Origin of the sequence: Nonomuraea sp. NPDC059007 (genome assembly GCF_042740555.1) — a bacterium.
Classification (GTDB): domain Bacteria; phylum Actinomycetota; class Actinomycetes; order Streptosporangiales; family Streptosporangiaceae; genus Nonomuraea.
The window spans coordinates 1-103083 of record NZ_JBHYJD010000039.1 but is presented as its reverse complement, the minus strand read 5'-3'; the positions used below and the strand labels follow the sequence as shown (position 1 = coordinate 103083).

The 103083-nt window shown below is 71.7% G+C and carries 100 protein-coding genes; 44 read left to right on the top strand and 56 right to left on the bottom strand.

What is annotated here, in order from left to right; translation table 11 throughout:
* Positions 1–318: 318 nt before the first annotated feature.
* Positions 319–1224, bottom strand: a complete 906-nt coding sequence (locus tag ACFWY5_RS43140; protein WP_379638304.1) for a DUF4097 domain-containing protein — start codon at positions 1222–1224, stop codon at positions 319–321.
* 33 nt (positions 1225–1257) lie between these two features.
* On the bottom strand, positions 1258–1761 hold the full coding sequence (locus tag ACFWY5_RS43135; protein ID WP_379626441.1) for a hypothetical protein: 504 nt from the start codon (positions 1759–1761) through the stop codon (positions 1258–1260).
* A gap of 103 nt (positions 1762–1864) precedes the next feature.
* Between ACFWY5_RS43135 and ACFWY5_RS43130 the strand changes: the two genes are divergently transcribed.
* On the top strand, positions 1865–2779 hold the full coding sequence (locus tag ACFWY5_RS43130; protein ID WP_379638303.1) for a GNAT family N-acetyltransferase: 915 nt from the start codon (positions 1865–1867) through the stop codon (positions 2777–2779).
* Positions 2780–2797: 18 nt separating this feature from the next.
* Positions 2798–4264, top strand: coding sequence for an AAA family ATPase (locus tag ACFWY5_RS43125; protein WP_379638302.1), 1467 nt, complete (start codon positions 2798–2800; stop codon positions 4262–4264).
* A 3-nt stretch (positions 4265–4267) separates the two neighbouring features.
* Here ACFWY5_RS43125 and ACFWY5_RS43120 read toward each other — a convergent pair whose 3' ends face one another.
* Complete coding sequence (locus ACFWY5_RS43120) at positions 4268–5224, bottom strand: radical SAM protein (protein ID WP_379638301.1); 957 nt, start codon at positions 5222–5224, stop codon at positions 4268–4270.
* Positions 5225–5321: 97 nt separating this feature from the next.
* On the opposite strand from ACFWY5_RS43120, the gene ACFWY5_RS43115 reads away from it, so the two are divergent.
* Genes ACFWY5_RS43115 through ACFWY5_RS43095 form a run of 5 tightly spaced genes read left to right on the top strand, consistent with a single transcriptional unit; the run spans position 5322 to position 8059 of the window.
* A complete protein-coding gene (locus ACFWY5_RS43115; protein ID WP_379626433.1) occupies positions 5322–5645 on the top strand; it encodes a DMT family transporter in 324 nt (107 codons plus the stop codon).
* Complete coding sequence (locus ACFWY5_RS43110; protein WP_379626431.1) at positions 5642–6175, top strand: TetR/AcrR family transcriptional regulator; 534 nt, start codon at positions 5642–5644, stop codon at positions 6173–6175. Before ACFWY5_RS43115 ends, ACFWY5_RS43110 begins: the two co-directional genes overlap by 4 nt.
* Positions 6176–6195: 20 nt before the next feature.
* On the top strand, positions 6196–6753 hold the full coding sequence (locus ACFWY5_RS43105; RefSeq protein WP_379638300.1) for a GNAT family N-acetyltransferase: 558 nt from the start codon (positions 6196–6198) through the stop codon (positions 6751–6753).
* Positions 6750–7760, top strand: a complete 1011-nt coding sequence (locus tag ACFWY5_RS43100; RefSeq protein ID WP_379626427.1) for an aminotransferase class V-fold PLP-dependent enzyme — start codon at positions 6750–6752, stop codon at positions 7758–7760. The genes ACFWY5_RS43105 and ACFWY5_RS43100 overlap by 4 nt, the downstream gene beginning before the upstream one ends.
* Positions 7757–8059: a DUF952 domain-containing protein gene (locus tag ACFWY5_RS43095; RefSeq protein WP_379626425.1), complete on the top strand. Its 303-nt coding sequence runs from the start codon at positions 7757–7759 to the stop codon at positions 8057–8059. Before ACFWY5_RS43100 ends, ACFWY5_RS43095 begins: the two co-directional genes overlap by 4 nt.
* Positions 8060–8074: 15 nt before the next feature.
* Here ACFWY5_RS43095 and ACFWY5_RS43090 read toward each other — a convergent pair whose 3' ends face one another.
* Complete coding sequence (locus ACFWY5_RS43090) at positions 8075–8671, bottom strand: class I SAM-dependent methyltransferase (protein WP_379626423.1); 597 nt, start codon at positions 8669–8671, stop codon at positions 8075–8077.
* A 90-nt stretch (positions 8672–8761) separates the two neighbouring features.
* On the opposite strand from ACFWY5_RS43090, the gene ACFWY5_RS43085 reads away from it, so the two are divergent.
* Positions 8762–9091 (top strand): PadR family transcriptional regulator, encoded by a 330-nt coding sequence (locus ACFWY5_RS43085; protein ID WP_379626421.1) that lies wholly within the window; start codon positions 8762–8764, stop codon positions 9089–9091.
* Between the two features lie 33 nt (positions 9092–9124).
* Positions 9125–10390, top strand: a complete 1266-nt coding sequence (locus tag ACFWY5_RS43080; RefSeq protein WP_379638299.1) for a hypothetical protein — start codon at positions 9125–9127, stop codon at positions 10388–10390.
* A 148-nt stretch (positions 10391–10538) separates the two neighbouring features.
* Here ACFWY5_RS43080 and sigJ read toward each other — a convergent pair whose 3' ends face one another.
* Complete coding sequence (sigJ, locus tag ACFWY5_RS43075) at positions 10539–11453, bottom strand: RNA polymerase sigma factor SigJ (RefSeq protein ID WP_379626417.1); 915 nt, start codon at positions 11451–11453, stop codon at positions 10539–10541.
* 115 nt (positions 11454–11568) lie between these two features.
* Here sigJ and ACFWY5_RS43070 point away from each other — a divergent pair, with 115 nt between their 5' ends.
* The 4 genes from ACFWY5_RS43070 to ACFWY5_RS43055 all read left to right on the top strand — a co-directional run bounded on the left by ACFWY5_RS43070 (position 11569) and on the right by ACFWY5_RS43055 (position 14228).
* The gene (locus ACFWY5_RS43070; RefSeq protein ID WP_379626415.1) at positions 11569–12087 is read left to right on the top strand and encodes a YceI family protein; all 519 of its coding nucleotides are present in this window, start codon (positions 11569–11571) and stop codon (positions 12085–12087) included.
* Positions 12088–12095: 8 nt separating this feature from the next.
* Complete coding sequence (locus ACFWY5_RS43065) at positions 12096–12296, top strand: hypothetical protein (RefSeq protein ID WP_379638298.1); 201 nt, start codon at positions 12096–12098, stop codon at positions 12294–12296.
* Positions 12297–12325: 29 nt separating this feature from the next.
* Positions 12326–12679, top strand: a complete 354-nt coding sequence (locus tag ACFWY5_RS43060) for a nuclear transport factor 2 family protein (RefSeq protein ID WP_379638297.1) — start codon at positions 12326–12328, stop codon at positions 12677–12679.
* 1294 nt (positions 12680–13973) lie between these two features.
* Positions 13974–14228 carry a hypothetical protein gene (locus ACFWY5_RS43055; RefSeq protein WP_379638296.1) on the top strand — a complete coding sequence of 85 codons (255 nt, stop codon included), beginning with the start codon at positions 13974–13976 and terminating at the stop codon, positions 14226–14228.
* Between the two features lie 75 nt (positions 14229–14303).
* On the opposite strand, the gene ACFWY5_RS43050 is transcribed toward ACFWY5_RS43055, so the two are convergent.
* Positions 14304–14771, bottom strand: coding sequence for a hypothetical protein (locus tag ACFWY5_RS43050; RefSeq protein ID WP_379638295.1), 468 nt, complete (start codon positions 14769–14771; stop codon positions 14304–14306).
* A gap of 275 nt (positions 14772–15046) precedes the next feature.
* Here ACFWY5_RS43050 and ACFWY5_RS43045 point away from each other — a divergent pair, with 275 nt between their 5' ends.
* The 3 genes from ACFWY5_RS43045 (at position 15047) to ACFWY5_RS43035 (ending at position 19096) form a co-directional block, all read left to right on the top strand.
* Positions 15047–16771, top strand: coding sequence for an enoyl-CoA hydratase-related protein (locus ACFWY5_RS43045; RefSeq protein ID WP_379638294.1), 1725 nt, complete (start codon positions 15047–15049; stop codon positions 16769–16771).
* 16 nt (positions 16772–16787) lie between these two features.
* Positions 16788–18317, top strand: a complete 1530-nt coding sequence (locus ACFWY5_RS43040; RefSeq protein ID WP_379626400.1) for a helix-turn-helix domain-containing protein — start codon at positions 16788–16790, stop codon at positions 18315–18317.
* 422 nt (positions 18318–18739) lie between these two features.
* Entirely contained in the window at positions 18740–19096 is a 357-nt protein-coding gene (locus ACFWY5_RS43035; protein ID WP_379626396.1) for a 5-carboxymethyl-2-hydroxymuconate Delta-isomerase, read from the top strand.
* A gap of 161 nt (positions 19097–19257) precedes the next feature.
* On the opposite strand, the gene ACFWY5_RS43030 is transcribed toward ACFWY5_RS43035, so the two are convergent.
* Positions 19258–20490: a macrolide family glycosyltransferase gene (locus ACFWY5_RS43030; RefSeq protein WP_379638293.1), complete on the bottom strand. Its 1233-nt coding sequence runs from the start codon at positions 20488–20490 to the stop codon at positions 19258–19260.
* A gap of 31 nt (positions 20491–20521) precedes the next feature.
* Here ACFWY5_RS43030 and ACFWY5_RS43025 point away from each other — a divergent pair, with 31 nt between their 5' ends.
* On the top strand, positions 20522–21568 hold the full coding sequence (locus tag ACFWY5_RS43025; protein ID WP_379638292.1) for a tyrosine-type recombinase/integrase: 1047 nt from the start codon (positions 20522–20524) through the stop codon (positions 21566–21568).
* Positions 21569–21745: 177 nt separating this feature from the next.
* Here the strand turns inward: ACFWY5_RS43025 and ACFWY5_RS43020 are convergent, their stop codons facing one another.
* Positions 21746–22540, bottom strand: coding sequence for a helix-turn-helix domain-containing protein (locus ACFWY5_RS43020; RefSeq protein WP_379638291.1), 795 nt, complete (start codon positions 22538–22540; stop codon positions 21746–21748).
* 130 nt (positions 22541–22670) lie between these two features.
* On the opposite strand from ACFWY5_RS43020, the gene ACFWY5_RS43015 reads away from it, so the two are divergent.
* Positions 22671–23078, top strand: a complete 408-nt coding sequence (locus ACFWY5_RS43015) for a hypothetical protein (protein WP_379626388.1) — start codon at positions 22671–22673, stop codon at positions 23076–23078.
* Here the strand turns inward: ACFWY5_RS43015 and ACFWY5_RS43010 are convergent.
* The gene (locus ACFWY5_RS43010) at positions 23059–23343 is read right to left on the bottom strand and encodes a DUF6204 family protein (protein ID WP_379638290.1); all 285 of its coding nucleotides are present in this window, start codon (positions 23341–23343) and stop codon (positions 23059–23061) included. The genes ACFWY5_RS43015 and ACFWY5_RS43010 overlap by 20 nt on opposite strands.
* Positions 23331–23981 (bottom strand): TetR family transcriptional regulator, encoded by a 651-nt coding sequence (locus ACFWY5_RS43005; RefSeq protein ID WP_379638289.1) that lies wholly within the window; start codon positions 23979–23981, stop codon positions 23331–23333. The genes ACFWY5_RS43010 and ACFWY5_RS43005 overlap by 13 nt, the downstream gene beginning before the upstream one ends.
* 134 nt (positions 23982–24115) lie before the next feature.
* Here ACFWY5_RS43005 and ACFWY5_RS43000 point away from each other — a divergent pair, with 134 nt between their 5' ends.
* Positions 24116–24595 (top strand): PH domain-containing protein, encoded by a 480-nt coding sequence (locus ACFWY5_RS43000; protein ID WP_379626382.1) that lies wholly within the window; start codon positions 24116–24118, stop codon positions 24593–24595.
* Positions 24592–26118, top strand: a complete 1527-nt coding sequence (locus ACFWY5_RS42995; protein WP_379638288.1) for a PH domain-containing protein — start codon at positions 24592–24594, stop codon at positions 26116–26118. The genes ACFWY5_RS43000 and ACFWY5_RS42995 overlap by 4 nt, the downstream gene beginning before the upstream one ends.
* On the opposite strand, the gene ACFWY5_RS42990 is transcribed toward ACFWY5_RS42995, so the two are convergent.
* Together ACFWY5_RS42990 and ACFWY5_RS42985 are read right to left on the bottom strand one after the other, a co-directional pair.
* The gene (locus ACFWY5_RS42990; protein WP_379638287.1) at positions 26060–27202 is read right to left on the bottom strand and encodes a hypothetical protein; all 1143 of its coding nucleotides are present in this window, start codon (positions 27200–27202) and stop codon (positions 26060–26062) included. The two genes, ACFWY5_RS42995 and ACFWY5_RS42990, sit on opposite strands and share 59 nt — an antisense overlap.
* A gap of 79 nt (positions 27203–27281) precedes the next feature.
* On the bottom strand, positions 27282–27665 hold the full coding sequence (locus ACFWY5_RS42985; RefSeq protein ID WP_379638286.1) for a MerR family transcriptional regulator: 384 nt from the start codon (positions 27663–27665) through the stop codon (positions 27282–27284).
* A gap of 28 nt (positions 27666–27693) precedes the next feature.
* Between ACFWY5_RS42985 and ACFWY5_RS42980 the strand changes: the two genes are divergently transcribed.
* The gene (locus ACFWY5_RS42980) at positions 27694–28854 is read left to right on the top strand and encodes an MFS transporter (protein WP_379638285.1); all 1161 of its coding nucleotides are present in this window, start codon (positions 27694–27696) and stop codon (positions 28852–28854) included.
* Positions 28855–29100: 246 nt separating this feature from the next.
* Here ACFWY5_RS42980 and ACFWY5_RS42975 read toward each other — a convergent pair whose 3' ends face one another.
* From ACFWY5_RS42975 to ACFWY5_RS42965, 3 genes are all read right to left on the bottom strand, one after another.
* Positions 29101–29886, bottom strand: coding sequence for an SRPBCC family protein (locus tag ACFWY5_RS42975; RefSeq protein ID WP_379624214.1), 786 nt, complete (start codon positions 29884–29886; stop codon positions 29101–29103).
* Entirely contained in the window at positions 29864–30187 is a 324-nt protein-coding gene (locus ACFWY5_RS42970) for an ArsR/SmtB family transcription factor (protein ID WP_379624212.1), read from the bottom strand. The genes ACFWY5_RS42975 and ACFWY5_RS42970 overlap by 23 nt, the downstream gene beginning before the upstream one ends.
* Before the next feature lie 228 nt (positions 30188–30415).
* Positions 30416–31717, bottom strand: coding sequence for an MFS transporter (locus ACFWY5_RS42965; protein WP_379638284.1), 1302 nt, complete (start codon positions 31715–31717; stop codon positions 30416–30418).
* A 139-nt stretch (positions 31718–31856) separates the two neighbouring features.
* Here ACFWY5_RS42965 and ACFWY5_RS42960 point away from each other — a divergent pair, with 139 nt between their 5' ends.
* Positions 31857–32696: a MerR family transcriptional regulator gene (locus ACFWY5_RS42960; protein ID WP_379638283.1), complete on the top strand. Its 840-nt coding sequence runs from the start codon at positions 31857–31859 to the stop codon at positions 32694–32696.
* A 186-nt stretch (positions 32697–32882) separates the two neighbouring features.
* Here the strand turns inward: ACFWY5_RS42960 and ACFWY5_RS42955 are convergent, their stop codons facing one another.
* Both ACFWY5_RS42955 and ACFWY5_RS42950 read right to left on the bottom strand, forming a co-directional pair.
* The gene (locus tag ACFWY5_RS42955; protein WP_379624206.1) at positions 32883–33860 is read right to left on the bottom strand and encodes a DUF4037 domain-containing protein; all 978 of its coding nucleotides are present in this window, start codon (positions 33858–33860) and stop codon (positions 32883–32885) included.
* Between the two features lie 101 nt (positions 33861–33961).
* On the bottom strand, positions 33962–34582 hold the full coding sequence (locus ACFWY5_RS42950) for a YigZ family protein (RefSeq protein ID WP_379638282.1): 621 nt from the start codon (positions 34580–34582) through the stop codon (positions 33962–33964).
* Between the two features lie 166 nt (positions 34583–34748).
* On the opposite strand from ACFWY5_RS42950, the gene ACFWY5_RS42945 reads away from it, so the two are divergent.
* A complete protein-coding gene (locus ACFWY5_RS42945) occupies positions 34749–35957 on the top strand; it encodes an alpha/beta hydrolase (protein WP_379638280.1) in 1209 nt (402 codons plus the stop codon).
* On the opposite strand, the gene ACFWY5_RS42940 is transcribed toward ACFWY5_RS42945, so the two are convergent.
* The gene (locus tag ACFWY5_RS42940) at positions 35947–36747 is read right to left on the bottom strand and encodes a class I SAM-dependent methyltransferase (RefSeq protein ID WP_379638279.1); all 801 of its coding nucleotides are present in this window, start codon (positions 36745–36747) and stop codon (positions 35947–35949) included. The two genes, ACFWY5_RS42945 and ACFWY5_RS42940, sit on opposite strands and share 11 nt — an antisense overlap.
* 89 nt (positions 36748–36836) lie before the next feature.
* On the opposite strand from ACFWY5_RS42940, the gene ACFWY5_RS42935 reads away from it, so the two are divergent.
* A complete protein-coding gene (locus ACFWY5_RS42935; protein WP_379624198.1) occupies positions 36837–37427 on the top strand; it encodes a TetR/AcrR family transcriptional regulator in 591 nt (196 codons plus the stop codon).
* Positions 37428–37436: 9 nt separating this feature from the next.
* Here ACFWY5_RS42935 and ACFWY5_RS42930 read toward each other — a convergent pair whose 3' ends face one another.
* From ACFWY5_RS42930 to ACFWY5_RS42910, 5 genes are all read right to left on the bottom strand, one after another.
* Complete coding sequence (locus ACFWY5_RS42930; protein WP_379638278.1) at positions 37437–39059, bottom strand: hydantoinase B/oxoprolinase family protein; 1623 nt, start codon at positions 39057–39059, stop codon at positions 37437–37439.
* The gene (locus tag ACFWY5_RS42925) at positions 39056–41083 is read right to left on the bottom strand and encodes a hydantoinase/oxoprolinase family protein (protein ID WP_379638277.1); all 2028 of its coding nucleotides are present in this window, start codon (positions 41081–41083) and stop codon (positions 39056–39058) included. The genes ACFWY5_RS42930 and ACFWY5_RS42925 overlap by 4 nt, the downstream gene beginning before the upstream one ends.
* A 72-nt stretch (positions 41084–41155) precedes the next feature.
* Positions 41156–42271, bottom strand: coding sequence for an epoxide hydrolase family protein (locus ACFWY5_RS42920; RefSeq protein WP_379624192.1), 1116 nt, complete (start codon positions 42269–42271; stop codon positions 41156–41158).
* Between the two features lie 88 nt (positions 42272–42359).
* On the bottom strand, positions 42360–42779 hold the full coding sequence (locus ACFWY5_RS42915; RefSeq protein ID WP_379624190.1) for a hypothetical protein: 420 nt from the start codon (positions 42777–42779) through the stop codon (positions 42360–42362).
* 17 nt (positions 42780–42796) lie between these two features.
* Positions 42797–45091 carry an ATP-binding protein gene (locus ACFWY5_RS42910; protein ID WP_379624188.1) on the bottom strand — a complete coding sequence of 765 codons (2295 nt, stop codon included), beginning with the start codon at positions 45089–45091 and terminating at the stop codon, positions 42797–42799.
* A gap of 155 nt (positions 45092–45246) precedes the next feature.
* Between ACFWY5_RS42910 and ACFWY5_RS42905 the strand changes: the two genes are divergently transcribed.
* Complete coding sequence (locus tag ACFWY5_RS42905; protein WP_379638276.1) at positions 45247–46104, top strand: hypothetical protein; 858 nt, start codon at positions 45247–45249, stop codon at positions 46102–46104.
* Between the two features lies 1 nt (position 46105).
* Here the strand turns inward: ACFWY5_RS42905 and ACFWY5_RS42900 are convergent, their stop codons facing one another.
* The 6 genes from ACFWY5_RS42900 to ACFWY5_RS42875 all read right to left on the bottom strand — a co-directional run bounded on the left by ACFWY5_RS42900 (position 46106) and on the right by ACFWY5_RS42875 (position 51997).
* A complete protein-coding gene (locus ACFWY5_RS42900) occupies positions 46106–47638 on the bottom strand; it encodes a PucR family transcriptional regulator (RefSeq protein WP_379638275.1) in 1533 nt (510 codons plus the stop codon).
* Positions 47635–48663 carry a DUF917 domain-containing protein gene (locus ACFWY5_RS42895; RefSeq protein WP_379638274.1) on the bottom strand — a complete coding sequence of 343 codons (1029 nt, stop codon included), beginning with the start codon at positions 48661–48663 and terminating at the stop codon, positions 47635–47637. Before ACFWY5_RS42895 ends, ACFWY5_RS42900 begins: the two co-directional genes overlap by 4 nt.
* Positions 48660–49631, bottom strand: coding sequence for a hypothetical protein (locus ACFWY5_RS42890; RefSeq protein WP_379638273.1), 972 nt, complete (start codon positions 49629–49631; stop codon positions 48660–48662). The genes ACFWY5_RS42895 and ACFWY5_RS42890 overlap by 4 nt, the downstream gene beginning before the upstream one ends.
* Positions 49628–50935, bottom strand: a complete 1308-nt coding sequence (locus ACFWY5_RS42885) for an MFS transporter (RefSeq protein ID WP_379638272.1) — start codon at positions 50933–50935, stop codon at positions 49628–49630. Before ACFWY5_RS42885 ends, ACFWY5_RS42890 begins: the two co-directional genes overlap by 4 nt.
* A 133-nt stretch (positions 50936–51068) precedes the next feature.
* On the bottom strand, positions 51069–51431 hold the full coding sequence (locus ACFWY5_RS42880; protein WP_379624176.1) for a nuclear transport factor 2 family protein: 363 nt from the start codon (positions 51429–51431) through the stop codon (positions 51069–51071).
* 86 nt (positions 51432–51517) lie between these two features.
* Positions 51518–51997 carry a MarR family winged helix-turn-helix transcriptional regulator gene (locus ACFWY5_RS42875; protein ID WP_379624175.1) on the bottom strand — a complete coding sequence of 160 codons (480 nt, stop codon included), beginning with the start codon at positions 51995–51997 and terminating at the stop codon, positions 51518–51520.
* 51 nt (positions 51998–52048) lie between these two features.
* Between ACFWY5_RS42875 and ACFWY5_RS42870 the strand changes: the two genes are divergently transcribed.
* Positions 52049–52942, top strand: coding sequence for an LLM class flavin-dependent oxidoreductase (locus ACFWY5_RS42870; RefSeq protein ID WP_379638271.1), 894 nt, complete (start codon positions 52049–52051; stop codon positions 52940–52942).
* 25 nt (positions 52943–52967) lie between these two features.
* Positions 52968–53204: a hypothetical protein gene (locus tag ACFWY5_RS42865; protein ID WP_379624172.1), complete on the top strand. Its 237-nt coding sequence runs from the start codon at positions 52968–52970 to the stop codon at positions 53202–53204.
* 2 nt (positions 53205–53206) lie between these two features.
* On the opposite strand, the gene ACFWY5_RS42860 is transcribed toward ACFWY5_RS42865, so the two are convergent.
* From ACFWY5_RS42860 to ACFWY5_RS42850, 3 genes are read right to left on the bottom strand one after another with little or no spacing between them, the layout of a single operon-like run.
* Positions 53207–53965 carry an ATP-binding cassette domain-containing protein gene (locus ACFWY5_RS42860; RefSeq protein ID WP_379624170.1) on the bottom strand — a complete coding sequence of 253 codons (759 nt, stop codon included), beginning with the start codon at positions 53963–53965 and terminating at the stop codon, positions 53207–53209.
* Complete coding sequence (locus ACFWY5_RS42855) at positions 53962–54996, bottom strand: ABC transporter permease (protein ID WP_379638270.1); 1035 nt, start codon at positions 54994–54996, stop codon at positions 53962–53964. Before ACFWY5_RS42855 ends, ACFWY5_RS42860 begins: the two co-directional genes overlap by 4 nt.
* Complete coding sequence (locus tag ACFWY5_RS42850; protein ID WP_379624166.1) at positions 54993–55982, bottom strand: sugar ABC transporter substrate-binding protein; 990 nt, start codon at positions 55980–55982, stop codon at positions 54993–54995. The genes ACFWY5_RS42855 and ACFWY5_RS42850 overlap by 4 nt, the downstream gene beginning before the upstream one ends.
* A 130-nt stretch (positions 55983–56112) precedes the next feature.
* On the opposite strand from ACFWY5_RS42850, the gene ACFWY5_RS42845 reads away from it, so the two are divergent.
* Positions 56113–56751 carry a TetR/AcrR family transcriptional regulator gene (locus ACFWY5_RS42845; RefSeq protein ID WP_379624164.1) on the top strand — a complete coding sequence of 213 codons (639 nt, stop codon included), beginning with the start codon at positions 56113–56115 and terminating at the stop codon, positions 56749–56751.
* A 55-nt stretch (positions 56752–56806) separates the two neighbouring features.
* Here the strand turns inward: ACFWY5_RS42845 and ACFWY5_RS42840 are convergent, their stop codons facing one another.
* Both ACFWY5_RS42840 and ACFWY5_RS42835 read right to left on the bottom strand, forming a co-directional pair.
* Positions 56807–57169, bottom strand: a complete 363-nt coding sequence (locus tag ACFWY5_RS42840; RefSeq protein ID WP_379624162.1) for a cupin domain-containing protein — start codon at positions 57167–57169, stop codon at positions 56807–56809.
* A 14-nt stretch (positions 57170–57183) separates the two neighbouring features.
* The gene (locus ACFWY5_RS42835) at positions 57184–57429 is read right to left on the bottom strand and encodes an SCO4226 family nickel-binding protein (protein ID WP_379624160.1); all 246 of its coding nucleotides are present in this window, start codon (positions 57427–57429) and stop codon (positions 57184–57186) included.
* Positions 57430–57531: 102 nt separating this feature from the next.
* On the opposite strand from ACFWY5_RS42835, the gene ACFWY5_RS42830 reads away from it, so the two are divergent.
* The 3 genes from ACFWY5_RS42830 to ACFWY5_RS42820 all read left to right on the top strand — a co-directional run bounded on the left by ACFWY5_RS42830 (position 57532) and on the right by ACFWY5_RS42820 (position 60224).
* Entirely contained in the window at positions 57532–58242 is a 711-nt protein-coding gene (locus tag ACFWY5_RS42830; RefSeq protein WP_379624158.1) for an HAD family hydrolase, read from the top strand.
* Positions 58243–58252: 10 nt separating this feature from the next.
* A complete protein-coding gene (locus ACFWY5_RS42825) occupies positions 58253–58993 on the top strand; it encodes a GntR family transcriptional regulator (protein ID WP_379624156.1) in 741 nt (246 codons plus the stop codon).
* Positions 58994–59129: 136 nt separating this feature from the next.
* On the top strand, positions 59130–60224 hold the full coding sequence (locus ACFWY5_RS42820) for a glycoside hydrolase family 26 protein (RefSeq protein ID WP_379624154.1): 1095 nt from the start codon (positions 59130–59132) through the stop codon (positions 60222–60224).
* On the opposite strand, the gene ACFWY5_RS42815 is transcribed toward ACFWY5_RS42820, so the two are convergent.
* Positions 60202–60873 carry a formylglycine-generating enzyme family protein gene (locus ACFWY5_RS42815; RefSeq protein WP_379624152.1) on the bottom strand — a complete coding sequence of 224 codons (672 nt, stop codon included), beginning with the start codon at positions 60871–60873 and terminating at the stop codon, positions 60202–60204. The two genes, ACFWY5_RS42820 and ACFWY5_RS42815, sit on opposite strands and share 23 nt — an antisense overlap.
* Before the next feature lie 130 nt (positions 60874–61003).
* On the opposite strand from ACFWY5_RS42815, the gene ACFWY5_RS42810 reads away from it, so the two are divergent.
* Positions 61004–61372 (top strand): hypothetical protein, encoded by a 369-nt coding sequence (locus ACFWY5_RS42810; protein WP_379624150.1) that lies wholly within the window; start codon positions 61004–61006, stop codon positions 61370–61372.
* Positions 61373–61561: 189 nt separating this feature from the next.
* On the opposite strand, the gene ACFWY5_RS42805 is transcribed toward ACFWY5_RS42810, so the two are convergent.
* Positions 61562–62281 (bottom strand): class I SAM-dependent methyltransferase, encoded by a 720-nt coding sequence (locus tag ACFWY5_RS42805; RefSeq protein WP_379638269.1) that lies wholly within the window; start codon positions 62279–62281, stop codon positions 61562–61564.
* Positions 62282–62503: 222 nt separating this feature from the next.
* Between ACFWY5_RS42805 and ACFWY5_RS42800 the strand changes: the two genes are divergently transcribed.
* Positions 62504–63319 (top strand): NmrA family NAD(P)-binding protein, encoded by an 816-nt coding sequence (locus ACFWY5_RS42800; RefSeq protein ID WP_379638268.1) that lies wholly within the window; start codon positions 62504–62506, stop codon positions 63317–63319.
* A 61-nt stretch (positions 63320–63380) separates the two neighbouring features.
* On the opposite strand, the gene ACFWY5_RS42795 is transcribed toward ACFWY5_RS42800, so the two are convergent.
* The 3 genes from ACFWY5_RS42795 to ACFWY5_RS42785 form a co-directional block, all read right to left on the bottom strand.
* Positions 63381–65798, bottom strand: a complete 2418-nt coding sequence (locus ACFWY5_RS42795; RefSeq protein ID WP_379638267.1) for an ExeM/NucH family extracellular endonuclease — start codon at positions 65796–65798, stop codon at positions 63381–63383.
* 160 nt (positions 65799–65958) lie between these two features.
* Positions 65959–67284 (bottom strand): flavin monoamine oxidase family protein, encoded by a 1326-nt coding sequence (locus tag ACFWY5_RS42790; RefSeq protein ID WP_379638266.1) that lies wholly within the window; start codon positions 67282–67284, stop codon positions 65959–65961.
* Positions 67285–67406: 122 nt separating this feature from the next.
* The gene (locus ACFWY5_RS42785) at positions 67407–67868 is read right to left on the bottom strand and encodes a MarR family winged helix-turn-helix transcriptional regulator (protein WP_379624140.1); all 462 of its coding nucleotides are present in this window, start codon (positions 67866–67868) and stop codon (positions 67407–67409) included.
* A gap of 88 nt (positions 67869–67956) precedes the next feature.
* Between ACFWY5_RS42785 and ACFWY5_RS42780 the strand changes: the two genes are divergently transcribed.
* The gene (locus tag ACFWY5_RS42780) at positions 67957–68133 is read left to right on the top strand and encodes a hypothetical protein (protein WP_379624138.1); all 177 of its coding nucleotides are present in this window, start codon (positions 67957–67959) and stop codon (positions 68131–68133) included.
* A 49-nt stretch (positions 68134–68182) separates the two neighbouring features.
* Here the strand turns inward: ACFWY5_RS42780 and ACFWY5_RS42775 are convergent, their stop codons facing one another.
* The 3 genes from ACFWY5_RS42775 to ACFWY5_RS42765 form a co-directional block, all read right to left on the bottom strand.
* Complete coding sequence (locus ACFWY5_RS42775) at positions 68183–69658, bottom strand: trypsin-like serine protease (protein ID WP_379638265.1); 1476 nt, start codon at positions 69656–69658, stop codon at positions 68183–68185.
* A 126-nt stretch (positions 69659–69784) separates the two neighbouring features.
* Positions 69785–72580, bottom strand: a complete 2796-nt coding sequence (locus tag ACFWY5_RS42770) for an AAA family ATPase (RefSeq protein WP_379638264.1) — start codon at positions 72578–72580, stop codon at positions 69785–69787.
* A gap of 179 nt (positions 72581–72759) precedes the next feature.
* Positions 72760–73896 (bottom strand): ROK family protein, encoded by a 1137-nt coding sequence (locus ACFWY5_RS42765; RefSeq protein WP_379638263.1) that lies wholly within the window; start codon positions 73894–73896, stop codon positions 72760–72762.
* 54 nt (positions 73897–73950) lie between these two features.
* Between ACFWY5_RS42765 and ACFWY5_RS42760 the strand changes: the two genes are divergently transcribed.
* The 8 genes from ACFWY5_RS42760 to ACFWY5_RS42725 all read left to right on the top strand — a co-directional run bounded on the left by ACFWY5_RS42760 (position 73951) and on the right by ACFWY5_RS42725 (position 85036).
* Positions 73951–75219 carry an ABC transporter substrate-binding protein gene (locus ACFWY5_RS42760; RefSeq protein ID WP_379624130.1) on the top strand — a complete coding sequence of 423 codons (1269 nt, stop codon included), beginning with the start codon at positions 73951–73953 and terminating at the stop codon, positions 75217–75219.
* The gene (locus tag ACFWY5_RS42755) at positions 75220–76119 is read left to right on the top strand and encodes a carbohydrate ABC transporter permease (protein WP_379624128.1); all 900 of its coding nucleotides are present in this window, start codon (positions 75220–75222) and stop codon (positions 76117–76119) included. It begins immediately after the preceding gene.
* Entirely contained in the window at positions 76116–76925 is an 810-nt protein-coding gene (locus ACFWY5_RS42750) for a carbohydrate ABC transporter permease (RefSeq protein ID WP_379638262.1), read from the top strand. Before ACFWY5_RS42755 ends, ACFWY5_RS42750 begins: the two co-directional genes overlap by 4 nt.
* Positions 76922–78202 (top strand): Gfo/Idh/MocA family protein, encoded by a 1281-nt coding sequence (locus ACFWY5_RS42745; RefSeq protein ID WP_379638260.1) that lies wholly within the window; start codon positions 76922–76924, stop codon positions 78200–78202. Before ACFWY5_RS42750 ends, ACFWY5_RS42745 begins: the two co-directional genes overlap by 4 nt.
* Before the next feature lie 22 nt (positions 78203–78224).
* Positions 78225–80570, top strand: coding sequence for an Ig domain-containing protein (locus ACFWY5_RS42740; RefSeq protein WP_379638259.1), 2346 nt, complete (start codon positions 78225–78227; stop codon positions 80568–80570).
* Positions 80571–80686: 116 nt separating this feature from the next.
* The gene (locus tag ACFWY5_RS42735; protein WP_379638258.1) at positions 80687–82867 is read left to right on the top strand and encodes an RICIN domain-containing protein; all 2181 of its coding nucleotides are present in this window, start codon (positions 80687–80689) and stop codon (positions 82865–82867) included.
* A gap of 251 nt (positions 82868–83118) precedes the next feature.
* Entirely contained in the window at positions 83119–84471 is a 1353-nt protein-coding gene (locus ACFWY5_RS42730) for a hypothetical protein (RefSeq protein WP_379638257.1), read from the top strand.
* Between the two features lie 109 nt (positions 84472–84580).
* On the top strand, positions 84581–85036 hold the full coding sequence (locus tag ACFWY5_RS42725) for a hypothetical protein (RefSeq protein ID WP_379638256.1): 456 nt from the start codon (positions 84581–84583) through the stop codon (positions 85034–85036).
* Positions 85037–85152: 116 nt separating this feature from the next.
* Here ACFWY5_RS42725 and ACFWY5_RS42720 read toward each other — a convergent pair whose 3' ends face one another.
* From ACFWY5_RS42720 to ACFWY5_RS42655, 14 genes are all read right to left on the bottom strand, one after another.
* The gene (locus ACFWY5_RS42720) at positions 85153–85392 is read right to left on the bottom strand and encodes a hypothetical protein (protein ID WP_379612529.1); all 240 of its coding nucleotides are present in this window, start codon (positions 85390–85392) and stop codon (positions 85153–85155) included.
* A complete protein-coding gene (locus ACFWY5_RS42715) occupies positions 85389–85688 on the bottom strand; it encodes a type II toxin-antitoxin system Phd/YefM family antitoxin (protein ID WP_379612530.1) in 300 nt (99 codons plus the stop codon). Before ACFWY5_RS42715 ends, ACFWY5_RS42720 begins: the two co-directional genes overlap by 4 nt.
* A 101-nt stretch (positions 85689–85789) precedes the next feature.
* A complete protein-coding gene (locus ACFWY5_RS42710; RefSeq protein WP_379638255.1) occupies positions 85790–86248 on the bottom strand; it encodes a dihydrofolate reductase family protein in 459 nt (152 codons plus the stop codon).
* Between the two features lie 10 nt (positions 86249–86258).
* Positions 86259–86873, bottom strand: coding sequence for a TetR/AcrR family transcriptional regulator (locus tag ACFWY5_RS42705; RefSeq protein WP_379612532.1), 615 nt, complete (start codon positions 86871–86873; stop codon positions 86259–86261).
* A gap of 10 nt (positions 86874–86883) precedes the next feature.
* Positions 86884–87330, bottom strand: coding sequence for a signal peptidase I (lepB, locus tag ACFWY5_RS42700; RefSeq protein ID WP_379638254.1), 447 nt, complete (start codon positions 87328–87330; stop codon positions 86884–86886).
* On the bottom strand, positions 87327–89090 hold the full coding sequence (locus tag ACFWY5_RS42695; RefSeq protein ID WP_379638253.1) for an ABC transporter ATP-binding protein: 1764 nt from the start codon (positions 89088–89090) through the stop codon (positions 87327–87329). The genes lepB and ACFWY5_RS42695 overlap by 4 nt, the downstream gene beginning before the upstream one ends.
* A 34-nt stretch (positions 89091–89124) precedes the next feature.
* Positions 89125–89670, bottom strand: coding sequence for a TlpA family protein disulfide reductase (locus ACFWY5_RS42690; protein ID WP_379638252.1), 546 nt, complete (start codon positions 89668–89670; stop codon positions 89125–89127).
* A 21-nt stretch (positions 89671–89691) separates the two neighbouring features.
* Positions 89692–90198, bottom strand: coding sequence for a MauE/DoxX family redox-associated membrane protein (locus ACFWY5_RS42685; RefSeq protein WP_379638251.1), 507 nt, complete (start codon positions 90196–90198; stop codon positions 89692–89694).
* 14 nt (positions 90199–90212) lie between these two features.
* On the bottom strand, positions 90213–90848 hold the full coding sequence (locus ACFWY5_RS42680) for a hypothetical protein (RefSeq protein ID WP_379638250.1): 636 nt from the start codon (positions 90846–90848) through the stop codon (positions 90213–90215).
* On the bottom strand, positions 90839–92251 hold the full coding sequence (locus ACFWY5_RS42675) for a hypothetical protein (protein ID WP_379638249.1): 1413 nt from the start codon (positions 92249–92251) through the stop codon (positions 90839–90841). The genes ACFWY5_RS42680 and ACFWY5_RS42675 overlap by 10 nt, the downstream gene beginning before the upstream one ends.
* Positions 92248–93108 carry an ATP-binding cassette domain-containing protein gene (locus ACFWY5_RS42670; RefSeq protein WP_379638248.1) on the bottom strand — a complete coding sequence of 287 codons (861 nt, stop codon included), beginning with the start codon at positions 93106–93108 and terminating at the stop codon, positions 92248–92250. The genes ACFWY5_RS42675 and ACFWY5_RS42670 overlap by 4 nt, the downstream gene beginning before the upstream one ends.
* 401 nt (positions 93109–93509) lie before the next feature.
* A complete protein-coding gene (locus tag ACFWY5_RS42665) occupies positions 93510–94415 on the bottom strand; it encodes a helix-turn-helix transcriptional regulator (RefSeq protein ID WP_379638247.1) in 906 nt (301 codons plus the stop codon).
* 221 nt (positions 94416–94636) lie between these two features.
* A complete protein-coding gene (locus tag ACFWY5_RS42660) occupies positions 94637–95098 on the bottom strand; it encodes a hypothetical protein (protein ID WP_379638246.1) in 462 nt (153 codons plus the stop codon).
* A 98-nt stretch (positions 95099–95196) separates the two neighbouring features.
* A complete protein-coding gene (locus ACFWY5_RS42655) occupies positions 95197–100431 on the bottom strand; it encodes an amino acid adenylation domain-containing protein (RefSeq protein WP_379638245.1) in 5235 nt (1744 codons plus the stop codon).
* 356 nt (positions 100432–100787) lie between these two features.
* On the opposite strand from ACFWY5_RS42655, the gene ACFWY5_RS42650 reads away from it, so the two are divergent.
* A complete protein-coding gene (locus tag ACFWY5_RS42650) occupies positions 100788–101561 on the top strand; it encodes an ABC transporter ATP-binding protein (RefSeq protein ID WP_379612543.1) in 774 nt (257 codons plus the stop codon).
* On the top strand, positions 101561–103083 hold a 1523-nt coding region (locus ACFWY5_RS42645), incomplete at its 3' end, for an ABC transporter permease (RefSeq protein WP_379638244.1). The genes ACFWY5_RS42650 and ACFWY5_RS42645, both read left to right, overlap by 1 nt.

Here is a 103083-nt window from a genome sequence, read left to right as displayed (position 1 = left end):
GGCCACGGCATGCTCTACGCCCGCTTCCTCGACGCCGACCGCCGCATGGGAGGCCGCGCCCTGCCCCGCCTCGCCGGACACCTCCAGCGGGAGTACGGCTTCGACGGCGCCCCCAGGCCCGGCACGTCATCGCCGGCAGGCGTACCGGTGACGGATCGCGGCCTGCGGACGCGTTGCGCCCCCACCCGATACATCTCCGCACGGGGGGTGCAGCCCCTCATGTGGTGTATCTCCACGTTGGGGGGTGCGTCACCGCGCGGTCTGCCCCGGCCGTGTCGCGCCGCGACACGAAACGGGGTTCGCGGCGAAGAGAGGAGGTCAGGCGCGGCGGATCGTGATGTCGCCCTCGTGGCTGCGGGCGCGGATCTCGACCGTCTCCTCGAACCCCTCCGGCCCCTCGCGGGCCTCCAGGGTGTTGACCAGCCGCCCCTCCGCCGTGCTCACATCCAGCAGCGCCGCCGTGCCCTGGCGGATGCCGACCTCCAGGTCGCCGCCGGTGCTCGTCAGCACCACGGTGCCGCGCCGCACCTGCCCGATGCGCACGCTGCCGTACACCGTCTTGGCCTCGACGTCGCCGCCGGCGCGCTCGACCCGCATGTCGCCGTGCACGCCGGTCAGGCGCAGGTCGCCGGTGACCTCGCCGATGGCGCACTCGCCGTCGTCGTTGCTGATGACGGCGCTGCCGTCGATCTCGTGGATCCTGACCTCGCCGGAGCCGGTGGTGATCTCGGCGCGGCCGTGGGCGCGGTCGACGGAGATCTCGCCGCTGTCGGTGGTCAGGCGGACCGCGCCGGCCTGGTCGAGGCGGATGTCGCCGTAGTCGGTACGCAGCCGGACCTCGCCCAGCCGCCCGGTGCAGTGGAACTCCCCGGCCATCGCCTCACCCTGCACGTGTGAGCCGGTCGGCACCTCGATCGTCACGCTGGGTGAGGGCTGCCCCCATTCGCCCAGCATGCGTACCAGCCGGGACAGGCTCCAGCCGGGCCGGCTGCCGACGGTGGCGGCCGCCTGCCGTACCACGCCGGACAGGCCCGGGTCGTGCGGCGCGGCGGAGACCACCAGGGTGGCGCCGTCGTAGACGGCCTGGACCTCGCCCTCCTGCTCGCCCTCGCCCGGCCGCACGTCGAGCACGGTGTCGGTGCGGTCACTGGCGATGATCTTGACGTCGCCGCCGGGCAGGTCGATCCTGACCGTGATCGGCTCGGGCGTGTCGAACGTCGGCATGGCAAACCTCCTGAAGATGCTGGTGTGGACCGCTCAGCCGACCCAGCCGCTGTAGCGGCGCCCGCCGGCGGCGGGGCGGCGCGGGCCGCGGCGGGCGGCCGGCTCGAACGTGGCGGCGACGGCGCGCACGAGCCAGGTGTTGACCGACAGGCCCTCCTGGCGCGCGGCCTCCTCGATCTGGCCTTTGAGCTGCTCGGGCAGGCGGAAGTTGATGCGCGCGGTGCCGCCGTCCTTGCCCGCCGCGACGGGCGGTTCCGCCTCTTCCCCGGGGGGCCGGTCGAAGTCGTGCTCGGCGGGGGAGCGGGTCAGGACGAAGGCGGGGTCGCCGCGGCGCAGCCGCACCTCCACCGAGCCGGGCGCCAGCTCGCGGGTGATCTCGTCGGCGGCCTCCGACAGCGCCTCCAGCAAGATCAGCCGCACCGAGGACTCCAGGGGCGCGGCGAGCCGCTCGGCCAGCGCGACCGCCTCCTCGCCGCCGCCCTGCGCGGCGACGGCCAGCTCCCGGCGGAGCCGGTCGGCGTACGACGTGAGATCCATGACGCCACTATGGCGCCAATTCGACGCCAGCACAAGCCAGAATGGCATCAGGACAAAAGGGCGTTAACCTGCCCACGTGATTGCTTTTCATCCCATGAGCACCATGAACCCCACCAGCGCCGCCGACCTCGCACGCGTCACCGCCTGGACCGTGCGCGAGCCCGTCGGCTGGATCGACGCCGAGCGCTACCGGGCCGACCTGGCCGAGGGCATGTACCGCCCGGAATGGACGTGGATCGCCGAGGACACCGCCGGCCGCATGGTGGGCCGCGCGCTGTGGTGGGGACCGGCCGCCGCCCCGCACCCGGTCGCGCTCGACTGCCTGGACGTCGACCCCGCGGCACCCGAGCGCACGGCGATCGCCGCCCGGCTGATCGGCGCCGCGCTGGCGTCCATCCCGGGCCCGGTGACGTACACCATCAAGGCCGCCGGCGGCTGGCGCGAGGAGCCCGCCACCGCGGCCGCCGTGGGCTGGCGGCGCGCCGCCGCGCACGCCGCCGGGCTGAGGCGCGAGGTGGAACGGCTGCAGTTCGCCTGGACCCCCGAGGCCGGCGTGCCCGCCGCCACCGGCGCGCTGCGCTTCACCGAGGCCGCCGACGAGGAGTTCCTGGCCGTGTTCGAGCGCATCGCCGAGGGCAGCCTGGACGCGCAGACCCGCGCGAGCGTCGCGGCCAAGGGCGCCCGCGCCGGCGCCCGCGAGGAGATGGACTTCTACCTGAACGCGCCGGGGCAGCGGCACTGGTGGCGCCTGGCCCGCACCCCCGACGGGCAGGTGGCGGGCATGGCGATCCCGTCGGCCACGCCGTACCACGTCAATGTGGGTTATCTCGGCGTGGTGCCGCAGCTGCGCGGGCGCGGCTACGTCGATGAGATCCTCGGCGAGATCACCCGCCTGCACGCCGGCAACGGCGCCCCGCGCATCACCGCCACCACCGACCTGGCCAACGCCCCCATGGCCGCCGCCTTCCGGCGGGCCGGCTACCAGGTCACCGAAATCCGGCTGAATCTCTCCAGCTGACCTGCCACTGTGGAGGCCATGGATCTCAGCGACGCCACGAAGCTGGCCCGAGCCCTCGAAGAGCTTCTCCGGGACGCCCACCACGAGATCAACCAGTCCAAGCCCACCCCCGAACTGGTCGCCCGCGTCACCGGCCACCTGGGCAGCCCGCTGCGGCACATCGCCAACGTGATCGCCTCCTTCCCCGCCTGGGAGCACGTCAACCTCCAGCGCGGCATCGACGCCTACCTGGCCGAACACGCCCCGCAAGCCCAGTGGTTCGGCATCGCCGGCCAGGGCCGCGAGCACGAGGACTTCGTCAACATGCTCGCCAGCGCCGCCCGCGGCTACGAACGCTTCGAACCCGGCGCCGTCGACTACACCACCGCGCCCATCGGCCCCGACGAGAGCGTCGAAGTCATCGCGCTCGGCCTGATCCTGGCCCGCTCACCCGACGGCCGGCCGGTCGTCATCGGGCTGCGCGGCCCGCAGCAGCACGGCCCGCCCAAGAGCAACGTCGTCGTCCTGGCCACCGACCGCACCATCGCCACCCGCACCCGCGAGGCGATCGAAGCGCACATGCGCGCCCACGACATCTACCGCGGCCAGATCCTGTCGTTCGAATGGAGCGAGCACCGCGGCAACGACCTGGTCACCTTCCTGCCCCGCCCCCAGGTGAGCGCCGAGCAGGTCGTCCTGCCCGAGGGCGTACTGCACAGCATCGAACGCCACATCATCGGGATCGGCGAGCACGCCGTACGGCTGCGCGAGCACGGCCAGCACCTCAAACGCGGCCTGCTGCTGCACGGCCCGCCCGGCACCGGCAAGACCCACACCGCCCGCTACCTGATGGGCCGCATGCGCCAGTGCACCGTCATCGTGATGACCGGCTCGGCGATCAGGTTCGTCACCCAGGCGGCGGGCCTGGCCAGGCGGCTGCAGCCGGCGATCGTCATCCTGGAGGACGTCGACCTGGTGGCCCGCGACCGCTCCTACACCGAGGACGGCAACCCGCTGCTGTTCGCGCTGCTGGACGCCATGGACGGCGTGGGCGCCGACGCCGACGTCACCTTCGTGCTCACCACCAACCGCGCCGACGTGCTGGAGCGCGCGCTGGCCGACCGTCCCGGCCGCGTGGACCTGGCGGTGCGCATCCCCAAGCCGGACGCCGCCGGCCGGCGGGAACTGCTACGCCTGTACGCGCGCGACCTGCGCCTGGAGGCCGACCTGGAGCCGATCGTGGAGCGCACCGACGGCGCGACCGCCTCGTTCTTCAAGGAACTGCTGCGCCGGGCCGTCCTGATCGCGCTACCGCAGGCCGAGGCCGTCACCACGCTCACCGGCGAGCACCTCGGCCGGGCGCTGGAGGAGATGCTGGATGAGCGCCAGACGCTCACCCGGGCGCTGCTCGGCTCCGGCGAACGCGTGCACGAGGGCGAGGAGGCCGACCTGTTCGACACCCCGGCCCCGATGTTCGGGCCCGGCATGCACCTGCACGGCCCCTGACGGCTACACCAGCGCCAGCTGGGCCGCCTTGGGCGTGAGCGGGGCCGGGGGAGCGGGGGCGCCGAAGTCCAGGTGGTAGGCGCGGCACAACTGCTCGATCTGGCCGAGGATGCGCTGCTCGTAGCCCGGCGCCGGCAACCCGGCCGGATCGTAGAGCTCCTCGTAGCGCTCGGCCAGAGCGGGATGGGCCCGCTGCAACCAGGTCATGTACCAGGCGCGGGTGGCCGGAGGCAGGCGCAGCACGATCGCCTCCACCCCGCCCGCGCCACTGGCCGCGATCCTGCGCACGGTCGCGCCCAGCTGGTCGGCGGCGTCGCTCAGCAGCGGCAGCACCGGCGCCATCAGCACCCGGCACGCCACCCCGGCCTCCACCAGCGCCGCCACCAGCTCCAGGCGGGCCTGCGCCCCGGGCGCGCCCGGCTCGACCGCCCGCCGGATGCGCTCGTCGACGAACGCGATCGAGACCGCCACCCGCGCGCCGGCCGCCGCCAGCATCTCGGCGTCGCGCAGCACCAGCGAGCTCTTGGTGTAGACGGTGAACGGCACGCCCGCATCCCGCAGCGCCGCCACCACGCCCGGCATCAGCCGGTAGGTGCGCTCGGCCTCCTGGTAGCAGTCGCCGCTCAGCCCCACCGCGACCGGCGCGCCGTCGAAACGCTCCAGCTCCGCCCGCAGCCGCGCCACGGCGTTGGCCTTGACCACGATCCGGGTGTCGAAGTCGCGCCCGGCGTCCATCCCGAGCTTGCGATGCCCGGCGCGGGCGCCGCAGCCGCGGCAGGCATGGGCGCAGCCGCGATAGGGGGAGATGCCCCACTGCTGGGCGATGCCCGCGGCCGGCGGCACCCGCTCGATCATGGTGCGGGCCTGGGTCTCGTAGAAGCCGCCGCGCAGCACCGCACGCCGTTCGATCAGCGGCTTGTGCTCGCCGGCCTCGAGTAGCGAAAGCGCGTCCCACTCCACGAGCCCAAGTGGAACACGTATTCGACTGTGTTGGCAAGCGCATCCGCCCCATCTAAACTGGCACAGACGTACCACTTTTTGGAAGGGCTCCACCCCCATGGCCTGGCTCCTGCTCGCCCTCGCCATCGCCAGCGAGATCGCCGCGACCTCCGCACTCAAACTCGCCAACGGCTTCACCCACCTCGGCTGGAGCATCCTCGTCATCGCCGGCTACGCCACCTCCTTCGCCCTGCTCGGCAAGGCCCTGCAACTCCAACTGGAGATGGGCACCGCCTACGCCATCTGGTCCGGCGCCGGCACCGCCGCCATCGCCCTCATCGGCTTCGCGTTCATGGGCGAGAGCCTGTCCCCGCTCAAGATCGGCGGTATCGTGCTCATCATCGCCGGCGTCGTCGTCCTCAACCTCGCGGGAACGCATTGACCAAAAAACCCCAGGCCCGCGCCACCCAGCGCCGCACCGCCCTGCTCAACGCCGCCGTCGACCTGCTCACCGAGAACGGCTTCGCCGCCCTGACCCACCGCGCCGTCGCCCACCGCGCCGCCCTGCCCCTGGCGGCCACCACCTACTACTTCGCCTCCCGCGACGACCTGCTCGCCGAAGCCTTCACCCACCTGGTCGAACGCGAACTCGGCCACCTGCGCGCCCACGGCCTGCCCGGCCTGGCCGACGACCTGGCCAACGCCGACCGCCCCCACCAGCTCGGCCTATGGGAACTGTACGTCCACGCCGGCCGCGACCCCGCCCTGCAGACGATCGCCCGCCGCTGGAGCGACGGCTGCCTCGCCGTCACCGCCGACCACCTCGGCCTGCCCCCCGCCCACCCCCGCGCCCGCCTGCTCTACGCCACCGTCTGCGCCCTGTGGCTGGAACACGTCGTCGAACAACGCCCCCTCGACGACCTGCGCACCCTGCTGGCCCTCGCACTGGAAAACGCCTCGCGTCCCGAATGACCGATGCCTACACTGCGTCCGTGCTCAAACCCACCTACCCGATCACCACCGAACGCCTCACCCTGCGCGGATTCACCCCCGGCGACCTCCACGACCTGCACGCCTACGAATCCCTGCCCGAGGTCGCCCGCTACCTCTACTGGGAACCACGCGACCTCGACACCACCCGCGCCTTCCTCGACAAGAAGATCGCCCGCACCGCCCTGCTCGACGAAGGCGAAGCCATCGACCTGGCCATCACCCTCACCGAGACCGGCGAACTCGTCGGCAACTGCGTCCTGATCTGGACCAGCAAACAACACCGCCAAGGCGAGATCGGCTACGTCCTGCACCCCCGCTTCCACGGCCGCGGCTACGCCGCCGAAGCCACCCGCCCCCTGCTCGGCCTCGGCTTCGACGACCTCGGCCTGCACCGCATCGTCGGCCGCCTCGACGCCCGCAACCGCGCCTCCGCCCGCGTCCTGGAAAAACTCGGCATGCGCCACGAGGCCCACCTCATCGACAACGAGTACGTCAAGGGACAATGGGCCTCCGAAGCCGTCTACGCCATGCTCGCCCGCGAATGGCAGAACCCATGACCACCTGGCACACCCTGTGGGACGCCCGCCCCGGCTGGCTCAACACCGCCAGCTACGGCCTGCCACCCCGCCAGGCCTACACCGAACTGCAGACCGTCCTGGACCAATGGCGCCACGGCAGCAGCGACTGGAAACCCTGGGACGACAGCGTCGGCCGCGCCCGCACCGCCTTCGCCCACCTCATCGGCGCACCCCCAGCCGACATCACCATCAGCTCCACCGCCTCCCAGATCACCTCCACCATCGCCACCGCCCTGCCCGAACGCGCCCGCGTCCTGGTCCCCGACATCGAGTTCACCAGCAACGTCTTCCCCTGGGCCGTCGCCGCCGACGTACAGACCGCACCCGCCGACCGCCTGGCCGAACACATCACCCCCGCCACCACCGCCGTCGCCTTCAGCCTCGTCCAGTCGGCCACCGGCCAGCGCGCCCCCCTGGCCGACATCATCGCGGCCGCCCGCGAGCACGACACCCTCGTCATCACCGACGCCAGCCAGGCCTGCGGATGGCTGCCGATCACCCTCGACGGCATCGACGCCCTGGTCTGCGCCGCCTACAAATGGCTCATGGCCCCCCGCGGCGCCGCCTTCGGCTACCTGTCACCCCGCCTGCGCGCACGCATGCGCCCCCTGGCCGCCAACTGGTACAGCGCCCCCGACCCCGCCACCGCCTTCTACGGCATGCCCCTGCGCGTGGCCGGCGACGCCCGCGCCTTCGACCTGTCACCGGCCTGGTTCTGCTACGTCGGCGCCGCCCCCGCCCTCGAACTGCTCACCACCCTCGGCGTACAGGCCGTCGGCGCGCACAACCTCGCCCTGGCCAACCACGTCCGCACCGGACTCGGTCGGCCCCCCGGCGACAGCCCCATCCTGTCCCTGCCGGCCGACCCCGCCCGCCTGGCCGCCGCCGGCATCACCGCCGCCACCCGCGCCGGCAACGCCCGCCTGTCCTTCCACGCCTACAACACCCTCGCCGACGCCGAACGCGCCCTGGAGGCCCTGTCATGATCCTGCACCTGGCCCTGGCCGCCGACTGGCACGCCACCGGACCCGCCGGCTACCAGGTCTCCACCCTCGGCAAAACCCTGCAGGAAGTCGGCTTCATCCACTGCAGCCACGACCACACCCAGCTCGACCAGGTCGCCAACACCTTCTACGCCGCCGTCACCGAACCGCTGCTGGTCCTGCACATCGACCCCACCGGCCTGGACGTGCGCGAAGAAGACGGCTTCCCCCACCTGTACGGCCCCCTGCCCACCGCCAGCGTCACCGCCACCCACCCCTACTCTCCGGTACGGCCGGCGTAAGAGACCCGGAACCGACTAGGGCTTGCGCCAGATGATGGTGTAGCGCAGCAGCAGATGACGGCGGAAACGCGAGCCGGGCAAGATCTCCGCCGCGAGCTCCCGCATCTGCGGATAGGTCACCGGCGGCGGCCACACCATGGGCGAGGGATGCACCCAGTGACCCTTCACCGCACGATGCGCCATACCCACCGCCATGCCGGCGAGGGTACGCGGCAGATCCCCGGGCATCGTAGTACGGGCCAGGCCGACGACGGCCACCACGCCGCCGGGACGCAGCAGCTCACGCATCCGGGCCAGCCCCGCGGCGGCGTCCATGTGATGCAGGGTGGCGACCGAGGCGATCACGTCGAAGGAAGCCGGCTCGAACGGATGCGTGAGGAAGTCGCCGACGATGTAGTCGATCTCCCCGGGCTGCCGGCGGGCCAGATCGATGCTGGGCGCGTCCAGGTCGATCCCGGTCACCTGCGGCACGCGGCGCCGCAACTCGCGGGCGAGCATGCCCTCGCCGCAGCCCACGTCGAGAGCACGCCGGGCATCACGGGGGAGCGCGCCCAGGACACGGGGATGGAAATGGATGTTGTGGTTCCACCGCCTGCCGTTCGTCGCCGTCATGCGATCATCCTGCCGGACGAACGGCGGCGATCTCCGGCATTCCGCAACAACGCCTTGCGCCGTAACTCTATCTAGATAGATATTGGGGTCATGGCACCCGCACGACGCCCCTCACGCCAGACCGCCGCCGTCCTCACCGCCCTCGCCGGCAAAGGCAGCGACTGGAGCCACGGCTACGACCTGTGCCGCACCCTCGACCTGAAGGCAGGCACCGTCTACCCCATCCTCATCCGCCTGGCCGAACGCGAACTCGTCGAGACCGCCTGGGAAAACGAACCGCCCCGCGGACGCCCCGCCCGCCACCTGTACCGGCTCACCACCGCCGGCGCCGAACTCGCCCGCACCCTCACCACACCGGCGCCCACCCGCGACGGCACCACCGCACCCAGCGCCACCCGGCTCGCGCCCGGGACCACCTGACCCCGGCCCGCCCCGCCGTTCGGAGGGACCCCGATGCTCCCCGCACTCCTCCTGGCCGTCCTCGCACCCGCGCCCCTGCTGGCCCTCGTCGTGCTCACGACCCGCCTGCGCGAGGCCCGCCTGCGCGAGGCCCGCCTGCGCGAGGCCCGACGCCAAGCAGACACCGGCGCGCACCCCGCCCGCGCCGCCTGGCGAGCCGGCACCACACGCCCCATCTGGCCCGCCCTGGCAGCCATCGCCCTCACCGCCGCCACCCTCACCGCCGGCCTGGAGCACACCTACCTCGCCGCACTCACCCACGGCCCGGCCTGGGGCTTCGACGTGGTCCTCACCACCCTCATGCTCGCCCTGCTCGCCGCCATCGCATGCGCCGTCCTCGCCGGCCTGACCGCCGCCGCAGTCGGCCGCGCCCGCGGCTTCGGCGCCGGAACCATCGCCGGCCTGCTCACCCTCACGGCCGTCGCCGCCGGTACGGCCGCCGCCCACCTACCCCTGCGCGCCGCCCACCTGACCGAACCCGGCACCTTCCCCACACCCGCCCACCTCGGCGACGGCGACCTGCTCCTGCCCTTCGACGCCTTCCTCGCCGCCCTGCTCTGGGCCCTGCCCTGGCCCATCCTGGGAGCCGCACTCGCCACCCGCGCCACCAGCCGCCGGCACCCGACCGGCGACCTCTGGCACCTCCTGCTCGACCTGGCCACCACCGACCTGCCACCCAACCGCACCCCCTGGGGCGCCGCCCTCCGCGCCGAACTCGCCACCATCGACCCACCCGCCCAGCGCCGCCGCTTCGCCCTCGGCGGAATATGGACCATCCTGCGCACCGCAGCACCCCACCGCGCCTGGATACCCGCCACCGCAGTGGCCCTCCTCACCGCGAGCGGATCATTCGCCGCCTCACGATGGTCCCTGGCACACGACCGCGGCGGCATCCTCGACTTCTGGATGACCGCACCCGCCCTCCTGCTCCTCGCCGTCGCCCTCACCACCGCACGCCGGAGCCGATCCTTCGCCACCGGCCTGCGCGCCACAGCCCCCGCCACCCTCGCCGCCCTGATCGCGGTCCTCGCCGTCGGCATCCCCGAAGCCCTCCACTGGGCCGACCGGCGAGCCGGATACCTGACCACCGGCGACGCCCTACCCCCCACCTGGCAAGCGGCCGTCCTCGACGTGGTACGCCCCGAATTCCTCATCGGCATGATCGCCTTCTGGACAGCCGCCACCATCGGCGGCGCCGCCCTCGGCACCGCCCTGGCCCGCCCCCACACCCCCGGCACCACCGCCCGCACCACCCCCTGACCCCCGCCCCGCCGAAACCCCCGATCAGCCCCCGAAAACAGCGGCCCGATGCGCACACGTGAACGCCGCCAGCCCCTCCACCAGCTCACGCACCACGCAAGCGCCCACCTGCCCGCCGGCTCCCATCATCACAACATCGGGGGACAGGTCAGTCCGTACTCCACGAACGCAACTTGTGCGGATTACGCACACCCCAGATCCGCTGAATCCGATCACCGGCGACCTCGAACGCCATCACCACCACCGTCACCCCGTCCTGCACCGCCACCAGACCAGGCTGCCCATTGACCGTCCGCTCCACCACCGACATCCCCGGAACCAGCCGCGCGATCTCCACGATGTAGCCCGCGATCGCCGCCGCACCCTCCACCGGACGCAACGCCGCACTCACCACACCGCCACCATCACCCACCGCCATCGCATCCGGAGCCAGCAACCCGAGCAACGCCTCGATGTCCTGCGCCTCCCACGCCCGCTTGAACTCCCGCACCACATCCGCCTGCCGCCCCACCGCCGCACGCGGCACCCGCGCCTCCCGCACCCGCCGCCGCGCCGAAGAAGCCAGCTGACGGCACGCCGCCGGACTCCGCCCGACAATCTCACCCACCTCGGCAAACGAATACCGGAACACATCGTGCAAGATGAACGCCACCCGCTCCGCCGGCGTCATCGACTCCAGCACCACAAGAAACGCCATGTTCAGCGACTCATCCAGCGTCACCCGATCCGCCGGATCAACCACCGCGCCACCCAGCCGCCCCGCCGCCCAATCCGGACGATCCGGCAACGGCTCCGGAAGCCACTCACCCACATAGCTCTCCCGCCGCACCCGCGCGGAACCCAGCACATCCAGGCAGATACGGCTGGCCACCTTCGTCAGCCACGCCCCCGGAGACTCGATCGCCTCCTGCCGCTCCCGCGACATCGCATACCAGCGCACATACGTCTCCTGCACCACATCCTCGGCATCAGCCAGCGACCCCAGCAGCCGATACGCCAAATTGATCAACTGCCGCCGCTCACTCATGATCGCGCTCAGGCTCGGATCGATAGAGCTGCTCATAGGATCCCCGACTTCCTCAGATGGCCGTGCCGTCACCCCTACGACGAAACACCACCACCAAATGTGAGGTCACACCGGCACCTCACAAACCGCCCGCCCACCTCGTCGAACGACCATGACCACACTCAGCACCCTCACCGGCGCCTACACCCTCGACCCCACCCGCACCCGCATCGGCTTCACCGCCCGCCACACCATGGCCACCCGCGTCCACGGACACTTCACCTCATTCGACGCCCACGCCTACCTCGACGGCGAAACCCCCGCCAACACCACCATCGACCTCACCATCCACACCCACAGCCTCAACACCCACAACCCCCAACGCGACCAGCACCTGCGCACCCACTTCCTCGGCCTGGCCGACCACCCCACCATCACCCTCACCACCACCGGCGTACGACAGCGCACCCCCACCAGCTTCGCCCTCACCGCCGACCTCACCATCCGCGGCACCACCCGGCCCATCACCCTGGACCTCCACTACCGCCTCACCGACGACGGCCCCCGCCTCAAAACCGCCCTCACCGTCAACCGCCACGACTGGCACGTCAACTGGAACGCCGCCACCACCCTCATGGTCAGCCCCCACGTGACCCTCGAACTCGACGCCATCGCCACCCGCACCCCCTGACCCCATCAGTGCGCGCGCGCCCGCTCCAACGGCCCACCCGCCAGCCGCGCCGCCACCACCCCCGCACCCCCGGAGCCACCCCCGACACCTCGGCCCAAGCCGCCCGCGACATCACCCGGCACCTCACCGAAGCCGGATACACCCACCCACGCGTCGAAACCCTCGACCTCACCCCGCCCGCCGTATGCGTCCTGGCCATCCGCCCCTGACACCCACACGGCGCCCCTACGATCACCCCATGCCCGACACCCGCGCCCACGCCCAGCACTTCGCCGACACCTGGCAACACGGCTGGACCCACCACGACGCCGACGCCATCCTCACCCTCTACGCCGACGACGCCGTCCACACCTCCATGCCCTTCCGCCCACCCCACCGCGGAAAAGCAGAGATCGCCGAATACATCCACCGATCCTTCGCCGAAGAACACGCACCCCGCGCACACTTCAACCCACCCATGGTGGACGGCAACCACACCGCCATCGAATACCGCGTCACCGACGGCGACCACACCCTGGCCGGCTGCGTCTTCATCACCTTCGACAGCGACGGCCGCGCCCTAGAAACCAGGGACTACTGGCACGAGGCCTAACCCCGCACCCGCGCCACCGGGGGAGCACCCACCGGAGCCGGAGCAGGAGCCACAGGCACCGGCGCACCCGGCGCCGAACCCACCCGAACCGCCCGCACCGCCGGCTCGGCACGCTCCGCGCACCCACCCTGGCAATACCCGTTCGACACGATCAACCGCCCACGCGCCGCCGTATACGACTCACGACCCGACGCCGGCAGCACCCCCTGACACACCTGGCACAACACTTCGTTCCCCATGCGGGTCCCCTTCCGGACGCGTACCAGATATCCAGGGTAAGCGCACCAAAACCATCCAAGGCGGCATTTCAACGACTCGTCAAGATTCCTCGTCAACCCCCGCCACCGGAGCCAGCACCCCAGCAGAAGCGAAAAACCGCACCCGAGCAGGCACCCGACCACAGCGGCCGCGCCTGCAGACGGGTCCAGCAGGCCCGCCAGTGGGGGAGAAGCCACCCACCGGGCACAGGGAGTGAGGCCGCATGCCCGCGCACCGGAGCGGCGCGGGCATGCGGCAGCCGAGTCCGGGGGACCACCCCCCAGCGCCCCCACCGGGCCCGGAGCACACAAAGGACATTTCCGTGAATGTCCGAACAAGGCCATCTTTTACGGCCTTGCCCACCGATGGATCATCATGCCACAAGCCCGCCCCTGTCAATTCCCGACCAACACTTGAGATGGTGCAAATTTCGACAGTTGAACGCATGAATCCCCAGGCCACCCAGGCCATGGCGCGATTATCCGGATTGCGGTCAACCGCTTTAACGCTTCACGGGCAATCACTTTCCGGAAATTCACACAGGAATATGGCAGGCACGCAAAGAAATGAGATGACAGCCGACCGCCACCGGCCACCCGCGGGGGAGCGGGGCCTAACTCTCCTGCCACACCGCATTACCCCGTCGTTCACGATCGGCCGCCGGCACGCACCCGAGGCGACCGACACCATGAGTCACGACCACCCACACGCCGTACCGACCACACAGGCCGGGCACCCGGACGCCAGAACTACCGGCTAGACCGCTCGGGCTCCTTGAGGAGCGGCGGGGCGCGCCGACACGAGGGCGCGGGCAGGAGGGCGCGCCGGGAGGAGGGTCAAGATCACGTTAACTTGACATAATGTACATTATCGAGCAAACGCGGATGATCGCCCCGGCCCGGGAAAACGCCACACAAGCCATCCTGCCGCAACACACCGCACCCACCACGAACCCGCGCCACGCCCAGAACGCGCCCAGGGCAAGTTCGGCGGGCGTTCGTGCATGATCTCGTCCGGCGCGGGCAGCACGCAGGCCATGTCAACAACGGCCCTCATCGCGCTCACCGGCGTCGTGACGGCCGGTGCCATCTGGCTCATCGTGCTGGCCGCCCGGCTCACCCGCCGCCCCCGCAACCGCCCCGCCCCCAGTGCCGACCTGGTCGACCAGGCGCTGGAGATGAAGGCGCTCGGGCAGTTGCAGGAGGCGGTCTTCCTGGTCCGTGGCGAGACCGGCATGAGCCATCGCGCCGCCGCACGCTTCGTCCGCCGCCTCCGAACCACCCGCCGCTAAATCACCACAAAATACGCTATACCGGACAGAAGGTGAATTCTGTCCGGTATAGCTAATGTGCTTGGAAAGCGGCCGTCACGGGGCCTTGTACTCCTGCGCGGGCCCGCAATAGCTGATGCCGACCGGGCTGTTGCTGTAGCGGCACACCTGCACCACGACGCGGTCGATCGAGCGCACGCCCGAGGCATCGGACAGCGTCAGCGCGACCGGGACGGTGGCGTTGTCGGCCTTGACCTGCCCGCTGGCCACCTTGTCCGATCCGTGGTAGGCGCTGAAGCTGGCCCGGCTGTACATGCCGTCGGGCGCGCAGATGGAGAACTCGCGCTCGTCGGACAGGGTTCCCGCCACCTTGACCGTGGGCCTGATGACGGGGCCGGTGACCCATTCCAGGCTTCCCTCGGTGGAACCGCGCTTGCACGAGTCGCCGGAATCGGCCGCGTACGGCACCGTCGCCGCCGCGGTGGCATTGGCGGTGGCCGGCTGGGCGGTGAGCAGGCCTGTGGCGGCGACGGCCGCGAGCAGGAGCGGAACGCGTAGACGCATGACATCGACCTTCCGTGTGGGGGTCAGATCTGGGGCCCATCGTGTCGGAGGGGGCTTTTGATGTGCTTTTCCGCAGGGTGGGGCCACTCCCCTGGCTGCGCCGTACCAGATAGTTGGTGATTTTGCGTGAATTGTCAGCGGGGAGTGCCGGTTCGTGTCAACATCTTGTGGCATGTACGGGTCATTTGGGGCTGCCGAAACCACTGAGGTCTGCCGCCCGGGTGCGGCCATCTGAGGGGTGTCCCCCGCCCGTCCTCTCCCCCGTTGCTGGCGGGGTGTCGTCCTTCATCGCGATCGTCCGGAGGCTGTTTCCGTTGCGCATCCTGCTGCTTTGCTCGTCTTTCAATGGCCTGACCCAGCGTGCGTGGCTGGAGTTGCGGCGTGCCGGTCATGACGTGAGCGTGGAGTTGGCGCTGTCGGAGCAGGTGATGCTCGAGGCGGCGGAGCTGGCGAAGCCGGATTTGATTATTTGTCCGTTTTTGAAGGAGAAGGTGCCGGGGCTGTTGTGGCAGCGGCACCGGGTGGTGATCATTCATCCGGGTCCGCCCGGGGACCGGGGGCCGTCGTCGCTGGATTGGGCGATCGCGGACGCGGAGCCGGAGTGGGGGGTGACGGCGTTGCAGGCGGTGGAGGAGATGGACGCGGGGCCGATCTGGGGGTATCGGATGTTCCCGCTGCCGGTGGAGGCGCCGCGTAAGTCGGCTTTGTATAACGGGCCGGTGGCGGATGCGGCGGTGGAGCTGGTGCTGGAGGTGGCGCAGAAGGCGGGTGACGCGGGGTTCGTGCCGGTGCCGCTGGATTATGGGCGGCCTGAGGTGGTGGGGCGGTTGCGTCCGGCGATGCGGCATGCGGATCGGGTGGTGTCGTGGTCGGATCCTACGGAGGCGATCGTGCGGCGGGTGCGGGCGGCCGATGGGGCGCCGGGTGGCCGGGCGGAGTTGTGCGGGCTGGCGGTGCGGGTGTTCGACGTGTATCGGGGTCCGGCGCTGGTGGGGCGGCCGGGTGCGGTGGCGGCGCGGCGTGAGGGGGCGGTGCTGGTGCATACGGGTGATGGGACGGTGTGGGTGGGTCATCTGCGGCTGGATCGCGGGGATGGGGTGAAGTTGCCGGCGGTGATGGTTTTGGGTGATCGGGTGGGTCATCTGGAGGAGCGTGCGGGTTATACGGAGATCACGTATGAGCGCAGTGCGGGTGTGGGGGTGGTGAGTTTCGACTTCTACAACGGGGCGATGTCGACTGATCAGTGCCGGAGGCTGGCGGCGGCGTTGCGGTATGCGGGTGAGCAGGACACGCGGGTGCTGGTGGTGCGGGGTGGGGAGACGTTTTCGAATGGCATTCATCTGAATGTGATCGAGGCGGCGGCGCATCCGGAGCTGGAGGCGTGGATGAACATCAATGCGATCAACGCGGTGTGCCGGGAGATCATCGAGTGTCGTGGTCAGGTGGTGGTGGCGTCGGTGGGGGGTAGTGCGGGCGCGGGTGGGGTGATGATGGCGCTGGGTGCGGATCGGGTGCTGGTGCGGGAGGGGGTGGTGCTGAATCCGCATTATCGGACGATGGGGTTGTTCGGCAGTGAGTTTTGGACGTATGTGCTGGCGCGGCGGGTGGGTGCGGTCGCGGCGGAGCGGTTGACGGAGGGGGCGTTGCCGGTGGGGGCGGCTGAGGCGGTGGAGCTGGGGCTGGCTGATCATGTGCTGGGCGGGGGGCGGCTGGAGTTCGAGCGGTCGGTGCTGGAGTTCGCGGAGCGGCTGGCGTCGGGGGTGGAGTGGGAGGCGTTGGTGGCGGCGAAGGTGGCGGCTCGGGCCGAGGATGAGCGGCGTAAGCCGTTGGATGCGTATCGGGTGGAGGAACTGGCGGAGATGAGCCGGGACATGTTCGATGACCGGCGGGGGTTTCGGGCGGCGCGGTCGGCGTTTGTGCGGAAGGTGCGGGCGGAGGTGACGCCGGGGTATTTGGCGGTGCATCGGGATGGGTGGGGGGCGGCGGCATCTCATATGTGAGATAGGTTGTGGCGCTATGGCGGATGACTATCTTGCGCGGATCGGGCGGTTGATTCGGGATGCGCGTCAGCATCGTGGTTGGACGCAGCTGCAGTTGGCGGATGCGTTGGCGACGAGTCAGAGTGCGGTGAACCGGATTGAGCGGGGTAATCAGAACATCAGTCTTGAGATGATCGCTCGGATTGGTGAGGCGCTGGACAGTGAGATCGTGTCGCTGGGGTATGCGGGGCCGATGCATTTGCGGGTGGTCGGTGGGCGGCGGTTGTCGGGCAGCATCGATGTGAAGACGTCGAAGAACGCGTGTGTGGCGTTGTTGTGTGCGTCGTTGCTGAACGCGGGGCGGACGATTTTGCGGAAGGTGGCGCGGATCGAGGAGGTCTACCGGATTTTGGAGGTGCTGGCGTCGATCGGGGTGCGGGCGCGGTGGATCAATGAGGGTAGTGATCTGGAGATCGTGCCGCCTGGCCGGTTGGAGCTGGAGGCGATGGATACGGAGGCGGCGCGCCGTACCCGGAGTGTGATCATGTTTTTGGGGCCGTTGATGCATCGGACGGAGCGGTTCCAGATTCCGTATGCGGGTGGGTGTGATCTGGGGACGCGGACGGTGCAGCCGCACATGTCGGCGTTGCGGCATTTCGGGTTGGACATCACGGCGACGGGCGGGGTTTATCACGCGCAGGTGGATGGTGGGGTGTCGCCGAAGCGGGCGATCGTGCTGACCGAGCGTGGGGACACGGTGACGGAGAACGCGCTGATGGCGGCGGCGCGGCATGACGGGGTGACGGTGATCCGTAACGCGTCGTCGAATTACATGGTGCAGGACCTGTGCTTCTTCTTGGAGGAGCTGGGGGTGAAGGTCGAGGGTGTGGGGACGACGACGTTGACGGTGCATGGGGTGCCGGTCATCGATCGGGATGTGGACTACTCCCCCAGTGAGGATCCGGTGGAGGCGATGAGTTTGCTGGCGGCGGCGGTGGTGACGTCGTCGGAGCTGACGATTCGGCGGGTTCCGGTGGAGTTTTTGGAGATCGAGCTGGCGGTGCTGGAGGAGATGGGTCTCGATCATGATCGGGGCGGGGAGTATGCGGCGGCGAACGGGCGTACGCGGCTGGTGGATTTGACGGTGCGGCCGTCGAAGCTGGTCTCCCCCATCGACAAGATTCATCCGATGCCGTTTCCGGGGCTGAACATCGACAATGTGCCGTTTTTTGCGGCTATTGCGGCGGTGGCGCAGGGGTCGACGCTCATTCATGACTGGGTGTATGACAATCGGGCGATCTATCTGACGGAGCTGACGCGGCTGGGGGCGTCGGTGAAGTTGCTGGATCCGCATCGGGTGCTGGTGGAGGGGCCGACGCGGTGGCGGGGGTCGGAGATGATGTGCCCGCCGGCGCTGCGTCCCGCGGTGGTGGTGCTGCTGGCGATGCTGGCGGCCGAGGGCACGTCGGTGCTGCGGAACGTGTATGTGATCAACCGGGGGTATGAGGAGCTGGCGGAGCGGCTGAACGCGGTGGGCGCGCAGATCGAGACGTTCCGCGATATCTGAGGGTACGGCCGGGCGCGCCGTCAGCCCGCGGGGGCGGCGGTCCTGGCGGCCGGGCAGGTGCGGGGTCGGGCGGGGTCCGCAGGAGCACCAGGTGGTGGTACAGCGGGGCGGTGGCGGCGATGAGCAGCGGCCGGGCGCCGGTGCCCGCAGTTCGCCGATCTCGCCCCGGCGCCGGTAGGCGGTCGCGCGGTGCACGCCGGCGCGGGCGGCGACGGCGTCCATGGTGAGCCCGTCGCAGCCGTGACCGGCTTGTTGCGCTGGCCTGGTGGGATTGGCCGTTGCCGCATCTGACCGGGCATCTGCGCGCGGTCATGTCCGGCAGCCTCGACGATCTGGAGAACGCGGCTCCCCCGTCTGGGTCCTGAGGCGGCTGGCGCCTGGGTTAGCCTGCGGGCGTATCCGGGCGAAAGGGAGTGAGCGGGGTGCCGCAGGTCACCGTGGAGTATTCGGCCGTGTTGCGGGAGGCGTTTGACCGGCGCGCTTTCGCGCTGGCGTTGCATGAGGAGGGCGCGGCGGTCGTCGGGGGGCGGGTGGAGGCGTTCAAGTCGCGTTTCTACCGGATCGACGACGGGGTCATCGCCGACGGGGACGCGCGGGAGGCGATGGTGCACGCCCAGGTGGCGATCTTGCCGGGGCGGGCGGAGGAGGTGCGGCGGCGGCTGGGCCAGGTGGCGGTGGAGGTGCTGAGCCGGTGTGTGCGGCCGGTGGCGGGGGTGCGGGTGCAGCTGACGGTGGAGGTGCGGGAGCTGGAGGTCTACCGGAAGGTGGTCCTGGAGTAGGCCTTTCCTCGGTGGTGGTCGCGCTGTGGCTCGCCTCGGTTCGCGGGCCTGGCCTCGGGTTGTGGGCCTGGCCTCGGGGGGCGGGTCTGGTGGTGTGGGCGGGGCCGTACCTCTGGATGGGGGTACGGCCCCGCCGCGGCGTCAGCGGCCCCGGCGCGGTGTCAGAGGGCGGCTTCGATGAGGTCGGCGGCGTGGCGGGCGCCGCCCTCGACGGTGAGTTCGTGGCGGACGGCGGTCAGGCGGGCGGCGACCTGCGGGTCGGTGGTGAGCTCGTGCAGCGCGCCGCGCAGGAGGTCGGGGGTGGCGGCGCCGGTGTCGATGCGGCGGGCCACGCCGAGCGCGACGAGGTGGTCGGCGTTGGCGAACTGGTCGACGCCCTGCGGGACGGCGATCATGGGGACGCCGCAGGCCAGGCCTTCGGCGGCGCCGCCCATGCCGGCGTGGGTGAGGAAGGCGGCGGCGTGGCGCAAGATGGCCAGTTGTTCGACCCAGGGGTGGATCTCGACGTTGGCGGGGACGGGGCCGAGGTCGGCGGCCTGCAGGCGGCGGCCGATCTGCATGATGACGTGCCAGCCGGGCAGGTCGCCGAAGGCGCGCAGGCAGGTGCGGTAGAAGGCGGGCTGGTCGGTGAAGGCGGAGCCGAGGGAGATGAGCAGGATCTTGCCGGCGCCGGGGGGCGGGTTCCAGGTGCCGCGTTCGCCCAGGCAGGGGCCGATGAAGGTGTAGACGCCGGGGTCGACGCGCTCGGCGTGGGGTTGCAGGGCGCGCGGGATGAGGACGAGGCAGCGGGGCGGGCGGCCGACGAAGTCGGCGTGCGGGGTGGTGATGCCCTCTTCGCGCAGCCATTGTTCGGCGCGGCGGTGGTAGTCGGCGCCTTCGGGGGTGGCGTACAGCTGTTCGATCATGGGGGCCATGTCGGTTTCGTAGCCGTCCCAGGCGACGTAGGTGGGTGAGAGCTGGATGGCGGGGATGTTCCACTGTTCGGCCAGGACGCGGGCGGGGGCGGCGCCGATGTCGTAGAGGAACAGGTCGGGGCGGCGGCCGGTGTAGGCGGCGCGTAGCTGCGAGGTCATGGAGATGTTGTCGCGCAGGAACAGGTCGAGCTGGGCGATGGTGTCATCGGGCCAGGCCGTGCCTTGGGGCAGCAGCGAGGTGTAGGGGACGTGGGTGGCGCCGGCGGCTTGGACGATGTCGCGGTAGGAGGGGGCGTTGGCGTAGGTGACGTGGTGGCCGCGGGCGGCGAGTTCGCGGATGACCTCCAGGCTCGGGTTGACGTGGCCGGGTGCCGGGATGCTGACCATGGCGATGTGCGGCAAGGTGGTGTTCCCCCGTGGGTTGAGAGCTGATCGATTTTGTCGGTGCCGGTCGCTACCGTCGGCTGTGGATCTTTCCATGGTGGCGTGGTCCAGAGGTGGAGGTGGGCGGGTGCGGCCGGCGGAGCTCAACCGGTTGACGGTGGCGGAGGCGGTGGACCGCTATGTGGAGCTGGTGCGGGCCAAGACGGTGACGGGGGCGCTGTCGCCGGCCACGGCGGAGGTCTACGCGCGCGACGTGGCGACGCTGGTGGCGCTGGCGGGGGACGGCGCGGTGCTCGACGATCTGAGCGGCGAGGACGTCGACGCGGTACTGCTGGCGTTCGCGCGCAAGCCGGACGGGCGGCGCTCACCGCAGGGCGGGCAGGCGGTGCGGGCGGCGCCGGGCACGTCGTTGCAGAGCGCCTCGTCGCAGGCGCGCTTTCGCCGGTCGATCTCGGCGTTGTTCAAGCATGCGACGCTGGCCGGGTGGGTGCAGATCAATCCGATGGCGGCGGTGACGGTCAGCGCGCGGGAGCGGGGCGGGCTGCGGGCCGAGCGGCGGGCGCTGACGCGGGAGCAGGCGCAGGGGCTGATCGGGGCGGCGCGGGAGCTGGGCGGGCAGGAGGGTGAGGGGCGCCGCGATGAGCGGATGCCGCTGCGCGATGGGCTGATCGTGTTGTTGCTGGCGGCGGTGGGGCCGCGGGTGTCGGAGCTGGTGCGCGCCAATGTGGAGGATTTCTACACCAATGACGGGGTGCGCTACTGGCGGATCTTCGGCAAGGGCGGGCGTACGCGGGATGTGCCGTTGCCGGAGGGTGTGGCGGCGGCGCTGGAGGCGTATCTGCTGGGTGAGCGGGGGGCGGGGCCGCCGGAGGAGAAGGCGTTGCTGTTGTCGTGGCGGGGGCGGCGGCTGGCGCGCGGTGACGTGCAGGCGGTGATCGACCGGGTGCAGGCGCGGGTGGATCCGGAGCGGCGCCGGTCGGTGACGCCGCATGGGCTGCGGCACACGACGGCCACGCATCTGCTGGCTGACGCGGTCGACATGGACGCGGTGCGGCGGGTGCTGGGTCACAGTGATCTGTCGACGCTGGGTCGTTACCGCGATGAGCTGCCGGGTGAGCTGGAGGTGGCCATGCGGGCCCATCCGCTGCTGCGCTCCCCCAAGTCCGCGGGCTAAAAGGGGTGAGGTGGGCCGGTTTCGGCCCGCGGCCCCAGGTCATCGCGCTGCTCCCCCGGCGCGCAGGGGTGTCGATCGCTTGGCGGCCGTCCGGGCGCCCGGACGGGGTGGCAGGCCGTCGGCGAAGCCTCATGGCCGTCGGCCGGGAGCCGGTGGTCCTGACCGGAAGGCCGTGTCTCAGGGTGGGGCGGCCAGGTGGCGCAGGGCGGCGGCGGTGGCGTCGTCGAGGGGGTAGAACAGTTCGATCGCCAGCTCCGACAGCGTCACGTCCGCCGGTGAGCCGAAGGTGGCCATGGTGCTGAACATCGACAACTCCCCCAGCGGCGTGCGTACCCGCAGCGGCACCTGGATGGGCCCGGCCGGCAACTCCTCGGCGTCGTCGTCGTGGTGGCCTTCGGGGGGCGGGTAGCGGCTGACCTCCTCATACAGCTCCCGCAGCGCGGCGTCGCCGGTGTCGGCCTGACGGCGTAGCCGCCGCAGGAACAACGCCCGCACCTGGCCGTAGTTGACCAGGCGCCCGGCCAGGCCGCGCGGGTGCAGGGTCAGCCGGAACACGTTCGGCGTCCCGGCCGCCAGGGCGGGGTCGAGGCCGTCCATGAGCACGGCCATGGCGGTGTTGCCGGCCACGACGTTCCACAGCCGGTCGACGACCACCGCCGGGTACGGCTCGTGCGCGCTCAGCATCGTCTGCAGCGCGGCGCTGATGGCGGCCATGCCCTCCTCGTCCAGGCGGCTCTCGCGGTAGGCGGGCGCGTATCCGGCGGCCAGCAGCAGCGTGTTGCGTTCGCGCAGCGGCACCTCCAGCGCTTCGGCCAGGCGCAGCACCATGGCGCGGCTGGGGCGTGAGCGGCCGGTCTCGACGTAGGACAGGTGGCGGGCGGAGGTTTCGGCCAGCAGCGACAGTTCCAGCTGGCTGACCTTGCGCCGGCGCCGCCACTGGCGTAGCAGGGCTCCGGCGTGCGTGTCGTTCATGCTGGGGAGGATAGCCAGCGCCCGGACATGACCTGGGAGGTTATTGAGGTCATGACGTGCCGGCTGGCAGCCTCGGGGGCGGCGGGGTCCCGGCGTGCGGGGCCTCTCGGGGATGCGGAGGAGCGGCGTGATGGATGGGCGAGGTCAGGATCTGCTGCGCACCGTGCTGCGGGTCGACGGGTGGAGCACGGCGGTGTTCGGGCTTGTCGTGCTGGCGCTGGCGGGGCCGCTCAGCGGGCCGCTGGGGTTGCCGGTGGCGTGGGCGGTGCCGTTCGGGGTGGCGATGCTGGGCGGGGCGGCCGCGCTCGGGCTGATCGCCGGCTATCCGCGCATCCCCGCCCGGCTGGCGGGGATGGCGGTGGCCGGCAACGCGGTCTCGGCGGTGGCGATGCTCGCCCTGGTGGTTTCGCCGCTGCTGGAGCTGACCGCGCTGGGGGTGGCGTTCGTGCTGGTGGGCGCGGTCGTGGTGGCCGTTTACGCGGTGCTGGAGTACGCGGGGCTGCGCCGGGCCCGCCCGCTCACCGGCGGCGGATCTTGACCTGGCGCAGGTCGGTCACGGCGAGGTTCAGCACCCGGTGCGGCAGGCCGTGCGCGGCCAGCGCCGCCAGGGCCGCCTGCCCGGCTTCGGCCTCGCCGTCGGCGGGTCCGGCGGGCACCTGGCAGCGGAAGGTGAAGGCGGCCATGGTGGCGTCGTGGGTGAAGGTTCCCGCCGGGGTGTAGGCGGGCCCGGCCGCGGCCTCGACCGCCGCCTTGGCCTGCTCGTCGAGGGGGCCGAAGCTGCCTCGCACGGTCACGCGGAACATGAGGGTTCGTCCTTTCGTACGGCGTAGCCGAGCAGCGGCCGCCCGAGCGCGGACTCGGCCGCGTCCAGGAGGGCGAGCACGGCGTCGGCGATCTGGCCGGGCGGCTGGCCGGCGGCCACGCGGGCGCCGATCTCGGTGTAGACCAGCGCGTGCACCGCCCCGAGCTGCCAGGCGACGACTTGCGCGGCGGGCCGGTCGCCGGGGTGTTCGTCCGCCAGCCGGGCGGCCAGTTGTTCGTTCATCTGGCGGCCCAGCTCCTCCAGGCGGGCGGTGAGGGTGGGGGCGGCGCGCATCATGAGGAAGACCGGGGCGAACCCCTCGCTCAGGCCCAGGTTCCGGTCGCGGCGCCGTACCTCATCACGCAGATGGTCGAGCACGGCGCGGGCGGCGCTCACCCCGGGCGGGCGGGCGGCCACGATCGCGGCCAGCCGGCCCGGCGAGGCCTGTTCCGGCGGCAGGACGAGGTCCTCCTTGGCCGGGAAGTAGTTGTAGACGGTGTTGACCGCCACCTCGGCGGCCGCGGCGACCTCGGCGACGGTGACCGCGTCGAAGCCGCGCTCGACGAACAGCGCCATGGCCACCTGCGACAGGTGGCGGCGGGTGCGCCGCTTCTTGCGTTCGCGCAGGCCTTCCCTCACGGACAGAAATCCAACCACACTCTCTTTTTGCCATGCACTCCAATATTTTTCCGCCGGGGTGTATCTACCTCCACCCCGGGTGGTGCGTTCAGCCGGATTCCGCCCGTCCGTCCGCCCTGCCTACCGTGGCCGGCATGGACACTCTGCGACCGCCCAGCCGAAGCCCCGACGAGCGCGCGCACGGCTGGTGGCTGGCGCAGGCCGTGGTGAGCGTGCTGCCGCCGGTCCTGCTGCTGGTGCTGCTCGCGCTGCTGATCACGCCGGCCCGGCGGTGGCTGCTGCTGGCGGCCGCCATCGTGGCCGTCCCCGGCTTGTTCTACCTCCTGGTGATGCCGCCCTGGCGGATGCGGGTGCACCGGTGGGAGGTGACGCAGGAGGCGGTGTTCACGCGGGCCGGATGGGTGCGCCAGCAGTGGCGGATCGCGCCGATGGAACGCATCCAGACGGTGGACACGCTGCGCGGGCCGCTGCAGCAGCTGTTCGGGCTGTCGAGCGTGGTGGTGACCACCGCCTCGGCGGCCGGGGCGCTGACGATCGACGGCCTCGACCATGAGGACGCGCGGCTGCTGGCCGAGGATCTGGCCGAGCGCGCCCGCGGCGGCGACGCCGCATGAACGCCCACGCCGATCCGCCCTGGCGGCGGCTGGACGCGCGGATCATCTGGGTGGCGGCCGCCTACTGCACCGGCGTGATGGTGGCCGCGCTGGCGGTGCTGTGGTGGCGCGATGCCCCCTGGTGGCTGAGCGCCCCGGCCCCGCTGGTGCTGACCGGGATCGGCTACGAGGCGCTGCTGTGGGCCAAGACCCGCTACCGGCTGACCGACGAGCACATCGAGATGCGCACCGGCGTCCTGCTGCGCCGCCACCGCGCCATCCCGCGCGCCCGCGTGCGCAGCGTCGAACTGAGCGCCAACCCGCTGCACCGCGTGTTCTCCCTGGCGGTGGTCAAGGTCGAGACCGGCCACCGTACCTCCTCCGACCAGCAGGCGGCCCTGACCCTCAACGCCCTGCCCCGCGGCCAGGCCCAGGCGCTGCGCGCGGCCCTCGTCCGCCGCGACGGCGCCGGCCACGAACAGGTGATCGCGCTCGGACAGCGCCGCTGGCTACGCCTCGCGCCGCTGACCATCGCCACCCCGGCGCTCGGCCTCGGCGCGCTCGGCGCCACCTACCAGGGCCTGGACATGCTCGGCTACGACCCCGACACCGTCCTGATCCCCCGCCTCATCGACTGGCTCGGCGCCCGCCCCGACCTACCGGCCCTCGCCTGCCTCACCGCCCTGGGACTCCTGCTGATCGGCATCGCCGCCACCCTCGCCCTGGCCACCGAGACGTGGTGGAACTTCCGCCTGGTCCGCGAGAGCGACGGCGGCCTGCGCGCCACCCGCGGCCTGTTCGTCACCCGCTCGGCCACCCTGCAGGAAGACCGCCTGCAGGGCGTCGAGATCGCCGAACCGCTGCTGCTGCGCACCGCCGGAGCCGCCTGCACCTACGCCGTCATCACCGGCTCCGGCAGCGCCGAAGAGGAGATGCGCGCCTTCAACGCCGCCGCCCTGCTCCCACCCGCCCCCATCGCCCACGCCCACCGCGTGGCCGCCGGCGTCCTGCGCGAACCCGGCAATCCCGCCCGCACCGTCCGCCTCCTGCCGCACCCGAGACTCGCGCTGGCGCGGCGGGTGCGCTGGGCGCTGCTGGCCGCCGCCGCGCTGGGCGCCCTCCTGGCCGCGCTCGGCGCCTGGCTGTGGCCGCCGCTGCTCACCCTCGCCTGGATCACCGCGCTCGCCGCCGGCGTGAGCGGGCTGCTCCTGGCCCGCGACGCCTACCGCAACCTCGGCCACGGCCTGACCGGCCGCTACCTGGTCACCCGCCACGGCACCCTCAAACGCCGCACGATCGCGCTGCGCCGCGGCGGGGTGATCGGCTGGACGTTCACCCAATGGGCCTGGCACCGCCGCTCCACCCTGTGCCGCCTCAGCGCCACCACACCGGGCGGGCGCGGCGTCTACCACGTCAAGGACGTGTTCATGGGCGAGAGCGTGCGCTTCGCCGAACAGGCGCTGCCCGGCCTGCTGACCCCCTTCCTCACCGGCCCGCCCGCCACGCGGCCTTCAGCACCCGCTCTGCCACCTGCGGCGGGGTGAGACCGTCGGTGTCCACGTGCACGTCCCCCACACCCGCCCGCCGCAGCTCCCGCGCCTGGCGTGCGGCCCGCCCCGCCAGCAACCGCACGTCTTGCGGGGTACGGCCGGCCAGATCGTCACCCGGGATCGCCGGTCCCTGGCCCAGGGCGCGCAGGCGCAGGCGTCCGGCCAGGGTGGCGGGCCCGGCGTCCAGGCGGCAGACGGTCACCTCGGCATCCGGCAACGCCCCGGCGTAGCGGGCCAGGGTGGCGCGGTCGTCGGCGGGGCCCGCGACGACCAGGCACGTGGCCCCGGCGGCGCGGTGAACCGCCCACATAGCGGCGAGCGTCTTCACCACGATGGCGGGGTCGCCGCCCGGGGCGGGGCCCAGGAAGCCGATCTGGCGCAGGTCGAGGTAGGCGGCCCGGACACCGGTGGCGAGCACCCGGCGGTAGGCCTCGTAGCCGGCGCTGGAGACTCCGGCCCCGCGCGCCCCGCACAACCACAGCACCTGCGCCCGCTCTTGCGGGCCGCCGCCGCTCGTGCCAGTAGCAGGCTCAGGACCCGTGGCAGGCTCAGGGCCCGGGACATGCCTGTCCGGGCCCGCTGTGCGGCCTTCGGTGGCCAGGCGCAGCACATGCCCGGCCACCTCGGCGACGGTCAGGCCGTCGGTGTCGACCACCAGGCCGCCCACGCCGGAGGTCTCCAGCCTGCGCGCCTCGGCCACCGTGTCCTCCACCAGCTCGCTCAGCCACCCCCGCCCCAGGAAGCGGCGGCGCAGCTCCTCCTCGCCCGCGCGCAGCCGTACCCGCACCACGCCCGGCGGCAGGGCCGGGCCGTAGGGGCGCACGTCATCGGCGGTGTCGACATAGCCCGACACCACCAGCCACCGCGCACCCGCCGCCGCGAAGAGCGGCCACAGGGCCGCCAGCGCGCGTGCCCGCGCGTGGTGGGTGCCGTCGGGCGGCGGAGGGTGGATCAGGCTGATCTGGTCGGTGTCCAGGTAGGCCGCCCGCGCCCCGTCACGGCCCAGCCGGGCGAACATCTCGAACCCGGCCGCCGACTTACCCACTCCCGACGGCCCGCACAGCCACACCACGCGCATCCGGCCGACCGTAGCGAGACGGACCGGACGCCTTCCACCGGTTTTCCCGCCGCCGCGCGCCGTACCACGGCAAGGGGGGTCAGCCGCGGACGGAGGACAGGTAGCGCAGGAGGGCGTCGCGGTTGCGGGCCAGGCAGTCGATGCGGGCGGTGATGCGGTCGGCCTCGGCCTGCAGGAGGCCGGCCAGTTCCGGGGTGAGGCACTGGGGGTGCAGGTGGATGTCGCCGGTGTCCAGGAACGGCAGGATACGGCGGATGATCTCCGTGGTGAGGCCGGAGTCGAGCAGGCCGCGGATCTGCTGCACCCGGTAGATCGCCGTCGCGCCGTAGAGACGGTAGCCGTTGCCGGCCCGTTCGGGTTCCAGCAGGCCTTGTTCCTCGTAGTAGCGCAGCATCCGGGCCGGCACCCCGGTGCGCCGCGACAGCTCGCCGATCCGCATGCCCGCCCCCACATTTGCCTTCACACTGATGTGAAGGTTTCACGATAGCCGCATGTCGACCACCCGGCTTCCGGCGGGGGCGCTGGCGGCGCTGTCGTGCGCGGCCTTCACCGCCGTCGTCACCGAACTCCTGCCCGCCGGCCTGCTGCCCCAGCTCAGCCGGGAGCTGTCGGTATCGCCCGGCCAGGCGGGCTTCCTGGTCACCGGCTACGCGCTGACCTCGTTCCTGTCGGCGATCCCGATCACCGCGGCGGTGCGCTCGCTGCCGCGCCGGCCGGTACTGCTGGCGGTGCTGGGCTGCTTCGCGCTGCTCAACGCCGCGACCGCGCTGTCGTCGTCGTATCCGCTGACGTTCGCGCTGAGACTGCTGGCCGGAGTGGCGGGCGGCACGCTGTGGGCGATGCTCGTCGGGTACGCGGCCCGGCTGGTGCCGGCCGAGCGGCGCGGGCGGGCCATCGCGATCGTCTCGGCGGGGATCACGGTGGCCCTGTGCGCGGGGCTGCCGGCCGGCAGCGCGCTGGCGCAGGCGGCCGGGTGGCGGGCCGCGTTCGGGGCGCTGGCCGTCGCGGCGGCGCTGCTGGCGCTGTGGGTGGCGCGGGCGGTGCCGCCGGTGCCGGGCCAGGCCGCGGCGCGGCGGCTGCCGTTGCGATCGGTGACGGCACTGGCGGGGGTGCGGGCCTGGCTGTCGGTGACGCTGGTCGTGCTGCTGGCCCACCAGGCCGTCTACACCTACCTCGCGCCGCTGGCCCGGCGGGCGGCGTTGGAGGCGGGCGGGGTGCTGCTGGTGTTCGGGGCGGCGACGGTGGCGGGGGTGTGGCTGACGGGGGTGTTCATCGACGGGCGGCCGCGGGCGGCGCTGCTGGCCGCGCTGGCGGGGGTGGGGGCGGCGATGGCCGGGCTCGGGGCCGCGGGCACGTCGCCCCCGGTGGTGCTGGTGGCGGCCGCGGTGTGGGGGCTGGCGTTCGGCGGGGTGCCGACGCTGCTGCAAAGCGCCCTCATCGAACGCACCGGCGCCGCCAACGCCGACGTCGCCACCGCGCTGCAGACCACCGTCTACAACGCCGGCATCGCGGCCGGGTCGCTGGCGGGCGGGCTGCTGCTGGAGTCGGCGGGGGCGTGGGCGCTGCCCTGGACCGCGCTGGCCCTGCTGGCGGCGGCACTGGTAGCGGTGGTCGGGCTCGCCGTTGAGCGAAACGATCTCGTGAGGGGCTGAGGTGCGCGCGCTGTCTTACGGGCCTTTTCTCCGTTACGGCAAGCCGCCCCTCACCCCACCCGCCGACGCCGGCGCGCGCAGGTCGGGGGGATCGCCGCTCACGTCGCACGGGCCGGGCGCCGCAACGGCGCCCGGTCACCCCCTGGACGGGCACCCCCGACGCACCCGGGCGACTACCCCACCTCATGAGCTCGGCTGAAAGGCCCATCCGAGCCGCGCATCCCGGGCCGAGCCGGTCCGGGTTCGTCAGGTTGGCGGGAGGTCGGACAGGGTGTTGGCCAGGTGTTCGATGTGGGTGCGCCACGTGGCGGCGTCGGTCGTCCCGGTGTCGGTGACGATGAGGCGCGGGCCCTGGCCGGTTCCCTCGGCCAGTTCCCAGCCGATGGTGCCGGCGGCCGTGCCGTACTCCAGAAGCTTGCCGTCCTCCAGCGCGCTGACCGCGCCCGCCCTCACCCCGGCGGGCACGAACGCGGGCGGAGGCGGCGACCCCACGCGGGCACCGTCGCCGGACAGATGCCGCCAGGTCTGGGCGGCGGGGCGGGTGAGCTGGCGTTCGTAGCGCAGGCCCGGCGGGTGCGGGCGGACGCCGTCGAGGCCGAGCAGGGCGACGAAGTCCTCGTGCAGGGCGGCGCTGTCGCGGGCGGCGGCCACGGGACGGCCGTCCAGGACGGCGGCCATCGCCCGCACGCAGGTGTGCCACCCGGCGGCGAAGCTGGCCGCGCCGAACCGGTCGCCGAACGTGTGGGTGAGCGTCAGGACGCTGGCCTCGCCGTCGGGGCGGATCTCCCAGCGCAGTTCGTCCTCGCCCCAGGTGTGGGCGAACAGGCGGGGCGGGTCGAAGGCCAGCACGCGCCCTTCGGGGCCGAAGTCGTAGATGACCCGCTCGCCCTCGACGCGCATGTCCGCCGGGAACCACTGCCGCACCTCGTCGGGCTCGGTCAGGGCGCGCCACACGCGTTCGGGCGGGTGTGGCAGGCGGCGTTCCATGTGCAGGCTGGTGCGGGCGCCGTCACTGCTCAGGCGGTCGTGCATCACGGTCCTCCATCGTCTCCAGGTGGGCTTCGAGCGCGTCGAAGCTCGCCGTCCACAGTCCTCGGTAGGGGGCCAGCCAGGCGTCGATCTCGGCCAGCGGCTGCGGGCGCAGCTCATACCAGCGGCGCTGGGCGTCCTTGCGGACGGCGACCAGGCCCGCCTCACGCAGCACGCGCAGGTGCTTGGAGGTGCCGGGCTGGCTGAGACCGGTGCGCTCGGCCAGCTCCCCCACCAGCCGCGGCCGCTCGCGCAGCAGATCGAGGATCTGCCTCCTGACCGGCTCGGCGAGAACGTCGAACATGCCCACGAGTATACGCCGACAGTTATATAACGCAAGCGGCATGTTCGCTTATGGTGACAGTCAGAAGGTGGGAAAGGCCCAGCCGGACGGGTGGAACGGCTCACGCTCACCCCGGAAGGCCGGCGAGGCGGCGGCGCGTAGTTCCTCCACCCGGACCACCGGCGCCAGGCAGGACATGACCGCAATGCGGGAAATCCCGGTCAAGGGCTCGCCACGATGTGCCCGGGGTCAGTGCCGGGCCGGAGTGAGCGCGGCGACGGCGCAGGCCGCGCCGACGCACACGACCGCGACGGTCAACCCGATCGTCGCGGGCCAGCCCGCGGACCCGGCCGTCCAGAGGTAGACCGGCGGGCCGACCAGAGTGCCCACGCTTCCGGCCTGGGTCACCGCGGCCACCGTCCGCGCGGTCCCGGCGGTCCCGCGCGTCCCGGCGGCGCTGCCGGACCCGGCGGTGCTGCCGACGGCCAGGACGGGGCCGGCCACGTCCACGCCCGGGGTGCCGCCGTCCAGGTCAGGGAGCCCGGCGAAGACGGCCGAGACCGCCAGCCCGTTGACCACCAAGATCCCCGCCGCACCCGCCACCGCCAGGAACAACGGCCCCTGCCCGAACACGACCAGTGCGAGCGGCGCCATGAGCAGCGCCGTGACCAGCAACCGGGCCGGGCGCACCCCCGCCCGCAGCATCACCCCGGCCACCACACTGCCCGGCACACTGGCCACCGCCACCACCCCGGTCAGCAGGCTCGCGGACCCGGCGGGCAGGCCGTACCGGAACGCCAGATAGGACCCGAGCACAGTGACCACACTCACCCCGACCAGCGCGATCAACCCGAACCCCACGGCCACCCCCACCACCCGCCACGACCCGACCCCCACACCGGCCACCTCACGCCGTCCCCATACGCATGGCCCGATGCCCGCCATGTCCCCGCCTCGTGCGCCGTGCCTGCCCGCAGGCATCGCACGGGCGGCTGCGGGCATCACACGGCCGGCCATCACCTGGGCCGCCACACCCACGACCAACGCCAGCACCCCCGCACCCACCACGACCACCCGCCACCCCGACGGCCCCACCACCGCGGCAACACCACCCGCCAGCGCCAGCCCCGCCGGCACACACAACCCCCACAAGGCCAGCCCCACCCGCCGCCCACCCTCCCGCGGCATCCGCGCCAGCAGCACCGGCCCGGCGATCACCACCAGCGCGTACCCCACCGCCTGACCGGCCCGCGACACCACCAGCACACCGGCACCACCCGCCAACCCGGCCACGACCCCCGACACACCCAGCGCCAGCAGCCCCACCACGAACACCCGCTCCACCCGCCGGCGCCCCACCACCACGCCGAGCGGCAGGCACGCCAGCGCCGCCACCAGCGTGATCCCCGACGACACCCAGCCCACAGCGGTCAGCGACAGCCCGAACCGCACCCCCAGCACCGGCAGGAACGGAATGAACTCCCCCAGCGCCATACTGGCCGCAACCCCGGCCACCACCACGACGACCACGCTGCGAACGGTGCCGACCATCACGCGCCTCCCATACGTCAGGGAGGCGCGACCGGCGAACCGGCCCGATCCTCAAAGCCCCGGCAACACCAGGGCGACGCCTCAACGAGGATCCTCAAGACCCCCAGCCTAAGCGCCTCACGCCAGAAAGAGCCCCCGGATGGACTCTCCCCCCACCGGACAGACCATCCTGGAACACGTGGACGCAGACCTCATGCCGATCGGGCAGTTCGCCCGCCTGAGCCGCCTGAGCATCAAACAACTCCGGCACTACGCCGAACTCGGCCTGCTCACCCCCGCCCACGTCGACCCCGACACCGGCTACCGCTACTACCACCCCGCCCAAGCCCGCCACGCCCTCACCATCGGCCTGCTGCGCTCCCTCGACGTCCCCCTGGCCACCGTCGCCGACGTCCTGGCCGGAGCCACCGTCGCACTCGACCACGTACGCCACGACCTCGAAGCCGAACTCGACCGCCGCCGCCGCACCCTCGCCTCCCTCGAACGCCTCATCACCGACGGCCTGCCCGGCGCCCCCGTCCACCTCACCACCGAACCCGCCCGAACCGTCCTGCTCACCCGCGAACACGCCAGCGGCCCCGCCGACATCCCCCGCGCCACCTCCACCGCCATCGCACGCCTGCTGGCCGCCGCCCCCGGCCAGCGCCCGCCCGAGCTCACCGCCCTGTTCCCCATCGACCTCGACGACCACATCGACATCACCGCCACCCTCGCCCTCACCCCCGGCCAGCCCCCACCACCCACCCCCGGACTCGAACGCGCCCTCCTACCCGGCGGCACCTTCGCCACCGCCACCCACACCGGCCCCTACGACCAGATCTCCCTCACCGCCCACGCCGTCCTGGCCTGGTGCGCAGAACGCGGACACCCCCTGACCGGCCCCATCCGCGAGGTCTACATCTCCGACCCCCCCACCACCCCGCCCGACCGCCTCCTGACCCACCTCATGATCCCCATCGACCCCGAGGACCACCCATAGCCCCCGCCCACGGCCTCATCACCGGCATCCCCCGAACACGCCGGCGCCATCCACGCCCTCGCAAAGGCCTGACCCAAAGACCTGAAGGCAGGACGGCGTGAAGGACCGAGGGCGGTGGTGGGCCTAAGGTCCAAAGCCTGAGGGCGTGAAGGTCCAAGGGCGTGAAAACCCAAGGGGCCGGGAAGCTCAGGCCGCCCGCAACGCCGCCTCCGTCACCGCCCGCGCCACCCCAGGCCCACGCACCACCGCCACCCCATCCGACAACTGATCCACACACCCCACCACCGGCAATGCCGCCACCTGCGGATCCGACACCGCCGCCAGCAACGCCCCCGCGAACCGCTCCCCGCCGATCACCAGGAACGGCCGGTCGTGAAACCCCCGCACCCGCGCATCCAACGGCTCAGCCAACGCCATCCGATTCTGCACCGACGCCACCCGGCTGTAGGCCCGCGCCAGCCCCGCCTCCCGCTCCCGCCACGAACGCGCCCCCACCGCCACCGCCAGCGCCTCACCCAGCTCCGCCGACCCCGGCACCCGCGCCAACGCACTACCCAGCCACTTCGCATACGGCGGATACCGCCGCCGCAGCAACAACGCCAGCCGCATCACCTCACGCACCAGCCCGGCCCCCACCACCGCCGAACCCAGCTCGTCCCCCACCTCACCGCACCGCCCGGGAAACGGCTCCTCCTGCGCGATCCGCATCCACTGACACGCCAGCACATACCGCCACACATCCCGCGGATACCAGCTCAACGCCTCCCGCACCGCCTCCAGCTCCCCCAGCCCATCGTGGAAGACCTCCCCACCGGTCACCTCCGCCAGGCTCTGCCACGGCACCGACAACCAGTCCATCACCGACACCCCGCCACGCGGATCGAACCCCAGCACCTCCTGCAGCCAGGCGCCCAGCTCACACACCCGCACCCCGGGCCCCGACCGGCCCCGGTACCCGAACACCGTCGGATACCCGCCGAACCGCTCCGGCAGCCCCGCCGCCACCGCGGCCCGCACCGCCGCCACATCCCCGCCCGCGACGAACACCAGCACCCTCGGCCCCCAGTCATGGTCGGCCGAACGCTCGGTGTCGAACGCCAGCACCTCAGAACCAGGGCCGATCAGCGCGGCACTGTGCGGAACGGCCCCGACCAACGGAGCCACGACCTCGCCGTAGAAAGCGCGGGACAACTCAAGACCAGGCACGAAATCGGACATCATTCGTCAACTCTGCCTGACCCGCCCCCAAAGCTCACCCCAATATTTCAGCCCGGCACGTGGATGGCCCGCCCGGCCTCCACCAGGGCCCGCCCGGCCGTCAGCGTCGCCACCCAGTCGCCGAACGCCGCCTCCTCATCGGCGCCCACCGCCACCGAGAACACCACCGACGCCCCATAGGCCACCTCACGTACGGCGTAGCGCGAAGCACGCAGATCGTTCTCCGCCCTGCCCGCCTGGTCGTGCGCCACCGAGACCCGCATCAGCCGGGCCGGCACCATCCGCACCGGCTCGGCCCGGTCGAGCGTCTCGGTCACCGCGGAGCCGTAGGCCCGCACCAGGCCGCCCGCCCCGAGCAGCACCCCGCCGAAGTAGCGCGTCACCACCGCCACCACATCGCTGAAACCCCGCCCGGCCAGCGCCTGCACCATCGGCGAGCCGGCCGTGCCGCCCGGCTCGCCGTCGTCGTCGCCCTTCTGCACGCTCTGCCCGATCACGTAGGCGGTGCAGTTGTGCGTGGCCGACGGGTGCAGCCGCCGCCGCTCGGCGATGAACGCCTGCGCCCGCTCCACACTCGCCGCGGGACTGATGGCGCAGATGAAGCGCGAGCGCCGTACCTCGTTCTCGTGCTCGATGAGGGTGGTGAGGGTGAGGTACGGCTGAGCCATTTTCCCAGCCTATCGCCTTTACAAAGTAGATCAACTGCTGGGACACCCCGCCGCACGGCGGACACCACGCCGGTCCTGCCGGAGGAGCCGGCAGGCGCGCTCTCAGGGCCAAGGCCGGGGTCGCTCCCGATGCCGCGCCACCCCCGCGACGAGCATCTTGGTCGCCATGCTCACCTTCCTGCGCCGCGCCGCGAGAGTCCTGGCCGCGCTGCTGGCCTGCGTCCTGGCCGTGGCGGCCGGCGCCTGCGCCTTCCTGGCCCTGGCCACCGTCACCCCGTCTCTTCCCGTGTTGTACGCGGCTGCCGCCACGGCCTGCCTGCTCACCGCGTTCCTGCTCGGCCGCCTCGCCGTACGCCTGCCGGCCCGTGGGGCGGCGGCCTGGTTCGCCCTGGCCGTCACGGCGCTGTCGGCCGCCGGGGCCTGGGCGCTGGTCCTGCGGCCCTGGCCGGTGCCGCCGGCCGCCGCCGATCCGGCGCACGTGCGTTACTGGGACCTGCCCACCGGCTCCCGCATCGCCTACGCCCACCGCCGGGGCGGGGCACGGCCGTACCCGGTGATCTTCTTGCACGGCGGGCCGGGAACGGCCGGCGAAGGCCTGCCCGAGGGCGCCGCGGAACTGGCCGCCGACGGCTTCGACGTCTACGCCTACGACCAGCTCGGCGCGGGACGCTCCAGCCGCCTGGCCGACGTCACCGGCTACACCGTCGCCCGCCAGGTCGCCGACCTGGAGGCGATCAGGGGCCTGCTCGGCGCGCCGAAGCTGATCCTCGTCGGCCGTTCCTGGGGCGCCACGCTGAGCGCCGCCTACCTGGCCGCCCACCCGGGCCGGGTCGCCAGGGCCGTGTTCGTCTCCCCGGGCGCGTTGTGGGCGCCGGCCGCGGGGGAGGTCGGCGAGCCGTGGAAGCGCCTGACGCCCGAGCAGGCCCGCCGCCGCGACGACCTGCTCGGCGACCCGCGCATGATCGCCCTGTCCCTGCTGCTGGACAACGCCCCGGCCGCCGCGCACGCCCTGGTGCCCGACCGCGAGGCCGACGCCCGGATGCGCGAACTGCTGCTGACCGGCAAGGACGCCACCACCTGCCCCGGCGCCCCGCCCGCCCCCGTGCACGGCAACGCGCCCGGCTTCTACGCCAACCAGTTCACCGTCGCCGACACCCTGCGCGTGCCCGACCCCCGGCCCCGCCTGCGCCAGGTCCGCGTGCCCGCCCTGATCCTGCGCGGCACCTGCGACTACGTGCACCCGCACATCGCCGCCGCCTACCGCGACACCCTGCCCGCCGCCCGCCTGGCCGAGGTCGCCGGCGCCGGGCACGGCATCGCCCACGACCAGCCCGCCGCCTACCTGCGCCTGCTGCGCGGTTTCCTCACCCGGTAAGGCGCGTGGCCAGCACGGCCACGCTCGTGTAGCGCATGGTGAACGTGCCGCCCAGCGCGTCGACCGCGGCGCCGGCGCCCTCCAGCAGTTCGGCCGCCGGCTCCGGCGCCAGGCGGGTGAACATACCGGAGGTGGGCAGCTGGTCCAGCCACTGCTCGCGGGTGCACGGCGTCTGCCAGTCCTGACGCCACCGCTCAGGCTCGCCGAAGCCGCCCGCCGCGGCGATGCCCTGAGCGGCCGTGTCCATCATCGGCGCGTACGGCTCGGCCCGCGCGGCCCAGGCCCGCGGGTCGAACGGCGAGTCGGGCACCAGCCGCGCGTGCAGGTCGGCCAGCGCTTGCGACAGCTCGGCCGGCGGCTGGGCGACGTTCCAGAACACCGCCAGCACGCCTGCCGGCCGCAGCACCGCGGCGGCCTTGGCGGCGCCGGCGACCGGGTCGATCCAGTGCCAGGCCTGCGCGGCGGTGACCGCGTCGAACATCCGCCCGCCGGCCTGCCATTGCTCGAACGTGGCCACCTCGGCCTCCACGCCGAGCCGCCGCGCCGTGGCGGCCATGCGGGGGTCCGGCTCGACGCCCAGCACCCGGCGCCCGGCCGCCTGGAACTGGCGGGCGGCGATCCCGGTGCCGCAGCCGACGTCCAGGACGTCCGGGCCGGCGGCGGCGATGCGCTCGATCAGGGCCTCGGGGTAGCGGGGCCGGGCGCGGTCGTAGCGCTCGGCGTCGTTGCCGAACGACTCGGCGATCTCGCGATGCTCATGGGGCTCCCGCCCCGGCGATATAGTGGGCATACGCCCACACTAGTGGGCGCTCGCCCACTCAATCCATGCCGTTCGCCCACAGCGATGGAGAGCGACCCGCCACGGGAGGAGACCCCGCGATGCCCACCGGAGTGGCCCTGCGCGACGCGCGCGAGCAGCTGTTCGAGGCCGCCGAGCGCATCCTGGCGCGCACCGGGCCGCACGGGCTGACCAGCCGCGCCGTCACCACCGAGGCCGGCTGCGCCAAGGGCGTCCTGCACCGCCACTTCGCCGACTTCGACGACTTCCTGGCCGCGCTCGTCCGGGACCGCATCGCCCGCCTCACCGCCCAGGCGGCGACCCTGCGCGCGCAGGCGGGCAGCGGCACCGTCACCGGCAACCTCGCCGCCGCGCTCGGCGAGCTGTTCGACGCCGTCGCCGTCGCCGTCGTCGGTCTCGTCACCTTCCGCGACGACCTGCGCGCCCGCCTGCGCCCGAGCACGCCGGACGGGCTGCCGCTGCTCACCGAGGCCACGGCCATGCTCGCCGCCTATCTGGCCGCCGAACGCGACCTGGGCCGCATCGCCGCCGGCGCCGACCTCGGCACGCTCGCGCCCACCCTCATCGGCGCCGGCCACCTGCTCTACGCCGACCGCACCGGCACCCCGCCCACGCCCGAGGCCGTGCGCGCCATGGTGGCCTCCGTCCTGACCGGCGTCACCACCGGGTGAGCCACGCCGTCAGGTCATGCCCTGGGCCACATCCTCGGCAAGGGCCCCGGGCGCGCGCCGCTCGGGCGGGCCGTAGCCGCCGCCACCGCCCGACTCGCAGCGCAACACCTCACCGGCCGCCACCGGCAGGGCGTTGACCTTCAGCATGGCGCGCTCGCCGGCCGTACCCGGATTGAGGACCACGCGCGGGGGCGCGCCCGCGCCGCCGCCCGCAAGACCCCACGCCGGCGTGACCGAGCGCTCGAACCACAACGACAGCGAGGTGTCGCCCAGGAACTCGTACTCGCGCACCACGCCGTTGCCGCCCCGCCACTGTCCCGCGCCCCCGGTGCCGGGCCGCATCGCGTAACGGGTGACCCGCACCGGGAACAGCGTCTCCAGGACCTCGATCGGCATGTCCCGCAGCGACCCGTTGACGTTGTTGATCAGCGCCGACTCGCCGTCGCCGCCCTCCCAGGCGCCCCAGCCGCCGACGGTCGCCTCCTGCGAGACGTACATCGCGCCGGTGCGCGGATCGGTGCCGGTGAACTGCACGATGAGCGAGTCGCCGTAGGAGGCGGCCGCGGCCCGCTCCGGCAGCACCGGCGCCAGCGCCTTGACCACCAGGTCGATGAGCAGGCCCAGGTGGGAGTAGTAGTACTGGCAGGCGGCCGGGGAACGGGCGGCCAGCATGCTGCCCGGCCGCGTCACCACCTCCAGCGGGCGAAACGAGCCGCCGTTCAGCGGCACCTCGCCGCTGACCAGCAGCTTGTAGGCCACCCGCACCGCCGCCACCGCCTGGGCCGCGCCGCAGTTGACCGGGCCGGTGGCCTGGTCGGCGCAGTCGGTCAGGTCGACCGCGATCCGCTCGCCCTCGACCATCACGGTGACGTTGACCGGCAGCGGACGCTCCAGCGTGATGCCGTCGTTGTCCAGGTGCCCGCCGGCGGTGTAGACGCCGTCGGGGATGGCGGCGATCGCCTGCCGTTCCAGCCGCTCGGTCTGGGCGAAGATCTCATCGCGCGCGGCCATCACCGTCTCCACTCCCCAGCGCGCCACGATCTCCGACAGCCGCCGCTGACCGGTCATCGCGCAGGCGACCTGGGCGCGCATGTCGCCGAGTGTCGCGTGCGGGAAGCGTACGTTGCGGGCGATTACCTCGTGCAGGTCACGGCACGGCCGCCCGCCCTCGTAGATCTTCACCGGGCCCAGCCGCAGCCCCTCCTGGAAGATCGAGGTGGAGTCCATGGAGCCGCCCGGGTCCTTCGAGCCCACATCCAGCCAGTGCGCCCGCGAGGCGGCGAACCCGGCCAGCTCGCCCCCGGCGAAGATCGGCCCGTAGACGGTGACGTCGTTGAGGTGAGTGCCGCCGATGTAGGAGTCGTTGAGCACCCACACATCGCCCTCGCGCCACACCTGCCGCCCGTACAGGCGCTCGGTCTCGCGCGTGCACACCTCCAGGTTGCCCAGGAAGATCGGCAGCCCGGACGACTGGCCGAGCACCTGGTGCTCACGGTCCAGCAGCGCGACCGCGCAGTCCTTCGCCTCGTAGATGACGGGGGTGTAGGAGGAACGGATGAGGGTGGTGTTCATGTCCTCCGCCGCCTGCAGCAGGGCGCAGCGGATGATTTCCGTGGTGACGGGGTCGATCACAGAGAATTCACCTTGATCAGGAGGAAGCCGTTGACATCGACGGTGGCCCGGCAGCCGGGCGGGATGACCGTCGTCGCGGTCTCCTCGACCACGATCGCCGGCCCCGCCAGCTCGCCGTCCAGGTCCGCGCGGCGCAGCACCGGCGTGCGGTGCACCTCGCCGTTGAAGATCACATCTCGTACGGCCGGCGCCTGCGCCCGCCCGGCCGCCCCGGGCGCGGCCGCGGTCTTGGGGAAGGTGCCGAACCCGGTGCTGCGCAGCATGACCAGCTCCACCGCCGCCTCCGGCGTGGCGTGGCCGTAACGCCCGGTGTGGGCCTCGGCGTAGCGCGCGGCCAGCGCCGCGAGAAACCCGGGCCCGGCCGGCTCGGCGGCATCAAGCAGAGGGATGGTCAGCGTGTAGTCCTGACCCTCGTAGCGCATGTCGACCGCGTGCTCGACCCGGCGCCGCTCCTCGGGCACGCCCTGCCCGGCCAGCGCCGCCAGCGCCTGCCCCTCCAGCTCCCGCAGCAGCGCCGCCATCTCACCGCCGTCCACCCCGGCCTGCGGCCGGAAGAACGGATGGGTGAGGTCGCGGCGCACATCGGCCTCCAGCATCCCCCACGCCGAGAACGCGCCGGGAAAACGCGGCACCACGACGTCGGTGATGCCCAGCTCCCGGGCGATGAACGCCGCGTGCATGGCCCCGGCCCCGCCGAAGGCCACCAGCGTGAACTCCCGCGGCTCCACCCCGTGCTCGACCGTCAGCGTGCGGATCGCCTGGGCCATCTTGGCGTTGGCCACCGCGCACACGCCTTCGGCCAGCCGCGGCGGCTCCATGCCCAGCTCACCGGCCAGCGCCGCGATCGCCCTCTCGGCCGCCCCGGTGTCGAGCGTCATCAGCCCCCCGGCGAACCAGGCCGGATCCACCCGGCCGAGCACCAGGTTCGCGTCGGTGACGGTGGCCCGCGTGCCGCCCCGGCCGTAGCAGGCCGGACCGGGTACGGCTCCCGCCGACTCCGGGCCCACCCGCAGCGCCCCCGCCTCGGCATAGGCCAGCGAACCGCCGCCCGCGCCGATGGTGTGCAGGTTCACGATCGGCATCAGCACCGGATAGCCCTCGATGCGGGCCTCGGCGCTGATGTCGGGCCGCCCGCCCACGACCAGCGAGACGTCGAAGGAGGTGCCGCCCATGTCCACGCAGATGGCGTTCCCGCCGCCCAGCAGCCGCGCCGCCGCCACCCCGCCCATCGTGCCGCCGACCGGGCCCGACAGCAGCGTCTGCAGCGGGCGGCGCATCGCGTACCCGGCGTTGACCAGGCCGCCGGAGGACTGCATGACGTGCACCGGCACGCCCAGCCCCCGCCCGGCGAACCGGTCCTGGATGCCGGCCAGGTAACGGCGCACGACCGGACCGGTGTAGGCCTCCAGCACGGCGCTGGAGGTGCGCTCGTACTCGCGCCACTCGCGCGCCACCTCGTGGCTGAGCACGACCAGCACGTCCGGGCCGAGCTCCTCGGCCAGGATCTGGCCCGCCCGGATCTCGTGGGCGGGGTTGGCGTAGGAGAACAGCAGGCTCACCGCGACCGCGTCGAAGCCCTCCTCGCGGGCCCGGCGGGCGGCGCGCCGTACCGCGCCCTCGTCCAGCGGGGTCAGTTCCTCGCCGCGCCAGTCCAGCCGGCCCGCGGCCTCCATGATGTCGGCGCGCGGCACCAGCGGGACGGGCTTTCTGTAGCGCAGGTCGAACATGCGCTCGCGGTTGCCGCGGGCGATCTGGTACACGTCGCGGGCGCCGCCGGAGGTCAGCAGCAGCACGCGGGCGCCCTTGCGCTCCAGCAGCGCGTTGAGCCCCTGCGTGGTGCCGTGGACGAAGAAGGAGATGCGCGCGGGATCGGCAACGACGCGGCCGAGGGCGTTGAACACGCCCTCGGCCAGGTCGCCGGGGGTGGAGGGGGCCTTGGCCGCCACGACGGCACCATCGCGCTCGTCGTAGCAGACAACGTCGGTGAAGGTGCCGCCGATGTCCATCGCGACTCGATACGTCATGCCCCGCACCGTATGCGGAGTCCGGCCCGCTCCGCTGTGCGGGGTGCACAGCGCCGGACCGGATTCCGGGCGTCATGCCCTGAGCTGGGTGAAGAACTCCCGAACATCGGTGACGTAGGCCTGCGGCTGCTCCAGGGCGGCGAACGTGCCGCCCCGCTCGTGCTCGATCCACGCCACGACGTTGTTGTCGCGCTCGGCGAAGCGGCGGATCGGGCGCAGGATGTCGCGCGGGAAGACCGAGATCGCCGTCGGCACCGTGGCGGGCTTCAGCTCCCACTCCACGGTGGTGTCCTGCTCGGTGTCGGGCGTCTCGACGAACGAGCGGGCCGCCGAGCCCGCCGTGTTGGTCAGCCAGTAGATCATGGTCGTGGTCAGCAGCCGGTCGCGGTCGACGCCGCCGTCGCTCCACTCGTGGTAGACGCTGGCGAACCAGGCCAGCAGCGCCACGGGGGAGTCGGCCATGCCGTAGGCGAAGGCCTGCGGGCGGGTGGACTGGATGAGCTTGTAGCCGTACTGCTCGTGCGGGTAGGCCTCGCGGAAGGCCATGCGCTCGGTCTCGGTCGCGGTGAGGTCCTCCATCTCGCCGGGCAGGCCGAGCGGGAAGCAGATCAGGCCGTTGCCGTGCATGCCGGCGACCCGCTCGGGCGCCAGCACGCCGATCTCGCGCGAGATCCACGTGCCCCAGTCGCCGCCCTGCACGCCGAAGCGCTCATAGCCCAGGCGCGACATCAGCTCCAGCCAGGCTCCGGCGATGCGGGTGGCGCCCCAGCCCATCTCCCGGGTCGGGCCGGACAGGCCGTATCCCGGCAGCGACGGGATGACCAGGTGGAACTCGCGCGCCAGCGGCGCGATGACGTCCAGGTACTCCACCGGCGAGCTGGGCCAGCCGTGGGTGATGAGCAGGGGCAGGGCGTCGGGGCGCGGGCAGCGCACGTGCAGGAAGTGCACGTTCTGGCCGTCGATCTCGGTGGTGAACTGCGGGTGGGCGTTGATCTCGGCCTCGGCCGCGCGCCAGTCGTAGCCGCCGCGCCAGTACGCGACGAGGTCCTTCAGCTCGGCCAGCGGGACGCCGAGGCGCCAGCCCTGGCCGGGCACCTCGTCGGGCCAGCGCGCCAGGTCGAGCCGCGTGCGCAGATCGTCCAGGTCGGCGGCGGGGACGGCGAGGGTGAAGGGCTGGATGAGGGTCAAGGCGTAATCCTCCAAAGTTTCGGTACGCTGTACCGTACACCATACGGTTCGGAGGGCGCAAGACGGTTCTTTCCGGCCTTCACCTGCTTCAGCGGGGGTACTCCACCTTCGCGTCGTCACCCGTGATGATCAGCCCCGAGTTCGCGCCGCCGACCGCCACCGACCGCTCCCCCGAAGCCGTCACCGACGGCGCCGGCACCCGGCCAGAGATCTCCGCCGCGATCTCCGCCGCGAGCCCCGGCTCGGCCTCCAGCGCCCGGCGGATCGCCAGCCGCAGCGCCGCCACATAGTCGGCGTCACCCGGATGCGCGGCCAGCTCCTCGATCGCCTCCCGGCCCGCCGCCCCCGCATCCTCACCGCCGAACAACCGCCGCAAGATCCTCGTGCCCAGCCCCACCGTCGACTGCGCCGCCGCCTCCTGCGTCTTGGCCAGCACCGCCCCGCCGTACGCGCTGACCGCCGCACTCACATACGGCATCACGTCCTGCGCCAGCACCGCCACATCCATCCCGACCCCTCCGCCCCTCAGGAACCACTACCCGCCGCCACCAGCTCCGCGATCTCCACCCGCGACGACACCCCCAGCTTCGCCAGAATGTGCTCCACGTGCGCGTCCGCCGTCCGCTTCGAGATCACCAGCCGCTCGGCGATCTCCCGGTTCGTCAGACCCTCCTCCACCAGCCCCGCCACCTCACGCTCACGCGGCGACAACAGCTCCATCGCCGCCCGCCGCGGCGCCTGCACCGGGATCGCGTCCACATCCATGTCCGCCAGCTCCACCGCGTCCCCCAGCGACAACCCCGACCCCTGCCGGAAGATCGCCGCATACCGCTCAGAACCCAGGCTCTTCGACACCAGAGCGATCGCCCGATCATGATGGCGCAGCAGCAACGGCGCACCCGCCAGCGGCGCCGCGAACTGCTGCCACACCCGATCGGCCGCCCCCAGCAACCAGCACGCCCGCACCATCCGCTCCTGATCGGCCGCCTGCCACGCCAGCAGCTCCAGGCAGTCGGCCACCGCCAGATGATCACCCAGCGCGTACTTCATCCGCACCGCCAGCCGCGCCTCCCGCACCGACCCCGCCAGATCACCCAGCGTCCAGCGCGCCAGCGCCCGCAGGAACAGCACATACCCCTGCAACCAGCACTCCCCCGACCCCTCACCCAGCAGCTCCAGCACCTCGCCGGTCACCACCAGCGCCGTCTGCCCATCACCCGACAGCGCGTGCAACGCCCCCTTCTCCATCAGCGCGATCGCCAGCCCCGTACGGTCCCCCAGCGCCGTCAACCGCGCACACGCGTCGTCGAACAGCGGAAACCCCTCATCCGGCCGCCCGCTCAGCAGCCGGTGCACCGCCAGATGCTGGATCGCCAGCGCCCGCAGCCGCTCATCGTCCAGCTCCTGCGCGATCGCCAGCGACTCCTCGATCCACGGCAACGCCACCCGCTGCGCCCCCTGCTGCAACGCGAAGAACCCCAGATGCCCCAGCCCCTCGGCCCGCTCGGGAACCCACGCCGGAACCCGGCCCAGCGCCCGCTCCAGCCACACCCGCCCCTCGGCCAGCCGCGCCCCGCACAACCAGTACGGCCACAGCGACACCGCGAACCGCAAAGCCGCCCGCTCCCCGCCCGCCTGACCCAGCGCGAACTCCAGCGCCGCCCGCACGTTCGGCCGCTCCCGGTCCAGCTCCTGATACAGCGCCAGCTGATCCCCCGTGAACGCCCGCCGCGAGAACCGCTCGGCCAGCGACCGGTAATAGTCCAGATGCCGCCGCCGCACCTTCTCCTGCTGCCCCATCAGCACCAGCTGCTCGGCCCCGAACTCCCGCAACGTGTCCAGCAGCCGGTAACGGTCCTGCCGCCCCTCCATCCGCAGCAGCACCGACTTGTCCACCAGCCCGACCAGATGCTCGATGATCCGCCCCACCGGCAACTGCTCGTCCTGGCACACCGCCTCGGCCGCCGCCAGATCGAACGACCCCGCGAACACCGACAGCCGCGCCCACAACAGCCGCTCGTCGCCGTCGCACAGATCATGACTCCACGTGATCGTCGTCCGCAGCGTCTGATGCCGCGGCAACGAACTGCGCCGCGCCGTCAGCAGGCTGAAACGATCCTCCAGCCGCGCCAGCAACCCCTCCAGCGGAATCGCCCGCAACCGCACCGTCGCCAGCTCGATCGCCAGCGGAATCCCGTCCAGCCGCCGGCACAACGCCGCCACCGACGCGTGGTTGTCCTCATTCACCGTGAAGCCCGGCACCACCGCCGCCGCCCGCTGCGCGAACAACGCCACCGCGTCCTGACCGGAGCCCAGATCGAGCACCGGCAGCGGCGGGATCGGCACCGTGTGCTCACCGGCCACGTCCAGCGGCTGCCGCGTCGTGGCCAGGATCGTCACCGCCGGCGCCTCGCGCAGCAGCACCTCCGCCAGCATCGCGCACGCCTCGACCATATGCTCACACGTGTCCAGCACCAGCAGCACCTGCCGCCCCGCCAGGCAGTCCACCAGATGCTCCAGCGCCGGCCGCGCGTCCTGCTCGGGCAGCCCCAGCGCCGCCGCCACCGTGTGCGCCAGCAGCCCCGCGTCCACCAGCGCCGACAGCTCCACCAGGCACACCCCGTCGGCGAAGCGCTCCCGCGCCTCGTGGGCGACCTGTAACGCGATCCGCGTCTTGCCCACGCCACCCGGGCCCACCAGCGTCACCAGCCGGGCCTCCCCCAGCAGCCTGGCCACCATCGCCAGCTCTGCCGGCCGGCCGACGAACCCGGTCACCTGCACGGGAAGAGCTCCGCGCCGCAAGTCCATCGCCGGTGCCATCGACCCCTCCCGGATCCGCCTCGATTGCCTCAGCGTACGCGCCGGATGACAATTCGTAAGGGGGTATACCTAGAAGATCCAGCCCCGATTTTAGGTATGCGGATAGGTACGCCCGCCCGAGGCGCCGCGACCCCCGCATCCAGAACACTCAGAGCGTGAGTGCGGGCGACGCCCTCGTCGGGCGTGATCAACACCGGAACAAGATCCTCCATCTGCTCGGCCGCGAACGGCTGGTGACCATCACCGGAGCCGGAGGCGTCGGCAAGAGCGCCCTGGCCCGCGCGGTGGCCGCCGGCTTCGGCCCGGCCGCCCGCCTGATCGACCTCGACCCCTCCAACGTCCACGAGACCATCCTCAGCGGCGAACGCCTGCCGTGGGACGGCGACGAGCCGCCCCGCCTGCTCGTCCTGGACACCTGCGACCACGTCGTCGACCGCTGCGTCGCCCTCGTCGAACGCCTGCTGCGCGGCCTGCCCGACCTGCGCGTCCTGGTCACCGGCCGCGAGGTGCTGAGCATCCCCGGCGAGCACGTCACCGTCGCCGGCCCCCTGCCGGCGCCCGACGCCGCCACCCTCTTCCACGTACGCTCCGGCGGCCTGCGCGCCGACCCCGCCGTCCTGGCCCGCCTCGAAGGCCTGCCCCTGGCCATCGAGATCGCCGCCGAGCACCTGCTGGAGTCCGCCAAGCTCGCCGAGATGCTCGACAACGGCACCTTCCACACCCTGCCCGCCGGCCCCGCTCACCCGGCCCGGCACGCCAGCATGCGCGCGGCCGCCGCCTGGAGCCACCGCCAGTGCCAGCCGCTGGACGCGCAGGCCTGGCAGCGGCTGGCCGCCTTCGACTCCGCGTTCGGCCTGGAGGAGGCCGAACGCGCTCTGACCGGCCACCGCGCCGCCGACGCCGCCGAGGCCGTGGCCCGGCTGGTGGAGCGCTCCATCGTGCTCGTCGATTCGGCCGCGGTGGACGGGCGCTGGTATCGCATGCCGTTCCATCTCCGCGCCTTTACAATGTAGATCACCGGCTGACGTGCACGGCCAGATGCAGGGCCAGGCGCGTCGCCGGATCCTCCAGGTCGTAGCCCGCCGCCCGCACCCGCTCCAGCCGGGTCGTCACCGTGTTGCGGTGCACCCCCAGCCGCTCGGCCGCCCGCAGCGCCCCGCCCCCGTCCAGGACCGCGGCCAGCGTCGCCAGCAGGCTCCCGTCCTTGTCCGCCGCCCGCAACGGCCCCAGCACCACCTCCGCCGGCGCCCGCAGCACCCCCGCGGGCAACGCCGCCAGCAACTCCGCAGGACCCATCCGATCCGCGCGCGCCACCGCCCCGGCCCGCGCGGTGAACGCCGCGGCCTCGGCCCCCAGCAGCGACTCCCCCACCGCGCCGAGCCGCTCCACCTGCCGCCCCGCCCCCGCCGCGACCGCCCGCGGCAGCAACCGCGCACACTCCTGCAGCCGTACGGCCAGCGCCCCCGGCCCCAGCTCCGCCCAACCGGCCCACCCCTCACCCCGCCGCATCACCGGCACCGCCCCCAACGCCCCCACCAGCAGCTCCCTGACCAGCGCGTGCTCGGCCGGCTCCGCCTGCCACCCCACCGGCCGGACCACGAACCCGCTCACCGGCCCCCGCACCGCCCACCCCAGCGCCGCCGCCCGGCCCAGCGCCTCCCGCACATCCCCCACCGCACCGGGAACCACGCCCGCCTCGGGCACGCTCTCCCCGGGCACGCTGCTCTCCTCGGGCACGCTGTCCAGCAGCGCCTCCGGCATCGCCAGCAGCCGCTCGGCCAGCGCCTCCTGCACCGCGAACTCCCGCCCGGCCACCAGCCGCTCCCCCGCCGCCCACGCGCTCAGCGCCGCCACGGCCAGACCCAGCACGGTCCGCACCACCGACGGCCAGCCCGGTGAGCGCACCGCCCCGGAGGCCACCAGCCGCCCCAGCCCGCCGGGCAGATCCATGTCCACCAGCACCCGCTCCCCGCCGGCGCCCGCACCCGGGCCGCCCTCGGTGAGCCCGGCGGCCCGGCCGGCCAGGCGCGTGCCGTACCGATCGAGAAAAGCCACGGACGTGCCCGGCAGTTCCGCGTTCAGCACCCCCAGCACCCGCCGCGCCGAGGCCCCCGCCTCGGCGATCCTCGTCGCGCACCGCGCCACCAGCTGCGTGCGCGCCGCCTCCGGACGCGAAGCCGCAGAAGCCACCTCCACCGCCGTCACCAGCGGATCGCCGTCCACGAAGATCAGCGTCACGCCCAGCCGCTCGGCCAGCACCTCCCCCGACCCCGAGCTCAGCGCGCTGGAAGGCGCGATCACGCACGCCGCCGCCTGCTCCCACGCCCGCCGCATCGCCATCTCCACCGCCCACCCGCCCGAGGCCGCCGCCCCGATCAGGACGACCGCGGTGTGCGGCACCACATCGGCGAACACGCCCAGCTCGTCCACGATCCGCACCTGATGCACCGGATTGGCGCCGCTGCCGTACATGTGCGCCCCCGCCAGCGGTCCCGCGTCCACCAGCTCGGCCACCGTCACCGGCGACTCCCACCCCCGCGCCCTCACAACGGCACCCCGAACGCCCGCACCCCGCCCAGCTCCTGCCCCCGCTCGGTGTGCCACACCGGAGCCGCCCGCACCACCATGACCTCGACCTCCATGCCCGGCGCCGCCTTGTCCACGTCGACCACCAGCTGATCCACCGCCGACACCAGGCAGATCAGGTCGGGCGCCATCGCCACCGGCGCGCCGTCGGCCAGCGCCAGCACGATCTCGTTGTGCGCCTCCAGCCGCACCAGCCGCCGCAGCCCGCCCGTCTCCTCCACCACGATGCTCGACGGCAGCGACGGCAGCTCCAGGTCCGCGCCGTGCCCGCTGCTCCCCTCCACCGCGGCGATCACGCCGCGGCACAAGGTCTTCATCCCGTACGGCGCCGCCACCGCCCGATCCGCTCCAGGCGCCCCCGCCTCCAGCAGCCGCCCCACGGTCCCCGGCACCATCGCCCCCGCCAGCTCCCGCGCGCTCATCGGATAGCAGGCGCCCACCGCCCACCCGCCCATCGCCAGCACCAAAGGACGCACCACCGCCTCCACCCGGTCCGGCGCCGTCTCCAGCACCACCAGCTCCCCGCCGCCCCCCGCCAGCGCCAGCGGCGTCGCGCTCACCCCGCCCAGCGTGTAGGTGGTCTGCTCCACCAGCGGAAACACCCGCCCCGTCCCGTCGCCGTCCACCAGCGGCACCCCCAGCAGCGCCGCGGCCACCAGCGGCAGCAGCGCGTTCTCCGCCGCCAGGTTCAGCGCCACCACCGCGCCCACCGGCTCGCCCAGCCGCCGCTCCAGGGCCCGCACCGCACGCACCGGCTCATCGCCCGCCGGCAGCTGCTCCCCCAGCGCCGTCGTCGAACCCACCAGCGAGACCGCTACGCACACGGTCTCCCCCGCCAGCGCCCCGGCCGCCACGACCGGCACGCCCCGCCCGATCACCGACCCCGCCCAGTCCAGCACCAGCCGGTACGACGACTCCGCTGCCCCCGTCGCGAACAACCGCGACCCGGCCGCGAACCGCCCCAGCTCCCCCGGCCCGATGATCACGGCGTCGCTCCCCCCGCCGAGGCCCGCACCCGGTACAGCCCGTGCGGCAGGTACGACAGCGGGTTGACCGTCAGCGAGGCGATCGACGCCGACCCGGGCGCCGCCCCCGCGCTCACCACCCGGGTCAGCGCCTCGTCGCGCGCGTCGCGCAGAACCCGGTCCAGCTCCGCCCGCCCCCGCGCCTGCACGATCCGCTCCACCTCGGCCACCGGCTGCCCCAGCGCCGCCCCGAACGCCCGCGCCGCCCCCTCATCCCCCTCGCCCCCCAGAACCGCCAGGCCGCGCGCCAGGCTCGCCGTCGCCCCGAACCGGCAGATCAGCGGATAGCGGCGGAAGTAGTGCGCCGACACCAGCCCGTACCCGGTCCTGGCGAAGTACAGCGGCAGCCCGTCCAGCACCTGCTCCACCTCGCGCGCCACCCGCACGGCCGCCGGTCCCAGGGCGGCGTTGAGCATCGCGTCCTCCTCGCGCTCGCGCAGCCCCGCCCGCCCGAACTCGTACGACAGGGTGATCCGCGCCCCCGGCACCTCGGCCGCCACGATCTCCGCCACCGCCAGCTCGTGGTCGGACAGCACGGGCGAGCCGGTCGCCGTCACCGCGAAGTCGCTCAGCCCGCACGAGGCGGCGAAGCGCCGTACCGCCTCGACGTCCAGCGGCGCCAGCGCGCGGCCGGTCAGGCTGTGCCCGCCCCGCACGATCGTCGCCGCCCCGCCGGGGTGGGCCGGGTGCGGCCCGAGCACCTCGGGACACGGCCCGCCCACCCGGATCGCCGCCACCGGCGCGAGCTCGGCCTCCTCCAGGTCCAGCGCCACGCAGACGGCCCGCGCCCCGAGCCCCCCGGCCAGCTTCGCCAAGCCGCCGAACGGCGGCCCGGCCGCGGCCGGCAACTGCCGGGAGAACACCAGCGCGCCGTCGCGCACGGCCGCGACCGTGGTCGCGGGCCGCCCGGGTGCGACGCCGACGATCACTCCAGCTCGCGGCCTTCGGTCTCCGGCAGCGGTACGGCCAGCAGCGCCGTGACCACCATGAACGCGTTGATGATCAGGATGGTCGTGGTGAACCCGGTCGCCCCGGCCAGCAGCGCCCCCACGGCCGACGGCGCCGCGGTGGTGGCGACCAGCTGGGCGGCGGTCGCCCACGAGTAGCCGGTGCCGCGCAGCGCGGTCGGGTAGAACTCGCCGTTCCAGGTGTTCCACACGCCCCACGCGCCCAGGCTGAAGAACGACAGCACGAAGTTGCCCGCGTACAGCTCCCACGTGCTGTCGGCCAGCGCGAACCACAGCCCGCCCAGCGCGGCGGCCACGACGTACACCAGGAAGACCTTCTTGCGGCCGAACCGGCCGGTCAGCAGCGAGGCGCTCACGTATCCGGGGATCATCATGAGCGCGCTCAGCGCCGCGAAGCCGAGCGAGGCGTCGAGGGTGAGGCCGCGTTCCTGCAGCAGGGTGGGCAGCCACGTCTGCAGGCCCCAGTAGCCCCAGTTGAAGGCGAAGTTCAGCAACAGCATCGCGATCGTGATCTTCGCCAGCCTGCCGCGGAACAGGTCCAGCGGGTTGCCGGGGCGGCGCGCCGCGACCGTGAACTCGACGTCGGCGTCGGGGCTGGACAGCAGGCGCAGCACCGCGCGCGCCTCGTCCTGGCGGCCGCGGGCGGCCAGCCAGTACGGCGACTCGGGGACCCAGGCGCGGATCGCGAACGCCCACAACCCGGCCACCGCGCTGGCGATCACGACCACATGCCAGCCCATGGCGCCGAACGCGAGGGAGGCGCCGATGGCGGCCAGGATGCCGATGGGCCAGCCGATCGACAGGTAGACGGCGGCGCGGCCGCGGTGGCGGGTGGGCAGCAGTTCCAGGAAGTAGGGGAAGGTGATGGTGTAGACGCCGGCCAGCGCCAGGCCGGAGGCCACCCGCAGCGTGAGGAGCGTGGGCAGGTTCGGCGCGAAGGCCGAGGCGAGGGCGATGACGCCGTAGGCCAGCAGCGACCAGAAGGCGGTGGGCTTGCGGCCGACGCGGTCGGCGACGGGCCCCCAGATGAGCACGCCGGGGATCATGCCGAACGCCACCGCCGACAGCACGATGCCGATGCCCGCCTCGTCGATGCCGAAGGCGCCGCCCAGATCGCCCGCGACGTAGATCAGCGCGAGCTGCTCCCACGACTCGATGACGAACGCGACGAACAGCGCCAGCGCGATCAGCACGTGCCGGCGGGTGAACGGCATCCGGTCGAACGCCGCCCCGATGGGGAGCGTTCGCGCGGAGGTAGCGGTCATGGATGCTCCTCGGAAGGGGGCGCGACGTTGGCCGCACCCTAGGCACGCCCCCTGTCCGCGTCGGTGTGCACACCGCCCGTCAGGTACGGCCGGCGGTGTGCACCCTGCCCTGGAGCCCTAGCATACCCGCAGGTCAGAGCGTGTTCTCGTGCACGTGCACGATGCGCCACTCACCGCCCTCGCGACGCAGCACCGAGGTGGTGCGCACGATCTGCGGGGCGCCGGTCTCGAAGGCGACGCGCAGCACGTAGCGGGCCAGCGCGCTCTCGCCCCACACGTCGACGACCTCGTCGTAGGCGGTGAGCGTGACCCGGCCCTCGTCGGGGCGGGCGTCACGGACCTTGTTGAGCTGTTCGCGGGTGGTGATCAGGCCGGGGTGGTCGGAGTCGAAGATCGTGGCCTCCGGGTGCAGGCGGCGGTCGATGCCGTCCCGGTCGCCTCGGGTGTAGGCCTCGTACATGCCGGTGATGACCGCCCAGACGGCGTCGCGTGCCACGATGCAGCTCCTTGGTTGAGTTTTGCGTGCTTTGTCACGTTAGAGCACGTGGAAACACCACGCGGACGCCTTTACATTGTAGATTTCTAAGACTGACGGGCGGCGGCGGCCTTGTCCAGCCGCTCGACCACGGACCAGGCGATGTCGCCGAACGCCGCCAGCTGCTGCGGAGTCAGCAGGTCGATGAAGTGCCGGCGCACCGAGTCGACGTGGCCGGGGGCGGCCTCCTCGATGGTCCGCAGGCCCTCCTCGGTCAGGACGATGACCGCCCCGCGCGCGTCGGAGGGATGCTCCTGCCGGGAGATCAGGCCGCGCTGCTGCATGCGGGTGAGCTGGTGCGACAGCCGGCTCTTCGACCACTTCAGGTGCGCGGCCAGCTTGGTCAGCCGGACGCTGGCCCCGGGCGCGCCCGACAGGTTGGACAGCACGTCGTAGTCGGCCTCCGACAGGCCGCACTCCTGCGCCAGGTCCCGCGCGACCTCCCGGTTGAGCAGCAGGAACATCCGCCGGTAGCCGAGCCACGCCCGTGCCTCCACCTCGTCGAGCCATCGCGCGTCCTGTGTCATGCCCGCCAGTGTAGTTGACACGTCACCATCTCCCTGCCTACGGTTGTTGTCATGTCAACCTTCGGCCTGAACATCTCCACCTCGGCCGCGCCCGGCGCCGACCCGGTCGCCCAGGCCCGCCGCGCCGAGGAACTCGGCTTCGACTACGTCTCCTGCGCCGACCACCCCTGCACCACGCACGACAGCTTCGAGACCTGGACCATGCTGTCCTGGATCGCCGCCGCCACCACGCGGATCAAAGTCGCCACCCGGGTGCTCGGCGTGCCGTACCGCAACGTCGCCATGGTCGCCAAGATGGCCGAGACCTTCGACCGCCTGTCCGGCGGCCGGCTCATCCTCGGCCTCGGCGGCGGCTACTCCGACGAGGAGTTCCGCGCGTACGGCATGCGGGTGCCCACGGCCCGCGAGAAGGTCGACGGGCTGGCCGAGGCCGTCCAGATCATCCGCGGCCTGTGGAGCGAGCGGGCCTTCACCTTCGAGGGCCGCTACCACCGCACCGAGGCCGCCGACCTCGAACCCAAGCCGGCGCGGCGCATCCCCATCTGGCTCGGCACCTTCGGCCCCCGCGCGCTGGCCGTCACCGGCCGCCTGGCCGACGGCTGGATCCCCAGCTACGGCTTCGCCGGCCCCGAGGAGGTCACCGCGATGCGCGAACGCCTGCTGGCCGCCGCGCACGAGGCGGGACGCGCCCCGGAGGAGATCACCTGCGCCTACAACCTCGCCATCCGCGTCCAGGACAAGCCCACCGCCGAGCCGGGTACGCTCACCGGCACACCGGCCCGCCTCATCGACGCCCTGCGGGGCTTCCAGCGCATCGGCTTCACCTCCTTCAACCTCATGCCCTCCGGCGACGACCGCGACGAGCAGGTCGAACGCCTGGCCCGCGAGGTCGTCCCCGCCCTGCGCGAACCCGCTCTTCTTGGCACGCCGTTGGCCCGGCGCTGAACCACCGCGCCCTAGCGTTGCCCCTATGAGCGATGTGAACGAGGCCGCCGGGCGGATGGAGAAGACCGCCAGGGCGGGCGCGGCGCCGGAGCACGCCGACCACGCCGACGCCACCCACGTGGCCGACGCCGAGAGCGCGCCCGAGCCGCCGCGGCCCGTCCACGACACCGGCGACGCGGAACGGGCCGTCCGCCGCGAGCTGCTGTGGGGCTCCGACCTGTCCACCTCCCGCCTGGACCGGGACCTGCCCGGCGAGGAGTGAGCTCACTCGCGGCGCAGTTCGTGCTCCAATTGCTCCAGCTCCGCGCCGCCGGCCATGAGCGAGGTCAGCCGCTCGCGGGTGATGTCGGCCTTGGCGTACTCGCCGAGGCTGGTGCCGCGGTTGAGCAGCAGGAAACGGTCGCCCACCGGGTAGGCGTGGTGGGGGTTGTGGGTGATGAACACCACGCCCAGCCCCCGGTCGCGGGCGCGCGCGATGTAGCGCAGCACCACCCCGGCCTGCTTGACGCCCAGCGCCGAGGTCGGCTCGTCGAGGATGAGCACGCGGGCGCCCAGGTGAACCGCCCGCGCGATCGCCACCGACTGCCGCTCGCCGCCCGACAGCGTGCCGACCGGCTGGTCGACGTCGCGGATGTCGATGCCCATCGCATGCAGTTCCTCGCGGGCCACCCGCCGGGCCTTGGCCACGTCGAAGCGGCCGAAGCTCTTGCGCGGCTCGGAGCCGAGGAAGAAGTTCCGCCACACCGACATGAGCGGGATCATCGCCAGGTCCTGGTAGACGGTGGCGATGCCGTGGTCCAGCGCCGCGCGCGGGCTGGCGAAACTGACCGGCGCGCCGTCCAGCAGCAGTTCACCCGCGTCGTGCCGGTGCACCCCCGACAGGATCTTGATGAGCGTGGACTTGCCCGCGCCGTTGTCGCCGAGCACGCAGGTGACCTGCCCGGCGGCCACGCCCATGGACACCTCGCGCAGCGCCAGCACCGAGCCGAACGCCTTGCCGATCGCCCTGGTCTGCAGGATCACCGCTTCACCTCTTCCGCGTAACGCCGTACCAGGCGGTTGGCGAGGGTGGCCAGCAGCAGCATCGCGCCGAGGAAGAACTTGAACCAGTCGGCGTCCCAGCCCAGGAAGACGATGCCCTTGTCGGCCATGCCGAAGATGACGGCGCCGATCGCGGCCCCGATGGCCGAGCCGTACCCGCCGGTGAGCAGGCAGCCGCCGATGACGGCGGCGATGATGTAGATGAACTCCTGCCCGATGCCGATGTTGGCCTGCACGGACGTGTAACGCAGCGCCATGATCGAGCCGACCAGCCACGCGGCGAACGCCGTCGTCATGAACAGCGCGATCTTCGTGCGGGCGGCGGGCACGCCGACCGCGCGGGCGGCCTGCTCGTTGCCGCCCGCGGCGAAGATCCAGTTTCCGGCGCGGGTACGCATGAGCACCCACGTGGCCAGCGCCGTCGCCGCCAGCCACCACAGGATCGCCACGCGGAAGTGCACCTGCCCGATCTGGATCGTGCCCGCGAAGATCACCCGCGCCGACTCGAAGCCCGAGGCCGTGCGCAGCCCGCTGACCTGCACGGTGCCGGTGATCAGCTTGGTGACGCCCAGGTTGATGCCCTGCAGCATGAGGAAGGAGCCGAGCGTCACGATGAAGCTGGGCAGCTTGGTACGGGTCACCACGATCCCGTTGAGAAAACCGACCCCGAGCGCCACCGCCAGGCTGATCAGCATGGCGAGCCAGACGTTCACGCCGTACTCGGTGGCCAGCGTGACCAGGATGAGCCCGGTGGTGCCGGTCAGCACGCCCGCCGACAGGTCGAACTCGCCGCCGATCATCAGCAGCGCGATCGCGACCGCCATGATGCCGAGCGTGGCGGCCGGGTCGAGCCAGTTGGCGATGCCGGCGGGCGAGCGGAAGACCGGCGACTGGGCGGCGAAGAAGGCGAAGACGATGATCGCGCCGACGACCGCGCCGAGCTCGGGGCGGATCAGCGTCCGCCGCAGCCGGCCGACGTCGGCCAGCCGCTCGTCGGACTTGACCGCGGTCATCGGGTGCCTTCGCCGGCCAGCTTCTCGACCTGCGCCGCGTTGTCCTTGGTGACGAAGCCGGGACCGGTGTTGACCGGCAGCCCGCCGCCCACGGTGTTGAGGTTGTCCTTGTAGAGCTTGAGGAAGGTGATCGGCAGCCAGCCCTGCAAGTACTGCTGCTGGTCCACGGCGAACAGCACCTCCCCGGCGTTGATCGCGGCGATCACGTCGGGCGACAGGTCGAAGGTGGCCAGCTTGGCCTGCGAGCCGGCGTCCTTGATCGCGTCGCGGGCGGCGACGGCCACGGCCGGGTTGAGCGCGAGCACGCCGGTGACGGAGGTGTCGGACTGCAGCTTGGCCGCCACCTTGGAGGTGACGTCGGCGAGGTTGCTGACGTCCACCTGCAGGCGTTCGACGGTGCCGCCGAGGCTCTGCTCGGCGCCCTTGCACCGCTGCTCCAGCCCGACGTTGCCGGCCTCGTGGATCACGCACAGCAGCTTCGACACCCCGGCCGCCTTCAGCTGCTCGCCCGCGCCGCGCCCGGCCACGTCCTCCGACTGGCCCACGTGGGTGAGCGCGCCGAACGCCTTGGAGGATTCGGCGCCGGAGTTGATGGTCACCACGGGAATCTTCGCGGCCACCGCCTTGCCGATCGACTCCTTCAGCGCGTCCGGGTTGGCCATGGAGACCACGATCCCGTCGACCTTCTGCGAGACCGCCTGGTCGATGAGCTGCGACTGCTTGCCAGCGTCGCCGTCGCCCTGGTAGGTGACGCTCGCGCCGTACTGCTTGCCCGCGGCCTCGGCGCCCTTCTTGACCACGTCCCAGAACTTGTCGCCGGCCGCGGCGTGGGTGATCACCGCGTACGTGCCCGCCGCGCCGCCGGTGGCCGCCGGCGCCTCCGCGGCCGGGGAACTCGCGGCGCTCTGGCCCGCCCCGCCTCCGCCCGAGCATCCGGCCAGCGCCAGGGCGCCGAGCACGGCCACCACGATCCGGGTTCGCTTCATGGCTTCAACCTCCAAGACCAACGGCTTGCCCCGGTTCTAGTCCCGCCACGCTCCACTGTCAACCATTTGTCGTGACATTAAGACCTACAATATAGAACGGAATTCTCCGTTCCAATGCTACAGTGGGAAGATGACGAGCACACCGATGAGCGGACGCAAGAAGCAGGCCGCGCGCAACGACGAGGTGATCCTCCAGGCGGCCAAGGAGGTCTTCACCGCCAACCCCTCCGCTCCGATCGCCGCCGTGGCCGAGCGCGCCGGTGTGGGCATCAGCGCACTCTATCGGCGCTACCCCAGCAAGGACGCGCTGCTGCAGAAACTCTGCGCCGACGGCATGCGCGCCTACAACGCCGCCGGCGAGCGGGCCCTCGACCCCGGCATGGACCCGTGGGAGGCCTTCGCCCGCTTCATGGAGGAGGTGGTCGACGCCGACACGCACTCGCTGACGATCTCGCTGGCCGGCACCTTCCAGCCCACCCCCGAGCTGTTCGAGCTGTCGGCGCGCGGGGGCGAGCTGTCGCACGCCGTACCCGACCGCGCCCGCGAGGCCGGCGCGCTGCGCCCGGACGTGACCAACTCCGACGTGGCCCTGCTGTTCGAGCAGCTCGCCTCGGTCCGCCTGGGCGACGAGGCCCGCACCGCCGAGTTGCGCCGCCGCTACCTCGCCCTCGTGCTCGACGCCATCCGCCTGCCCTCCGCCGCCCGCCCGCTGCCGGGCGACCCGCCGACGCCGCCGGAACTGCGCGAGCGCTGGGTCCCCAAGAGCTGACACCCCCTCCCCGCCCGTACGGCGGGGCCCGCGCCCCGCCGCAGCCATGGCCGGACTAGCTCCCTTCGCGTTTGGCGTACTCCGCGGCGCCGCCCGCGAAGTCGTAGACGATGAACTGCTCGTCGCCGACCACCCAGGCGTCGTGTCCTGGCGGGCAGACGAACACGTCGCCGGGCCCGACCTCGGCCTCGGTGCCGTCGCCCATGCGCAGGCGCAGGCGGCCCTGGACGACGTAGCCGTTGTGGTGGACCTCGCACAGCTCCGTGCCGGCGATCGGCTTGACGGACTCCGACCACCTCCACCCGGGCTCCATGGTCGCGATGCCGAAGCTGAGCCCGCTGAGGTTGCACACCTCCAGGTGACCGCGCGGGAAGTCCCGGCGCTCGTCGGGCTTGTCGACGTTCTTGACCTCGATCATGTTTCCTCGCCCCCTCAGATCGTCAGCGGCACGGGGTGGATCTCGTCGGCCGGATGGCCCGCGCGCTGGTGGATCCGCTGAACGGCGGCGGCGTCCGGCGCGTCCGACAGGCAGTAGACGAGCCCCGAGTCGGGGTCGGCCCAGGCCTGCTCGAAGGTGACTCTCTCCTCCGATTGGATGGCCAGGTCGGCGTCATGGGCCTCGCGCAGCTGATCTGCCGTGATGCCCTGCATACCGTGGTGGACGTCCATGAACTTCATGGTTCCTCCTGACTACGGATCCATCCCAGCGTAGGTCGGACCCGTGGCACCGGTTCGTCATGGTTTGCCAAAGAAGCCTGGTGCGTGCGGAAGGATGGGCGGGTGATCAAAGGCATCCTTTTCGACCTCGACGGCACCCTGATGGACCATCGCGCCGCCGCCGACGCGGGGATCGCCGCCTGGATCGAGGACTGGATCGCCGCCCGTGCGCCCGGCCTGCCGCTGCCCGAGCGGGCCGCGACGGTGTGGGCGGAGCTGGAGGAGGTGCACCTGTCGGCCTGGCACGCCGGGGAGTGCGACCTGCCGGAGCAGCGGCGGCGCCGGATCCGCGGGATCTGCCAGGCGCTGGGGCTGGCCGTACCGGAGGATCTCGACGCGGCGTTCGCCGCGTTCACCCGGCACTATCGCGCGGGCTGGAGCCCCTACCCCGACGTGCACGAGGCTCTCGCGCGGCTCGGCGGCTACCGGCTCGGCGTGCTCACGAACGGCAGCAGCCCCGTCCAGATCGCCAAGATGCGCGCGATCGGGCTCGGCGAGCTCGGGCCGGTGCTGAGCGGCGACGTGCTCGGCGGGCACTTCAAGCCCGCCCCCGCCTCCTATCTGGCCGCCGCGGACCGCCTGGGACTGGAGCCCGGCGCGATCCTGCTCGTCGGCGACGACCTCGTCAACGACGTCACCGGCCCGGCGGCCGCCGGGATGCGCTCGCTGTGGCTGGATCGCCTGGGCGTGGAGACCGCTCCGGAGGGGTTCGCGAGGATCGCCACGCTGAGCGAGCTTCCCGGCTATTTGTCAGGACATTCTGACCTCGGATAATCTGATCAGCATGTCCGCACCCTTGGCGATCGATCTGGACCGATCCAGCCCCGTGCCCCTGTATTTCCAGGTGGCCGAGCAGATCGCCGAGGCCATCCGGCGCGGGGATCTGGCGCCCGGATCGCGGCTGGACAACGAGATCCTGCTCGCCGACCGGCTCGGCCTGTCGCGCCCGACGATCCGCCAGGCGATCCAGTACCTGGTCGACAAGGGCCTGCTGGTACGCAAGCGCGGCGTCGGCACCCAGGTCGTGCACGGCCAGGTCAAGCGCTCGGTCGAGCTCACCAGCCTCTACGACGACCTGCGCAGGGCCGGGCAGGAGCCCGCCACGCAGGTCCTGGCCCTGGAGCCGCGGCCGGTCGCCGAGGAGATCGCGCCCATCCTCGGCGTCGAGGCCGGCACGGAGATCCTCTACCTGGAGCGCCTGCGCTTCGCCTCCGGCGAGCCGCTGGCCGTCCTGCACAACTGGCTGCCGATCGGCCTGGCCAGGCTCACCGCCGCCGACCTGGAGGGCCGCGGCCTGTATGAGCTGCTGCGCGGCGCCGGGGTCCGCATGCGGGTGGCCAACCAGCGCATAGGAGCGCGGGCGGCCAACCCGGCCGAGGCCAAGCTCCTCGACGAGCGGCGGGGCGCGCCGCTGCTGACGATGGTCCGCACCACCTACGACGACCAGGGCCGCGCCGTCGAGCACGGCTCGCACGTCTACCGGGCCTCGCTCTACTCCCTTGAGGTCACGCTGATCGAGCGCTGACTGTTGATCATCGTAGATTCACAGCAAATTTGCAGGTACGGCCGAGCCGGCGCACTCCTATAGTCGTCATCACGGGGTTGAAGTCCTGCAATATGCTTTAATAATAAACTACTACGATGAGTAGGAGCGGCTGGTCTTGTCGCCTATTTCCGCGGGACGGCGCGGCCTCGCGAGAGCCGGATGGACGGCTTCCGCAAGCCTCCTGGTACTGCTCGCCGCGAGCTGCAGCACCACCCCACCCCCCACCGCCGCCCCGAGCACGGCCCCCGCCGTTCCGAGCACGAGCGCACCCGCCTCCCCGGCCTCCACCTGCGCCGCCGGCGACAAGCTGGTGCCGCCGTGCGGCGCGTACTGGGGCATGTACATCGCCCCGCCGGGCAACCGCACCCCCGTCGGCCAGGCCGTCGGCAACATGGAGTCGCAGCTGGGCCGCAAGCTCGACATCGTCTTCAGCTACCACGACATGTCCACCGGCCCCAATGGAACGTTCATGCGCGAGGACGAGGTCGCACTCGGCCGCGACCGCATCCTGCTGCTGAGCTGGGAAGCCAAGATCTGGGGCAGCCCGGAGCGCACCCTGCTGTGGCGCGACATCGCCTCCGGCACCATGGACGCCTCCGTCATCGACAAACAGGCCCAGCGCATCAAGAAGTACGGCAAGCCCGTCATGATCGGCTTCGACGGCGAGATGGACCGGCGCACCACCAGCGGCACCCCCAAGGAGTACGTGGCCGCCTACCGGCACATCCACGACCGCTTCCAGAAGCTCGGCGTCACCAACGTGATCTGGGTGTGGGCCGTGACCGGGTTCATGGAGTACAAGGACCAGTGGAAGGCCCTGTATCCGGGCGACGAGTACGTGGACTGGATCAGCTACGACCCGTACAACTTCGCGACCTGCCGCGGAGCTCCGTGGAAGAGCTTCGATGAGACCCTCAGGCCCACCTACGACTGGTTCCAGGCCAACGGATTCGACGACAAGCCGATCATCATCGGCGAGTACGGCACCGAGGTCGACCCGCGCAGGCCTGCGGCCAAGGCCGACTGGTTCCGCGGCATCCCCGCGGCGCTCAAGACGATGCCGAACATCAAGGCGCTCCTGCAATGGAACGCTGTATTGAACCCCGAGTCGCCCGACGGGTGCGACTTCCGGCTGGAGGGCCCGGGGGTGGTGGAGTCGTTCGCCGAGGTGGGCCGCGACCCCTACCTCAACCAGCGCACGCCCGGCTGAACCCGGGCGCCCCGGAACCGCGGGCCAGGCGGAAGCCGAGGTCGTCGATGCGCAGGGACGGGTGCGACTTGCGGCGGGCGGAGGCGCGGCAGCCCCGCGGGGTGTCCTGCCAGCCGCCGCCCCTGAACACGCGATACGGCCCGTAGGCCACCGGGTCGAACAGGTCCCAGCACCATTCCCACACGTTGCCGATCGTGTCGTGCAGGCCCCAGGCGTTCGGCCGCCTGGTGCCCACCTCGCGGGCGGCGCCGCCGGAGTTGCCCCGGTGCCAGGCGATGGCGTCGAGGTCGCCGTAGCGCTCACCGGTGGTGGCGGCGCGGCAGCCGTACTCCCACTCCGCCTCACTCGGCAGCCGGTACCCGTCGGCGCTCTCGTCACGGACCACGTCAAGGGCGTCGGGATCGTCCCCGATGACATAGCAGGGGTTGAGACCCTCTTCGGCCGAGAGCCGGTTGCAGAAGCGCAGCGCGTCCCGCCACGACACGTCGGTCACCGGCTCCTTCCCCGCCGCCCCGCCGACGACCGACCGGTACAGATCCCGCGTCACCGGATGCACCGCCAGCTCGAACGCGGGCAACCGCACCGTCCAGGCGACCCGCGTGGCCTCGTTCCGCAGCACGATCTCACCCGCCCCGATCCCCCGAAACACCACACCACCTCTTCCCTATCACTCCCTGATACAGACCATCATAAGGAATCCAGGGTCGTTGGGCCGACGGCGCGGGGTGACGCGATCAGGGAGCGGCCCCTGCCTCCATCACCGGGCATACTGCATGGTGATGATCGAATATGACGACCCGGCCTCGCTCCGCGGGCAGCTCCAGCGTGGCCGCGGAGCCGCCGTGCGGCGCGCGCCGGCCGAGCCCGGGGCCGCCGACGCGGTTTACGAGTGCGTGGTCACCGATACGCGCTGGGACCGGCAGGTCGACCAGCGCGACAGCTATCTCGCCGGTCTCATCGTCCGGCTCGGCCTGCCACTGGCGCCGATCGAACAGTACCTGTCCGGCTACGACGGGGCGGACGGCGATCCCCTGGCGCCAGACGTTCACGACGCCGCGAACACCAGACTGATGGAGTTGGCCGCTCTCGGCGTTCCAGGTGCCGCAGCGGAGTCCGAAGGACCTGGCCGGGCGCACGGCCAGGTCTGACACGGCCTCTTCACGAATAGGACCACGGCATGCTGTGGCGCACGACCATGTGATGTCGCGGAGGGCCATGCTGCTGAAGCCGGCGGAGGATCGGAAGGCGGCCGGGCGGTTCCAGATCTACGCCGATCCTGCGGGGCACCCGTTCTGCCTCTGCCGGCACGAGTCGCGGGGTGGCGGCTGACGCGGCTGTCAGCCGGCTTCCAGAACGAAGAACAGGAAGCCCAGGAACCTCGGGGCGGCGAGTTCGGGGAACAGTTCGCGGGCTTCCGGCGCGGGTGGCGGTTCGCTGATGACGCTGATGCGGAAGCCGGCCGCAACGAAGGCGTCGGTCATCGCGTGCAGCGGCCGGTCCCAGAAGCTCATCTGGGCGGTCTGCCCGCCCATGGTCCACTCTTCGGTCCGGTTGCGGATCTCGAAATAGTTGGTCTTGTCCCCGGCCAGGCGACGCATGAGGGTGATCGCGAAAGGGTGCTCGACCGAGACCAGTAGCCGGCCTGCGGGCCTCAGCACGCGGCGCAGCTCGGCCAGCGTCGGTCCCCAGTCTTCCAGGTAGTGCAGCACCAGGGACGCGATGACGTCGTCGAACACGTCGCCGGGGAAGGGCAGCGGGCGGGCCAGGTCGGCGACCCGCAGGTCCGCGTCGGCGCCCAGCCGCCGCCGGGCCAGTTCCAGCATCCCGGCGCTCACGTCGACGCCGGTCACGAGGGCGCCGCGATCGCGCAGCGCGGAGAACAGGGGGCCCGAGCCGCAGCCGGCGTCGAGGATCCGCCGGCCGGTCACGTCTCCGGCGAGCTCCAGCATGGCGGGCCGCTCGTAGTAGGCGTTGAGGAGGCTGGCCTCGTTCTCGGCCGCGTACGCCTCGGCGAAACGGTCATAGTCATTGAACGGGGACGGCTGTGCGGTTGGCATGCAGGCCATTTTGACCTACCGATCCAGGAGGTCGCCGACCCTCTCGGCATGGCGAAGCTCGTTCGCCACCGGGCCGGCCGCGACCTGGTGCCTCGTCCAGGACGGCCGGCGCATCGGCCTCACCCACGAGGACGCGGCCCTCACGCGGTTGACCTCAAGTCCGCTTGAGATTCTAGGCTCGTCGGCGACGCATCCAGGCAGGACGACCTAAGGAACTTGACTGTGACGACCTTGGTGACGGGTGCCACCGGGAACACCGGCCGGCACGTTGTGGCAGAGCTGGTACGCCGGGGAGAGCACGTTCGGGCCCTGACCCGGGACCCGGCGGCGAACGCGGGAAGATTTCCGGCCGGAGTGGAACTGGTGGGCGGGACGCACAACGCGCCAGAGAAGCTGGACGCCGCACTCCACGGCGTCGGCCGGCTGCACATCACGGTGACGGCGGGGCTGGCGGAGGTCGGGCCCGAGCTGGTCCGGCGGGCGGTGGCCGCGGGCGTTGAGCGCATCACGGTGCTGTGGGGTGGCGCGGTGGGCCCGGTCGAGAAGGCGGTGGCGGACTCAGGTGTGGAATGGACGCGTCTGGAAGCACAGGAGTTCATGTCCAACACGTTGACCTGGGCGGCGTCGATCCGGGCCGAGGGAGTGGTCAGGGAACCGTACGACCTTCCCAGCGCGCTGGTGCACGAGGCCGACATCGCGGCCGTGGCGGCCGTCGCACTGCTCGATGACGGCCACGCGGGGCAGGCGTACAACCTCACCGGACCCGAACCGCTGACCCCACGTGAGCGGATCGCGATCCTGTCGCGGGCCGTCCGCCGCGAGATCGCCTTCGAGCCGATCACGCACGAACAGGCGATCGTCAGGCTGACGGCCACCGGCGTGTCCCGGGCGGACGCCGAGTATGTCATCGGCTGGTACGCCGCGCACGATGAGGCCTCCACGACCGTGGACGACACGGTCACACGGGTGACCGGCCGCCCGGCACGGACGTTCGCGCAGTGGGCGGACGAGCACGCGGAGCGTTTCCGGGCGGGATGACGAACGGCCCGTACCGAAGCAAGGGCGGGCCCGGAGTGGCCCGCCCTTGCTTCAGCGGGGTCTAGTGCTTGTTGCCGACCAGGCCGAACAGGTCGAGCCCGAGCAGCAGGGGGTCGTGGTCCGAGGCGCGGTAGGGGCCGGGGCTGTACAGGTCGCCCGCCGTCCTGAACTCGGTGTTGTAGTCGTAGTAGACGTCCTCGTCGGCGTTGACGTGCCAGATGGTGGCGCCGGCGATGCGGCGCATCACCTGCTTGGTGGTCAGGACGTGGTCGAGTTCGCCGGAGGCGCCGCCGAAGACGTAGCTGTAGCGGCCGGCCAGCGGCACGAACTGCTTGCTGACGCTGCGCAGCCCGGCGGAGGCGAAGGTCTGGATCGGGTCCTCCTCGCTGTAGGCGTTGAGGTCGCCCACGACGAGCGGGTTGACGAGCTTCTGCTTCTTGATCATCTCGATGATGGCCTGTGCCTGCAGGACACGCTGGGCGTTCCAGCAGCCCTGGCCGTGGTCGGCGTTGTCACCGGTGGCGTCGCCGCAGCTCTTGGACTTGAAGTGGTTGGCGATCACGGTGAACGGGCGCAGCGACAGCAGGAGCTTGGTCGAGCGGAAGGTCTGGGCCAGGGGCGGGCGGGCGTTGAAGAAGCGGGGGTCGGAGATGGTCTTGGGCGAGCCGACCGGCTTCACGGCGGCGGGCTTGTAGATCATCGCGACCGCGATGGCGTCGGTGCCGGGGCCCGGGTGGGTGATGAGCTTGTACGTGCCCGCGCCGACCTCGGCGTTGAGCGCGTCGACCAGGGCCTCCAGGGCGGCGGGCAGGAAGCCCGTGCCGGCCAGATCGGGCCTGGGGTTCTCGACCTCCATGAGGCTGACGATGTCGGCGTTGAGCGCCTTCAGCGTGGCCACCTCCTTGGCCAGCTGGCGGTCGCGCTCGGTGAGGGTGTTGGCGCCGCGCGGGGTGAAACCGGGGCTGTAGGGCGGGTTGGGGTATCCGGCGGCGTTGAGGGTGGTGAACCAGTTCAGGGTGTTGAAGGTGGCGATCTTCACGTCGCCGCCCACCTTGGCGGGAGCCGAGGTGCGGGCGTTGTCGCGGGTGAAGGTGAGCGGGCCCGTCGGGTGCACGAGGTACCTGACGTTCGTGCTCGTCGAGCCGTACGCGCCCTGGTTGAGCACGCCGGTCAGGCCGCTGACGCCGTCGCCGGAGCGGGCGAGCTGGTCGCCGGCCGGGTAGTGCGGCATGGGGTTGGGGTTCTGGCCGGAGGAGCCGTCGTCGATGACGACGGAGCGGCGCAGGTCGGCGGCGGGGTCGACACCGGGGCGGTCGGTCGGGATGTACAGGCGTCCGCCGGTGGCGGCCAGCACCTGGCCGTAGCGGGCGTGCCAGTAGTTCTCGCTGACGGTCAGCTTGCCGGGCACCGTCACCAGTACGCCCTCCAGGCGCTCGAAGGTGTCGGAGGCGGCGATCGGCAGGGTGAGGGTGGCGGCGGCGATCGTGCCGGTGCCGCAGACGTCGAGCGCGGTGACGGTGGACAGCTGGGTGGCGCCGCCGAACTCGGTGGCGGTGCCGGAGACCTTGACCCGCGTGCCCGCGTTCAGCGCGGTGGAGGCGAAGGCGGGGGCGAAGACGAACAGGCCGTCGGAGGTGGCCGGGTCCGCGTCGGGCGTGTCGTCCTGGACGAAGAAGCCCGAGCGCGCGGTGGCGCTGGTGAAGGTACGGGTGACGACGCCCTCGACGCGGACCTGCTGCCCGGCCAGCGGGCTCTCGGAGCCCGCGCCCTGCACGTCGGCGACCTGGTGGGTGGCGGCGGTGTCGCACGGGTCGGCGGTGGGCGTCGGGGTCGGGGTCGGGGTGGGCTCGCCGCCGCCGGGGCCGGTCTGCCCGGCCAGGTTGGTGGGCGTGGGCGCGCCGGCGGCTAAGTCGGCGGCGTTGTTGTCGGTGTCCACGGGGGTGGCCGCGCGGCTGATGGAGTTGCTGTTGGACGGCGCGGGGGCCGGGGCTCCCTCGAAGGCGTTGGCGCTCGTGCCGTACCCGATGAAGTCGATCACGCCCGGGGCGGTGACCACGTCGGAGCCGGCCAGCGCGGTGGTGCTGGAGACCAGGGCGACCTTGCCCGCGGTGGCGCTCATCGGGATGGTCCCGGTGGCGTCGGCGGGCGGTAGCGGCTTGTCGGTGACGGTGGTTCCGGCGGCTTCCTGGACCAGCAGGCGGCTGCCGGGGGGCAGGCTGCCGCTCAGCGGGGTCACCTGCCAGGTCGTGCCCGCGGCCGAGGCGTACTGCACGCTCCAGCCGCTCAGGTTCACCGCGTCCGATCCCAGGTTGTACAGCTCGATGAAGTCGTTGCTCCACGTGGCGCCGGAGTTGCCACCGCCGCCGTAGACCTCGGCGATGACGACGTTGGCCGACACCGCTCCTGCCGGGGCGGCCCCGGTGATGGCTCCGGCCGCCAGCGCGGTGGCCACGAGTGCCGCCTTGGCACGTCTGGTCATGGGGATCTCCTCGTAGAAAGCGATTCTGAGCATTTCTACAGGTAGATCGTTGTTTGTGTCTTTGACACGATGTGCCGAGTATCGCGGGCTCCGGCTGGAGGTTGTCGGCACGCGTACCGCACGGGAGGGGTCGAATGCGGTACGCGCCTGGTCCGGCAGGCTACGTCACCGCCTCGGCGGCGGCCTCACCGGAGCGGATCGCGCCGTCGATGTAGCCGTACCAGCGGGTCGCGGTCTCGCTGCCCGCCCAGTGGACACGGTCCACCGGTTCGCGTACCGCCGGGCCGTACCGGGTCCAGGTGTGCGGGGGGAAGAGCGCCGCGTACCCGCCGCGGCTGAACGGGTCGGCGCTCCAGTCGTGCTGGACCCAGGCGACCGGCCGTCCCGCCGCGGCGCCGAACAGCCGGGTGAGCTGTTCCAGGACCGCCGCCTGGGACGCCGGTCGGTGCAGCACGGCGACCAGGACGCCGCGTCCTCCCGTTCGCGGGCTGCTGTCGGCGACGCCGTCGACGGGGCCGCGCATGCTGACGGCCTGCCCGCTGAGCCCGGCCGCGCGCCAGAACGGCTCGCCGTACACCAGCACGCACTTGATCGCACCGCCCATGGGCAGGCGCTGCGTGAGGCGGTCGCGGGCGGCGGGCAGCGGCGGGTCGTAGAGGATGCGCCCGGCCAGCGTCGGCGGGATCGCCACCACCACCTGATCGGCCCGCACGCTCCGGCCGGAACCGGTCGTGACCACGACGTGGGAGGCGGTGCGCGCGATCCGGTGGACCGGCGCGGCCAGGCGGACCCGGTCCCCGAGGCGGGCGGCCAGCCGCCGCGCCATCTCGCCCGCGCCGCCGTCGAGCCGGTCCTGCTGCGCGCCGCCCTCGGTGGCCATCACCGCGTTCAGCCCGCCGGCCGCCCTGGCGTAGAACAGCGCGTGCAGGAGCGACAGCTCGCCGGGCTCGCAGGCCCACATCAGCCGGCTCGCCGCCGTGAACAGCTCGCGTCCCCCCTTCGTCCAGAGGGTACGGCGCAGCCAGCCGCCCAGCGTCTGGCCGTCGAGCCGGGCGGCGCCTGACCCGCTCCAGGGGGAAGCCGGGTCGATCGTGCGGGCGAGCCGCTCGAACCTGGCGATCGCCTGCGCCAGATCGAGCATCTCGGGGACGCTCAGCCTGGGCAGGGTCCCCCGCCAGGGCCGTACGCGCCCGGCGGCCGTCTCCATCAGGTGGTCGCCGGCGTTGTACGTGGCGAAGACCTCGATGCCCAGTTCCTCGGCGAGGGCGTAGGCACGATCCTGGCCGGGGCCGATGAACTGGCCGCCGAGATCGACGCGTTCGCCGCCGGCCTCGACGGTGCGCGTACGCCCGCCGACGTGGTCGCGCGCTTCCAGCACGAGGACGTCGGCGCCCCGCCCGAGCAGGGCGTTCGCGCAGGTCAGCCCGGCCATTCCGGCACCGACGACGACAACGTCGGCGCGATCAGAGGTGTGGTGGTCGGTCATGGCACTCCTTGGGTGCGTCATGCCCTGCCGTGAGCGCGTCGCGGGAAGCGGACGCGTTCACGGCACGGCGAACACGTCAGCGCGCCCACCGACCACCATGGCACCGACCTACTGATCACACCTTACGGCTCCCGCGGGTCGCGGTCGGTCGCCGCGATCACTCGCGTGAGGACCCCGTGCAGGTGCTGGAGCTCGGCGAGGTCCATGCCGAGACGTTCGACGATGGCCGGGGGGATCTTCTCGGCCTCGGCCCTGAGCGCGCGCCCGGCGGGGGTGAGGGTCACCGCCAGGGCGCGTTCGTCCTTGGTGTTGCGTTCGCGGTGGATGTAGCCGAGCGCCTGAAGCCGTTTGAGCAGGGGCGACAGGGTGCCCGGGTCGAGGCGGAGCAGTTCGCCGAGTTCCTTGACCGACAGCGGCTCGTGCTGCCAGAGCGCCAGCATGACCAGGTACTGCGGATGGGTCAGCCCCATGGGCTGCAGCAGCGGGCGGTACAGGGCGATGACGCTGCGCGAGGCGATGCTCAGGGCGAAGCAGACCTGGCGGTCCAGGGCCAGGAGATCTGTTGTGTCTGTCACAGACTCCATGTGTGTACGCCTCCGGGTGACGGCCGCTAGATTAGTTGGTGTACAAATTAATAGCCTACCAATCAATGCCGCACAAAGGGACGTCCGCATGTTTCACCGCAAGCCGCTGGAGGAGCGCATCGCCGAGCGGCAGGCCAAGCTGCCTCCTCTCAAGGAGGGCAAGCACTTCGAGCACGGCCCGGCCAAGTTCGTGTTCGTCTCGCTGCTCGTCGCCGTGGTGCTCATGCACGTCGTCGGCCTGGCCATCGTCATGCACTTCGCCTGAGCCCACGCCTCCGGGCCGGAGGCGTGGGCGGCAGGGGCGGCAGGGGCGGCTACCTTCTCACGGTCAGCGTGAAGGTCGCCGTGCCGGTCCTGCCGTCGGCGGACCTCGCCCTGAGCACGATGGGATAGGTGCCGGGCGGGGTCGCCTGGGAGAAGCCGGTCAGGAGGGTGATCGAGCTCCGGCCGCCCTGCGGGATGGTCGCAGGCGTCATCAGCGCGTGGACCCCCGCGGGCAGCCCGGACAGCGACAGGGTCAGGTTCCCCGCGCCTCCGGTCGCGGTGGCGGAGGTCGTGGCCATCATGCCGGAGCGGATCGAGGCCGCGGGCGGGTTCAGCGTCACCTTCACCTCACCCGTCGGCGGGCCGCCTTCGACGGTGAGCGTGAGCGTGGCGCCGGCGGTCCTGCCCGCGGCGTTGGTGGCGGTGACCGTGATCGGCGAGGTCCCGGCGGGGGTCGAGGCCGAGGTCTCGACGGTCAGCCTGGCCGTGTCGCCGGTCATGATCGAGGTGGGCTGGAAGACGGCCCTGGCCCCGGCCGGAAGCCCGGCGGCGGACAGGGTGACGGACTCGGGGGCGCCGGAGGCGGTCGAGACGACGGTGGTCGAGACGGACTGGCCGGGGGCCGTCCTGACATCCGACGGAGACAGCGACAGGCCGAACTCGCCCGGCTGCTGGCCGCCGATCTGCTCCTTGACCCAGTCGCCCATGTCGTTGGTGAGGCGGCCGTAGACGCTGTACCACTTGAAGTCGGCGCGGCTCCACGACGCGACGCCGACGATCTTGCCGTCGATGATCAGGGGGCCGCCGCTGTCACCGGGCAGGATGGTCACCCGGCCGTCGCCGTACCCGGCGCAGATCATGGTGGCCGCCTTGAACCCGGCGCCGACGCCCTGGCAGAGCCGTTCGCCGTCCACGACGGGCAGCGTGGCCTTGTCGAGGGTGACGTCGCGGGCGGTGTCGTTGAAGTCCTTCTTGCCGTAGCCGTAACCGACCCCGTCGCGCCCGGGTACGGCCAGCCCCTCGTCGGCGGAGGTGGCGACCTTGGCGTAGCCGCCGCCGGGTACCGGGATGTCGTCGGCGACGGTCACGACGGCCACGTCGTAGCCCTGGTCGAAGGTGACGTACCGGGGGTGCTTCTTGTACTCGATCACCCGGGTACGGAAGCCGCCGCCGGCGTTGAGGTCGTCCAGGCCGTACAGGAAGCTCTTCTCGCCGGCGGCGTCGGCGCAGTGGGCGGCGATGAGGATCTTGCGGGGGGCGACCGCCGAGCCCGTGCACGACTGGCCCTGCGGGCGTGAGCCGCCCTCGCGCAGCCCGGCGATGATGGCGGGGTACTCCTGGACGGTGGCGTCCTGGCCGTTGTAGAAGCCCACCGGCCCGCCGGGGCCGGGTGCGGGGACGGTGTCGGCCTCGTAGTTGGCGGCCGGTGGGGTGGCGGGGCCGGCGTGGGCGGCGGGCGGGCCGAGGGGGATCAGCGCCGCCGCGACGGCCAGCGGCAGCAGAGCCCGCGGGCGGGGAAATGTCACGTGTGGTCCTTTCCGCACTCCTGGGGGAGGAGATGGGGATAACTGCCGACCACGCTCAGCCCGCGCCCGCACCGCTGACCATCAGGGACAGGGTGGGTAGGGGTACCGGTCTTTGCCCGCGGCTACCTACTGCAGCAACTCGGTCCTGGAGTGTTTGCCCAGCTTCTGCAGGATGCGCGCGACATGCGTCTCCACCGTGCGCGGCGACAGGAACAGCATCCCGGCGATCTCCCGGTTGGTACGGCCGGTGGCCAGCAGCCGTGCGACGTCCTGCTCGCGGGGCGAGAGCGTGTCGCCGTAGCCCCGCCGCCCGCGGCGCACGACGACGCCGTGGGCGCGCAGGTGGTGGCGGCACCGCTCGGCGTCGTAGGTGGCGCCGAGTGCGGCGAAGGCGTCGCCGAGCTCGGCGAGTTTCTCCACGGCGCCGCCGCACAGGATGAGCCGTTCCGCGGCCAGGGCGGCGTAGTAGGGCGCGGGCAGCTCTTCGTAACGCCGCCTGGCCTGCTCGAAGTGCGCCGACGCCGCGACCGGGTCGCCGCCGGCCTGGGCGAGCTGCCCGCCGGCCATCCGTACCGCCGCGGCGGCCAGGGGCGCGTGCCGCCCGGCGAGCCCGCGTTCGAGCTCCGCGAGGAGGGTGCTCGCCTCCTCCGCCCGCCCGCTCTCCACCAGGACGTCGACCGCCACCGGGACCAGCTCGCCCGTCCAGGCCCACACGCCCTTGGTCCGCGCGACGCGCAGCCCGCGGTCGACGTCGGTGCCGGCCAGCTCCCGCTCGCCCCTGGCCAGGCGCGCCTTGGCGCGCGCGGCGAACGCGCTGAGCACGACGGGGATGATGGACTCCTGGGGTACGGCGATGCCGGTGCCGGCCAGCCAGCCCTCCGCCTGCTCCCACTCGCCCCGGGCGCTCGCCAGCCACCCGAGCACCAGCGAGAGCTCGCTGGCGACCGGCAGCAGGTCGCGGTACTCCTCCAGCAGCCGCAGCGTGCGCTCGTCCAGGCCCTCCCAGCGGCCGAGCATCCAGTCCAGCCGGGCCTGCGTGGCCTGCCCGGTGCTGGTCACGAACGTGGCGCCGACCTGCGCGGCCAGGTGCAGCCCGTCGCGCAGCAGGTGCCCGGCCCGCTCGTAGCGGCCGGTGCAGACGCAGGAGTCGGCGAGGTTGCAGCGCAGGCGGGCCAGGTGCCGCTGGGCGCCGAGCCCGGAGGCCCGCTCCGGCACCCGCGGCGTGCCCGGGTCGCCGACGGTCACCAGGGACGGCAGGTAGTTGGCCAGGAGCGACATGCGCAGCTCGCCCTCGGGGACGCTCTTCAGCGCCACCTTCAGCCGCCGCGTCCAGGGGTGGAGCCGGGCCAGCGGCGTGGTGCCGAGGTAGGGCAGGGCGAGCGAGGCGATCCCTCTGGCGACCAGGTCGGGCCGGTCCTCCAGCTCGTCCACCGCCTTGGCGATCGCCGCGCGGCCCTCGTCCAGCCCTTCGGCCTGGCGGATCAGCATCCAGCCGAGGAACAGCCGCACCTCCCCCCTGGCCGCGGCCGACAGGCGCGGGTCGTCCAGGAGCCGCTGGAGCGTGGTGGACGGGTCGCGCTGGTCCAGGCCGGTGTGGGCGATCTCGCCGAGCTTGATGGCCAGCCGGTCGACGTCTCCGGCGGGCAGTCCCGGGTCGTTGAGCAGGCGCTGGAGCAGGTGGGTGGCGGCGGCGATGTCCCCGACCCGGACGGCGGCGTCGGCCGCGGCCTCGCCGTAGCGCTGGGCGTCCTCGGCCAGGCCCGCGTGGCGGCTGTGGTCGGCCAGGCGGACCAGCGGCGGCGGGTCGAGGCGGCGCAGGACGTCGATCACCCGCAGGTGCAGGCGGCGGCGCTCGTATCCGGCCATGGTCGCGTAGACGGCCTGGCGGGCCAGGGCGTGGCGGTAGCCGTACACGCACTCGTCGATCTCGTGCAGGACGCCGCGGTCGAGTGCGGCGCCGAGCGCGGTCCGGCAGCGCTGGTCGTCGAGGCCGGACACCTCGCGCAGGTGCTCCAGCGTCGCGGGTGTGCCCAGGACCGCCACGGCCTGCGCCAGCGCGATGGCGTCGCCGGACAGGCTCGCCAGCCGTTCGGCCATGGCCTCACGCAGCAGGACGGGGACCTCGGCGTTGTCCAGCAGGCGGCGGGCGGCCGCGCCGTCCAGGGGGACGCCGCCCGCCGAGGAGCGCACCGCGCGCAGGGTCTCCTCGATGACGAACGGCAGGCCGGCCGTGCGCTCGTACAGGCGCGTGGCGAAGTCCAGGGGGACGGAGCCGCCGAGGATGCAGGAGGCCAGCGTGCGGACGTGGCCCAGGGTGAGGGGGCGCAGCCGTACCACGATGCTGCCGGCGCGCGGCGGCGGGCGGTAGGCGCGGCCCAGCGGCACGCCGCCCGCGACCTCCTCGCGCCGGTAGCTCAGCACGACGGCCAGGTTGGCCGGCGGGTTCGACAGCAGGAACGACAGCAGGTTGCGGGTGCCTTCGTCGCTCCAGTGCAGGTCCTCGATCAGCAGCAGCGCCGGTCCCGCGGCGCCGAGCACCTCGCGGACCGCGCGGAACAGCCGGTGACGCTCGGCCTGGGGGTCGCCGGTGGGGGCCGGGGACTGCGGCAGGTGCTCCGACAACTCGGGCAGCAGGTCGCGCAGCATTCCGGTGACGGGGCTGAGACGGGCGCGCTGGAAGGGGTGGGTGAAGCCGCGCAGGCCGTCCACGGCCTCCAGCACGGGACCGAACGGGAACGGCTCGCGCAGCGGCTGGCAGTAGCCCGTCAGGATCCGTAAGCTCGCCAGGTCCGGCTGGGCGATCAGCTCCCCCGCCAGGCGGCTCTTGCCGACCCCCGCCTCGCCCTCGATCATCGCCACCGCGGGCCGGGCCGACAGGACCGCGAGCAGGTCGCCCAGCTCCTGCTCCCGTCCGACGAGCACGGGCGACCTCGTCCGTATCCGCGTCACCGCCGACTGTCCCAAGGCTGCGGTCATGTCGTGTCCCGTTCACGTGCTCGGTTGGACAACGCCGGATAACAGGCCGTGAAATGCCGAGTTTAGGGGTTGGTGCCCGCCTGGGGAATGGTGCGTCGCGTACCCCTACCGACCCTTCTACGCATTCAGGCCCGGACGCCGAAGAGTTCGTCCTCCACGTGGTCGAGTGCCAGCCGTACGGCGCCCAGGGCGACGGACTCGGTGCCCAGCGTCGAGGCCTCCACCCGCACCGGGAACAGGCAGATCTCGGACAGTGCCGCACGCAGAGGCGCCGCCAGCAACTCGCCCGCGCCCGACATGCCCCCGCCCACCACCACCAGTTCGGGATCGACGGTGAGCACCGCGGCACCGATCCCCTTGGCCAGGTCCTGGGCGAAGGCGCGGACGATCGTCGCGGCCTCCTCGTCACCCTGGCGGACGGCCTCGAAGACCCGTTCGGCGGCGCTCCTGGCGGAGCCTTCGCGGTCGGGGTCGTGGCCGGCGTAGGCCAGGAAACGGTCGAGCGCGGTGTACCAGCCGAAGGCGCGCATCACCCCGATCTCGCCGGCCGCGCCGTTGCGGCCCTGGTGCAGTTTGCCGCCGATGAGCAGGCCGGCGGCGATGCTCCTGCCGACCAGGATGCACAGCACGTCGTCGGTCCCCGCCGCCGCTCCGCGCCAGCGTTCGGCGACGGCCGCCAGGTTGGTGTCGTTGCCCACCAGGACGGGGCCGCCGGCCAGACCGTCCAGGGCGGAGCGCAGGTCCATGCCCGTCCACGCGGGCAGCCGGTCGCTGAGCACGACCTTGCCCACCGCGGGATCGACGACACCGGTCGTACCGACGCCGAGCGCGCGCACGGACGAGACGCCCGCCGACCGCAGGGATCTGCGCACCACCGCCTTGGCCGCGGCGATCCTGGCGGCGGGGTCGGTGGCGGGGGTGACGGCCGATCGGCGGGTGTCGACGATCGTGCCCTTGAGGTCGGCGGTGACGGCCAGCACCTTGTGCGGGCCGATGTCGAGGCCGACCACATGCCCCGCCTCGGCCCTGAACCGGTAGCGCTTGGCGGGACGGCCGACGGCGCGCGGGCCGCCCGGCGGGGGAACCACCTCCTCCACCAGGCCGGGCAGGCCCGCGAGCACGTCTTCCACCGTCGCCCTGGACACCGACGTCATCTTGACGATCTGGGTCAGCGTGAGCTCCTCGGCGCCATGGAGAGCGCGCAACACAGCTGCCGCGTTGAGGCGGCGCAGCAGGGCTGGGTCCTGTCCGGTCAAGGTCACGATTTGATGGTAGGGCATTGTGAATTATTTGAAGACCTACTAAAAATATCCACCATGAAGAAGGCCATGGTCCTCACCGCTGCCGCACTGGCACTCGCCGCGTGTGCCCCAGCGGGCAGTCAACAGCCGGTGCTCAGCGGGAAGAAGGAGGTCACCTTCCTCACGTTCGAGACGCCCAACCTGACCCCGCAGTACTGGGACGCGGCGATCAAGCGGGTCACCGACAAACATCCGGACATCACGGTGAAGAAGCTGGTGGCGCCCAGCGCCGGCGAGCGCAACGCCTACGCCAAGCAGCTCCTGGCCTCCGGGCAGCTGCCCGACGTCATGCAGGCCATCGCGCCGAGCGGGTTCGCCGAGAGCGGCAACCTCTACGCCTGGACCGACGAGGAGCTGAAGAACTACGACTTCCCCAGGTCGAACCCGCTGGGCGGGAAGATCTACCAGCTCCCCTACAACACCCAGCCGACGCCGCTGGTCTACTACAACAAGAAGCTGTTCGCCGACGCCGGCATCAGCGCGCCGCCCAAGACGTACGCCGACCTGCTCGACGTCGCCGGCAAGCTCAAGGACAAGGGCGTCAACCCGTTCGTCGTGGGCGGCGGCGGCAAGGACGCCTTCGCGGCCGGCTACCTCTGGATGGCGCTCGTCGGCTCGGACGTCTATGCCCGGCAGCCCGACTTCCTGCTCAAGCGGCGGGCCGGGCAGGTGCGGTTCGGCGACCCGCTCTTCGTGAAGGCGACGCGGAAGTTCGCCGACCTGGTCAAGCGGGGATACGTGGACAAGGCCGGGCTCAGCCGCGACTATCCCTCGACCGAGAAGGCGTTCCTCGACGGCAAGGGAGCCATGTACCCGATGGGCTCGTGGTTCGCCGCCTCCGCCGAGGCCGGTAAACCCTCCTTCGACGTCGGTGTCTTCGCCTGGCCGACCGACGACGGCAAGGTCGTGGTTCCCGCCTTCACCGGCGGCGGGCCGATCGTGAACGCCAAGTCCAAGAACCTCGACGCGGCCAGGACCTTCGCCCTGGAGTTCAACCAGAACGCCGACAACAACGCGGTGCTGGTCAAGACCGATGCCGCGATCATCGCCATCAAGGGCTACCGGCCGCCGCCGATGGGCCCGGTCTACAACGCCACCCTCGACGTGCTCAAGTCCGCGACCGTCGTCAACGCCTTCACCGTCGAGACGGGCGACGACGCGCTGCTGCCCGGGGTCGGCGACAAGGTCTTCGCCCTCGCCCAGGAGATCATCGCCGGCAAGACCGACGGCGACACGGCGGCCAAGGTCCTGGACGACGAGTGGGCCAAGGCGGGCGGCCAGTAGATGTTCCGCACCGCTCCGGCGGCCGCCCGCAGGGCGGCCGTCCCCTGGGACAGGCTGGCCTACCTGCTGAGCTTCGTCGCCCCGGGACTGCTGATCTACGCCTGTTTCGTGCTGGCGCCGATCCTGCTCAGCCTCGGGTACAGCCTGACCAACGCCAACCTGTTCACTCCCACGGCCCGTTTCGTCGGCCTGGACAACTACCTGCGGCTGCTGACCGACTCGGGTTTCCTCACCTCGCTCAAGGTCACCACGATCCTCACGCTGATCATCGTGATCGTGCCGAACGTGGCCGGTGTCGGCGTCGCCGTCCTGCTGGACCGCAAGGGCTGGCTCTACAACGCGCTGCGCAGTGTGTTCTTCATCCCCGTGGTGCTCAGCTCGGTGGTGGTCAGCGTCGTCTGGATGGCGATGTTGCAGGACGAGGGCCTGGTCAACCGGCTGCTCGGCACCCGGATCGGCTGGCTGTCGGATCCCGATCTGGCGTTGTACTCGATCGGGATGATCATCAGCTGGCAGATGCTCGGCTTCTGCTCGGTCGTCTACCTGGCCGCGCTGCAGGGCGTGCCGCAGTCGCTGCACGAGGCCGCCTCGATCGACGGGGCGGGTCCGTGGACCCGCTTCCGCAAGGTGACCTGGCCGCTGCTGGCACCCGCGCTGACCACCAACACGGTCATGCTGCTGATCACCGGATTCAAGGCCTACGACCACATCCAGGTGCTGACCGCGGGCGGTCCCGGCGTCGGCACCACCGCGACGGTGGCCTTCAACGTGATCCAGGTGGGCTTCACCGCCAACCGCACCGGCGAGTCGTCGGCCATGGCCGTCCTCATGCTGGTGATCATCACGATCGTCTCCGGCGTGGTGTTGCGGGTGCTCAACCGCCGGGAGGTGGACCTGTGATCCGCAAGGTGCTCGCGATCGGCGTGGCCGCCGCCTTCTTCCTGCCGCTGTATCTGGTGGTCGCCAACGTGTTCAAGCACGGCCCGGACATCACGGCCGCCCCCGCGGCGCTGCCGATCCCGCCCACGCTGGACAACCTCACCCAGGCGCTGACCCGCCCCGACGCCCTCTTCTGGAACGGCCTGATCAACAGCGTCACGGTGACGCTGCTGTCGATCGTGCTGCTGACGGTCGTCTCCGCGATGCTCGGCCACTACGTCTGCCGCACCCGCTCCCGCTTCGCGCGGGTCATGCTGCTGGTCCTGCTGGCCGGGCTGATGATCCCGCCGCAGGTGATCCTGGTGCCGGTGACCCAGGTGCTCAACCTGACCCACCTGATGGGCACGATCAGCGGGCTGGTGCTGTTCAACGTCGGCTACTACGTGCCGTTCGGCGTCTTCGTCTTCTCCGGCTTCATCCGGGCCATCCCGATCGAGCTGGAGCAGGCCGCCGCGATCGACGGCGCGGGCAGGTTCGGCACGTTCTGGCGGGTGGTCTTCCCCCTGCTGCGCCCGGCCACCGCGAGCGTGCTGATCTTCCTGGGCGTGTGGATCTGGAACGACTTCCTCAACCCGCTGATCATCCTCGGCCCGGCCGGTGGCACCACGGTCACCGTGGGCGTCTACCGGGCGCTCGGCCAGTTCCAGCGGGACTACGGCGGCATGTTCGGCCTGATGGTGCTCTCGGCGCTGCCCATCCTCATCTTCTATCTGCTGCTGCAAAAGCACTTCGTCAAGGGACTCACCGGGGGAGCGGTCAAAGGATGATCAACCTGAAGGACCATGCGGGGAAGCCGCTCGACCGGCCCGTCACGCTGGCCGTGGTCGGCGCGGGCGCCCGCGGCGCCGCCTACGCCGAGCTGGCCGCGCGCCATCCGGACAAGGCGCGGGTGATCGCCGTGGCCGAGCCGCGCGCCGCCGTTCGCGATCGATTCCGGGTACGGCACGCGCTCACGCCCGACCGGATCTTCGACGACTGGCGGAAGATGGCCGCCCTGGGCCGCATCGCCGACGCGGTGATCATCGCCACCCTCGACGCCGACCATCTGGAGCCCACCGAGGTCTTCGCCGGGCAGGGCTACGACATCCTGCTGGAAAAGCCCATCGCCCCGGTCGAGGAGCAGGTCCTCGCGATCGGCGAGGCGGCCGCCAGGACGGGCGCCACGATCGCGGTCTGCCATGTCATGCGCTACACCCCCTACACCAGGACGTTGCGTGAGCTGCTCCCGCTGATCGGCGAGATCGTCAGCGTGGAGCACCTGGAACCGATCGGCTTCTACCACTTCGCGCACTCCTTCGTGCGCGGCAACTGGCGGCGTACCGACGAGACGGCCTTCGCCCTGCTGGCCAAGTCCTGCCACGACATCGACTGGCTGACGGCCGTGGTGGGCCGCAGGGTCACCAGGGTCTCCTCCTTCGGCGGGCTGAAGCACTTCACCGCGGCCAACCGGCCCGCCGGAGCGGCCGACCGGTGCCTGGACTGCCCCCTGCGCGACAGCTGCGCGTACTCGGCGGTCACGCTCTATCGCGACGGGCTGCGGCACGGCGGGACCAAGCGGTACTTCACCCGGGTCATGTCCGGCGGAGTGCTCACCGAGGAGGCCGTCACCCGGGCGCTGGCCGAGGGGCCGTACGGCAGGTGCGTCTATGCCAGCGACAACGACGTCGTCGATCACCAGGTGGTCGGGATGGAGTTCGAGGGCGGCGCCACGGCCTCGTTCACGATGACGGCCTTCACACCCCTGGAGAACCGCCACACCAAGATCTTCGGCACGCTCGGCCAGCTCACCGGCGACGGGCGGTTCATCCACGTCTATGACTTCGCATCCGAGCGGACCACCACCATCGACACCTCGCGCGGCGGATCCAACGCCGCCGAGGGCCACGCGGGCGGCGACGAGTCACTGATCGAATCCTTCGTCACCGCCCTGCACGAGGGCCGTCCCGAACTGATCCTCTCCGGCATCCAGGAGAGCGTCGACAGCCACCGGGTCGTCTTCGCCGCCGAACGTGCCCGCCGTCAAGGGCGGCTCGAACACCTCTGATCCCCCAGCAAGGAGAAGGTTCATGCGTCATTTCGGAAGGCTGGCCACCGCGGTGCTGGCGGCGGGAGCGCTGCCCCTGATCATGGCGGACGCCGCCGCCGCGACCGGCACCGGCCGCGCCGCGCCGGGCATCACCGCCGGCTACCTCAGCATCGAGCTCGACCGCACCGGCACCGTGACCGGCCTGCGGGACACCAGGACCGGCACCGACTACCTGGCGGCGGGCAAGTCCGCCTCCCTGGTCAGCCTGGTGGTCGACGGCAGGCAGGTACGGCCGACCCGGGTTCACCGGCGCGGGCACGACCGGCTGACCTTCAAGGGCGAGGGGTTCACGGTCGAGGTGAAGGTCGTGGCCAAGCCCGGCTACACCACCCTCACGGCGACCGACGTCCGCGCGGACGGAGACGTGCAGACCCTCCTGTGGGGCCCGCTGGCCACCTCCATCACGCGGACCATCGGCGAGACGGTCGGCGTGGTCCGCGACGAGGCCTTCGCCGTGGGCCTGCGGCCGCTGGCCGACCGGACCGAGGGCGCCTGGCCGCAGGAGTACCAGGAGCTCGGCTGGGAGAGCGAGGTCGCCGACAACCCCTCCGGCCTGCAGGTGGCGCCGCACGAGGAGTGGAGCGCGGCGGGCAGGACCGGCTGGGGCTCGGTGCTGCGGGCCTTCACCTACGACTACACCAAGGAACGGCAGCGGCATAACCTCGGCGGCTATCCCATTCCGGTCGGCCCGCTGGCCGGCGACGAGGGGAGGGTCACCGGGTCGGAGATCGCGCTGTTCGGAGCGGCCCCGGAGCTCACGCCGACGGTCCTGGCGAACATCGCCAAGGGCGAGGGCCTGCCGTACCCCACGCAGAACGGCCAGTGGCAGAAGACGGCGCAGGCCAGCAGCCAGTCCTTCCTCGTCCTGAGCGACCTGCGGACGCACAACGTCCAGGAGGCGACCACGTACGCCAAGGCGGCCGGGATCGGCTACCTCTACTCGCTGCCCAACGCCGTGGGGCCGTGGAAGACGACCGGGCACTACCAGTTCGACGCGGGCATGGGCGGCGACGACGAGGGCGCGAAGCGGACCGTGGATCTGGCCAAGGCCGAGGGCGTACGGCTCGGCGTCCACACCATCTCCGACTTCATCAGCCTCGACGACCGCTACGTCCGGCCCGCGCCCGCCGACAGCAGGCTCGCCTCCGGCCAGCGTGCCCGGCTGACCCGCCCGCTGGCGGCGGCCGACACCACCCTGTACGTCGACTCCGGCGCGCCGTTCGCCCCCGGCCTGCACTTCAAGGCGCTGCGGATCGGCGATGAGCTCCTCACCTACGGCGACGCGCGCCAGGACGGCGACGAGTGGGTCGTGAGCGGCCTGAAGCGGGCGCAGGCCGGCTCGCCGGCCACCTCCCACGCCGCCGGAGACCAGGCCGCCAGGATGATCATGAACTCGTACGCGGGGGCCATCGGCGGCCTCGGCATCATCGACGAGATCGCCACCCGCCTGGCCACGGCCTGGAACACCACCGGCATCATGTCCCACTCCTACGACGGCGTGGAGTCGGCCTCGGAGTCCGGATGGGGCAACTACGGCCAGGCCAGGCTGATCAACGGCAACTTCCGGCAGCTCAAGGCCAAGGACGGCTACATCACCGAGACCAGCCGCATGACCTCCAACACCTGGGACGCCCTCACCCGGGCGAGCTGGGGCGAGGTCGGCATGACCAGCATGGACCAGGTCTTCGTCAACAACGCCTTCTACCGGGCCAACTTCCTGCCCGGCATGCTCGGCTGGATCAGCCTCAAGGGATCGGAGCCGCTGCTGAGCATCGAGGGCAAGCTGGCCCGCGGCGCCGGGCTGAACGCGGGGGCCGGGTTCCAGAGCTCGCTGTCCAGCCTCCGTTCCGGCGGCGAGAACGCCAAGAAGGTGCTCGACGCGATCAGCCAGTGGGAGACGGCGCGTAACCTCGGCGCCTTCACCGAGGAGCAGAAGACCCGCTTGCGCGACAAGAGCACCAACTGGCACCTCTCGGTCGTCACCGCCGGGCGGAAGTGGTCGCTGCAGGAGCTCGACGCGTCGGGCCGGCCCATCGGATCACCCCAGGAGGTCACCGTGCCGGCCCCGGCGCTGACCACCACCAGCCTGCCCGCCGCCACCCGTCACCGGCTCTACGCGGCACGACTCACCACCAACACCCCGGCCACGATCCGCTACGAGCTCACCGGCGGCGCCCTGCCCAAGGGACTGTCCCTCAACCAGGACACGGGCGGCATCATCGGCACGGCCCGGCACACCGGGAAGGCCACCTTCACCGTCACCGCCCACAGCACGGGCGGGCTTCCCCCCGCGAAGGCCGACTACGAACTGACCGTCCGCCGCTAGAGGGCGTCGTCGCGGGCGCCCCGGAAAGTGCAACAGCGCGGGGCGCAAAGTCCATGGAGTGGCGGGAGCGCATGGGGCACGGTGACTGATCAAGGGCTTCTGTGAGGAGGGAACCCGTGTTACCGTCCCGAACCTGGCGCCTCGGCGCCGCTGTCGCGCTCCTGCTGCCCATGGCATGGGTGGCCGCAGGCGCCGTACCGGCCTCGGCTGCGACCTACACGATTTCGGTGGGAAGCACCGGCACCTGGTCGCATCCGACCGACACGCCGGCCATGCCGTACATCGACAAGAACGGCACGTTCTACTTCCAGCAGTCCGCCGCGCTGTACGGCGCGACGCAGCCGAGATACTGGGACTTCTACACCGGGACCGACTTCGACACCGCGAGCCGGTCCGCGGCCATCAGCAACGCGGTGAGCCCGGACAACCCCGCCGACCGGAACAACGACACGACGTGGCGGTGCAACAACAGCCCCACCGGCGTCGAATCCACCCCGGCGCCGCCCGGTTCCGGCTACTCCCAGAAGAACTTCTGCGGGCTGATCGGCCTGTGGGTCGATCCGGACACCGGGCACTGGCACGGCCTGGTGCACAACGAGTTCACCCCGCAGCCGTTCGGCGACGGCCTGCACTACGACGCGATCGACTACGCCGTCTCCACCAACCAGGGCAGGACGTGGTCGATCACCGATCACGCGATCACCTCGCCGTTCAGCACCAGGCGCGGTGACACCGCCGCCTTCCCGCAGCAGACCTACCACTACGGCGACGGCGACCAGCGCCTGTACGCCGACACCGCCTCGGGGTACTTCTACGTCTACTACGGATCGCGCCTGGTGAACAAAGGCGGCGGCTGGGTGGCGTTCTACTCCCACGTGGCGCGGGCGCCGATGGCGGCGAAGATGGCTCCCGGCTCGTGGCAGAAGTGGTACGACGGCTCCTGGTCGCAGCCCGGCGTCGGTGGCAGGGAAAGCAACCTGGTGCCCGTCACCGCGGCCAACCCGAACGGTTACACCCCGGCGGACAAGGAGTACGACCCGAACAACACCGGGACCGTCAGCCAGCAGATCGCCGCCGGCCAGACCCCGCCGACCTCGCCGCTGTTCGTCATGAACATCACCTACAACGCCTACCTGGGCCTGTACATGGGCACCCCGCAGGCGGTCGACCAGTCCGGCAACGCGCCGCAGGACATCTACGTCACCGACGACCTGAGCACCGCCAAGTGGTACCTGGCCGGAAACACCGGCGGCTACCGGACCGCCTCCTGGTACCGGTGGTTCCTCGACGGCGCGAACAGGACCGGCGGCACGATCGTCGGCAAGTCCTTCCGGAACTACTGCTCGATCGCCTGCTCGGGCGGCCGCTCCGGCGAGTACGTCAACGTCACCATGACCTCGACCGCGCCGGTGACCTCACCGGTCGATCCGTCCAGGACGTACACCGTCTCCAGCGGCGCCGGACGCGTGCTCGCGCAGGCCGCGAGCGGCACGGGGACCGCCGCCGTCGCCCCCACCGGCTCGGCCCGCGAGGGCTGGCGCTTCACCGCCACCGGGGACGGCTCGTACCGCGTCACCAACGCCGCCACCGGACAGGCACTCGGCGTCGATTCCACCGCCACCTCCACCCGCGCGTGGGGCACCAAGCCCACCGCGGCGGGCGGCGGCCCCACGGTCGGACAGCAGTGGTTCATCGTCGGCAACGGCTCGTTCCGCCTGGTCAACCGGCACAGCAACCTCGTACTCGGCCTGTCGGCCGACCCCGCCCGCTCGGCCGAGACCACGCCGGTGCGCCACTGGACGAACACGACCGGCAACCCGGTCGGCGGCACCCGCACCGCCGCCGAGCAGACCCTCACCTTCACCGGCACGGGCACGCCGCCGGGCAACCTCGACGGCACCCGCACGCTGGTCGCCTCGGGCAAGGCGCTGGACAACCCGAACCACTCCACCAGCGCCGGCACCCAGGTCAACACCTGGACACCGAACGGCGGAGCCAACCAGAACTGGGTCTTCACCCAGCAGCCCGACGGCTCCTACCAGATCGTCAACGGCCACTCGCGGCTGTGCCTGGACGTCAGCGCAGGCTCCGTCAGCGCGGGCGCCAAGGTGATCCAGTGGACCTGCACGGGCGGCGGCAACCAGCGCTGGGTCGTCACCCCGGCGTCCGGCGGCGGCTACACGGTCGCCGCGCGGCACAGCGGGTTGCTGCTCACCACGGCATCGACCGCCGACGGCGCCCCGGTCACGCAGCAGAGCGGCGGCGGCTCGGCGCTGCAGCGCTGGACCATCAGCTAGGCCAGGTCGGCGACAGGCGCAGGCACCAGTCGACGTCCTTGTCGCCGAAGTCGAACTGCGCGAAGTGATCGAAGGCGCCCGCCGGCTCGCGCCCTTGGTGATCGAACCCGGGCCCGCTTGACCGCTCAGCATTACCGCTTTCGATTGGCTTTATCGCGAAATTTCGTGCCTTATCAAGCCTTGACCGCTCTTCTTGATCAAGAAATCATGCTGCGAGTAAGGTCGTTCGTCATCAGATACGGGGGTATTCAATGTCCGGTTTATCCAGAGCGGGCGTCACGGCGGGCCTGATCGTCGCGATGGTCGCGTTACCGGTCGGATCCGCGTCCGCCGATCCCGACGGCACACCGACGCTCACGCTGAGCGCGGAATCCCAGCCCAAGCAGGACCGCCCGACACTTGCGGGGATCAAGCAGCAAGCGGCCCAGCGGGGCATCCGCCTTGAGCAGGCCGTGGCCGAGTACATCGCCACGACGGCCAGGACCCAGCGCTCCGCCTGGGCCAACCAGCCCGACGGTCCGGTCAGCATCCCGGACGTCATGATCGACGACATGCACGCCGCCGAGGTCGAGGACCTCGCGCGCATCGCGGCCTCCGAAGGCATCGGCCTGGCCGCGGCGATCGACGCGATAGCCTGGCAGGACGAGTTCGAGAAGGTGGCCGCCGAGCTCGAAACCGCGCTCCCGGGGGAGTTCGCGGGCGCGGTCAAGAACGACGACAGTGCCTGGTTCGCCTTCAAGGGAGACGTACCGGCCAAGGCCATCGAACTCGCCAAGACCCTGCCCGTGCGGGTCGAACTCGCCGGCGGGCGCGGCTTCTCCGAGACGGAACTGGCCGCGGCCTCCGACGCCACGCACCAGGCGGTGCTGGCCAATCCGGTGGTGGCCGACGCGTCCACCTCGTACGACGTCCGTACCGGCGCCATCCAGGTGGAGGCGCAGACCAAGACGCCCGCCAACGCGCAGGACCTCGCGCCCGCGAGGGCGCTGGCGGCCGGGATGCGGGTCGAGGTGACGATCGTCGGCAAGGCGAGCGAACCCGAGGACCAGTACATCCGCGGCGGCGGGACCCTGGGCACCTGCACGTCGGGCTTCAACCTGAAGTACATCACCAGCAACACCAAGCGGCACGGTACGGCGGGCCACTGCGGCCGCAGTACCGCGACCCGTACCTACTCCAACCACAGCGGCGACGGCGGCAGCACCTCCGTCAAGCGGGTGTGGTGGCACGTCGGTGGCTGGGGCGACCTGGCGTACTACACGACGGGCTCCAAGTCGCCGACCCGCACGTTCTACTACGACTGGAACAAGAAGCGTTACGCCGACAACCGCTCGGGCATGCCGTCGGTCGGCACGCGCATCTGCCACTTCGGCAAGAATTCCGGCGCCAGTTGCGCCAAGGTGGCGCGCAGGGACGTCTCCAGCGGCGTCCTGAGGCACATGGTCGTGATGGACAAGAACATCAGCACCGGCGGTGACTCCGGCGGGCCGTGGTACTACGGCGGCACCGCCTACGGCATCCACTTCGGGAAGATCGGCGGAGAGTCCGCCTTCACCCCGGCCTACCTGTACCAGAACCGCAGCTACGACGTCTGGCAACGGTGATCGCGAGCCCGCCGGCCCATCGGCCGGCGGGCCGTCCGGTGAACCACGGAGGCGGCCCGGCCCGTTACCTTCAGGCAAGGCCCACCGCAACCCTCTTGGAGGACGCACCGTGCGCTCCCTCGCCCTCGTCGCCATCCCCTTCCTGGCGATGGTGCTGGCCGCCTGCTCGGGCAACGGCCCGGCCCCCGCGGCGCAGCCCAGCCCGTTCACGGCCGTGGGCGAGGACCCCGCGATCGTGGTCCACGACCTGCCAGAGGCCCCCGACATGGAGGTGGGAGGCAGGCTCGGCTACGTCGCCGAAGGCCGCTGCCTCACCGTCACCGGCACGCGGGACGGGCGCAGCGTCACCTTCTCCCCCGTGTGGCCGGCCGGCACCCAGCCCCTGGTGCGGGACGGCAGGCGAGGGGTGAACGTGCCCGGCCTCGGACCGCTCCTGGACGGAGACACGGTCAGCGCCGCGGGTGACGAGTGGCCGGGCGACGACCAACGGCTGAAGAATCACCCTCCGTGTGGTGGGGCCGAAAGGTTCATGGTCTTCAACGCGGGCTCGTTCAAAGCCGGTTAGGGACGTCTCCGTCGAATATCTGCAGGTCGACCGTGGTCTGGGAAAGCCTCGTGCACGTGGACTACGCGACCCAGCGGCAGATGCCACGCCGACGTCATCCGCGCCCACGCCGGTGATCAGGTGTTGATCTCCAGGACCCAGGCGGAGACGTGATCGGGTCCGTGGGTGTAGATCAGGCGGAAGGTGTCGGTGCGGAGCTCGAGCGCGTCCGGGATGCCGCCGTACGGCGTCGCGCCGAGCGGTTCCGGGTCCTCGATCAGATCGAGCAGGGTGTCCGCAATGGCCGCACGCAGGCCGAGCGCCGCCTGACGCAGGATGTCGCGGACGGGAAGGTCGACGTGGAGCAGACGTTTCAAGAGCGCTCGCCGGGGGCGGGCAGGCCGAGGTCGGCGTACAGGGCGGCCCTGTCGTCGTATGTCACCATCTCGCGCTCGCCTCGGGCATGCGCGGCGATCGCCTCGGCAACGCGGCCGGCCTCCAGCTCCCGGCGGGCGCGCAGCAGTTCCTCGTAGTCCTCTTCGGAGATCAGGACGGCGCGCTCGGTCGTGGACCGGCGGATGGTGGTGGGCTGGTGACCGTGCACGGCTCGCGCGACGAGCGTGCCGAGCTGGCTCCGGGCTTCGGCGATGCCCAGCGGGTCGGTGGTGGCCATGGTGACTCTCCTGCCTCTACCCGGGCGGCTCCTGCGTTCCACCGTACGGCAAAGGTGTCCATCCTGCACAGCTTGTTCAACATGTACAACTTGTATGGGCTTCAGTCCCTGCCGACGGCGGCCGCCACCTGCAAGGTGCCGTCGCTCAGGTTGCGGGTCCGGAGCAGGCGGACGGGCTCGCCGTCCGAGGGCAGGAGGTTGAGCCGGACCTCGTCCACCAGCCCCTCCTCCAGAAACGCGGCGTACGTCGCGGCGCCGCCCGAAAGGAGCGCCGTGCCGTGCCCGAGGGCTTCGAGGTGGCGCAGCGCCTCGGCCGGGGAAGCGGCCACGTGCGCTCCCTCGATGTCCTGCCGCCGTCTCGACAGCACGACGATGTCGACACCGGCGAGCTCCGGCGGTGCTGACATGAGCGCAAAAGTCCCCCGGCCCATGATGAGATTGCCCGCCTCGCGGGCGCCGTCCAGGAAGTCCTTGAGGATGGCGGGTGGAATGCGGTGGCCGCATTCGGCGCGGTGAAGACTTCCGTCGGGGGTGATCGACGCGTAAAGGATCGTCCTCATGAGGGGGACCCTACTCTAGTTGGAGAGAACTTCCAACTATCTGGATCGACCGCCAGGCCAGCTCCGGCAGCACGGCCCGCGCCCAGGCGAGATCACCCTCACCGGTGGCCAGCATCCGCCGGCACGCGTCATGGCTCGGCCCGAGCAGGACCGTCTGCAGCTGCTCCGGCGTCCACTCCGGCAACTCCCCCGGCCCGGCGACCTGCGCCAGCCGCGCCATGACAGGCGCCAGCAGCCGCTGTTTCGCGTCGGCGAGCTCCGCTGCACGATCCGCCGCCAGCTCCAGCGCCATGGCCTGGTACATGAACCGGGCCTCCACCCGGTTCGCCTCCACCCACGCCAGGTGCGCGCCGACGAGGGCGCGCACCGCGTCGCGCGCGGTGGCCGAGGCGAGAACGTCCCTTTCCAGCTGAGCGCCGACCCGCTCGAACGTCCGGATCAGCAGCGACAGCGTCAGCTCGCCGAACCCGCCGAAGAGGTGGTAGACGCTCGACGGGCTCGCCCCGGCGGCGCGGCGGATGTCCTCGATCCCCGTGGCCAGCAGGCCCTGCCGGTCGAAACATTGCAACGCGGCATCCAGAATCTCGTTACGCCGCTGGATCCCGTCACGCCTGGCCGCCCTCATCCTGCCGAGGTTACCCCGCGGGCGTGTCACCCCTGTGGCGCCCGAGCCGGCGCACGACCTTCCCGCGTACGTGACTCAGCGCGAAGTAGCCGGCCTCGCGCGAGTCGTAGCTGTGCGCCGCGTTGTCTCCCAGCAGAAACACCATTCCCTCGGGTACGGCGTCGCGCCGTTGCGCGATGTGGTCACCCGGAAGTGCCGCGACGCGCTTGATGAGCCAGCAGGGGACGCCGACCGTGTCCTCGTGGCCCTGGCGCCGGGGCATGGGGATCTCCCCGCGGATGACCACCAGATCGCCGTTGTTCAGGCCGGCGGACCTCGCCCGGCGTGCCAGGACGCGCTCTCCGGGGGCCAGGGTGGGCAACATGCTCTCGCCCGAAACGGTCACCAGGGTGAACGTCCGGCGCAGCCACGACACGGCCCCGGCCAGGCACAGGGCGGTGACCAGGATGACGATCACGACTCCGCTTCCGTGTATCCCTGAGACTGCATGCGGAACAGGCGGGCGTAGAGTCCTGCCCGCCTGATGAGTTCGTCGTGGGACCCCGACTCCCGGACACGGCCCTGGTCGATCACGATCAGCCGGTCGGCGTGCCGGACGGCTCCCAGCCGGTGGGAGATCAAGACGCAGCTCTGTCCCGCGCGCCGCCTTCGCAGCGTCTCGTGAACCTCGTACTCGGCCTCGGCGTCCAGGCCGGAACTGGGTTCGTCGAGGATCAGCAGGTCACGGTCATGGCGCAGGCAGGCTCGCGCGAGCGCCATGCGTTGCCACTGGCCTCCGGACAACGAGACGCCCGTGCCGTCCTCGGCGTTCTCCCCCTGGAAGAAGATCCTGGACAACATCGTCTCGTACCCGTGGGGAAGCGCGCGGATGAAGTCATCGGCGCCGGCCAGGCGGGCGGCGTTCACCACGTCGTCGGCGGCACTGCCCACGTCGGCTATCGAGACGTTCTCTGCGGCCGTCAGGTCGTAGCACATGAAGTCCTGGAACACCGCGCCGACGCGTTGGCGGAGCGCGGCGGGGTCGATGTCGCGCAGGTCCACGCCGTCCCAGGTGATCGCGCCTCGGGAGGGGTCGTAGAGTCTGAGGAGGAGCTTGATGATCGTCGACTTGCCCGCGCCGTTCCTGCCGACGATCGCGACGGAATCCCCGGACGGCACGGTGAACGAGACGCCCTGGAGTACCCACGGCTGATGCTCTGCATAGCGGAACCAGACATCCTTGAAATCGATGCTGGCCCGCAGCGGGCCGACGGGAACGGGCCCCTCCGGAATCGCCAGATCGCGCCCCGCGTTCAGGACGTCCACGTAATGGCCGAACAGCAGAATCTGTCCATGGCAGCGGGCCAGATCCCTGACGAGGGCGACAACCGCGGCTTGGACGGCGGCGAGCGCGGCGATGACCAGCGAGACGTCACCGATGCTGATCCGGCCCGCGACGGCCGCGGAAACGGCCCACAAGAGGGCCCCTCCGCTGATCATCCCGGCGAGCCCGCCGATCGTGCACTGAATGAGGAGCTCTCTTCTGTCCACTCTCTCTTTCGCCGCATTGGCCTTGCGGCGCTCGGACAACATCCGGTGGCGCAGGAAGCGTCCGGCCCCGAAGAGCCGGATCTCCTTCGCCGCCTGAGCATCGGTGAGCAGCGTGGAGAGAAACAGTTCGCGGCGCTCCGTCGGGCCGATGCGCCAGGCCGTCTCGGCCTGCCATCGGGCGTGGCGAAGTTCGGCGGCGAGCGAGGGCAGGGCCGAGAGGAGAACGACGAGGGGCAGCCATGGCGTCAGCGAGAGCAGGACACCCAGCAAGCTCAGGCCGCTGAGCACCGAGCGCCCCATGCTGACGAAACCGATCACCACCAGTGCCGGAGTGGCGCCGCCGTGCTGCTGGGCCAGGCGCAGGCGGTCGGCGAACGCGGGGTCCTCGAAACGGGAGAGACCCACGAACTCCTCCGTCGCCCGGAACAGCCGATCCTGCGCCACCAGGCCGATCCGCCGTTCGGCCTCTCGCTGAAGGTACTGCCCCAGGTGCGGCAGCGTGGCTCCCAGGATTCCCATGGCGGCGAGGCCCACGATGACGGAGATCAGGTCCCGGAGGGGCCGCCCGGCGGCCGCACCGTCCAGGACCAGCTTCGTGAGCCAGGCGAGCGTCAACGGGATGACGCCGCCGATCACCGCCAAGAGCCCCAGTCCGAGGGTCAGCCAGCGGGCCGCTCGCCAGGCCATGCCCAGCGAATGCCGTACACCGTGAAAGGCCGCCCTAACGGTCGATCGTCGTGAAGCGTCTGACATGCTCCGGCCTCGTTCCCGCGACGTGCACGATCCCGGCAGAAAAGTCCACAAGGCCTATGGCGGGGTACCCCTGCACGCCGAGCGCGGCCGCGACGGGCCCCGGCACCGCTTCCATGATGATCTGAGCGACCGGCTCCAGCTTTCCGAGTTCCCGGGTGAGCTTCGCGGGCTCGCCGACGAGCAGCGCAAGCGTTCTCTCCCGCCCGGCCCTGAACTCCTTGGTCAGCTCCACGAAGTCGGGGAGCGCGTCCTTACAGGCCGGGCAGCCCTGGGTGAAGGCGGCCACGAGGAAGGTGCCCTCCAGTTCGTCGCTGATGATGGCGCCGCCGCCGGCGAGATCGGCCTTGAACGCTCCGACCTTCCCTCCGGCCGGCTGCATCGAGTCCAGCCTCGGGATTCCCGACAGCTCGTCCAGGCGGCTCGTATGCTCACGCAGCCGGCGGATCACCCCCGCGGTCAGGACGACATTGAACAGACATAACAGTCCGAGGAGCACCACTACGGCCGTGGTCATGAAGATCCACCTTCGCCTTTCTCATGTGCCGAAGAGAGCGATGACGTCGTCGAGGAGCGCGATCACGATGGCGGCGGCCAGGCCGGCGAGCAGCGACACCATGAGGCCGTTCACCTCGTAGGAGGGGAGGGCTCCCGTGGTCGCCGAAAGGGCCGCGCCACAGAGCGCGATGACGAGCAGCACGAGGTTTCTCGCGATGTGCGGGACGCCCGCGGGCGTGTCCGTGCCGCCGAAGCACAGACAGGGCGCCGGGTTCTTCCCCCGGAGGTTCCAGATCAGGTATCCGGTGAAGACGGCGAGCGTGCCCGCCGCGCACAGGAAGCCGAGGGGAACCGTCCAGGGAATCGCCAGCAGGACGATGATCGCCGCTTCTGACGACAACACCAGCGCGGCGGTGAACGCGGGCAGGCTGGAGCCGAGCGTGTCCTTGAACCGGGTGAAACTCGCGCGGGTCCGCACCTTGGACACCAGCGCGAAGGTGAACGTCAGGCCGATCAGCAGCCTGGCAGCCAGAACGAGATACTCCATGACCTCCCCGTTCGCTAGGTGAGAACCACGTCGCGGTTGGCGTGGAGAAGAACGGCGATCGGGATGGGCAGGACGCCCAGCCATCGGGCGTGCACCGTGTCCCAGACCGGGTCACCGGCCCAGGGCCACGGCCAGGCGGGCCCGGTCAGAAACAGGGTGGCGACGCACAGGGTCAGCGTGAGGGCGCAACCCATGACACCCGCCGTCCAGTCCGATCGCCGTCTGAGCGGCACGGCCGTGGCGGCCAGCGCGGTCAGCACACACATCCCGCCTTCGGCCAGGAAGCCGGGGCCCGGGAACGTCATGGTCGCGGGGAAAGCCGCCCAGGCCCCGGCGAGGATGACCAGCCAGGCCGTCCCGCCGATGACGAACGCGACCCCTGTCCGAATCCACCGCCGCCGCCGGCGTGGCCGGGGGGCGGCGGCGAATGTCGGCTCCATGACATCGATGAGCGCGAAAGCCGCCCCGATGCCGATGATGATCGCCGACACCCGCAGGCAGATGGTCAGATTGGCCATGCGGTTCACGGGGTGCGGGTTCATGGCGGCGACGGTGACGACGATCAGAACGATCGACACCGCCCAGGCGATGAGAAGCGGATTCCAGTTCGCCGCCCGGGTGGAGAACTTCAGGGTCGTCCTCAACGGCATGGCGTTCCCCTGACGTTCTCGGCCGGCGGCAACGAATCCAGCCGCAGCAAGGAGGCGGCGGTGGCCATGGAGGTCTCCGGCGACACGAGCGTGCGCCAGTGAGCCCACAGGCGCTCTCGCGAGTCCCGCGCGGCCAGGACGCGGTCCGCGGCGGCCAGTTCCGCCTGGCCGTAGTCGATCAGGCCGAAGTCGGAGGCCCGGTAAGCCATCGGTCTGTTCTTCGCGTCATAGAACGTCCGCTCGTACGTTCCCGGTTCGAGCCCCGCCTGCTTGAGCAGCCACAGAGCGACCACCGCTCGTGCCTGGCCGCGCAGGTCGCAGTTGTGGAAGGCGCGGCTGCCTCCGGGCAGCCCGATCACCGTGGCGGCCAGCTGGCCGGCCATCGAACGGGCGAGAGGTGCCTCGCCGCCGTTACGGCCCCAGGCCAGCCCTGTCGTGATGTCCGCGGCGCCACCTCTGCTCCGTTGCCCGGCCGATACCTGGACGATCCCCGGCAACCCGCTCCGGCGGTCCGGCGGGATGGCCCGGACGATCGGGTCGATCACGCCCTGCCAGATCGGAATCCAGCCGGCGAAGCGCGCGTAAGCGCAGTACTCCATGCCGTTCAGCCGGCGGCACACCTGACCGGCCTGTGACGCGTCGAGAACCCGCGCCCGCGCTTCCGGCTGGGCCAGCGTCGCCGTTCCGGACGCCACGACCCCCGCCAGCGACACGCCGACGGCCGCCACCGTGACCCGTGACCGTCGATCCCGCACGACTCCCAGCACCGTGACCAGCGCCAGGAGCGCGGTGAGATAGACCAGGTGCCACCCGGACGGCCTGCTGAAGTCTCCGGAGACGCCGGCGATGGGGACCAGCGGCATCAGCCAGTTGCGACCCGTCTGGAAGACGGCCCAGACGTAGACCACCAGGACCGCGGGAGCGGCGATCAGTGAGGGAACCCATCGAGCCACCGCCACGCCCGCGGCGGCCATCAGGACCGCGACCACCACACCCGCCAGGACCTCGTAGGCGTCGAAGCGTCCCGCAGGGACACTCGCGATCAACAGGCTGACGAGGTGAACGGCGCAGGCCAGGGCGGAGACGACCGCGGTCACGACCATGCCCGCCACGAGGATCGCGACGGAACGCGCCGCTCGTCCGCCCGGCACGGTGGAGATCAGCTCCGCCAGGCCCGGCCGGCTGTCGCGGAGCGCCGCCAGGTTCGTGGCGATGAACGCGCCCGCCCCCACCAGCGTGACCGCGGTCGCGGTCTGCACGGTCTCCACGTGCCAGACCGGCATGGTCCGCCAGGTGCCGAACGTCCGCCAGCTCAGCATCGCCGCCACGGACGTCCACAGGACGGGGCTCCGCAGCAGGAGCTTCGCCTCGAACAGAGCGAGTTGCCGCACGGCGTGGTTCATCCGGAAGCCTCCTCGGGAACGCCGAGAAGAGCGAGGTAGCCGTCTTCGACGGTCGGCTCGGCCGGCTCCGCCCCCGGAGGCGGCTCGCCCAGCGTGCGGTAGCGGCCGTCCGCCGCGCGCCAGCTCGTCCCCGCCTGGCCGGGCGCGGGCTGAGCGGCGAGCCAGACACGGCCGGTCGCCTGCCGCGCCACCTCCTGAGGCGTTCCATCGAAGACGATCTCGCCCCGGCGCATGACCAGGACCCGCTGGCAGAGCGCCGCCACGTCTTCCGTCTGATGGGTCGAGAGCAGCACGATGCGGTCCTCACCCAGCCGGGAGAGCGTTCCGCGGATGCGCATGCGCTGTTCGGGGTCGAGACCTACCATCGGCTCATCCAGGATGAGGAACCGCGGGTCACCGATCAGCGCCAGAGCGATCCCCAAGCGCTGCCGCATGCCGCCCGAGAGCTTTCTGATCTTGGACTTTCGCGATCCGGTGAGGTCCACTTCTTCCAGCACGCGATCGACCTCTTGGCGGCGGGCCTCGGGCTGGGCGATCTCCTTGAGCAGAGCCATGTACTCGGCCAGGGATTCGACCGCGAAATGCGGATACAAGCCGGCGTCCTGCGGGAGATAGCCGAGCTTGCGCCGTGCGCCGAGCCGTTCCGCGGGATGGGCGAGGTCGAATCCCAGGACGTGGACCCGGCCGGAATCGGGGGCGTGAGTCGAGGCGAGGCATCGCATCAATGTGGTCTTGCCCGCTCCGTTCGGCCCCAGGAGACCCGTCACCCCCGGCCGCAGCTCCAGGCTGAGTCCGTCGAATACCTGAAGCGCCCCGAAATGCTTGCTGATGCTCGACACCGTGACAAGAAGGCTCATTTCCCGGCTCCACCCAGCTGGTCGGCGATAGATTGTCCGGCGGGTGGTTCGCGTTCCCGTTCCGAGCGCGAACCACCCTTGTCACCGGTCCCCTAGGCCGCGCAGCTGCCGCAACCTTCGGTCGTGGAGTCGGGACGGCCGTTCGGGCAGATGTAGTAGTGAGTCCACCGGTCAATCCACAAGGGGCACCCGTCGTTGGTGCAAACGGAGTGCGTGTGCCGAGCTCCGGTGCACAGCCTCGTCAGCGCCTGAGCCCTCACCTTGGGCACCAGGACTCCCAGCAGACGGTCTCCCAGAGAACTGATCAGGCTGATCACCACGTCTCCTTTCTTCTCGAGACTTCTACGGGATGAAACAGATTCGTAAAAGTCCTCCGCTGTCATCCGCAACGATAAAGTCGCTTACGGCGCCGGGCGTTGAAGATTCTTGGCCGTTTCGATCACACCTGGCCTGCCGTCGGCGGCTCGCAGAAAGACCGAAACTTGTGTTGGGGTCTGACCCAACTGCTGGCGGAAGGTTCGTGTCATGTGCGCCTGATCGGCGAATCCGAAACGATGGGCGACCATCCTCAATGGCACTCCGTCAGCGATGGCTTCCGACGCGGCGCGGACCCGTAACTCGTTGCGGTACCTGGCCAGGGTCTGTCCTGTCACCGTGCGGAAGACCTTGCTGAGGTGGAAGGGGGACACTCCGACGTGGCGGCTCAGATCGTCCAGGCTCGCCGTCACCGGCCCGTCGATCAGGGCGGCTCGCACCTGCGCGACCAGCCTGCGATGAATGGTCCACGTAGCGGCCCTGCGCGGACCGATGCCGGGACGGCGACGCACGGCGGAGATCAGCGACAACATGCCGTGCACCCGTTCGGTGACCTCGAACTGATCCGTGCCGGCGTTGCAGGCGGCGACCAGCGCGCGGTGCTGCAGGTCGAGCTGGGAGGCGACCGGCAGCACGGCGACCGCGGACCAGTCCAGGCACTCGCCGTACAGGTCCACGCCGAGGTCCACGATGCTGCTCACGTCACAGGTGTCGGCCGGATGGGCGATGTGCGTGTCGTCGCCATCGCGCCAGACGAACCCGACCGTGGGGTCGATGAACTCCTCGCGGCCGTTCCTGCGCATCAGGAAGCCGCCGGACCTGAGCAGGCAGAGCCCCACCAACGGTCTGGTCGGCCGCGATATCGGATGATAGGCCCGCCGGTCCGAAAGGCAGGTCATTTCCGTGACACGGATGGCCGCGCCTGCGGCCAGTGCCCGCCTTACCACGGGATCGTCGCCTAAATCATCCCGGTGAACCACTGTCGTACGCATGAGCACCTCACTCCCGAATTAGGGTGCTGGGCATCGTCGAATGCGCGATCATCCCGAAACCGGAGCGCCACTGGAATACGGGCGGCAATAATTCTGCGTGTATCGCTCGTATGGTGCTTGCCGGAGATGACTCCTATCTCGGCCTAGACAATGCCGGATATTTCACCTCCGCGCGAGACCCTGCCGGAGCGCGGCGCGGTGCACGTCCGGCGGATTGCGGCTCAGGTCAGGTCAGGTCCTTCGCCCGCCCTCACCTGAAAGCTCCCCCTCTTACCGACATGCGCCCCGGAGAAGCCGGTGAGGCCGAAGTCGGCGTTCCGGCTCGTGGTCATGCAGTACAGGCCGAGCACGGCTATCGCCGGCATCAATCCCACCTGCCCGGTGAACGGCGCGATGATCAAGGCGACGAGCAAGCCGAGGAGGGTGCCGCTCGCCAGGCAGCCCAGGGCGCGCAGTCCCATCGCGATACGCAGGGCCCGTCTCCGTACGGCCCGCGACTCCACCCGGTTCAGAACGTGGGCGATCATCGCCGCGACGAGCCCGCATCCCCAGGCCGCCAGGAGGCACACCCACCACGCGGGGCCGTCCACCCGGTGCGTCAGCACCACGTACGCCGGCCAGACGAGCCCCGCGGTTCCTAGGACCACGATGAAGCCGGTCACCCATCTCGGCCGCTCGTTCACCGTTCACCGTCCGATTCGGAGCCCTCGTACGCCTACGCCGCCAGCGTCTCCCATCCGAGAGGAACCGTCCAGAAGAGACAGGGCCGGTCCCACCGGCATCATGCGCCCTCCCTGATCCGCGCGACGCCGATGAGATCGTCCGGGGTCGCGTCGGGAACCTGGTCGTCGAAACGGGCGAGCACCTTGGTCCTGAGCGCCGCGGCCACCAGCAGCGCGATCAGCAGGCCGAAGACGACGTAGATCAGCGCGACCCCGCGCCCCGGACCCGTGCCGAGCACCGTGCCCACGGTGGATGCCAGCGCGCCGCCCGGGAGCATGAGCGGTTCGAGCGCCCGTTCCGCGAACGGCGTCAGCACGCCCACCCCGAGCGGGATCGTGGACCAGGCGACCATCTGGTTGAGGGCGAACACCCGGCCGTGGTATCGCTGGGGCACCTTCACCTGCACGATGGTCGCGTACACGCCGTTGACCAGGGCCAGCCCGAACGACACTCCGAACGCGCCGATGCCGATCAGCATGAGCGACCGGGTCAGGCCGACGATCACGCAGGACGCCGCGATCACCAGCGTGAGCAGCAGCATGCCGATCATCTGCCGGCGTCGCGGGCCGCCCCACAGGCTCATGCACAGCCCGCCGGCCGCCGCGCCCGCGCCGCCGCACAGCGCCACCGTACCCACCTCGGGCAACCCGGCGAAGGCGAGGACGAGCGGCGAGTAGAGCATGAAGACCGGGGACAGCACGATCGCGAGCAGCGCGAAGAACGCCACCATCGCCCGGAAGTCCCGGTTGCCGATCGACAGCCGGAAGCCGGCCTTGATCTCGGCGCCGACCGTCTCCCTGCGCTGGTGCGCGAGCGTCGCGGGGAAGCGCATCAGCACCAGAACGGTCGCGGCCACCAGATATCCCACGATGTCGGCGATCAGGATGCCGCCCAGCCCGATCACCGACATCAGTCCCACCGCCATCAGCGGGGCGACGAACTGCGCCACACCCGCCGTCATCTGCGCCACGCCGTTGGCGTGGCCGAGGTAGCGCTTGGGTACGAGCTGGGGAATCGCCGACGCGTACGCGACCCGCTGGAAGGCCAGCGCCACGGACAGAAGCGTGAGCAGCGGATACAAGGTCCAGGTGCCGAGCCCGCCGGTGAACAGCAGGACCGCGGCCGCCGACTGGATGGCAAGCCCGGCCACGCTGGCCGCGAGCATCACCGCCCGCCTGCTCGACCGGTCGACGATGGCGCCGACCAGCGGCGCGGCCAGTACGCCCGGGATCACGGCGAGCACGGTCATCAGCGCCATCTGGGCCAGCTGTCCGGTGGTGAGGTAGATCCAGATGGGAATGGCGAACTCGGTGATCGTCGCACCCGTGATCGTCGCCATCTGCCCGATCGCCACGGCCAGGAACCGCCGCACGCTCGGCTCGGGCCCCCCGGCCGGGGCCCCCATGCCGCCGGGGACGGAAGTGGAGGAGACGCTCCACCCCGTGCCGCCGTCGCCCGGGGCGAGCGGCTCGCGGGACACGATCGCCGCCAGCTCTTCCGCCCGATATTTCAGGAAATAGTGACCGGCTTCCTCGATCACCGCCAGCGTGGTGCGCCCGGACAGGAAGTGCCACTCGCGGTAGCGCTCCTCGTAGTACTCCGTCGTCGGGTCCTGCTCCCCCACGATCGACACGATCGGCGCGCGCAGCGGCGAGCGGGTGTTCGCCTGCAACAGGCCGGTGAAGTACTCCTCGGCCTGCCGCGCGTCGTGCCGCATGTTGCGCACGATGAACGCCCGCTGCTCCTCGTCGAGATCGCCCAGGTCGGCCCCCATCGAGGTCAGCCAGTTGAGCTGTTCGCGGTCGCTGCGCCACCGGCCGTTGCCGGTGACCCTGGCCCACAGGCCCAGCAGCCCGCGCGTCGGCCGGGCGAACGGGAAGATCCCGCCCAGGTACACGGTCTCGATCTCGCGGCCGGCCCGCTCCAGCAGGAGAGCGATTTCCACGGTCAGCGCGCCGCCGACCCCGCAGTGCCCGTACAGCGAAAGCGGCCCGTCCACCTTCTCCAGGATCTCCGCCGCGCACTCGGCCGCCACCTGCTCCAGCGGCCGGGGCTCCTCCTCCAGGCCCAGGTCATGGCCGGGCACGGCCACCGAGTACAGCGCCGTGCCTTGCGGCAACGCGGCGGCCAGAGGTTGGTAGACCACGGCGCTGCCCCCGCCGTACGGGACACAGACGAGGGTGCGCGTGGCGGGCTCGGGCGGGGTGAGCCGATAGAGCAGCCCGCGCCGCGCGGACGGGGCGGCGGCCACGGCGGCCAGCCTCCGCACGGTGGGGTGCTGGAACAGGTCCATCACGCTGACCGGCGCGCACTCCCCGGGCAGGTCGCGGCGGAGCCTGGCGATGACGCGGGTGGCCAGCAGGGAGTGCCCGCCCAGGTCGAAGAAGTCGTCGAGCGCGCCGACCCGGGACAGCCCGAGCACCTCCGCCATGGCCGCCGCGATCGCCTCCTCCACGGGCCCGGACGGCGGCTCGAACGCCACGCCCTGTTCGGGGCGCTCGCCTTCCGGTTCGGGCAGCGCGGCCCGGTCGACCTTGCCGTGGGACTTCAGCGGCAGCCGGTCCAGCCAGACGTAGCGCGTGGGGATCATGTACTCGGGCAGCGCGGTCGCGAGCTCGCGCCGCAGCTCGCCGACCGGGACGGCCTGGCCGTCGGCCACCAGGTAGGCGACCAGTTCCTTGGACCCGGTCGCGCCGCGGGCGTCGGCCACCGCGTGCGCCACGCCGGGCAGCTTCCGCAGCGCCTCGTCGATCTCGCCCAGTTCGACCCGGTAGCCGCGGATCTTGACCTGCAGATCGCGGCGGCCGAGGAACTCCAGGTCGCCGCTGGGCAGCCAGCGGGCCAGATCGCCGGTGCGGTAGAGGCGCTCGCCCCGGACGGTCACGAAAGACTTGGCGGTCAGGTCGGGCCGGCCGAGGTACTCGCGGGCCAGCCGGTCGCCGCCCACGCACAGCTCGCCGGCCACGCCGATCGGCACCGGGCGCATGGCGGCGTCGAGCACGTACACACGGGCGTGGCCCAGGGGGCGGCCGATGGGCGTGACCGGGCCGCGTACCTCGTCATCGGGCCTGACGGTGTAGGTGGTGACGCCCACGGTGGTCTCGGTCGGGCCGTAGTGGTTGACGATCTCGCACCGGCCCAGCGCGGCGAGCTCCTTGGTCTGCTGCCAGCTCGACCCCTCGCCGCCGAAGATGAGGGTACGGCGAGGCAGCAGCCGTTCCGGCGCCACTTCGGCGGCCAGCGCGCCGAAGTGGGAGGGCGTCATCTTGAGATAGTCCAGCCCGTGGCCGGCGAACTCGGTCCCGGAGATCCGCGACGGGTACAGCTCCAGGGTCCCGCCGGTCATGAGCGCCAGGTAGAAGACCGTGATCCCGAAGTCGAACGAGAGCGACTGCAGCAGCCCGAACCGCGCCCCGTCCACGACGCCGAAGCGCTCGCGCACGTCGGACAGGTAGTTGAGGACCTGCTGATGCTGAACGGCCACGCCCTTCGGCCGCCCGGTGGACCCGGAGGTGTAGATGACGTACGCCAGGTCGGCCGATCCGGCCGGCGACCCGACCGGCCCGGCAACGGCCCGCGGGACGTCGAGCACGGGGCCGTCGAATCCGCCCACCCGGCGGTCGGACACCAGCGCCGCCGCGCCCGAGTCCGCCAGCAGGTACGCCAGCCGGTCAGCGGGCTGTTCGGGATCGACGGGCACGTAGGCGGCGCCCGCCTTGAGCACGCCCAGCACGGCCACGGCCAGCTCAGGCGACTGCTCCAGGCAGATCGCCACCCGGTCCTGCCCGCTCACCCCGCTGTCCCTGAGCATCATGGCGAGCCGGTTGGCCCGGCCGTCCAGCTCGGCGTAGGTCAGCGTGCGCTCGCCCTGGACGATGGCCGGGGACGATGGGCACGTGGCGGCGCTCGCCTCCACCATCTCGTGCAACGTCCGCGCCCGCGGCGGCACCGGCTCGGCCCTGCTCCACGCGTCGAGGAGAGCGCGCTCCTCCGGCCCGGCGAGTTCGAGCTCCGACAGTCGTAACCCGGGGTCGCCGGCCACCTGGCGCAGCAGGTTGACGAAGTGGCCGCAGAAGCGCTCGGCGGTGGTGTGGTCGAAGAGGTCGCTGCTGTAGACGAGGAAGAGCTGTAACCCGCCGGCGCCGGGCGACGCCTCCAGCGTCAGGTCGAACTTGGCCCGAGCGGTCCCGGGGTCGTAGGGCTCGGCCGTCACGCCGTCGAGTTCGAGCACGCCCGTCTTCTCGGCGCCCATCACGAGCTCGGCCTGGAACAGCGGCGTGCGGCTCAGGTCCCGTCGCACGTCCAGCGCCTCGACCAGCCGGTCGAAGGGCACGTCCGCGGCCATGAACGACTCCATCGCGCTGCCGCGCACCCGGCGCATGAGCTCGCGGAACGTGGGGTCGCCGGACAGATCGGTCCGCACCACGACGGTGTTGAGGAAGAAGCCGATCACCGGCTCCAGCTCCTCGCTGTCGCGGGTGGAGATCGGGGTGCCCACGCACACGTCGTGCCGGCCGCTGTAGAGGGACAACTGCGCCTGGAAGGCGGCCATCAAGGTCATGAAGAGCGTGCACCGCTCCCGCCTGGCCAGCAGCCCGATCCGCTCGCTCAGCTCGGCGGGCAGGGTGGTGACCACGCGGCCGCCCGCCGTGGTCTTGACCAGCGGGCGCGGCCGGTCCGCCGGCAGTTCCAGGTCAGGCGCACCGGCGAGGCGGGCGACCAGAGCATCGGGCGGCGTGGTGTCCTTCTCCCGCTGCTCGCGCGCGTAGCCGGCGTACTGCAGCGCCGGCGGGTCCAGGGGCTCGCCGTTGTAGCAGCGGCTGATCTCGCCCAGCAGGATGCCCAGCGACCAGCCGTCGGCGGCGATGTGGTGCAGCACGACGACCAGGATGTGCTCACGCGGGCCGAGCCGGATCAGGCAGGCCCGCAGCGGCTGGTCCTCCACGAGGTCGAACGGCCGCCCGGTCCACTCGGTCACCAGGCGCGCGGCCCGTTCCTCCACGCCGGGCCCGTCGAGGACGGTCCTGGTCAGCGTGACGCGCGGACGCGGGTCGACGATCGCGACGGGCCGTCCGTCCTCGTCGGCGTAGCGGGTGCGCAGCACCTCGTGCCTGGCCGCGACCGCGACGAGCGCGCGTTCGAGCGCGTCGGCGTCGACCGTTCCGTGCAGGCGCTCGGTGACGAACATGTTGTACGAGGCGCTGCCCGGGTCGAGCTGGGTCAGGAACCACAACCGCTCCTGCCCGGACGACAGCACGTGAGCGCGGCCCGCGACCGCGTGATCGGCGGTCATGCCGATACCTCCAAGACGCACGAAGACATTGGATGTATAGCGGAAAAGGAAGCATCGCCCGGACGGAGAGCGGCCTTACTGGAAAGAATCTTTCCAATTAAGCTGACGCCAGTTTCGCACGTCCCCTATTGCCGCCGCAAGTCGCCACAATCGTGGGTTTCGGAGCCCTTGCCTTCGCATAAGTTAACAATCTTTACTATTATGACAACCCTTACCCGGTGTCGATGCCCGGGTAAATACATCGGATCTCTTAAGGCGTGGTGGTGCTGCCCTTACCTCCTGGGTACCGCCAGCATGATCGTCGCGGGGATGCCCGCTCCCTACGCTCATGGCCAGGGCGAGGACAAGGGGCAGAGATGGACGTGAAGAACACGCCGGTGGCCGTCGGCCTGGGCGGCGTACGCAAGATCTACGGGCACGGGGACAGCGGGGTGACCGCGCTCGACGGCGTCACCCTGGACTTCCGCAAGGGGACGTTCACCGCGGTGATGGGACCGTCGGGCTCGGGCAAGAGCACGTTGCTGCACTGCGCGGCGGGGCTGGACCGGCCGACGGAGGGATCGGTCACCCTTGACGGCACCGACCTGACCACGCTGTCGGAGCGTGCGCTGACCGGCCTGCGGCGACAGCGGATCGGCTTCGTCTTCCAGGCGTTCAACCTCTTACCTGCGCTGAACGTGACGGAGAACATCACGCTGCCGCTGCGGCTCGCGGGCAGGAAGGCCGACGGCGCGCTGGTCGCCGAGGTGGTACGCCGGGTCGGGCTCGCCGACCGGGTGGGCCACCGGCCCGCGGAACTGTCCGGCGGTCAGCAGCAGCGGGTGGCGATCGCGCGGGCGCTGGTCACCAGGCCCGCGGTGATCTTCGCCGACGAACCGACCGGCGCCCTCGACACCAGGACGGCGCGGGAGGTGCTGGACCTGCTGCGGTCGGCGGTCGACCACAGCGGCCAGAGCATCATCATGGTCACCCACGACCCGGTGGCGGCGGCGTACGCCGACCAGGTCGTGTTCCTGGCCGACGGCAGGCTCGCCGGCTCGCTGGCCAGGCCGTCCGCCGACGCGGTGGCCGACCGGCTCACCCATCTCGGCGCGTGGGCCGCCGGGAACGCCGTGGCCGGGGGACGCTGATGTTCGGGATCGCTCTGCGCTCGCTGCGTCACCGCCGCGGCGCCTTCGCGGGAACGTTCGTCGCCATGTTCTTCGGCGCGGTCATCGTGTTCGCGACCGGGGCGCTGATGGAGACCGGGGTGCGTGCCACGGCGCCGTTGCAGCGCCTGGCCGCCGCCGACATCCACGTCGTCGCCGGGAAGAGCCTGGAGCTGCCGGGCGGTGGCGACGAGGCCGAGACGGCGCTCCTGCCCGAGCGGGTACGGGTCGAGCGCGGGCTCGCCGACCGGATCCGTGAGCTGCCCGGGGTCGGCGCCGCCGTACCGGATGTCAGCGTTCCCGTCTCGCTGCGGGGCAGGCAGGTCAGCGGGCACGACTGGGCGACCAGCGTGCTCGCCCCGTACACGCTCGCCGACGGCTCGGCGCCGTCACGGGGACAGATCGTCCTCGGCCGCGGGTACGGCGTGCGGACGGGTGACACGGTGGACCTCGTGGCCCGGGGGGAAGAGGGCCGGTACCGGGTCAGCGGCACGGTCGACGGCGACGGCGTCTACTTCGCCACCGCCGACGTGACGCGGCTGTCGGCCACCGGCGGGGCCGACCTGATCGGCGTCGTCGCGGCCCCGGGCGCCGACGTCGCCGAGCTGTCGCACCGGGTGGCGCAGAAGCTCAAGGGGACGGGCGCGGTCCTGCTGACCGGGAACGAGCGCGGCGTCTCGGAGTTCCCCGAGGTCGCGGCGGCGGGGACCATGCTGGTCATCCTCGCCGGCGTCACCGGCGGGCTCACCATTCCCGTGGCGGTGTTCGTCATCGCCTCCACGCTCGTGCTCTCCATCCAGCAGCGCGAGCGGGAGATGGCTCTCCTGCGCACGATCGGCACCACGCCGGGCCAGCTGCGCGCCATGGTGCTGGGCGAGTCGATGCTGCTGGCCGTCGTCGCGTCGGCGCTGGGATGCCTGCCCGGCGTCCTGCTCGCGAAGTGGCTGCTCAGCCTGATGACCGGCGCCGGAATGGCGCCGCCGCAGCTCATCTACCAGCAGGGCGCGCTGCCGGTCCTCGTCGCGATCGGGGTCGCCCTGATCGGCGCCGCCGGCGCGGCGCTGATCGCCGCGCACCGGGCCGCCCGGATCCGGCCCACCCAGGCGCTGGCGGAGGCGGCGATCCAGCGGCGCTGGCTGACCTGGCCGCGGGCGATCCTGGCGTCGCTGACGTTCGCGGGCGGCATCGTGCTGATGGTCACGACCGTGACCTTGTTCGAGGGGCCGGTCGCGGCGTCCACCGCCGGTCCGACGTCGATGGTCTGGGCGATCGGGCTCGCGCTCGTCGCGCCGGGCGTGACCACCGTGTGCGTACGCCTGCTGCGCGGGCCGTTGGGGCTGGTCACCGGTGAGCCGGGCAGGCTGGCGATGATCAATGCCGGGGCGTACACGGTCAAGGTGGCCGCCGCGGCGACGCCGATCATGCTCGCGACCGGGATCGCCACGGCCAACATCTTCCTGCAGACCACGATGACCGACGCGGCGCGGCAGGCGTACACCGAGAC

What these genes read in the sequence shown, in the direction of transcription:
- ACFWY5_RS43140 (WP_379638304.1), bottom strand. Translation starts at nt 1,224, where the DNA reads ATGCCGACGTTCGACACGCCCGAGCCGATCACGGTCAGGATCGACCTG.
- ACFWY5_RS43135 (WP_379626441.1), bottom strand. Translation starts at nt 1,761, where the DNA reads ATGGATCTCACGTCGTACGCCGACCGGCTCCGCCGGGAGCTGGCCGTC.
- ACFWY5_RS43130 (WP_379638303.1), top strand. Translation starts at nt 1,865, where the DNA reads ATGAACCCCACCAGCGCCGCCGACCTCGCACGCGTCACCGCCTGGACC.
- ACFWY5_RS43125 (WP_379638302.1), top strand. Translation starts at nt 2,798, where the DNA reads ATGGATCTCAGCGACGCCACGAAGCTGGCCCGAGCCCTCGAAGAGCTT.
- ACFWY5_RS43115 (WP_379626433.1), top strand. Translation starts at nt 5,322, where the DNA reads ATGGCCTGGCTCCTGCTCGCCCTCGCCATCGCCAGCGAGATCGCCGCG.
- ACFWY5_RS43100 (WP_379626427.1), top strand. Translation starts at nt 6,750, where the DNA reads ATGACCACCTGGCACACCCTGTGGGACGCCCGCCCCGGCTGGCTCAAC.
- ACFWY5_RS43095 (WP_379626425.1), top strand. Translation starts at nt 7,757, where the DNA reads ATGATCCTGCACCTGGCCCTGGCCGCCGACTGGCACGCCACCGGACCC.
- ACFWY5_RS43090 (WP_379626423.1), bottom strand. Translation starts at nt 8,671, where the DNA reads ATGACGGCGACGAACGGCAGGCGGTGGAACCACAACATCCATTTCCAT.
- ACFWY5_RS43085 (WP_379626421.1), top strand. Translation starts at nt 8,762, where the DNA reads ATGGCACCCGCACGACGCCCCTCACGCCAGACCGCCGCCGTCCTCACC.
- ACFWY5_RS43080 (WP_379638299.1), top strand. Translation starts at nt 9,125, where the DNA reads ATGCTCCCCGCACTCCTCCTGGCCGTCCTCGCACCCGCGCCCCTGCTG.
- sigJ (WP_379626417.1), bottom strand. Translation starts at nt 11,453, where the DNA reads ATGAGCAGCTCTATCGATCCGAGCCTGAGCGCGATCATGAGTGAGCGG.
- ACFWY5_RS43070 (WP_379626415.1), top strand. Translation starts at nt 11,569, where the DNA reads ATGACCACACTCAGCACCCTCACCGGCGCCTACACCCTCGACCCCACC.
- ACFWY5_RS43060 (WP_379638297.1), top strand. Translation starts at nt 12,326, where the DNA reads ATGCCCGACACCCGCGCCCACGCCCAGCACTTCGCCGACACCTGGCAA.
- ACFWY5_RS43055 (WP_379638296.1), top strand. Translation starts at nt 13,974, where the DNA reads ATGTCAACAACGGCCCTCATCGCGCTCACCGGCGTCGTGACGGCCGGT.
- ACFWY5_RS43050 (WP_379638295.1), bottom strand. Translation starts at nt 14,771, where the DNA reads ATGCGTCTACGCGTTCCGCTCCTGCTCGCGGCCGTCGCCGCCACAGGC.
- ACFWY5_RS43040 (WP_379626400.1), top strand. Translation starts at nt 16,788, where the DNA reads ATGGCGGATGACTATCTTGCGCGGATCGGGCGGTTGATTCGGGATGCG.
- ACFWY5_RS43030 (WP_379638293.1), bottom strand. Translation starts at nt 20,490, where the DNA reads ATGGAAAGATCCACAGCCGACGGTAGCGACCGGCACCGACAAAATCGA.
- ACFWY5_RS43020 (WP_379638291.1), bottom strand. Translation starts at nt 22,540, where the DNA reads ATGAACGACACGCACGCCGGAGCCCTGCTACGCCAGTGGCGGCGCCGG.
- ACFWY5_RS43015 (WP_379626388.1), top strand. Translation starts at nt 22,671, where the DNA reads ATGGATGGGCGAGGTCAGGATCTGCTGCGCACCGTGCTGCGGGTCGAC.
- ACFWY5_RS43010 (WP_379638290.1), bottom strand. Translation starts at nt 23,343, where the DNA reads ATGTTCCGCGTGACCGTGCGAGGCAGCTTCGGCCCCCTCGACGAGCAG.
- ACFWY5_RS43000 (WP_379626382.1), top strand. Translation starts at nt 24,116, where the DNA reads ATGGACACTCTGCGACCGCCCAGCCGAAGCCCCGACGAGCGCGCGCAC.
- ACFWY5_RS42995 (WP_379638288.1), top strand. Translation starts at nt 24,592, where the DNA reads ATGAACGCCCACGCCGATCCGCCCTGGCGGCGGCTGGACGCGCGGATC.
- ACFWY5_RS42990 (WP_379638287.1), bottom strand. Translation starts at nt 27,202, where the DNA reads ATGCGCGTGGTGTGGCTGTGCGGGCCGTCGGGAGTGGGTAAGTCGGCG.
- ACFWY5_RS42980 (WP_379638285.1), top strand. Translation starts at nt 27,694, where the DNA reads ATGTCGACCACCCGGCTTCCGGCGGGGGCGCTGGCGGCGCTGTCGTGC.
- ACFWY5_RS42975 (WP_379624214.1), bottom strand. Translation starts at nt 29,886, where the DNA reads ATGCACGACCGCCTGAGCAGTGACGGCGCCCGCACCAGCCTGCACATG.
- ACFWY5_RS42970 (WP_379624212.1), bottom strand. Translation starts at nt 30,187, where the DNA reads ATGTTCGACGTTCTCGCCGAGCCGGTCAGGAGGCAGATCCTCGATCTG.
- ACFWY5_RS42965 (WP_379638284.1), bottom strand. Translation starts at nt 31,717, where the DNA reads ATGGTCGGCACCGTTCGCAGCGTGGTCGTCGTGGTGGTGGCCGGGGTT.
- ACFWY5_RS42960 (WP_379638283.1), top strand. Translation starts at nt 31,857, where the DNA reads ATGGACTCTCCCCCCACCGGACAGACCATCCTGGAACACGTGGACGCA.
- ACFWY5_RS42950 (WP_379638282.1), bottom strand. Translation starts at nt 34,582, where the DNA reads ATGGCTCAGCCGTACCTCACCCTCACCACCCTCATCGAGCACGAGAAC.
- ACFWY5_RS42945 (WP_379638280.1), top strand. Translation starts at nt 34,749, where the DNA reads ATGCTCACCTTCCTGCGCCGCGCCGCGAGAGTCCTGGCCGCGCTGCTG.
- ACFWY5_RS42940 (WP_379638279.1), bottom strand. Translation starts at nt 36,747, where the DNA reads ATGCCCACTATATCGCCGGGGCGGGAGCCCCATGAGCATCGCGAGATC.
- ACFWY5_RS42935 (WP_379624198.1), top strand. Translation starts at nt 36,837, where the DNA reads ATGCCCACCGGAGTGGCCCTGCGCGACGCGCGCGAGCAGCTGTTCGAG.
- ACFWY5_RS42925 (WP_379638277.1), bottom strand. Translation starts at nt 41,083, where the DNA reads ATGACGTATCGAGTCGCGATGGACATCGGCGGCACCTTCACCGACGTT.
- ACFWY5_RS42915 (WP_379624190.1), bottom strand. Translation starts at nt 42,779, where the DNA reads ATGGATGTGGCGGTGCTGGCGCAGGACGTGATGCCGTATGTGAGTGCG.
- ACFWY5_RS42910 (WP_379624188.1), bottom strand. Translation starts at nt 45,091, where the DNA reads ATGGCACCGGCGATGGACTTGCGGCGCGGAGCTCTTCCCGTGCAGGTG.
- ACFWY5_RS42885 (WP_379638272.1), bottom strand. Translation starts at nt 50,935, where the DNA reads ATGACCGCTACCTCCGCGCGAACGCTCCCCATCGGGGCGGCGTTCGAC.
- ACFWY5_RS42875 (WP_379624175.1), bottom strand. Translation starts at nt 51,997, where the DNA reads ATGACACAGGACGCGCGATGGCTCGACGAGGTGGAGGCACGGGCGTGG.
- ACFWY5_RS42870 (WP_379638271.1), top strand. Translation starts at nt 52,049, where the DNA reads ATGTCAACCTTCGGCCTGAACATCTCCACCTCGGCCGCGCCCGGCGCC.
- ACFWY5_RS42865 (WP_379624172.1), top strand. Translation starts at nt 52,968, where the DNA reads ATGAGCGATGTGAACGAGGCCGCCGGGCGGATGGAGAAGACCGCCAGG.
- ACFWY5_RS42855 (WP_379638270.1), bottom strand. Translation starts at nt 54,996, where the DNA reads ATGACCGCGGTCAAGTCCGACGAGCGGCTGGCCGACGTCGGCCGGCTG.
- ACFWY5_RS42850 (WP_379624166.1), bottom strand. Translation starts at nt 55,982, where the DNA reads ATGAAGCGAACCCGGATCGTGGTGGCCGTGCTCGGCGCCCTGGCGCTG.
- ACFWY5_RS42845 (WP_379624164.1), top strand. Translation starts at nt 56,113, where the DNA reads ATGACGAGCACACCGATGAGCGGACGCAAGAAGCAGGCCGCGCGCAAC.
- ACFWY5_RS42840 (WP_379624162.1), bottom strand. Translation starts at nt 57,169, where the DNA reads ATGATCGAGGTCAAGAACGTCGACAAGCCCGACGAGCGCCGGGACTTC.
- ACFWY5_RS42835 (WP_379624160.1), bottom strand. Translation starts at nt 57,429, where the DNA reads ATGAAGTTCATGGACGTCCACCACGGTATGCAGGGCATCACGGCAGAT.
- ACFWY5_RS42825 (WP_379624156.1), top strand. Translation starts at nt 58,253, where the DNA reads ATGTCCGCACCCTTGGCGATCGATCTGGACCGATCCAGCCCCGTGCCC.
- ACFWY5_RS42810 (WP_379624150.1), top strand. Translation starts at nt 61,004, where the DNA reads ATGATCGAATATGACGACCCGGCCTCGCTCCGCGGGCAGCTCCAGCGT.
- ACFWY5_RS42805 (WP_379638269.1), bottom strand. Translation starts at nt 62,281, where the DNA reads ATGCCAACCGCACAGCCGTCCCCGTTCAATGACTATGACCGTTTCGCC.
- ACFWY5_RS42795 (WP_379638267.1), bottom strand. Translation starts at nt 65,798, where the DNA reads ATGACCAGACGTGCCAAGGCGGCACTCGTGGCCACCGCGCTGGCGGCC.
- ACFWY5_RS42790 (WP_379638266.1), bottom strand. Translation starts at nt 67,284, where the DNA reads ATGACCGACCACCACACCTCTGATCGCGCCGACGTTGTCGTCGTCGGT.
- ACFWY5_RS42785 (WP_379624140.1), bottom strand. Translation starts at nt 67,868, where the DNA reads ATGGAGTCTGTGACAGACACAACAGATCTCCTGGCCCTGGACCGCCAG.
- ACFWY5_RS42780 (WP_379624138.1), top strand. Translation starts at nt 67,957, where the DNA reads ATGTTTCACCGCAAGCCGCTGGAGGAGCGCATCGCCGAGCGGCAGGCC.
- ACFWY5_RS42760 (WP_379624130.1), top strand. Translation starts at nt 73,951, where the DNA reads ATGAAGAAGGCCATGGTCCTCACCGCTGCCGCACTGGCACTCGCCGCG.
- ACFWY5_RS42755 (WP_379624128.1), top strand. Translation starts at nt 75,220, where the DNA reads ATGTTCCGCACCGCTCCGGCGGCCGCCCGCAGGGCGGCCGTCCCCTGG.
- ACFWY5_RS42745 (WP_379638260.1), top strand. Translation starts at nt 76,922, where the DNA reads ATGATCAACCTGAAGGACCATGCGGGGAAGCCGCTCGACCGGCCCGTC.
- ACFWY5_RS42740 (WP_379638259.1), top strand. Translation starts at nt 78,225, where the DNA reads ATGCGTCATTTCGGAAGGCTGGCCACCGCGGTGCTGGCGGCGGGAGCG.
- ACFWY5_RS42730 (WP_379638257.1), top strand. Translation starts at nt 83,119, where the DNA reads ATGTCCGGTTTATCCAGAGCGGGCGTCACGGCGGGCCTGATCGTCGCG.
- ACFWY5_RS42715 (WP_379612530.1), bottom strand. Translation starts at nt 85,688, where the DNA reads ATGGCCACCACCGACCCGCTGGGCATCGCCGAAGCCCGGAGCCAGCTC.
- ACFWY5_RS42710 (WP_379638255.1), bottom strand. Translation starts at nt 86,248, where the DNA reads ATGAGGACGATCCTTTACGCGTCGATCACCCCCGACGGAAGTCTTCAC.
- ACFWY5_RS42705 (WP_379612532.1), bottom strand. Translation starts at nt 86,873, where the DNA reads ATGAGGGCGGCCAGGCGTGACGGGATCCAGCGGCGTAACGAGATTCTG.
- ACFWY5_RS42695 (WP_379638253.1), bottom strand. Translation starts at nt 89,090, where the DNA reads ATGGCCTGGCGAGCGGCCCGCTGGCTGACCCTCGGACTGGGGCTCTTG.
- ACFWY5_RS42690 (WP_379638252.1), bottom strand. Translation starts at nt 89,670, where the DNA reads ATGACCACGGCCGTAGTGGTGCTCCTCGGACTGTTATGTCTGTTCAAT.
- ACFWY5_RS42685 (WP_379638251.1), bottom strand. Translation starts at nt 90,198, where the DNA reads ATGGAGTATCTCGTTCTGGCTGCCAGGCTGCTGATCGGCCTGACGTTC.
- ACFWY5_RS42680 (WP_379638250.1), bottom strand. Translation starts at nt 90,848, where the DNA reads ATGCCGTTGAGGACGACCCTGAAGTTCTCCACCCGGGCGGCGAACTGG.
- ACFWY5_RS42675 (WP_379638249.1), bottom strand. Translation starts at nt 92,251, where the DNA reads ATGAACCACGCCGTGCGGCAACTCGCTCTGTTCGAGGCGAAGCTCCTG.
- ACFWY5_RS42670 (WP_379638248.1), bottom strand. Translation starts at nt 93,108, where the DNA reads ATGAGCCTTCTTGTCACGGTGTCGAGCATCAGCAAGCATTTCGGGGCG.
- ACFWY5_RS42665 (WP_379638247.1), bottom strand. Translation starts at nt 94,415, where the DNA reads ATGCGTACGACAGTGGTTCACCGGGATGATTTAGGCGACGATCCCGTG.
- ACFWY5_RS42655 (WP_379638245.1), bottom strand. Translation starts at nt 100,431, where the DNA reads ATGACCGCCGATCACGCGGTCGCGGGCCGCGCTCACGTGCTGTCGTCC.
- ACFWY5_RS42650 (WP_379612543.1), top strand. Translation starts at nt 100,788, where the DNA reads ATGGACGTGAAGAACACGCCGGTGGCCGTCGGCCTGGGCGGCGTACGC.